The following is a 112863-nucleotide window of genomic DNA, read 5'->3' on the forward strand; positions in this document are numbered from 1 at the left end:
CGGGTGCTCCCCGCAGCGAAATAAAGGAGGAGGCCGCAGGCCGGGGGACATTCGCGCAGGGGAGTACCCGGTGTCATTCGCACGCCCCCCGAATGCAGGTCACCAGCCAGTAAGCAGACGCACAAAGCGCATCACAGGCCGCGCCTCCACAGGCGAAACCTGCGCAACCAGCGGCATGTGCACCCGCAAATGCACCGGCGTCAGCGCAGACACTTCGATCCAGCCGCCGTGCGGCAGCCGATGCACGTCGCCTTCCTCGAGCAGCGTCTCCGCCATGAACACGGTCTCGCCGAACCAGCCCGGCGGCGACACCACACGGGCACGCCCCTCGGCCAACTGAAGCCAGGCCCCGGCATCGACCGAGGTGCGCAGGGATTGGCCGGGCTCCAGAACAATGGAATCGGGCGCTTGGGAGAGGGTGGTGATCATGGCGAAACCTCAGGTGGATGAGGGTTCATCGTAGGAATTTGACCGCCCAAAAAACAGGCACACAACATGGCTATCGGAACCGGAACAGCCGGGTCGCCAACGCATCTGTTATGGTCGTTTTCCCTAGCAACTGCATCTGTTTTCGGATGCCCGATACGGGGAACATCGACCCCATGGACTCGCTACCGCTCTACCGCCAGCTCTCCGCGCACTACGTGGACGCGATCCACACCGGCTCTCTCAAGCAGGGCGACAAACTGCCCTCGCTGCGCAGCCTCATGCGGCTGCACGACATCAGCCTGTCGACCGCGCTGCAGGTCTGCCGCGCCATGGAAAGCGACGGCTGGGTCGAGGCCCGCGACCGTTCGGGGTACTTCGTGCGGCGGCCGCAGCGGATGGCCATCGCGCCGATGGAAGAGCCGATTGCCGACGTGCCGCCCGACCCCGCACAGTTCGTCAGCATGCGCACGCGCATGGCCAACTTCATGGCGCGTGGCCGGCACACAGGCGTGAAGCTCAACTTCGCCATCGCCCGCGCGGCCCCCGAGCTGTACCCCGCCGAGGCCCTGCGCAACTCCATGACGCGCGCACTGCGCCAGCGGCCCGAGCTGCTGACCACCGCCTCGTCGCAGAAAGGCCACGAGCAGTTCCGCGAAGCGCTGGCACAGCGCAGCCTGCGCGTGGGCATGACGGTGCCGCCCGACGAAGTGCTCGTTACCAACGGCTGCATCGAGGCGCTTAACCTTGCGCTGCGCGCCATCGCCAAGCCCGGCGACACGGTGGCCGTGGAGTCGCCCACCTTCTACGGCCTGCTGCAGGTGCTCGAAAGCCTGGGGCTGCGCGCGCTGGAGATTCCGACCAGCCCGCAGACCGGCATCTCCCTGGAAGCGCTCGACCTCGCCATCCACACCTACGACGACATCAAGGCCGTGGTGGTGGTGCCGCACCTGCAGAACCCCATCGGCAGCGTGATGCCCGACACCCACAAGCAGCGGCTGGTGCACCTGTGCGAGAGCCACGGCATCGCGCTGGTCGAAGACGACACCTACAGCGACCTCGTGGAGAGCGACGCGCCGCTGCGCGCGGTGAAGTCGTGGGACCGCACGGGCAACGTGATCTATTGCGCCTCGCTGCACAAGGTGCTGGCGCCGGGGCTGCGGCTGGGCTGGATCACCGCCGGGCGCTGGCACGCGCAGGTGGAAATGCTCAAGTACGCGCAGACCCGCAACAACGAGGCGCTGGCGCAGATCGCCGCGGGCGAGTTCGTCGCGAGCGGCGGCTACGACCGCCACCTGCGCCGGCTGCGCGAGCGGCTGCACGTTCAGCGCGACCAGACGGCGGACGCCATCGCCAAGTACTTTCCGGCGGGCACGCGGCTGAACCTGCCGCGCGGCGGGCTGCAGCTGTGGGTCGAGCTACCCGGGCAACGCTCGTCGGTGGACGTGTTCGACGCGGCGCTGCGCGAACACATGCTGGTGGCGCCGGGCGCGCAGTTCTCGAACTCGGGGCGCTTCGACAACTACCTGCGCATCAACTGCGGCTGGCCGTATTCGAAGGCGGTGGATGCGGGGCTGCGGCGGCTGGGCGAGATCGTGTCGGCCGTGCGGCCGCCGCACTAGCAGCCAGCCGGCGATTCAGACGATGTAGAACACGACGGCGTCGCGCCTTGCGGCCGCGCCGGCGAAGAAGCGCTTCACACCTTCCATGAAGCCCGCGAGGTCCCGCGCGCCGTCCTGCCAGACCTTGGCCCAGTAGAGCTCGCCGAACTTCGCCGGCTCGCCCGTGAAGCGGCCCACCAGTTCCGCCACGTCGCGCTGCGCGAGCCGGGCCGCCGTGCGCTCGACATGGGCGGCCGTGAGGTAGATGCAGCCCAGCCCGTCGGTGCCGTCGAGCTCTTCGCCGTCAACCGCCTCGGGCAGCAGCGTGCGCACCACGTCCCAGGCCTGCTCCACCGTCTGGCTGTCGTGGGGGCCGCCCTGCGCGGCCGGTGAATGCAGGAAGCCCGACACGGTGGAAGGATCGATCACCAGCGCGCGCAGCCGGTAGCGATCGAGGGCGTAGAAAGCCGCGCCGATGCTCATGTGCTGGGTTCCATGCGTGCGGCACGCGCCACCGTGGCGAGCACCATGCTCACGCTGTCGATGTTGCGCTGCGCGTTGTCTATGTTCCTGAAGTGGTCGGGCGCGCAGATCTGGTTGAGCAGCAGCGTGCGCTTGAAGTGCATCAGCGCCTGGCGCAAGTCGCCCTCTTCCTGCGCGATCAGGCCCAAGTCGTTGTGGGCGGTTGCGGCCGCCTGCGAGATGCCTCGGCAGCTGCCCTGCTGGATGTCGAGCGAACGCTCGAACAGCGGCCTGGCCTTGTCGAATTCGCGGCGCGCCATGAACAGGCTGGCGAAGTTGTTGAGCATGTCGGAGTGCAGTTCGGCGTCGCCCTCGCCCGGCGGGAGCTTGTCGAGGTGCACGAGGGCACGCGCGTAGCAAAGCTCGGCTTTGGCGTCCTGGCCGGACTCGGCATAGAGAAACGCCAGATTGTTGAAGGCGCGCACCACGCCATCGCTGGAGCCGCCCCGGGCTTCGGCCACCGCCATGGCGATGGTTTTCTTGTAGAGCGCTTCAGCCTCTTCGGCTCGCCCGGCCGCGGCATGCAGCAGCGCCAGGGTGTTGGTGGGCCCGCGCCGCCAGCTGTCGTCGAGGCCGAGCAGCCCGATCATGGCCAGGGCTTCATCCGCGGAGGCCTGTGCCTTGTCGTACCACTGCAGGCGGCGGCACAGTTCGGCGTAGCTGGCCAGCTGGAGTACCACGGCCCTGTCCGCGCCGCCGTACAGCCGGCGACTGGCGGTGACGGCCTCGGCACAGAACTTCTCGGCACGGGGCAAGTCGCCCTGGGCCAGTGCGTCGCGGTAGCGCGCGTCGCGGTCTTCGAGCAGGTTCAGCAGCGCACCTTCTTCGTCGGATGCAGCGCCGTGGGCCTTGCGTTCGGCGATGCCGGTCAGGGTCAGGTCGAGGGCCTTGCGGGCGATGTCCATGTCTTCCGCCGGCATGCCGATCTTGCGGCCGATGGAGAGGCTTTCCTCCAGGCTGGCCCGGGCCCTGTCGAAGGCCTTGAACTGGTAGCAGGCCTGGCCGAGCATGCACAGCGTCATCGCGAGGTTCTGGTGCGGGCCCTTGAACACGCGGCGCGCGGTGGCGACGATCTGCTCGGCGATGGCAACGGCTCCGGCCCAGTCTTCGGCCTCGGCGGCGGCCACGAAGCGCTCCTGCAGCTTGTTGACTTCGGCGAGGGCGGCGAGGTCGTATTCCTTGGCCTCCCGTGTCCCAGCGCGGCGAGTGCGCTGGCGGATCGGAGCTTCATCACCATCTTCGACAGCGGCCCCGTCCTGCTGCTTCATCCGCCGGTAGATCCAGTAGACGTCGAACAGCATCCACGGCAGCACAAGCGCCAGGCCGAAGCGCGATCCCGGCAGGCCGGCAACGCCATACAGCAGCAGCGCCAGTTGCGCCGCGCCGCCCAGGTAGCTCCCGAGATAGAAGCGATGCGCCCCGATGAAGCCGCCCACCAGCCACAACAAGTAGGCATACGAGCGACGGCGAGGCGGCAGGGTCATGGTGTTCGCCGGATGGTACGGTGGCCGTTCAGTCGAGCAGCGCCAGCGCAGCGTAGTCGCCGACTTTGTCGCCCAGGCCGGCGGGCACGAGGCGCACGCCTTGCGTGAGCGGCGGCAACTTGCCGTCTACATGCGCCTGCAGCCGGGGCAGCAGAAAGTCGCGGTGGTGCCAGAACACACTGCCGCCCAGGCTGATGCGCTGCAGGTCGAGCGTGGCGATCAGGTTGTAGAGCATGCGGCCCATCACCCGGCACAGCGCATCGACGATTTCCAGCGAATGCCGCTCGCCGGCCACCGCCGAGCTGAAAAGATCGGCCGCGGGCTGGCCGAAGCGCCGGGCGATGGAGTTGCCGGCAATCAGCCCTTCGACGTCGCCGACGTTGCCGCAGCCGCACAGCGCGCCGCTGGCGTCGTCCACCACGAAACTGTGGCCCGCATGGCCGGCGTTGCCGTTCTTGCCGCGCAGCGCTCGGCCGTCCACGCACAGGCCGACGCCGACGCCGGTACTCCACGTGACGTAGGCGCAATCGTCCAGGCCCTTGAGCGCGCCCCAGTGGCGCTCGGCCTCCAACGCGGCCACCGCATCGTTCTCGACCCGCACGCGGGCGAAGCGCTTTGCCAGCGGCGCCTCGACCAGTGCGGTCATCCATGTGTTGGGCAGGCCGCGCGCCGGGCCGGCAATGCCGCCGCAGATGTTGGGCGTGGCCAACTCGACCTTGCCCTCGCGCAGTTCGAACGGCCCGGCCGACGACACGCCCACGCGGTCGATGGTGGCGGCATCGATGCCTTGCTCCGCGCAGACCTCGTCGATCATCCGCATGATCTGCACCGCCACCGCGTCGTTGTCGCCGGTCTTGGCCGTGGGCTCGCTGCGGCGGCCGATCAGCGGCGCGTCGCTCGAGGCGGAAAGGCTTACGGCCACCTTGGTGCCGCCGATGTCTACGCAAGCTCTCATTGCTGTTTGTCTTTTCTCTACAGAAGACGAGCGACCAGCGCCGCGATCATGCTGAGCACCACGGTGCTGGCAATCGGCAGCTGCCACTCGCGGCCGAAGGCGCGGAACTCGAAATCGCCGGGCAGCCGTCCGAAGCCGAAGCGGCGCAGCCAGGCGGTCAGGCCGCTCATGAGCACCAGTGCGAGGACGACGACGATCAGCCAGCGGAACATGTTCGACAGTCTAGGCCGAGAGGATGGCCATGGCTTGCCGGTGGAGTTCGGGTGTTGCCGCCGCGATCACCCGCCCGTCCGACTTGAGCCCCAGCGGCTGGCCCTGCCAGTCGGTGATGATGCCGCCCGCGGCCTCGATCAGACCGGCGGGGCCGAGGTAGTCGTAAGGCTGCAAGCCGGTCTCGACCACGAGGTCGATGGTGCCGCCCGCCAGCTGGGCGTAGCCGTAGCAGTCGCCGCCGAAGCGGCGCATGGCGCACTGGCGGCTGAGCCGGTCGAAGGCAGTCCAGTCGGCCGGCGCGAAGATGTCGGGCGAGGTGGTGACGATGCGGGCCTTGGCCACCTCGGTGCAACTGCTGACGCGCACGGGCTGGCCGTCGCGCGTGGCGCCCTTGCCAGCCTCACCGATCCAGCGCTCCTTGAGCACCGGCATGTCGACCACGCCCAGCACGATGCGGCCGCCCTGCAGCACACCGATCAGCGTGCCCCACAGCGGTGAGCCGGTGATGAAGCTGCGCGTGCCGTCGATGGGGTCGAGCACCCAGACGCGCTCTGCGTCGAGCCGCTCGGGGCCGTGCTCCTCGCCGTAGATGCCGTCGGCCGGCACGCGCGCACCAAGAATTTCGCGCATGGCCGTCTCCGCAGCGCGGTCGGCCAGCGTGACCGGGCTTTCGTCGGCCTTGGTGATGATGTCCAGCGGCGTACGGAAGTAGTGCATCGACTGCGCTGCGGCGGCATCGGCCAGCGCCTGGGCAATCGACGAAAGATCGGGGGTCGAGGAGCTCATGGGAGAGTGGTTAACACATGCCAAAACCTGCGATTAGACCCGAGCCGGGCCGGGTTTGACACGGCGGGGGCGCCAGTCCTAGCATGGCCCGGAAATTGCCAGGAGACAAAACAAATGGCCTCGCTCAAATTCCTGCGCACCACGCTGCTCGCCCTCCTGCTCGGCGCCTCGGCCTTGCTGGCGCACGCCACCCCTTCCGACGCCGAGGACAAGCTGATCGACACGCTGATCCAGCGCGTCTCGAAGATGTCGGCCATGGTCTTCCTGCGCAACGGCAACGAATACACCGCCGCCGACGCCGCCAAGCACATGCAAGCCAAGTACGACTACTTCAAAAAGGAGCTGGTGACGGCCGAAGACTTCATCGAGCGCTGCGCATCGCGCTCGGAGATGACGGGGCAGGCCTACAAGGTGAAGCTCAACAACGGCACGGTGCGCGACGCCAACGAGTTCCTCAACAGCGAGCTGCGCGCCATGCGACAGGCCTCGAAGAAGACCAGCGGCTAGCTAGCGCTGCTGGCCCCAGCGGCGCACCGTGAGCCGCTCCAGCGTCTTGAAGCCCAGGCTCTCCACCAGCAGGCCGATCAGTACCACCATCGCAAGGCCCGCGAACACGCGGTCGGTGTACAGCTCGTTGCGGTTCTGGAAGATGTACCAGCCCAGGCCGCCCTTGCCCGATGACGCGCCGAACACCAGCTCGGCCGCGATCAGCGTGCGCCACGCAAAGGCCCAGCCGATCTTCAGGCCCGACAGGATCGACGGCAGCGCAGCCGGCACCAGGATCTGCAGCACGTAGCGCAGGCCCTTCAGCCCGTAGTTGCGCCCCGCCATGCGGAGCGTCTCGGGTACACCCTGGAAGCCCGCATAGGTGTTGAGCGCCAGCGGCCACAGCACCGAATGGATCAGCACGAACACGAGGCTGCCGCGCCCCAGCCCGAACCACAGCAGCGCCAGCGGCAGCAGTGCGATGGCGGGCAGCGGATTGAACATGGACGTGAGCGTGTCCAGCAGGTCACGGCCGATCTGTGTCGACACCGCGAGCGTGGTGAGCGCAAAGGCCAGCAGCACGCCCGCGAGGTAGCCCTGCAGCAGCACGGCCAGCGAAATGCGCACCTTCTCGATCAGCTCGCCGCTGGCAAGCCCTTCGAACAGCGCGCTCGCCGTGGCGGTGAAGGTGGGCAGCAGCAGGTCGTTGTTCTGCCAGCGGGCCGCGAGCTCCCACAGCACAGCGATGACGGCGAGGATCAGCCCCTTGCGCAGCCAGGCCTGCGACCAGATGCGTGCACCCAGGGGCAGCGTGCGTTCGACCGGTAGTTCGGTGAAGGGCTCGAGCGTGCGTTCGTACTCGGGGCGGATGGGAGGAACGATGGCGCTCATGCCGCAGCCTCCTCGTGCTCTTCCTCGAAAAGCATGTCATGGATACGCTGCGCCGTGCCCTGGAATTCCGCACCGCCCAAGCTGGCAAGCGAAAAGCCGTGGCTGTTGATCTCGGCGCGCATGCGCCCCGGGTGCGGCGAAAGCAGCGCGATGCGGTTGCCCACCACCAGCGCTTCTTCGATCGAGTGCGTGACGAACAGCAGCGTGAAGCGCACCTCGTCCCACAGCTCGAGCAGTTCCTGCTGCATCTTGCGGCGCGTGAGCGCGTCGAGTGCGGCGAAGGGCTCGTCCATCAGCAGCACGCGCGGCTGCATCGCAAGCGCACGGGCAATGGCCACGCGCTGCTTCATGCCGCCCGAGAGCTGGTGCGGATGCACGTCGGCAAACTTTGCAAGGCCGACCTTGTCGAGGTAGTGCAGCGCGCGTTCGGCGGCTTCCTTCTTGCCGAGCGTGCGCGAGGCCAGCAGCGGGAACATCACGTTCTGCTTCACGGTCTTCCACGGCGGCAACTGGTCGAACTCCTGGAACACGACGATGCGGTCGGGGCCGGGCTGCGTCACGCGTCGGCCTTCGAGGCGGATCTCGCCTTCGACCGGCGGGATGAAGCCCGCCACGGCCTTCAGCAGCGTGGACTTGCCGCAGCCCGAGGGGCCGAGCAGCACGAAGCGGTCGGCGGCGTGGACGTCGAAGCTCACGCGGTGCGTGGCGCGGACGACTCGCTCGGGGGTGCGGTATTCGAGGCTGACACCGTCCACCTGTAGCAGCGGTGCGCTTTCTTGCCCCCTCTCCCGCTCGCGGGAGAGGGTTGGGGTGAGGGCGGGTGGCGATGCCAGAGGCTCCCCCCTCACCCCCGCCCTCTCCCGATGGGAGAGGGATTCACCCCGGGAAGGCAAAGCCGCTGCCGTGCTCATCGATCAATTCCCCGACGAATTCTGCGCATCGTCGAAGAAGTAATCCTTCACCGAAGCCGGCTTGTTCTTGATCGCGCCCACACGGTGCATGAACTCCGCCAGCGGGTACGTGTTCTGCGGCGTGGTCTTGAACTGCACCTCGGGGTTCTTGATGATCTTCAGCAGCAGATCGCGGTCGAGCTTCGCGTTGCTCACCTTCAGGTAGATGTCGGCAGCCTTCTCGGGGTTGGCCGTGACGAACTTCGCCGCCTCGTCGAGCGCATCGACAAACGCCTTGTACGTCTTCGGGTTCTCGCTGCGGAATTTTTCCGTCGCATAGAGCACCGTCGCCGACGACGGACCGCCCAGCACCTGGTACGAGTTGAGCACGATGTGCGCATTCGGATTGCCCGCCAGCTCCTGCTCCTGGAACGGCGGATTGCCGAAGTGCCCCGTGATCTCCGTGCCGCCCTTGATGATGGCTGCCGCCGCATCGGGGTGCGGCAGCGCCACGCTGATCTTGTCGAGCCGGTTGAACTCCTTGTCGCCCCACAGCTTGGCCGAGGCGAACTGCAGCACGCGCGACTGCACCGACACGCCCACGGCGGGCAGCGCGATGCGGTCCTTGTCGGTGAAGTCGGCAATCGTCTTCACATTCGGGTTGTTGCTCACCAGGTAGTACGGGAAGTTGCCCAGCGAGGCCACACCCTTCACGTTCTGCTTGCCCTTGGTGCGATCCCACAGCGTGAGCAGCGGGCCCACGCCGGCGCCCGCGATCTCGATGTTGCCGGACAGCAGCGCGTCGTTGACGGCCGAGCCGCCCGAGAGCTTGACCCATTCGACCTTGGCGTCGACGCCCGCGGCCTTGGCGTGCTTCTCGATGAGCTTCTGGTCTTGCGCAACGTTGAGCAGCAGATAGACGATGCCGAACTGCTCGGCGATGCGGATCTGGCCTTCGGCGTGTGCAGCGAGGCTGCCGGCGAGAAGGCCGAGGCCGGTGACGAGCGCGGCGGCTTTGCGGGTGAAGCGGTTCATTGACTGTGGTTCGGAAGAGAAATCAGAAAGGCGTGTCGCCGACGATGGTGGTGCGGTTGAGGCGGCGGCGCAGGTGGTCTGGCGTACCCGCTGCGAGGTGCATCAGCGAGCGGTTGTCCCAGAACACCAGATCGTGCGGCGCCCACTGGTGGCGGTACACGAACTCGGGCTTCACGCTGTGTGCGAACAGCTCGGCGAGCAAGGCGTCGCTTTCGCCCTGCGGCATGCCGACGATGCGCGTCGTGAAATGTTCGCTGACGAACAGCGCCTTGCGGCCCGTCTCCGGGTGCGTGCGCACGACAGGCTGGACGGCGGGCGCGACCTGGTCGATCTGCGCTTGCGAGAGCTTGGGGCGCCACGGGTTCTTCGCGCGCAGCTCTTCGTATTTGGCGAGGTAGCTGTGCTCGGCCTTCAGCGGCAGGATGCGCTGCTGCAGCTCGGGGCTCAGCGACTCCCAGGCGAGGTGCTGGTCGGCGAACAGCGTGTCGCCGCCTTCGCTCGGCAGCTCCTGTGCATGCAGCAGGGAGCCCAGGCTGGGATTGGGCTTGTACGAAATGTCGGAGTGCCAGTAGACGCCCGCATCGCCGAGGCCGATGGGCTCGCCGTTCTCCTTGATGTTGGAGACGATGAGGATCTCGGGGTGGTTCTTCAGCTGGAACTGGTGCAAGACGTGGATTTCGAGCGGGCCGAAGCGGCGGCTGAAGTCGATGTGCTCTTGCGGGGTGATCCGCTGGTTGCGGAAGACCAGGACGTGGTGGTCGAGGTGGGCTTTGTGTATTCGGGCGAAGTCTTCGGCGCTGATTGGCTTCGAGATGTCTAGGCCGATGATTTCGGCGCCTACGGGGGCGTCGAAGGGGCGCACTTCGAAGTGCTGTGCGGCGGGCTCGGGCCTGCTGCTGGAAAGAACGGCTGTCATGCCGGGAATGTAGGGGTCGAGGGGGGCTTCTCCAACGAACTCTTCGTTGATAGCTTATGACTTTGGATGTTTGGGTTCCGGGGCCGGGTCTCGCCCCGGCGGGCGAGCTACTTTCTTTTGCTTCGCCAAAAGAAAGTAGCCAAAGAAAAGGCGACCCTACTGTCTGCGTCCCTACGCTTCGCTTCGGGCAACCTGCGGTGCTCGACTCCGGAGGGGGTCCGCAGAACTCGCTCCACTGCGTTGCGCTCAGACAGCTGCGGCCCTGATCCCTCCTACGTCTGCGCTCCTCGGCGCAGCCAGAAGGGATTGGGGAGCCCAGCAGGCCATCGCTGCGCTCGGCCTTCGAACTTCCAACAGCCAATACCAAGCCGAGCGAAGCAAAGGCCCGTTCCGTCTCCCCTCCCCTCTGGCTGCGCCGAGGAGCGCAGCGTTTCGCGGATAAGGGCTCGCCCTTGTCTGAGCGAAGCGAGTTTGGGCGAGACCCCGCGAAACGCGAGCACCGCAGGTTGCCCCTTCGCACAGCGAAGGGGTCGCAGACAGTGGGGTCGCCTTTCTTTTGCCTACTTTTCTTTGGCGAAGCAAAGAAAAGTAGGTCGCCCGCCGGGGCGAGTCCCGGCCCCGGGAAAACAAACAGCCACAACACTCAAAGCGTATGACTGCGATCCCCCTCAACAAACCCCATCGCATCCCAAGGCTCCCCAACAGCAAACCCGACAACCTTGAACAGTTCCCCCATCTCATGCTCATGGATCAACCGCGCAGCCATCGCCCGCTCGGCGACAGACCCGGCTTCCATCCGAGCCAACAACCCGCAATTCAGCAGAAACCGCGCCTGACTCGTATAGCCCAGCACCACGAGCCCCGCGTCCTGCCCGGCCAACGCGATCCCAGTGAAGTCGACATGCGCAGTGATGTCCTTGTAGCCCACGTCGGACAGCGGATCACCATCAGCCTGATGCGCCCGGTGGCACATCACCGTACCCATGTGCCGCTGCGGGTGGTAGTACTCGGCCTCGGGAAATCCGTAGTCGATGAGAAAAGACGCCCCCTTCCGGAGCCGGTCCGCCAGCGTCGCGATAAAAGCCCGAGCCTGCGGATGAACCTCCGTCAGATAGTCATGCTCGCCAGCCACATCGAGCGGCGGGCGAAGTTCGGTAGGGCGGTCCGCCCAGGTCCAACCGTCGCCCTGCGCATTGCGCACCACCCCACGCTCAAACCACTGCCCCCCCACCCGCGCCAGCAATTGCACAGGCATCGCATCGAGCACTTCGTTTCCGACCACCACGCCTTCCATCGACTCGGGCAGCTCGTTCAGCCACTCGACACGATCCGCATACCGCACCAGCGCCTGCTGCTGCCGCTCCCGCAACGTGCCGGAGAGATCGACGATGCGATAGCGCACATCGGTGCGCCCCATCTCGTCGAGCGCATGCAGCAGCTGAACCGCCAATGCACCAGAGCCAGCACCGAATTCCCACACCGTGTCGGTCCCCGTCTTCTCCAGCGCCTCGGCCACCTGCGCTGCCAGGGTCTGCCCGAACATCGGTGTGAGTTCCGGCGCCGTCACGAAGTCGCTGCCCGAAGAAGGCATGTGCCCGAACTTGGCGGAAGTGTTGGCGTAGTAGCCCAGGCCGGGCGCATACAACGCGAGCGCCATGAAGCGGTCAAACCCGATCCATCCGCCCGCGCGCTCGACGGAACGCGCGATGAGGTGGTCGAGGGCGGTAGGTAAACTGCTGGGGGTCGTCTTTGTCGTCACAGCGCCATTCTCCCTCTCCCCGCATGAGCCCCGTTTCCCAAGCCCCTGCCTCCCGCCGCACCGTTCTCGTCACGGGCGCAGGCCGCAGGCTGGGCCGCGAGATCGCGCTGGGGCTTGCCGCAGGCGGCTGGCAAGTGGCGGTGCACTACCGGAGTTCGCTGGCGGAGGCCGAGCAGACAGTGGCCGACTGCGCCGCGCTCTCGGGCGACTCGGCCCTGTTCGCCGCCGACCTCGAAGACGAACAGGCCACGCGCGCCCTGCTGCCCCGCGTGGTCGCGCGCTTTCGCAGTGTCGACGCCGTGGTGCACAGCGCCGCGCTGTTCGAGCACGACGAAGCCGCCACCTTCGGCTATGCGCTCATGGAACGCCATGCGCGCAGCAACACCGGCGCGGCCATCCTCTTGGCGCAGGCGCTGCACGAACATCTGGCGGCGCGCGACGCGCAAGGTGCGGTCGTCCATCTGCTCGACCAGAAGCTCTGGAACCCGAACCCCGACTTCCTGAGCTACACGCTGTCGAAGGCCGCGCTCGAAGCCGCCACGCCGATGCTGGCCCTGGCCCTCGCGCCGCGCGTGCGCGTGGTGGGTGTGGCGCCCGGCCTCACGCTGGCGAGCCACATGCTGGACGACGACAAGTTCGCGCAACTGCACAAGCTGTCGCCGCTGGGCCGCTCCTCCACGCCAGACGACGTGGTCGCCACGGTGAAGTTCGCGCTGGAGAACCGCTCGATCACCGGCACCACCCTGCTGGTGGACGGCGGCCAGCACCTGATGAAATTCGAGCGCGATTTCTCGCTCATGTGAGCACCACCACCATGTCCACTCCCTCGCAAGGCCACCAGACACTCACCCTCCAGGGCCTGCGCTTCGACGCCAACCTGGGCATCCTCGAACAGGAGAAGACGGCGCCGCAACCGATCCTGGTCGATGCCGAACTCAACCTCGGCCCGCAGCCGCTGCTGCCGCAGGACGACGACATCTTCCACGTGCTCGACTACCGCAAGGTGCGCCGCATCATCATCGACGAGTGCACGGCCGAGCACGTCAACCTGCTCGAAAGCCTGATCGGCAAACTGGTGCAGCGCCTGCTGCAACTGCCCGGCGTGCTGGGCGTGCGCGTGAAGATCGCCAAGCTCGAAATCTTCGACGACTGCGAAGTGGCGATCCGCATGGAAGCCGGCGAGTGGTGAGCAACAGCCCCTCAGGCTGCTGAACCACAAGCCACGGCGGGCTTGACGGCCACGGGCCACATCCGCACGGCAAGCGCGCCCAGCCCCGACACCGCTCCCAGCAAGGCCACGGCCGACCAGCCCCACTGCGCCAGCACCAGGGCGCCGAGCGCGGAACCCGTGGCCATGCCGATGAACACGCCGGTGAAGAACACCGCATTGAGCCGGCTGCGCGCACCGGGGTCGATGCCGTAGACCACGGTCTGGTGCGCAATCAGCGCGGCCTGCAGCCCGAAGTCGAAGCCGATGGCACTGGCCACGATCAACCCCAGCCGCGTGGCGGGCGCCATCAGCGGCGCGAACAGCATGGCCGCGAACGACACCACGACAAGCACGGCGCCCATGCGGATCACCAGCTCGGGGCCGCGGCGGTCCGCCAGGCGACCGGCCAGCGGCGCGGCCAGCGCACCCGCCGCACCAGCCAGGCCGAAGGCGCCGGCAGCCGCGCTGCCAAGATGGAAGGGTGCGCCGTGCAGCATCACGGCCAGCGTCGACCAGAAGGCGCTGAAACCCACCGACAGCAGGGCCTGCGCAAAGGCGGCGCGGCGCAGCGCGCTATGGCGTTTCCACAGATCCGCCAGCGAGCCCAGCAATGCGCCGTAGCCCAGCTGCGTGGTCGGGCGCAGGTGCGGCAGGCCGCGCGCCGCGGCAACTCCGATGAACGCGATGCTGGCCGCCGCGACCACGAACATCGTGCGCCAGCCGAAGTGCTCGGCCACGAAGCCGCTGAGCACGCGCGACAGCAGGATGCCCAGCAGCAGCCCCGTCATCACCGTGCCGACGATCTTGCCGCGGTGCGCCTCGGGCGCCAGCGTGGCGGCGGCCGGCACCACGTCCTGCGCCATGGTGGCCGCAAGGCCGATGACGAGGCTGGCCGCCAGCAGCGGGCCGACCGAGGGCGAAAAAGCCGCGCCGAGCAACGCCAGCACCAGCACCGAGGCCTTGACGAGGATGATGCGGCGGCGGTCGAAGCGGTCGCCCAGCGGCGCGAGCAGCAGGATGCCGAGCGCGTAGCCCAGCTGCGTGAGCGTGGGGACGAAACCCACGGAGCGGGCCGAGGCGCCGATGTCGGGCCCGAGCACGCCCAGCATTGGCTGGCTGTAATAAAGCGCTGCGACACCGAAGCCGGCGCTGGCGGCCAGCAGCAGGATCAGCGAGCCGGGCAGTCGCTCATGCGTTGATTGAATGGAAGACATGGTATTAACCCTAATAACCAGGAAACAAGGGCTGGAGTTTGCAGGGCTGCAGCAGCCAAAGGTAGCCTCCCGGGTCGAACAATTGATATACGCTTGGCGTATGGAAAAGCCCGCTCCCGCCGACCGCATCGAGCTGATGCAGACCTTCGTGCGCATCGTCGAGGCCGGCAGCCTGTCAGCCGCGGCCACGCAGATGGGCACCACCCAGCCCACCGTGAGCCGCCGCCTGCAGGCGCTCGAGCGCTCGCTGGGCGTGCGGCTGCTGCAGCGCTCCACGCATGCGATGAAGCTCACGGAGGACGGTGAGCGCTGCTTCGATCGCGCCAAGGAGCTGATCCAGAGCTGGGGCGCCTTCGAGGCCGAGCTGCGCGGCGTCGGCGACCAGCCCGAGGGCCGGCTGCGCGTGGTGGCGCCGCATGCCTTCGGGCAGCAGTTGCTGGTCGGCCCGCTGGCCGAGTACCTGCAGCGCCACCCGCAGGTGACGGTCGAATGGCTGCTGCACGACAGCCCGCACGACCAGACGCCCGACTTCATCGCCGAGGGCGTTGACTGTGCGATTCGCGTCGGCGAAGTGACTGACCCGGCCGTGGTGGCGATCCGGCTGTCCGAGGTGCCGCGCATCGCGATTGCCGCGCCTTCTCTTTTCGAGGGCGCGGCCGCGGTGCCCACCCACCCCCGCGAACTGGAAGCCCTGCCCTGGCTGGCCGCGCGCAACTTCTACCGCACCGAGGTCGTGCTGACGCATGAGGCCACCGGCGAGGTGTGCCGCGTGCCGATCCGCCCGCGCATGACTACCGACAGCCTCTACGCCCTGCGCAGCGCCGCCGTACTGGGCCTGGGCGCGGGCGTGTCGTCGACATGGATGCTGACCGAGGAGATCGCCGCGGGCCGGCTGCTGCACTTGGTGCCGCAGTGGCGCGGGACGCCCGCGCCGGTGTACCTGGCGTACCCGTACGCGCGCTTCTATCCGGCGAAGCTGCGGCTCTTCGTGGAGGCGATGCGCACCGCCTTTCCCGCCGCGTAGCGTGCGGAATGGGGATCGGGGACAATCACCCCCTTCCCCCGACTCCCCGAAGTAGCCTGCCCATGAACGCCGTCTGGATCGACGAGGCGCCCGCCGCCGCCGACGCCACTGCCAATTCCCTGAAGATCGAGCGCGAAACGCACAAGCTCGAAAAGCGCCTGTGCCGCCAGGTCGGACAGGCCATCGTCGACTACAACATGATCGAAGAGGGCGACAAGGTCATGGTGTGCGTCTCGGGCGGCAAAGACAGCTACGCGCTGCTCGACATCCTGCTCAAGCTGAAGGCGCGCGCGCCGATTCACTTCGACATCGTCGCGGTCAACCTCGACCAGAAGCAGCCCGGCTTTCCCGAAGAGGTGCTGCCCAAGTACCTGAGCGACCTGGGCGTGGACTTCCACATCGAGAACCAGGACACCTACAGCATCGTCAAGCGCGTGATCCCCGAGGGCAAGACCACCTGCGGCCTGTGCAGCCGGCTGCGCCGCGGCATCCTGTACCGCGTGGCCGACGAACTGGGCGCCACCAAGGTCGCGCTGGGCCACCACCGCGACGACATGCTGCAGACCTTCTTCCTCAACATGTTCTTCGCCGGCAAGCTCAAGAGCATGCCGCCCAAGCTGGTGAGCGACGATGGCAAGCACATCGTGATCCGCCCGCTGGCCTACGTGGCCGAAAAAGACACGGTGCGCTGGGCCCAGCACCGCGAGTTCCCGATCATTCCGTGCACGCTGTGCGGCAGCCAGGAAAACCTGCAGCGCAAGCAGGTCGGAGAAATGCTGCGCGAGTGGGACAAGAAGTACCCCGGCCGCGTGGAGAACATGTTCACCGCGCTGCAGAACGTGGTGCCTTCGCACCTGCTCGACGGAACACGGCACGACTTCAAGGGTCTGAAGGCGACGGGCGTGGCGGATGACGATGGCGACAAGGCCTTCGACACCCCCTCCTTCGATCTGCTCTCCCAGGCACCTGCCGCCCTGCGCATCGTCCAGGGCTGACCGGGCAACCCAGGGGAATTTTGGGCTTTGCGCCCGGAGACCCTCATGAAACTTGCGTTCTCTGCTCTTCTTCTTGCAGCAAGCCTGACGGGTTGCGCCACCTCCTGGGTGGTCGACAGCGACGTCAAGAGCTTTGCCTCCCCCGGCACCGTGGCGCCCGGAGCCACCTATCGCTTCGACCGCCTGCCCTCGCAGCAGGCCGACGGCGCGCGGCAGGAATCGCTCGAAGCCATGGCCGCCGCGGCGCTCGACAAGGCCGGCCTGCGCCGCGACGACGCCAAGCCCCAGTACACCGCGCAGATCGGCGCACGCGTGACGGCCGGCCTCTCGCCCTGGGCCGATCCGTGGCTCTACAACGGCCCCTGGGGTTATGGCTACGGCGGCTATGGCTACTACGGCCGGCGCTGGTACGGCGGCGGCTGGTATGGCGGCCCGGCGTTCGCGCCGCCAGCCAACCCCTGGTACGAGCGCGAAGTGAGCGTGGTGCTGCGCGAGGTGGGCTCCAACCGCGTGGTCTACGAGACCCGCGCCCGCAACGACGGCCCCTACACCTCGAGCGCGGCGATCCTGCCGGTGATGTTCCAGGCAGCGCTGCAGGGCTTTCCGAACCCGCCGCAGGGCGAGCGCCGGGTCAACATCGAGTTGCCCGCGGCCCAAAAGTAGCGCTTCTAGAATCCCGCGAATGGAAGAAGCCACCCGCCTGATCGCCGTTCGCCACGGCGAAACCGCCTGGAACGTCGACACCCGCATCCAGGGCCAGCTCGACATCGGGCTCAACGAGACCGGGCTCTGGCAGGCACGGCGCGCCGGCGGTGCGCTGGCCGACGAGCCGATTGGTGTCGTCTACGCCAGCGACCTCTCTCGCGCATGGCAGACCGCCGAGGAAATCGCCAAGCCCCATGGCCTGGCCGTGCAGCCCGAGCCGCGCCTGCGCGAGCGGGCCTTTGGACATTTCGAGGGCCTGAGCTTCGCCGAGATCGAAGCCACGCTGCCGGTGCAGGCCAAGCTCTGGCGCGAGCGCGACCCCGAATTCGAACCCGACGGCGGCGAAAGCCTGCTGACATTCCGCGACCGCGTGACGGGCGTGGCTACCGAACTGGCGGCGCGCCATCCGGGCGAACTGGTCGTGCTGGTCGCGCACGGCGGCGTGATGGACGTGCTGTACCGCGCCGCCACCCGGCAGGAGCTGCAGGCGCCGCGCACCTGGCAACTGGGCAACGCGGCCATCAACCGCATGCTGTGGACGCCCGAGGGCTTCAGCCTCGTGGGCTGGAGCGACATCGCCCACCTGGCGGCGGACACGCCGCTCGATGAGCCCACGACCTAGCGCGACGGCACGATGGGCCGCTTGCCTTTCTCCGACCCGGGCAAGACGCTCCCATGAAAAGAACAAATTCGCCCCCCTCGGCGTACGCCAGTTGGGATGCATCCCAGACGCTGTCTGCGCCGTGGACCGACGCCACGCATCTGGGAAGCTTCGTCACCCTGGAGGCCGGCGACACCATTGCGCGCGAAGGCGAACGGCACGACTACTTCTATCTTTTGCGATCGGGGTTCGTTCACTCCACGATCCAGCGAAGCAACGGCTCGGAGTTCCTGCTCGAGATCTTCGGACCGGGTGCGATTTTTGGCGAAGGCCCGGCGTTTGCCGACAGTCCTCGGCCCACGACGACCCGGGCGGTCGCGCCGGCCATTCTCAGCCGCTATCGCCCGGCGGATGTCGCGGAGCAATTTTCGGAGCTTCCCGAGCTCGCGACCTCGTTGATCCAGCTGCTCGGCTTCAAGAATCACATGATCGTCGCCAAGCTTGCCGGGGTGGCCTCGGCGGCGCCCAAGGAGCGGGTCATCGATTTGCTGCTGCGTGTGGCACGCCTGCCATCGGCGCAGGCATCGAAACAACTCACCGTCGATCTGACGCATGAGCAGATTGGCGCCATGACGGCATTGAGCCGCGTCACCGTCACCCGCACGTTGAATGCGCTGGCGGGACACGGGCTCATTGAAACGCGGGCCCGGCAGGTCAGCATCCCGAATGCGCCGGCCTTGCGGCGTTTCCGCGATGCATCACCGTAAGAAAAAGGCCCACTTCCTGTATCGCTGGATACCGTCGAGACCTTCCCCCATCGCCATCATTCACCCCGTCACACACATGGATGGGAAGAGCGGAGGAGGGAACGGGAAGAGCCGTTGGAGAAGAGGCCCGCCTTCAATTGGCGATGGCCCGGGTGTGACGTTTCGCAGGACTGCCAAAGTCCTTTCTGGCCGGGTGGCTCACGCTCATGACCATCCGGCATCTTTTGGATCGCCGTCAGGCGTGCGAGGCGGCGCGACCGCCCGCTGCAGCTTCGGCCTTGGCCTCTCCCGGCAGATCGACCATCGGCCCCGTGCCGCTGTAGCGGTCCAGCGCCAGGTAGATGGCCGGCGTGATGTACAGCGTGATCACCTGCGAGAAGATCAGCCCGCCCACCACGGCCACGCCCAGCGGCTGACGCAACTCGGCGCCGGCGCCCAGGCCCAATGCCAGCGGCAGCGCGCCCATCAGCGCGGCCAGCGTGGTCATCAGAATGGGGCGGAAACGCAGGCGGCAGGCCTCGCGGATCGCGTCCACCGGCTGCATGCCCTCGGTGCGCTGCGCGTCGAGCGCGAAGTCGATCATCATGATCGCGTTCTTCTTCACGATGCCGATCAGCAGCAGGATGCCGATGGTCGCGATCAGCGTCAGGTCGAAGCCGAAGAGCTTCAGCGAGATCAGCGCGCCCACCGCCGCCGAAGGCAGCCCCGCCAGAATCGTCAGCGGGTGGATGTAGCTCTCGTACAGCACGCCCAGCAGCACGTAGATGACCAGCACCGCCAGCACCAGCAACACGGCCTGGCTCGACTGTGAACTCTGGAACACCGCCGCATCGCCGCCGTAGGTGGTGATGATCGACTGCGGCATCTTCAGCTCGTCCTTGAACTGGTCGATCTTCGCGGTCGCGTTGCCCAGCGGCACGTCGGGCGCGAGATTGAACGACACCGTCACCGCCTGCAACTGGCCCTGGTGGTTGACCGAAGTCGGCCCCACGGTGCGCTTGACGGTCGAGAAGGCCGACAGCGGCACCAGCCTGCCCGTGGTGCTGCGCACCGACAGGCGCGAGACGTCTTCCTCGAACTGGCGGTCGTTGTCGGCGGCCGAGAGGATCACTTGATAGGTGTTGCTCGAACCGTAGATGCTGCCGATCTGGCGGTCGCCGTAGGCGTTGTAGAGCGCGGTGCGCAGGTCGCCAACGGCCACGCCGAGCACGCCGGCCTTGTCGCGATCGATGTCGAGCGTGGCCTGCAGGCCGCGGTTCTGCGAGTCGCTGGTCACGTCGCGGAAAGCCGGGTCGGCGCGCATGCGCTCCATGAGCCTGGTAGACCAGGGCACCATCTCGCCCGCGTTCACGCTCTGCAGCGTGTACTGGAAGCGCGCCTTGCTCTGGCGGCCGCCCAGGCGCAGGTTCTGCACCGGCTGCATGTAGACGGCGATGCCTGGGATCTCGCGGAAGCGCTGGCGCAGCGACTCGAGCACCTTCGCCATCTGCGGGCGCTCGCTGCGCGGCTTGAGCACCGCGAACAGCCGGCCGGAATTCTGCGTGGCCGTGGGTCCGCCGACGCCGACGAAGGAGCTCACGTAGTCGACGCTCGGGTCGTCCTTGAGCGTGGCGGCCACGCGGTCCTGCAGCGCCTTCATGGCGGTGAATGAAATGTCTTCGGCCGCTTCAGTGGTGATCTGGATCTGGCCGATGTCTTCCTCGGGGAAGAAGCCCTTCGGGATGGTCGCGAACAGCCAGCCCGTGATGACGAAGGTGAGCGCCGCCATCATCAGCATCACCTTGCGATGCCCCAGCGTCCAGTCGAGGGTGCGCATGTAGCCGCCGTGCACCGCGCGGTAGCCGCGCTCGAAGGCGCGGCCGATGGCCGTGCCCGGCTCGGGGTGTTCTTCTTCGTGGTCGAGCGCGCCCTCCTTGCGCGGCACCTGCTTGAGCAGGCGGCTCGCGAGCATCGGCACCAGCGTGAGCGACACCACGGCAGACACCAGCACCGCCAGCGCCACCACCACCGCGAACTCGTGGAACAGCAGGCCGATCACGCCCGGCATGAAGAAGATCGGGATGAACACGGCCACCAGCGAGATAGAGATCGACACGATGGTGAAGCCCACCTCGCGCGCGCCGCGCAGCGCTGCCGCGAACGGGTCCATGCCCTTCTCGACGTAGCGCATGATGTTCTCGAGCACCACGATGGCATCGTCCACCACCAGGCCCACAGCCAGCGTGATGCCGAGCAGCGAGATGTTGTCGAGGCTGTAGCCGAAGGCGTAGAGCAGCGCCACCGCACCGATCAGCGAAATCGGAATGGTCGCCGCCGGAATCAGCGTGGCCACCAGCCGGTGCAGGAACAGGAAGATCACCAGCACCACCAGCGCGATGGTGCCCAGCAGCGTGAGCTGCACGTCGTGCACGGCCTCGCGGATCGACAGCGAGCGGTCGTTCACCATCTGGATTTCCACCGACTGCGGCAGCTCGGCCTTGAAGCGCGGGATGAGCGCGCGCACCGCGTCCACCACCTGCACGGTGTTGGCGTTGGGCTGGCGCTGCACGGCGAGCGAAATCGAGTCCTGCCCGTTGAAGCTGCTGGCGGTCTTGACCGACTCGAAGCTGTCCTCGATGGTCGCCACTTCGTCGAGCCGCACCGGAGCGCCATTGCGCTGGCCGACGATCAGCTTGGCGAAGTCGGCCGCCTTCATGAGCTGGCGGTTGGCCTGGATGGTGAGCGTCTGGCGCGGGCCGTCGAGCACGCCGACCGGTGTGTTGGCGTTGGCCGAGTTCACCGCCTTGGCGAGTTCGTCGAGCGTGATGTTGCGCGCGTTGAGCAGGTCGGCGTTGGCCTTGATGCGCACCGCAAAAGCCTTGCGGCCATACACGCCCACCTGCGCCACGCCGTCGATGGTCGAGAGCGTGGGCGAGATCAGGTTCTCGGCGTAGTCGTTGAGTTCCGCCGGGTTCATCGACGGCGAGATCAGCGCGATGAACAGCACCGGCGCATCGGCCGGGTTCACCTTGCGGTACGAGGGCAGCTGCGTGAGCTCTTGCGGCAGCTGGCGCTGGGCGCGCAGCAGCGCGGCCTGCACGTCGACGGCGGCGGCGTCGATGTCGCGGCTGCTCACGAACTCGAGCGTGAGCGAGGTCACGCCCTGCGTGTTCACCGAGCTGATGGTCTGCAGGCCCGGGATGGTCGAGAACTGCTTTTCGAGCGGCAGCGCCACCGACGACGCCATGGTGTCCGGACTCGCGCCCGGCAGCTGCGCGTTGACGTTGATGACCGGCGTGTTGTAGCTGGGCAGCGCGGCAACGGGGATGCTGAAGTACGCAAAGATGCCGATGACCACCACGGCCGCAGACAGCAGCACCGTCATCGCAGGACGACGGATGCAGAGCTCCGAAATGTTCATGCGCGTTCCTGCTTCGGCGGCTTGATGTCGGCGCCGTCCGAAGAGGCCGCGCTGCCCGGCGTGACGCCGGTGGTGCCGTTGGCGGGCGCTGCAGGCTCGGCGGGCGTACCCGGCGCCTTGACGTCAACGCGGACCTTGCCGCCCGGGCGCACGTTCTGGCTGCCCTCGATCACCACCTGCTCGCCCGGCTCCACGCCGCTGACCGCGACCTTGGTGCCGAAGGTGTGCAGCGTCTTCACCTTGCGGCGCGTGGCGGTCTTGCCCTCGTCGACCACATAGAGCGAAGTTCCCTCGGACAGCATCATCAGCGCCGCGGCCGGCACCACGGTGACGCCGTTGAGCGTGCGCACCGTGATGCGCGTGCCGACGAACTGGCCCGGCCACAGGCTCTGGTCGGCGTTGGCGAACACGGCCTTGGCGCGCACCGTGCCGATCTGCGGATCGACGGTGTTGTCGACGAAGTCGAGCGTGCCGCTCAGCGGCGCCTTGCCGCCGGTGACGACGGCCTCGACCTTCGAACGCGAGCGCGCGGCCTCCAGCAGGTCTTGCAGGTTGCCTTCCGGCACCGGGAAGCTCACGGCAATCGGGTCGAGCTGCGTGATGGTGACCAGCGACAGCGTTGGCTGCACCAGCGTGCCCGGGTAGATGTTGACGGCGCCGATACGCCCCGCAATGGGCGCGCGCAGCGTGGCGTAGCCCAGCGCCACCTGCGCCGACTGCACGGCCGCGCGGTCGGCGGCCACGGCGGCGCGCTGTGCTTCTAGCTGGGAGAGCGTGGCGTCGGCCGCGCTCTTGGCGATGAAGTTCTGCGCCACCAGGTCCTGGCTGCGCTTGTACTGGCGCTCGAGGTCGGCCATGGTGGCCTCGTCTTTTTGCTGCTGTGCACGGGCGCGGGCGAGGTTGGCCTGGTCGTTGCGGTCGTCGAGCGTGAAGAGCAGTTGGCCGGACTTGACGAACTGGCCCTCCTTCACGTGCACCCCGCTCACCGTGTTCGTCACCTGCGGGCGCAGGTCGACGCTGTTGAGGGACACCACGCTGCCGTTGACCTGCACGGTCACCGGCACATCCTGCTTCTGCGCCGTGGCCAGCGTCACGAGCGCGGGCGCGCCGCCGCCGCCATTGGCTGTCGGGGCCTTGGCACTCTTTGTGGCGGACTTGTCGCCGGACATGCTCCACCACCCGCCTGCGACGGCTACGATCAACACGCCCGCAAGGGCGACCGCGACATTTTTCTTCATGGGTTCTTTGTGCACTTTGGGCTGACAGCGACTATTGGATCAGCGGCTGACTCTCAGTGTTCACGGGGCCTGTAAAGAAATGTAAAGCAGGTCAACCCAAAGCTCCGCATAACTGACTGTGGCCGGCGCGAGAGAACCACACCCCCTCGCTAAAATCGCCGCTCCACAGCCTCTGGATAAACCCCATGAACCGCTGCAAGACAATCACGAATGCTCTCACTTTCATAGCAGTTTGCACAGCAGCCATTGCTGCTGCAGGCCTTTTCCCGCTCACCGCCAGCGCCCAGGACGAAGTGCCCCGGCCGCAGACCCAGAACGAATCGCTCGTTGGCGGTCGCACTTTCCCTATCGGCACTTTGCGCGGCAAATTCATGGTCACCAACGCGCCTGATGTCGAACTCGACGGCAAGGCCGATCGCCTGGGCGCCGGCGCGCGCATCCGCAGCGGCCAGAACATGCTGGTGATGCCCGGTGCCATCGTCGGCCAGAAGTACCTCGTCAACTACACGCGCGACGCCGCCGGACTGCTGCGCGAGGTGTGGATCCTCACGCCAGACGAAGCCATGGCCAGCCGCGAGTCGCTGGACAAGCCGCTCCTGAACATCTGGCCGTTCACCTCGAACGACACCGTCAACACGCAATAACGCAGCGGCGCGCCGCGCGCACCTGCAGCCCTCCACCCACGGAGGGCAGAGAGAGTTCCCCATGAAAAAAGTATTCATCAAGACCTTCGGCTGCCAGATGAACGAGTACGACTCGGACAAGATGGCCGACGTGCTCAACGCAGCCCAGGGCTACGAGCCCACGCAGAACGTGGACGAGGCCGACCTCATCCTGTTCAACACCTGCTCGGTGCGCGAGAAGGCCCAGGAGAAGGTGTTCTCCGACCTCGGCCGCGTGAAGCACCTGAAGGCCAAGGGCGTGAAGATCGGCGTGGGCGGCTGTGTGGCGAGCCAGGAGGGCGAGGCCATCATCGCGCGCGCTCCCTACGTCGACATCGTGTTCGGACCGCAGACGCTGCACCGCCTGCCCGAGATGCTGAACGACCGCGAGCGCCTGAACCGCCCGCAGGTGGACATCAGCTTCCCCGAGATCGAGAAGTTCGACCACCTTCCGCCCGCGCGCGTCGAGGGCGCGACGGCCTTCGTGTCGATCATGGAAGGCTGCTCCAAGTACTGCAGCTACTGCGTGGTGCCCTACACCCGCGGCGAGGAAGTGAACCGCCCCCTCGACGACGTGCTGGTCGAGATCGCCGGCCTGGCCGACCAGGGCGTGCGCGAGATCACGCTGCTGGGCCAGAACGTGAATGCCTACCGCGGCAAGATGGGCGACACCGCCGAAATTGCCGACTTCGCGCTGCTGATCGAATACGTCGCCGAGATCCCCGGCATCGAGCGCATCCGCTACACCACGAGCCACCCGAACGAGTTCACGCCGCGGCTGATCGAGGCCTACGCGAAGGTGCCGCAACTCGTGAGCCACCTGCACCTGCCGGTACAGCACGGCAGCGACCGCATCCTGATGGCGATGAAACGCGGCTACACCGCCATGGAATACAAGAGCACGGTGCGCAAGCTGCGCGCCATCCGCCCCGAACTTGCACTCTCCAGCGACTTCATCGTCGGCTTCCCCGGCGAGACCGACGACGACTTCAACAAGATGATGAAGCTGATCGACGACTGCCAGTTCGACGCCAGCTTCAGCTTCATCTTCAGCCCGCGCCCCGGCACACCTGCAGCCGCGCTGCACGACGACACGCCGCACGAGGTGAAGCTCGCGCGACTGCACACGCTGCAGGCCGTGATCGACATCAACGTGAAGCGCTTCGGCCAGGCGCTGGTCGGCACGACGCAGCGCGTGCTGGTGGAAGGCGCCTCGCGCAAGGACGCGAACGAGCTCATGGGCCGCACTGCCTGCAACCGCGTCGTCAACTTCGAAGGCGACGCAAGGCTCGTTGGCCAGATGACCGATCTGCGCATCACCCGCTCGCTGGCCTACACGCTGCGCGGCGAGGTCGTCACGAGCGAATCGTCGATGCCGGCGCTCGCCCACTGATGGCGAAGCGACCTTCCATACGGGGCTCTTTCCAGCAGCTCCTGCTGTTTGCCTTCTTGCTGATCACCGCGCTGCTGGTTGGCGTGGCGCTGCGCTCGGTGCTGCAGTACGACGTGCTGATGACGCAAAGCCGCGACGCGGCCGCGCGCGCGCTGCGCCTGTCGGGCGCGTCCCAGTCGCTGGCCGAACGCAGCGCGGCCATGGAGCGCGCGGGGCGCCAGTCGCTGGTGCTCAACGACGCAGTGCTGCGCCGCCGCTTCGACGACGCGGCGCGCGAGGCGCACCAGGTGCTGGAGCGGCTGGAAAAGAACGGCCTCGCGCCCGCCGGCATCGAGATGTGGCGCACCCAGCTCGGCGTGATCGAGGGCCTGATGAGCGGCAACGCCGACAGCGCCCTCGCCCGCGAAAGCACGATGGCCATGCAGTTCCGCGAGCTCGACGCGCTCAACACCAACCTCGCGCAGCAGGCGCAGTTTTTGATCGAAACGCAGAACGACGCGCTGGCCAAGCGCATCGAGAACGCGCGCCGCCGGCTGATGCGCGAAGTGGTCGCCGCCAGTGTGCTCGCGGTGGTGCTGGCGCTGGCCTTCGGCATCTGGCTCGCACGGCCTTTCAAGCGGCTGGAAAACGCCATCGTCGGCCTGGGCCAGAACCGGCTCGACGAGCCCATCGACATCCGCGGCCCGGCCGACGTGCGGCGCGTGTCGCAGCAGCTCGAATGGCTGCGCCTGCGCCTGACCGAGCTCGACGCCGACAAGGCGCGCTTCCTGCGTCACGTGTCGCACGAGCTGAAGACACCGCTGGCCGCGCTGCGCGAGGGCGTGTCGCTGCTCGAAGACGGCGTGACCGGCCCGCTGAACCCGGCGCAGCTCGAAGTGGCGCAGATCCTGCAGCAGAACACCGTGGCGCTGCAGGGCCAGATCGAGGCGCTGCTGCGCTTCAACGCCGCCGCCTTCGAAGCGCGCGAACTGCGCCGCGAACGCACCGAGCTGCTGCCGCTGATCGAGGAACAGATCGAGGCGCAGCGCCTGCAGTGGCAGTCGCACGGCCTGCGCGTGCGCGCCGAGGGCGAGCCCATCGCAATGACGGTCGACCGCACCAAGCTCGGCACCGCAATCGCCAATCTGTTGAGCAACGCCATTCGCTTTTCGGTAACGGGCGGTGTCATCACCCTGGCGGTGTCGGGGACGCCCGAGGCGGTGCACATCGACGTGAACGACGCCGGGCCCGGCATTGCCGAGGGCGACCGCGACCGGATCTTCGAACCCTTCTTCCGCGGCGAACGCCAGCCCGAGCACACGGTGAAAGGCACAGGCATCGGACTTTCCATCGTGCAGGAGTACATTGCAGCCCACGGGGGCCGCATCACTCTGCAGCCCGGCGGTCCCGGTGCTCGCTTTCGCATCGAACTGCCGCGCACGGCCTGACCACCCCGGCTTCCCCTCTCCAACACTGCCTGACCGCCTCGCGTCCTTTCTTCGACCCATGCCTTTTTCGTTCGTCCGCCGTTCCTCCTTCGCCGGGGCGATGACCGTGCCTTTCGTCCTGCTGCTGGCCGCCTGCGCCACGCAGCCCAAGCCGCCCGCGGAAGCCGATGCGCTGCCGCCGCCCCCGGTCGTGCCGCGCGTGATGCCGGTCGAGGCCGAGCCCAAGGCCCCGGCCACGCAGCCTGCCTCTTCGCTCTTCACATTGATGACGCAGGGGCCGCAGGCGGCCATGCTGTCGTATGCCGACAGGGTGCGCCCGCTGAACGGCGCCGACCTGAGCACGGAAATCGCGCGCATCGGCGACCCCGGCGATTCGCCCACGGTGCAGATGCAGCTGGCGCTGCTGCTCTCGCAGACCCGCGTGCCGGCCGACCTGGCGCGCGCGCTGGGCCTGCTGCAACGCGTGATCGCCAACCCCGCGCCCGAGGCGCAGGCCCTGCAGCCGCTGGCGCGCGCCCTGGCTGCGCGCTACATCGAGCAGCGCCGCGTGGAGGACGACCGCGACAAGCAGGTGCAGCAGCTGCGCGACAGCCAGCGCCGCATCGACCAGCTGAACGACCGCATCGAAGCCCTGCGCGCCATCGAGCGCAGCTTTGCGCGGCCCAACACCACCCCGGCCGCAGCCACACCTGCGGCGCCGCCTACCGGAAGCAAACCGAACCAATGAGCACCTCTGGCGCCCGTCTTCTCGTGGTCGACGACGACCCGGACATGCTGCGGCTGCTCTCGATGCGGCTGAGCTCGGCGGGCTACCAGGTCACGGCCGTCACATCGGCCGAGACGGCGCTCACGCAGCTGGAAATCGAGCATCCGCAACTCGTGCTGAGCGACGTGCGCCTGCCCGGGCGCGACGGCCTCCAGCTGTTCGACGAGATCCGCAAGCGCCACCCTTCGCTGCCGGTGATTCTGCTCACCGCGCACGGCACCATTCCCGACGCGGTCGAGGCCACGGCGCGGGGCGTGTTCACCTACCTCACCAAGCCCTACGACGGCCGCGAGCTGCTCGACAAGATCGCGCAGGCGCTGGCGCTTGGCGCCCCCGCCACCACGCCGAGCAAGGCCGGCGACGACAGCTGGCGCGCCGAGATCGTGAGCCGCAGCAACCGCATGGCCGAGCTGCTGGCTGAAGCGCGCATGGTCGCCAAGTCAGATGCTTCCGTGCTGCTGCGCGGCGATTCCGGCGCCGGCAAGGAGCTGCTGGCGCGCGCCATCCACAAGGCCAGCGCGCGCGCCGACAAGCCCTTCGTGGCCGTGAACTGCGGCGCCATTCCGGAAGCGCTGCTCGAGTCGGAGCTGTTCGGCCACATGAAGGGTGCCTTCACTGACGCCCACGCGAATCACAAGGGCCTGTTCCAGCAGGCCGACGGCGGCACGCTGCTGCTCGACGAAATCGGGGACATGCCGCCCGCCCTGCAGGTCAAGCTGCTGCGCGTGCTGCAGGAGCGCGCGGTGCGGCCGCTGGGCGCGAGCCAGTCGATCGAGGTCGACGTGCGCATCGTCTCGGCCACCCATCGCGACCTCGACGCCGCAATGGAAGCCGGCCAGTTCCGCGAAGACCTGTATTACCGCCTGAACGTGGTGACGCTCACGCTGCCGCCGCTGTCGGCACGGCGCGAAGACATTCCGCTGCTGGCCAATCACTTCCTGCAGCGCCTGTCGACCAAGTACGGCAAGCGGCTGTCGGGCTTTGCGCCCGAGGCGCTGAAGGCGCTGACCACGGCCGCCTGGCCAGGCAACGTGCGCCAGCTGTTCAACGTGGTCGAGCAGGTCTGCGCGCTGTCGAGCTCGCCGCTGATTCCGCTGGCGCTGGTGCAGCGGGCGCTGCGCGTGCCGACGGTCGAAGTCCAGACGTATGCCGAAGCCAAGCAGCGTTTCGAGCGCGATTACCTCGTCGGCCTGCTGAAACTGACGGACGGCAACGTGGCCGACGCGGCCCGCCTGGCCGACCGCAACCGCACGGAGTTCTACCGGCTTTTGCAGAAGCACGAACTCACGCCGGGCCACTTCAAGGCCGACGCTGTCGCTCCGGGCGGGGACCCTGTCGCCGAGTAGCGACGCACCTAAGTCGTTGATTTATATGACCTATCCCCACCAGCCCAGAAGGCTTGTCGGGATTCGGCGACAAAAACAGGGGTTTTGAGGCCTTCCAGCAGCCTCTCCCCGCGAAAAACACCTTCAGATCGCTCCAAGCTGTTGATCTGAAAGCGTTTTTTCAGCCTGGCACAGGGTTTGCCCCTGTACAGGCATGACAGCACTCACCAGCCCATCTTTCGCACTGCGCCAGCAGCGCGACGGCCTGCGTCAAAAGCAGTTTTCCCCCTCGCGGCCCCGTGCCGCGGGTCATTCGCTGGCCGCGCTCGCAAGCGCTGGCGGCGCTGAGCCGGATTGCGTGATCAAGCGCTTTCCTGCCATTGGCGACACCCCTTCCCTCGACAAGCAACGTTGGTAAATCACATGAAGCCGAACGACTTCTCCCAACTGAATGTGCTGGCCGATACCGATTTTTCGCACCGCAGCCCGGTCCGCGAAGAACGCCATCCCAACTCGGTCACCGCTCCCCCCGTCAACCGCGGTTCCATGGCACCCCGCCCCTGGCGCGGTTTCTGGAACAGCCTCGGCACCGCCGCGCTGGTCAAGCTCGGCGCGGGCCGTGACACCGAAGCCGGCGTCCACGACGCCCGGCAGGCCAAGCAACCCTGGCAGCGCGCAGCCGCACAGCGCCGCTTCGCCTTCATGATGCTCACGCTGCTGAGCACCGTGATCGCGTCGTCGCTGTTCGCCAGCGTGCAACCCGACTACGACAACCTCTGGCTCGAATACGGCCAGATCGGTCTCTACGGCCTGCTTTCGGGCTGGGTCGTGACCGGCTTCGTGACCGCGCTCATGGGCTTCTACGTCTCCGTGCGCGGTGACAAGCACGCCCTCTCGGCGAAACAGGTGGTCAACCACCCGATGAACCCCGAGGCACGCACCGCGATCATCATGCCGATCTGCAACGAAGACGTGGCCACCGTGTTCGCCGGCCTGCGCGCCACCTGCGAATCAGTCGCGGCCACCGGCCACGCCAAGCAGTTCGACGTGTTCGTGCTGTCCGACAGCTACAACCCCGAGACCGCCGCCGCCGAGCGCGCCGCCTGGGAAGACCTGCGCGCCGCCCTGGCCGAGAGCCCGAACCAGCCGCAAGTCGAGGTGTACTACCGCCTGCGCACCCGCCGCACGCACCGCAAGGCCGGCAACGTGGCCGACTTCTGCCGCCGCTGGGGCAAGGACTACCGCTACATGGTCGTGCTCGACGCCGACTCGGTGATGAGCGGCGACTGCCTGACCTCGATGGTCAAGCTGATGGAAGCCAACCCCACCGCCGGCATCATCCAGACCGCGACGCAGGCCATCGGCCACGTCACGCTGCACGCCCGCGCACAGCAATTCGCTTCCCGCGTGACGGGCCGCCTGTTCACGCTGGGCATGCAGTTCTGGCAACTGGGCGAATCGCACTACTGGGGCCACAACGCCATCATCCGCGTCGAACCCTTCATGAAGCATTGCGCGCTGGCCCCGATCAAGGGCACCGGCGGCATGTCGGGCGGCATCATGTCGCACGACTTCGTCGAAGCTGCGCTGATGCGCCGCGCCGGCTACAACGTGTGGCTGGTGTCCGACCTGGTCGGCAGCTACGAACAGCAACCGCCGGACCTGCTGGCCGAACTGCAGCGCGACCGCCGCTGGTGCCAGGGCAACCTGCAGAACGCCCGCCTGATGGCCGAGCCCGGCATCCACCCGGTGCACCGCGCGATGTTCGTGACCGGCACCATGGCGTATGTCTCGGCTCCGCTGTGGCTCGCATTCCTGACGCTGGGCACGGCCCTGTGGCTGAGCGGCTCGAGCCTCGTGTCGAGCTGGAGCGTGCTGCCCTCCGAACTGGCCGGCCTGTGGATCTGGACCCTGTGCCTGCTGTTCCTGCCGCGCGTGCTGGGCATCGCCGCCGTGCTGATGCGCGGCGAGCAACGCCAGTACGGCGGTGTGTGGGGCCTGGTGAAGAGCTCGGTGATGGAAAGCGGCCTTGCCATCGTGCAAGCCCCGGTCCGCATGCTGGCCCACTCGCTGTTCGTGCTGGTCGCCCTCACCGGCATCAAGCTCGACTGGAAGTCGCCCCCGCGTGAAGCCGCTGCCGTGCCGTGGAAGGTCGCTGCCTCGCAGCTGGCCCCCATGACGCTGGTAATCGCCATGCTGGCCGTCGGCGTCGCAATGATCGACCCGAGCGCGCTGATCTGGCTCATGCCCGTTGGCCTGCCGCTGCTGCTGGCGATCCCGCTGACCGTGCTGACCAGCCAGATCGCGCTGGGTACCACGCTGCGCGACCGCGGCTATCTGCTGATTCCCGAGGAATCGCGTTCGCCGGCCGTGCTGCGCCGCGCATGGATGCATGCGGTGCGCCTGGCGCGCCCGGCACTGGCAACCGCCTGATGCGCTGAAGACACAGCACCTCGAAAAGCCGGCCTCAGGGTCGGCTTTTTTCATAGCGCGTGGCTAGAATCGCGCCTTCCTTTTTTTCAACCCACGGATCCCTCGATCCCCTGGAGCGCCAAGTGCCCCGATTCGCCGTCATCACCCTCTGACGCCGACAACGCCACTTCATTGCTGGTCAAGTCGGGCGCCTGGCTGCGCTTTCCGCTGACCGCACTCTTTCCCAGCTTCGCTCCCGCACGTTGTCGGTTCTTCCTGATTTCCATCTGGAGAACAACGTGTTCCCTCTCTCTTCTTCTCTTTCATCGATTCCGCTGCTCAAGTACCCGCGTACTGCGCATCTGGAAGGCTCGCGCCTGCAGGCGGGCGATACCGACGACGGCCAGACGCCGTTGTCGGCGCTGCATGGCCAGCACGTGGTCATCGAGGAAAAACTCGATGGCGCCAATGCGGCCGTGTCGTTCACTTCGGCGGGCGAACTGCTGCTGCAATCGCGCGGCCACTACCTCGCAGGCGGTGCGGGCGAGCGACAGTTCAACCTGTTCAAGCACTGGGCCGCCGCCCATGAGGCGGCGCTGCTGGAGCGCCTCGAAGACCGCTACGTGATGTACGGCGAATGGTGCTTTGCCAAGCACAGCTGCTGGTACGACCGGCTGCCGGCCTTCTTCCTGGAGTTCGACATCTACGACCGGCAGGCGCAGCGCTTTCTCTCCACGCCAGCGCGGCATGCGCTGCTCGCTGGCAGCCCTGTGCTGCCGGTGCCCGTGCTCTACGAAGGCGAGATGCCGCGCCATGCCAAAGCACTGCGTGCCCTTGTGCGGCCTTCGCTGGCACGCAGCGCGGACTGGAAGACGGCCTTCGAGGACGCGGTGGCGCACGAAGGCCAGCCGCTCGATCTCGTGCGCCAGCAGACCGACTTGTCCGATCTGGCCGAGGGCCTGTACCTCAAGACCGAATCGAACGGGCAGGTGACGGGCCGCTACAAGTGGGTGCGCCCGGACTTCGTCCAGACCATCCTCGACTCGGGCTCGCACCACAGCCGTCGGCCGGTGCTGCCCAACCGGCTCGCGCCGGGCGCCGATCTCTATGCACCGACACCGCTGGTCACCTGGCAAGACCTGGGGCTGGGCACCTTGCGCGACCCCGCCGAACTCGCAACCCAAGGGAGGCCGCGATGACATACGACAATCTGCGCGCCCTGGTGCCCACGCTCGACAAAGGCACCGACTGGGCGCAGTGCTGCGACCTGCTGCCGGCCTTGCTGCGCCTCGAAGAGACGCCGCAAGATCCTTACTACCACGCCGAAGGCAACGTCGGCATCCATACGCGCATGGTGCTCGACGCGCTGATGCAGGACGCGCACTACCGGCGCGCCGATGCCGACGGCCGCTTCGTGCTGTTCATGGCCTGCCTGCTGCACGACATCGCCAAGCCCGACACCACGGTGATCGACGAAGCCAGCGGCCGCATCGGCCAGCCCGGCCACTCGCGCCGCGGTGCGGTCGACGTGCGGGTGCTGATGTGGAAGGCCCGCGTGCCTTTCGCGCTGCGCGAAGCCGTCTGCCGAATCATCGCCGTGCACCAGGTGCCGTTCCACGCCTTCGCCTCGCGCAAGGGCGTGCGGCCGGAGTGGCTGGTGCACAAGCTCTCATGGGAGCTGAGCCTGCCCGACCTGTGCTGTGTGGCGCGCTGCGACATGCTCGGCCGCCACTACGAGAAGCGCGCGGACAGCATGGCCGACATCGCGCTCTTCGAAGAGCTGGCACAGGAAGAAGGCTGCTGGGAAGGCCCGCGAAAAATGGTCGACGCCCACACGCGCCTGGCCTACTTCCGCGGCGCCGACACCAGCCCCGACTACCCGCTGTTCCAGACGCCGGGCTCACGGGTGACGGTGATGTGCGGCCTGCCGGCCAGCGGCAAGAACCACTGGGTGGCACAGCACCGCAAGGGCTGGCCGGTGGTGTCCTTCGACGATGCGCGCGGCGAGCTGGGCCTGAAGCACGGCGAGAACGACGGGCTCGCGGCACATCACGCGGTCGACCAGGCGAAGGCGTTGCTGCGCAAGCAGGAGCGCTTCGTCTGGAACGCGACGCACCTGAGCCAGCAGATGCGTACCAAGACGCTCGACCTGCTGTGGGCCTACCACGCGCAGATCGAACTGGTGTACCTGGAAGCGCCGCACGCCGAGCTGATGCGCCGCAACCGCGAGCGCGACACGACGCTGTCGAACGCGGGCATCGAACGGATGCTGCATCGCTGGGAGTTGCCCGCACCCGTTGAAGCGCACGAGACGGTCTACGAAGTGCAGACCTGAAGGCAGAAGGCCCGCCGATGCGAACCGGCGGGCCTTCTTATATATGGAGGGGCGAAGCGTTCGCCTAGAACGGCAGCTTCGGGCCGCCGGGCCCACCCATTCCGCCCATGCCCTTCATGCCGCCCATCTTCTTCATCATCTTCATGAGGCCGGCACCCTTCATCTTCTTCATCATCCCCTGCATCTGCTCGAACTCGTTGAGCAGGCGGTTCACTTCCTGGACCTGCACGCCGGCGCCGGCCGCGATGCGGCGCTTGCGCGTGGCCTTCAGCAGCTCGGGCTTGCGGCGCTCCAGCGGCGTCATGCTCTGGATGATCCCTTCCTTGCGGCGGATGTCGCGCTCGGCACGGGTCATGTCGGCCTCGGTGGCCTTGGCGGCCATCTGCTGCGGCAGCTTGTCCATCAAGCTCGAGAGGCCGCCCATCTGCTTCATCTGCTGCAGCTGGCCGAGGAAGTCGTTGAGGTCGAAGCCCGCGCCGCTCTTGACCTTGGCGGCGAGCTTCTGCGCCGCCGCCACGTCAACGCCTGCCGTGACCTGCTCGACCAGCGCGACGATGTCGCCCATGCCCAGAATGCGGCCGGCATGGCGCTCGGCGTCGAACACTTCCAGGCCGTCGATCTTCTCGCTGGTGCCCGCGAACTTGATCGGCACGCCAGTGACCTGGCGCACCGACAGCGCCGCGCCGCCGCGCGAATCGCCATCGGTCTTGGTCAGGATGATGCCGGTGAGCGGCAGCGCTTCCTTGAAGGCCTTGGCGGTGTTGATCGCGTCCTGGCCCTGCATGGCATCGACCACGAACAGGGTTTCGACCGGGTCGAGCGCCGCATGCAGCTGCTTGATTTCGGTCATCAGCACTTCGTCGATGGCGAGGCGGCCGGCGGTGTCGACCAGCAGCACGTCGAAGTAGTGGCGCTTGGCGTGGTCGAGCGCGGCGCGCGCGATGTCCAGCGGCTTCTGGTCGGGCGTGCTCGGGAACCACTCGGCGCCGGCCTGCTTGGTTACGGTCTTGAGCTGCTCGATGGCGGCGGGGCGATACACGTCGCCCGACACCGTGAGCACCTTCTTCTTGCGCTTCTCGATCAGGTGCTTGGCGAGCTTGGCGGTGGTGGTGGTCTTGCCCGCGCCCTGCAGGCCGGCCATCAGGATCACCGCTGGCGGCTGGGCTGCGAGGTTGATGTCAGACACGCCCTCGCCCATGGTCGCGGCGAGTTCGCGGTTGACGATGCCGACCAGCGCCTGGCCCGGCTTGAGCGAGCCCAGCACTTCCTGGCCGAGCGACTTCTCTTTCACGCGGGCGACGAAGTCGCGCACCACGGGCAGCGCCACGTCGGCCTCCAGCAGCGCCATGCGCACTTCGCGCAGCATGTCCTGCACATTGCTTTCGGTGATGCGGGCCTGGCCGCTCATCGTCTTGACGAGGCGGGAGAACTTTTCTGTGAGGGCGGTGGCCATGAGCGGAATGCCTTGCTGCCCGCTGCGGCGGGCCGGATGGAAAGTCTTGGAGACGAGGAGAGAACTTGAAGTCGGGCGCGGGGAACGCAAGGGCGAGCCGGTACACTCCGGCCGATGATTTTAGCGATCCCCTCCCCGCTCGGCGTGGCGCTGGGCATCGCCACCGCGGTTGCCTACGGTTTCGTTGCCGGTGCCGGTGCCAAACTGAGCCGGCAATCGACCCAGTGGGCCCTCGGAATTGCGTGGATTCTGCATGCCGCCGTGCTGGCCCACGGCCTCATCGGCAGCGAGCCGCGCTTCGGTTTCGCACCCGCCCTGTCGGTCACCGCGTGGCTGGTACTCACCGTCTACGCGGTCGAAAGCCGCATGTATCCCCAATTGAAGGTGCGGCGTGCGCTCGCCTGGCTGGGCGCGGCCGCGGTGCTGCTGGCCATTCTGTTTCCCGGTACGCCGCTGCACGTCACGGCCTCGCCGTGGCTGCCGCTGCATCTGGCGCTGGGCATTGCGTCGTACGGCCTGTTCGGCGCCGCCGTCGTGCACGCCTGGCTGATCACCCGTGCCGAAAAGCAGATCCGCCTGGCCACCGCCGAGCCGCAAGGCGGCGTGCCGCTGCTCACGCTCGAACGGCTCACTTTCCGTTTCGTCACCGCTGGTTTCGTGCTGCTGTCGGCCACGCTGCTGGCCGGCCTGCTGTTCAGCGAGCAGCTGTACGGTGCCGCCGGCCGTGTCTGGAAGTGGGACCACAAGACCATCTTCTCGGTGCTTGCCTGGATCACCTTCGCGATCCTTTTGATCGGCCGGGCCCGTTTCGGCTGGCGCGGCCGCACTGCGCGCCGCGTGCTGTACGCCGGCTCGGCCCTGTTGCTGCTGGCCTACGTGGGTTCACGCTTCGTGCTCGAAGTGGTGCTTGCGCGTCCTCCCGTCTGAAATGAAATACCTCCTCGTCCTCGCGGTGCTCTGGGTCGCGATCTGGCTCTGGCGCAAGAATCGCCGCGAAGAAATGCGCGACGCCATGCGCGAGCGCGCGGCCAAGGCGCAGCAGCGCCCCCCCGCACCAGCCGGCCCGCCGCAGGCCATGGTGCGCTGCGCCCATTGCGGCTTGCACCTGCCGGCGACCGACGCCATCGCCGGCCCCGGCGGCTCGGTCTATTGCAGCACCGCGCACCGCGAAGCCGCAACGCCCCAATGAGCGCCCCCCTCTGGTCGCGCGGCGAGCCGGTCACCGACTGGGACGTGCTCGACCAAGGCACGGGCGAAAGCTCGGCGCTGATCCGGCTCTGGCGTGGCTTCATGGCCGCGCGCTGCTTCATCGCGCTGGTGCTGATGCTGCTGCAGGGCGTGGCCTTTGTCATCGGGCAGACGATGCAGCCGGTGGCCATCACCATCTCGGGCCTCTACCTTGCAGCGACCTGGCTGGGCATGCGCTACACACACGTGCAGCCGCCGATCCGCGGTTTTGCCGCGCTCTGGCTGCTGACCATCGGCATCGATCTGGCCGCCTTCACCGCCTTGCAGGTGCTGCAGGGTGGCAACGTCAACTACACGCCGCTGTTCGCGCTGCCGGTGCTCATGAGCGCAGTGCTGGGCACCATGATCGTGAGCCTGGGCACCACCGCCACCGTCACGCTACTGCTGCTGGCTGACGCGGGCTGGCACTGGCTGCAGCAGCCGGGCGATTCTTCGCCGCGCTTCGTGCAGGCGGCGCTCACCGGCACGGGTCTCTTCGTGGTGGCGCTGCTCGCGCACGAAATGGCCCGCCGGCTGGCGCGCGAGGAAGCCGTGGCGCAGCGCAGCCGCAGCAGCGCGCAGATGCAGGCGCAGGTCAACGACCTGGTGATCGAGACGCTGAGCGAAGGCGTGCTGGTGATCGACGCCGAAGGCCTGGTGCATGCGGCCAACCCGGCAGCCGACGCCATCCTCGGCCAGGGCCTGGCAAAGCTGACGCTGCCGTTCCCGCTGCATGCCCAACCCGCCTGGCATGCGCTGGCCGCGCTGGCGCGCCAGACCTTCGCGCGGCGGGCGCCGCAGACGGAAGAAATCCCGGTGGCGCAGGTGCGCGGCGCGGCGCGCGAGGTGCGCGTGCGCACGCGGCTCACGCCCACCAGCGAGAAGCGCATCGACAGCCTGTGCGTGATGTTCCTGCAGGACCTGCGCGAGCTCGAAGCCCGCATCCGCACCGAGAAGCTGGCCGCAATGGGCCGCATGTCGGCGGCCGTGGCGCATGAAATCCGCAACCCGCTGGCCGCCATCACCCAGGCCAGCGCGCTGCTCAACGAAGACCTGACCGACCCGGCGCACCGCAAGCTCACAAGCATGGTGCAGCACAACGCGCAGCGGCTCGCGCGCATCGTGGACGACGTGCTCGACGTCTCGCGCGCCCGCCAGCAACGCGTGTTGTCGCTCGGCGAGCAGGTCGTGCTCGACCCCGCGGTGCAGGTGCTGGCCGAGGAATGGGTGCGCCAGACCCAGCGCAAGGGCGTGCTGGTGTCGCTCGATGCACCCAGCAGTGAAGTGCGCTTCGACGCCGAGCACCTGCGCCGCCTGATCGTCAACCTGCTGGACAACGCCTCGCGCTACGCCGGCAAGCGCGAAGACTCGATCCAGGTGCTGACCGCGCTGCAGCGCAGCGGCACCAACCGCCCCAGCCTGATGGTGTGGAGCGACGGCGCGCCGCTGGAGCCGGCGGTGCAGCGGCACCTGTTCGAGCCTTTCTTCTCTTCCGAAAGCCGCTCCAGCGGGCTCGGCCTCTTCCTGTGCCGCGAGCTGTGCCGGCGGCATGGCGCCACCATCGGCTACGAGCGGCGCGCGCTGGTGCCGGGCGGGCCCGAGGGCAACGAATTCTTCGTCAGCTTTGCCCCCAGCGAAAACCGGCTGACACAATAGCGCCGTGAGCACTCCCCCCCCTTCCGCCCAACGACCGGCGCAGATCCTGGTCATCGACGATGAACCCGACCTGCGCACGCTCTATGAATTGACGCTGCTGCGCGAGGGCTATCGCGTCGAGGCCGCGGGCAGCGTGTCGGAAGCCTGGCAGCACCTGGAGGCCGGCCGCTTCGACGCCGTGATCACCGACATGCGGCTGCCCGACGGACAGGGCATGGAGATCATCCACCGCATCCAGAAGGCCCAGCGCAGCGAGCGCTGCGTGGTGATGACGGCCTACGGCTCGGCCGAGAACGCGGTGGAAGCACTGAAAGCCGGCGCCTTCGACTACCTCACGAAGCCGGTCGACCTGAAGCAGTTCCGCGCCGTCGTGGCTTCCGCCGTGCAGGCGCGGCTAGTGCCGCAGCCGGTGGTCAAGCCTGTTCAGGCGGCACCCGCAAGCAACAACAACGCCGACGCAACGGTGGTCACCTCCGGCACCGGCATCGCCGCGCTCGACCGTCTCGTGGGCGAATCGGAACCCATGCGCCTCGTCAAGTCGCGCATCGCCAAGGTGGCGCGCGGCATGGCGCCGGTGCTGGTGCGCGGCGAATCGGGCACCGGCAAGGAACTGGTTGCGCGCGCCGTGCATGCCTGCAGCCAGCGCAACGAAGGCCCATTCGTCGCGGTGAACTGCGGCGCGATTCCCGAGAACCTGCTCGAGGCCGAATTCTTCGGCGCGCGCAAGGGCTCATACACCGGCTCCTCGCAAGACCGCGACGGCTACTTCCAGGCCGCGCGCGGCGGCACGCTGTTTCTCGACGAAATCGGCGATCTGCCGCTGGCGATGCAGTCGAAGCTGCTGCGCGCGATCCAGGAGCGCAGCGTGCGCTCGATCGGCTCGACGCAGGAAGAAACTGTCGACGTGCGCATCGTCAGCGCCACCCATAAAGACTTGCACGCCGAAGTGCAGGCTGGCCGCTTCCGCCAGGATCTTTTCTACCGCCTCAACGTGATCGAGATCGCCGTGCCCGCGCTGCGCGACCGTCGTGAGGACCTGCCCGCGCTGTGCACCGCGCTGCTCTCGCGCATCGCACAAGACGGCGGGCTGCCCGTGCCGCATCTGTCGGACGAACTGCTGCGCCGCCTCGCGCAGCATCCGTTGAACGGCAACGTGCGCGAGCTCGAAAACCTGCTGCACCGCGCGGTGGCACTGAACGACGGCGACGAACTTCATCTCGACCTGATGGGCGGTTTCACTGCTGCGGCCGAAGCCGCGGCGTCCGCGCCAGCGCCGCTGTCGCCCGTCACCGACGCGCCTGTCGCGCTGGCTCCACTTCCGAGCGCGCCGGTCGCGCCGCCCAAGGCCGCACCGCCGCCGCTGCCCTCCGACCTGCAGGCCTATCTCGATCAGCAGGAGCGCGAGATCCTCGTGCGCGCGCTGCACGAGAGCGGCTTCAACCGCACCGCGGCCGCCGCGCGGCTCGGCATGAGCCTGCGCCAGATCCGCTACCGTATCGCGCGACTGGGCATCACCACGCCCAACGGCGATGACGGCGCGAGCAGCCATGTCGACGACTGAAGCCAACGACGGCGGACTCTGGCAAGCCGGCTGGTACCGCTTCGCGAAGGCGCTGCACTCGCCGAACTTCGGGCCCCGCCCCGCGGGCGCGCAGACCGACCTCATCGTGCTGCACTCGATCAGCCTGCCGCCCGGTGAATACGGCGGCGACGCGGTGCAGCAGCTGTTCACCAATCAGCTCGACTGGGACGCGCACCCCTACTTCCAGTCGATCCGCGGCCTCGAGGTGTCCTCGCATTTCTACGTGCGCCGCAACGGCGAACTCTGGCAGTTCGTGAGCTGCGACGACCGCGCCTGGCATGCCGGCGTGTCGTCGTGGCGCGGCCGCGGCAACTGCAACGACGACTCCGTCGGCATCGAACTCGAAGGCCTCGAAGGCCAGCCCTTCGAAGAGCCGCAATACGAGACGCTCGCGAGCCTGTGCGCCGCCATCGCGCAGCACTACGCGATCGCGCACATCGCCGGCCACGAGCACATCGCGCCGGGCCGCAAACAGGATCCGGGCGCGGGATTCGACTGGCGCCTGCTGCGCGAACAACTCGGCTGGAATCCACAGATGTTTCCGCCACAGGTGGAGCAGCGCTAATTTTTTCAATCGTGCGGCGCCTCGCGATGCGTCGCTCTTGCGGCGCAGCAATGCGAAAATAGCAGTCGCGCGATTCAGCAACCATGCGGCCTGCAGGCCCAAATCGGCTTGCAAGCCAAGCCCCATGCGGGTTGAGAGACCATAGGCCAGTATTCAAGCGGCATCGCTGACCGTGTCCTATGGCGGAAGTAATACCGGCAATCCTTGTATCCATAGGAAAACGCTACATCTAGTGGGTTGTACACCCCCCGCACCCTAGATATAGTGTCCCCTGTCCGGTCATCTACACCGGCGCAGCGCCCGGCCCAGGCGCCGCCATCCAACAAGAATTGCCAACCGAGAGGAAGCGAATGCAAACTGCCCTGAACCCCCAATCGACCCCGCGTGCCGTTCCCTCGACGCCACCGCAACAGCAGCGAGACACTGCTGGCTCCCCCACCGGCCAGAACCTGGCCCACTACCAGATCATCCGCCGCAATGGCGCTGTCGTGCCCTTCGAGCCGAACAAGATCGCCATCGCGATGATGAAAGCCTTCCTGGCCGTGCACGGCACCCAGGGCGCGGCTTCGGCCAGCGTGCGCGAAACGGTCGACGTGCTCACGCAGGGCGTGATCCGCGCGCTGGTGCGTTCGCGTCCGGGCGGCGGCACCTTCCACATCGAAGACGTGCAAGACCAGGTCGAGCTCGGCCTGATGCGCGGCGGCCACCACGAAATTGCCCGCGCCTACGTGCTGTACCGCGAACGCCGCACGCAGGAGCGCTCGAAGCAGGGCGAGCAAGACGTGCCGGCCACGCCCGCGCTGCACGTGCTGGACAACGGCGAGCTCGTCACCCTTGACCTGAACGAACTCAAGGGCCTGATCGAGTCGGCCTGCGAAAACCTGGGCGACAGCATCACGTCCGCACCGATCGTCGCCGAGACGATGCGCAACCTGTACGACGGCGTGCCGCTCGACGAGGTCTACAAGGCCTCGATCCTGGCGGCCCGCACGCTGATCGAGAAAGACCCCGACTACACCTTCGCCACCGCGCGCCTGCTGCTGCACACGATCTTCAAGGAGATCATCGGCCGCGAAGTGATGCCGGCCGAGCGTGCCACCGCCTACGCCGACTACTTCCCGCAGTTCATCAAGAAGGGCGTGGACAACGACCTGCTCGACGAGAAGCTGCTGCAGTACGACCTGCCCCGCCTGGGCGCGGCGCTGAAGGCCGAGCGCGACAACCAGTTCGACTACCTCGGCCTGCAGACCCTGTATGACCGCTACTTCCTGCACGTGCGCAAGACCCGCATCGAGCTGCCGCAGGCCTTCTTCATGCGCGTGGCCATGGGCCTGTCGCTGAATGAAATCGACCGCGAAGCCCGTGCCATCGAGTTCTACGAAGTGCTGTCGTCGTTCGACTTCATGTCGAGCACGCCCACGCTGTTCAACGCCGGCACGCTGCGCTCGCAGCTGTCGAGCTGCTACCTGACCACCGTGCCCGACGACCTCGACGGCATCTACGAGTCGATCAAGGAAAACGCGCTGCTGTCGAAGTTCGCCGGCGGCCTGGGCAACGACTGGACCCGCGTGCGCGCGCTCGGCAGCCACATCAAGGGCACGAACGGCGAATCGCAGGGCGTGGTGCCGTTCCTGAAGGTGGTGAACGACACGGCCGTGGCCGTGAACCAGGGCGGCAAGCGCAAGGGCGCTGTCTGCACGTACCTCGAAACCTGGCACCTCGACATCGAGGAGTTCCTGGAACTGCGCAAGAACACCGGCGACGACCGCCGCCGCACGCACGACATGAACACCGCCAACTGGATCCCCGACCTGTTCATGCGCCGCGTGATGGAAAAGGGCACCTGGACGCTTTTCTCGCCCTCCAACGTGCCCGACCTGCACGACCTGTTCGGCGCCGACTTCGAGAAGGCCTACGTGGCCTACGAAGAGAAGGCTGCCCGCGGCGACATCAAGCCCGCGCGCACCATCCAGGCGACCGACCTGTGGCGCAAGATGCTCACGATGCTGTTCGAGACCGGCCACCCCTGGATCACGTTCAAGGACGCCTGCAACGTGCGCTCGCCGCAGCAGCACGCCGGCGTGGTGCACTCGTCGAACCTCTGCACCGAGATCACGCTGAACACCAGCGACACCGAAACCGCCGTCTGCAACCTGGGTTCCGTGAACCTGCTGCAGCACCTGAAGGACGGCAAGGTCGACCAGGAAAAGCTGAAGAAGACGATCTCCACGGCGATGCGCATGCTCGACAACGTGATCGACATCAACTACTACGCCGTGAAGAAGGCGCGCGACTCGAACCTGCGCCACCGTCCGGTCGGCCTGGGCCTGATGGGCTTCCAGGACGCGCTGTACGAACTGCGCATTCCGTACGCCTCACAAGAGGCCGTGCAGTTCGCCGACGAGTCGATGGAAGCCATCTGCTACCACGCCTACTGGGCCTCGACCGACCTGGCGCGCGAACGCGGCAAGTACTCGAGCTACAAGGGCTCGCTGTGGGACAAGGGCATCCTGCCGATCGACTCGCTCGACCTGCTGGAAAAGGCACGCGGCGGCTACGTCGAGGTCGACCGCTCGGCCACCCTCGACTGGGACGCGCTGCGCTCGAAGATCAAGGCCGACGGCATGCGCAATTCGAACTGCGTGGCCATCGCACCGACCGCGACCATCTCGAACATCATCGGCGTGGACGCTTCGATCGAACCCTGCTTCGGCAACCTGTCGGTCAAGTCGAACCTGTCGGGCGAATTCACCGTGATCAACCACTACCTGGTGCGCGACCTGAAGCGCCTGGGCCTGTGGGACGACGTGATGGTGATGGACCTGAAGCACTTCGACGGTTCGCTGCGTCCTATCGACCGCGTGCCGCAGGATGTGAAGGCGCTCTACGCCACCGCGTTCGAAGTCGAAACCACGTGGCTGGTCGAAGCCGCTGCGCGTCGCCAGAAGTGGATCGACCAGGCGCAGTCGCTGAACATCTACATGGCCGGCGCATCGGGCAAGAAGCTCGACGACACCTACAAGCTGGCATGGCTGCGCGGCCTGAAGACCACGTACTACCTGCGTACGCAGAGCGCGACGCACGCCGAGAAGTCGACGGTGCAATCGGGCCGTCTCAACGCGGTGTCGTCGGGCAACGACGCACCTTCGGGCATGAGCGCACTCGAAGCCGCCGCTGCTGCAGCGAAGGCACAGATGAGCGCAATGCCCGCCACCGACATCGCGTTCTGCGGTGTGGACGATCCGACCTGTGAAGCGTGCCAATAACGCGTCGATGCTCGCGACAGTGAGTCAGTGAGGTGCATGCAAAAAATCGCGCGACGTTCACTCAATGAAGGCATTGACTGACATCGCGCGATGCATGCGAGCAACATAACAACCACATAAATGGCGTGCGATGTGAACGAGCACTTTGCAACTCACATCGTTACTCCGATAATTTGAGCATTGGATTTTTCTATGTTGACCTGGGACGAAGAAGTCAAGCCCTCCTTACCAAAGGATATGCAACAAGGATTGCAGCACCACAACGCATCGACCAGCGGCTTGCCCGCAGGCCGTTCGGTGGACGCTCCGACTTCGTCGATTGCGCAACCCGCGCTCCGCGCGCTCGATGACGGCGCAGTCGTGCGTCCGGTTGCCGCCGCAGCAGCAACGCCCGCTGTCACCCAACGCGTCAAGGCTTCCGACAAGCGCATCATCAACGGCCAGACCGACGTCAACCAGCTGGTGCCGTTCAAGTACAAGTGGGCGTGGGAAAAATACCTCGCCACCTGCGCCAACCACTGGATGCCGCAGGAAGTGAACATGACGCGCGACATCGCGCTCTGGAAAGACCCGAACGGCCTGACCGAAGACGAACGCCGCATCGTCAAGCGCAACCTCGGCTTCTTCGTGACCGCCGACTCGCTGGCTGCCAACAACATCGTGCTGGGCACCTATCGCCACATCACGGCCCCCGAATGCCGCCAGTTCCTGCTGCGCCAGGCTTTTGAAGAAGCGATCCACACGCACGCGTACCAGTACATCGTCGAGTCGCTCGGCCTGGACGAGAGCGAGATCTTCAACGCCTACAACGAAGTGCAATCGATCCGTGAGAAGGACCAGTTCCTGCTCCCGTTCATCGACGCCATCAGCGACCCGCACTTCAAGACCGGCACTCACGAAACCGACCAGACGCTGCTCAAGTCGCTCATCGTGTTCGCCTGCCTGATGGAAGGCCTGTTCTTCTACGTCGGCTTCACGCAGATTCTTGCGCTGGGCCGCCAGAACAAGATGACCGGCGCCGCCGAGCAGTACCAGTACATCCTGCGCGACGAGTCGATGCACTGCAACTTCGGCATCGACCTGATCAACCAGCTCAAGCTCGAGAACCCCGGCCTCTGGACCTCCGAGTTCAAGGCCGAGATCAAGGCGCTCTTCATGCGCGCCGTCGAGCTCGAATACAAATACGCCGAAGACACCATGCCACGTGGCGTGCTCGGCATGAACGCCTCCATGTTCAAGGGCTACCTGCGCTACATCGCCAACCGGCGTGCACAGCAGATTGGCCTCGAAACGCTCTTCCCGAACGAAGAAAATCCGTTCCCCTGGATGAGCGAAATGATTGACCTGAAGAAAGAGCGCAACTTTTTCGAAACCCGCGTGATCGAGTACCAGTCGGGTGGTGCGCTCTCCTGGGATTGAATCTTTCGACAAGAATTAATGAATTCAAGAATTGCCCTTGCCACCGATCGCGCCAAAGAGCGCGGCATGGACTAGGGCTCAGGTGTTCATGGTGCTGGGGCTCAGATCTCAACGCCATGAATCGCTTCACGCTACCCAACGTGCGTGGAGTGCTTCAATAGGTTGATTTTTTCAACTTGATCAAGGAGAAATAGAAATGGCAACTGCAAAGAAAGCGCCGGCTAAGAAAGCCGCTGCAAAGAAGGCTCCGGCAAAGAAGGCTGTGGCCGCTAAGAAGGCTCCGGCAAAGAAGGTAGCCGCCAAGAAGGCTCCGGCCAAGAAGGTCGCTGCGAAGAAGGCTCCGGCGAAGAAGGTAGCCGCCAAGAAGGCAGCTCCGGCCAAGAAGGCCGCTGCGAAGAAGGCTCCGGCGAAGAAGGCCGTAGCCAAGAAGGCGCCTGCGAAGAAGGCTGCTGCCAAGAAGGCGCCTGCAAAGAAGGCCGCCGCCAAGAAGGCGCCTGCGAAGAAGGCTGCTGCCAAGAAGGCGCCTGCGAAAAAGGCTGCGGCCAAGAAAGCCGCGAAAAAGCCTGCTGCCAAAAAGCCTGCTGCGAAGAAGGCTCCCAAGGCTGCTGCGCCCGCCAAGGCTGCAGCCGTAGCGCCTGCCCCTGCGGCGCAAACGACGCTGAATCCCCAGGCAGCTTGGCCGTTCCCCACGGCCAGCAAGCCCTGAGCTTCTCAGCGGCCTTGAAGGCGCAAAGCCCGGCACCTCGCGGTGTCGGGCTTTTTTATTGGCGCTTCTTCAGGAAGAAGATCGAGGACCGAATCAGAGGCCCAGGGCCTTGCGGTCGATCTCGTAGTTCTGCGGGCCACGCTGCGCGATCTTGATCGCGCCGACCTTGTTGCCCAGCGCTGCGCACTGCGCCAGCGGCCAGCCCTTTTCCAGGCCGAACAGCAGCGCACCACGCCACGCGTCGCCGCAGCCCGTGGGCTCGACCACTTCGGTGGCCACCACGCCTGGCACGTGCTCGCGCTCGCCGTCAGTCCAGATCTCGCAGCCCTCGGACGCCAGCGTGACCACCAGGCCGCGCACGCGCTTCGAGATCTCCGCCAGGCTCCAGCCGGTGCGCTGCGACAGCATCTTGCCTTCGTAGTCGTTCACCACCACCCAGCTCGCGAGATCAACGAAATGGCGCAGCGCCTCGCCGTCGAACATCGGCAAACCCTGGCCCGGATCGAACACGAACGGAATGCCTGCGGCGGCGAATTGCTCGGCGTGCTGCAGCATCGCGTCACGGCCATCGGGCGCGATGATGCCGAGCTTGATGTCGTCGCGCGCGGCCACCTTCGTGATGTGCGCCTGCTGCATCGCGCCGGGGTGGAAGGCGGTGATCTGGTTGTTGTCGACGTCGCTCATGATCATCGCCTGCGCGGTGAAGGTGTCGTCGAGCTGGCGCACGAACTCGGTGTCGATACCAAGCGAGCGCATGCGCTCGAGGTACGAAGCGCCGTCGTTGCCGAGCGTGGCCATCGGTAGCGCAGTGCCGCCCAGTGCGTTGAGGCTGTAGGCGATGTTGCCGGCACAGCCGCCGAAGTCACGCCGTAGCGTCGGCACCAGGAACGACACATTGAGGATGTGCAGCTGGTCCGGAAGAATCTGGTCGGCGAACCGGCCCTCGAAAGTCATGATGGTGTCGAACGCGAGGGACCCGCAAATCACTGCTGCCATGGTTGAGCCGTTGGTTGAATGGTGGATGGAAAAGGACGCGTGCAGGCAGGCGCCCCGCTCAGGGATAGAAAGCTTCGACGCGGTAGCCTGCGATCGGCGGTAGCGCTGCGGCTTCCGAAGCGGACAAGGTCAGTGGCAGCGAGGCCGCGCGGTCGGCTCGGGCCTGCAGCACCGTCGGTGCACCGTAGTCCGCCGGCAACAGCACGCGGCGCACCACGGCGCGCTCCTGCGTGTCGAGCAGCGAGAGTTCGACGGCGGGCATTGCGAGCGGCACGGTGGCGCCATTGCGCAGGGTGAAGCTCAGACGGTAGTCGTTGCCGCCGCTCTTCTCGCGCGCGAAGGCCGCGCCTTCGATCACGATGTCGCCGATCTGGCGCAGGGCCGCGAGTTCGCAGCCTGTGTACTGGCACAGTGCCGCCAAGGCGGGCCGCAGATTGGGCTGGCGCGCGGCAATGCCGTCGCGCTCGTGGCGGATGACCTGCAGGATGAGCAGCAGCACAGCAATCACCGCCAGCAGGACCAGCACGATGCGCACGCCCTTGCGCTGCCAGAAGCCGGTCGCCTTCTCGGAGGGCTCGTCGTCGTCCGCGAAGGGATGCCCTATTGGCAGTTCGAAATCCGGGGAGAGCGCAAGGTCGGACTCGCTTTCGGCCTGCACCACCACAGGCGAAGCCTTCGCGGCCGCGCGCTCCTCACGCGCCTTGGCGCTCGCGATCTTGGCCGACTTGATGCGGGCACGGCGCAGCGCCTTCTGCATCTGCACCTGGTCGTGGTCTTTTTCTTCCTGCTCGCGCTCCCCTTCTGCGCCGTCGTCGCTCGCGCGCTCGATCATCAGCCCACGCGTTGCCTTGATGCGCGGGGCGACGGGCAGCGGCGGCGCCGGGGGTGGTGGCGCGGGCGGCGGCGACGCGAGGTTCAGGTCGATGTTCGGGAACGGCGGCAGCGTGCTCGGTGGAGGCTTCCACGCGGGTTCGCTGACGTCGAGGTCGGACCATGGCTCGTCGGCGACGATGCCGTGTTCGGGCAATGACAGCGAGAACTCAAGCGCTGCTGGAGGCGGTGGTGGCGACGCCGGTGTCGGTGCAGGCGCCTCCGGGGGCAGCGCATGCCGAGGCTGCTGCTCGGGCTCATCGTCGAAGAAGTCCGCATCCTCGGCCGGCGAAGAAGACTCCAACTCGGGCGCGCCCTTGGGCTCCGAGGCTGCCTCGACCAGCCCTGGCATATAGCCAGCACCCTGCACCGGCGCCGCCGCATTCGCCGCCGCACCATCGGGTGCCTCGTGCAGATCGAGCGTGGCGTCGAACACATGGCTGCACCGGCCGCAACGCACCCAGCCATCAGAGATGCGAAGCTGGTCGCGCACCACCTTGAAGGTGGTGGTGCAGGCGGGGCAGCGCGTGACGAGACTCATGACCGGGCGATTGTAGGGTCGAGCCCTCGCCACGGGAGGGGCGCAAGGCGGCTCAGCAGCGCGCGGTCATGAGGATCCAGCCGTCCTCGGTGTCGCTGACTTCGAGCTTCGCGTACGGCGCGTAGGCCTCTTTCAATTCATCGGCCTGGCGCTCGAGGATGCCGGCCATCACCAGCGATCCGCCCGCCTTCACATGGCTGCGCAGCAACGGCGCGAGCACCTTGAGCGGCGTGGCCAGGATGTTGGCGAGCACAGTGTCGTAGAGGCCCTTCGCCGCTTCGGGCAGGCCCGCGTTCAGCCGGACGCCGTTGGCCTCGGCATTGAGCCGGGTCGACGAAACCGCGGCTTCGTCGATGTCGACGGCGTCGATGTCGGTGGCGCCGAACTTCGCCGCACCGATCGCAAGAATGCCGGAGCCGCAGCCGTAGTCGAGCACGCGCTGGTTAGCCAGCACACCGTCGCCCCGCGTCGCGATCCACCGCAGGCACATGCGCGTGGTGGGATGCGTGCCAGTGCCGAAGGCCAGACCTGGATCGAGCCGGATCACCTGCTTTGCCTGCTCGGGTGGCTCATGCCACGTCGGCACGATCCAGAACTCGGGCGTGATCTCGACGGGCGCAAACTGCGATTGCGTCAGGCGCACCCAGTCCTGCTCGGGCACCGGCGCAATGCCGAGCACCTCGCAGCCTTCGAAGAAATCCTGCAGCGCGAGCACCGACGCGGCCTCTTTGGCGAGCGCCTCGTCGGGGAACAGCGCGATCACGCGCGAACGCTGCCAGCCTTCCTTCGGCGGCGGCATGCCCGGCTCGCCGAACAGCGCCTGCTCTGCGTCGGTCTGCGCGTCGGCGTCTTCCACCGACACGCTCAATGCATCGAGTGCATCGAGCGCTTCGCCGAGCGTTTCGACCCGGTCTTCCGGCGCCATCAGGCGGAGTTCGAACATCGCGGCGTTCCCCGGTCAGCGCTTGTGCGCCGCCAGCCACTCTTCCAAGTAGTGGATGTTGGTGCCGCCGGTCATGAACTTGGAATCAACCATCAACTCGCGGTGCAGCGGGATGTTGGTCTGGATGCCTTCGATCACGGTTTCGTTGAGCGCCGTGCGCATGCGGGCCATGGCCTGCTCGCGCGTGTCGCCGTAGACGATGATCTTGCCGATCATGGAGTCGTAGTTCGGTGGCACGAAGTAGTTGGTGTACGCGTGCGAGTCGACGCGAACGCCCGGACCACCCGGCGGGTGCCACATCGTGATGCGGCCCGGCGACGGCGTGAACTTCCACGCGTCTTCGGCATTGATGCGGCACTCGATGGCGTGGCCGTGCATCTGGATCTGGCGCTGCGTGAACGGCAGCTTTTCGCCGGCGGCCACCATGATCTGCGTCTTGACGATGTCGATGCCGGTGGTGAACTCGGTCACCGGGTGCTCCACCTGCACGCGCGTGTTCATTTCAATGAAATAGAACTCGCCGTTCTCGTAGAGAAACTCGAAGGTGCCGGCACCGCGGTAGTTGATCTTCTTGCAGGCGGCCGCACAGCGCTCGCCGATCTTCTCGATCAGCTTGCGCGGAATGCCCGGCGCGGGCGATTCCTCGATCACCTTCTGGTGGCGGCGCTGCATGGAGCAGTCGCGCTCGCCCAGGTAGACCGCGTTCTTGTGCTTGTCCGCGAGGATCTGGATTTCGATGTGGCGCGGGTTCTGGAGAAACTTCTCCATGTACACGGCCGGATTGTTGAAGGCCGCGCCGGCTTCCGCCTTGGTCATCTGGATCGCGTTGACCAGAGCCGCCTCGGTGTGCACCACGCGCATGCCGCGACCACCGCCGCCGCCCGCCGCCTTGATGATGACCGGGTAGCCGATGGCACGCGCAATGCGCTTGTTGGTGGCGGCGTCGTCCGAGAGCTCACCCTCGGAGCCGGGCACGCAAGGCACGCCGGCCTTGATCATGGCCTGCTTGGCCGACACCTTGTCGCCCATCGTGCGGATGTTGTCGGGCGTCGGGCCGATGAACTGGAAACCGCTCTGCTCCACGCGTTCGGCAAAGTTCGCGTTCTCGCTCAGGAAGCCGTAGCCGGGGTGAATCGCTTCGGCATCGGTCACTTCGGCCGCCGAAATGATCGCCGGCATGTTGAGATAGCTCTGCGCCGAGGGGGCCGGGCCGATGCATACGGCTTCTTCGGCCAGCTTGATGTACTTCGCGTCGCGGTCGGCTTCGGAATACACCATCACGGCCTTGATGCCGAGCTCGCTGCAGGCACGCTGAATCCGGAGGGCAATCTCCCCCCGGTTTGCAACCAGGATCTTCTTGAACATGGTCACTCGATGATGAACAGCGGCTGTCCGTATTCGACCGCCTGGCCGTTTTCGCCGAGGATCTGGGTGATCGTGCCGGACTTGTCGGCCTCGATTTCGTTGAGGATCTTCATCGCTTCGATGATGCAGATGGTGTCGCCTTCGTTGACTTTGCTGCCAACCTCGACGAACGCAGCAGCGCCCGGGCTGGACGAACGGTAGAAGGTGCCGACCATTGGCGACTTCACGGCATGGCCGGCCGGCGCGGCTTCGGCCGCCGGTGCGCTGGCCACGGGTGCCGCGGGAGCACCGGCTGCGGCCGGTGCGGCAGCCGCCTGAGGCGCCGCCAGGGTTTGCACATACTGCACCGGAGCGGCACCGCCGCCCTTCACGATGCGAACCTTGCCTTCGGTTTCGGTGATTTCCAGCTCGGAAATATTCGATTCGGACACCAGATCGATCAGTGTCTTCAGTTTGCGCAGATCCATGGGACTCCAGTGCCGGCTGAGCCGGTCTTCAGGACATAACTTGTTCGAAAATCGGTGATTTTCGGCGTTCGGCGTCTAACGCCAGCGTAAGGAACTGATTCTAACCATGAACCAGTTCGCGTCGCCAAGTGTCCAGGTCGGTGGTCTCAAGCTTGCCCATTTTACGGGCGGCCACGGAGCCGTTCGCATTCAGGACCAGCGTGAAGGGCAAACCGCCACCCGTATTGCCCAGATTCTTCACCAGCTCCGTGCCCTGAAGGCCGGCCAGGCCGGTTGGGTAGGTGACGGGCGTGCGTTGCAGGAACTTGCGCACAGCGCTCGGCTGATCGATGGCCAATCCGACCACTTGCCAGCCGTTGACACCATTTGCACGGAAGAAAGCGTCGATCATCGGCATTTCTTCAACACAGGGCGGGCACCACGTCGCCCAGAAGTTGAGCAGCAGCGGCTTGCCGCGCAGGCTCGACAGGACGAGGTCACCGCCCTCTGGGCGCTCGAAGCTCTGGGCCCAGAAGGCCGCGTCGAGCATCTCCCCGCCCGCTGCGCCACTGCTGCTGCGCTCCTTCCACCATGCGCCGCCGAGCCCGGCGGCCGCAGCCGCTGCCGCCACGCCGGCATAGAGCATGCCGCGTCGGGTGGGCGAAGAAGTCATTCACTTGTCCTTTTCTCGTTCAATCAGTCGGCGCAATGCGGGCAGATCGCCACGTGGCACGCGCCCCTGGGCGTCGGGCTTCAAGGCCCCGCGCAGGTCGTCGAGGTCGTAGACCAGCAGGTGCACGCCGATTTCCTCGCCGAGCGCGCGGCTCGGGGCGTGCACGCTCAGCGCCTCGACCTGCTCGCCATGAAAGCCGGTCACCATGCGCGGCTCGTAGTCCACGTGGTGATCGATCAGGGCGATTTCGGCCGATTTGGAATCATCGCAAAACAACTGAATATAAATGTCTGACAACCGGGTGGCCGTTCCATGCCACACGGCGCCGCCTACATGGGGTCGGAAGACGGCCATGCGCTCCATCCATTCGAGCGCAAGCAGTCGCAATGCATGCAATTCCTGCGGCTGGGTGTCGGCACAGAAAAGCTCGATGTACTCGCGCACCTCGGCCTCGACCTCGTCGTTGTTCGGCAGCGCGGTGCGCGCCGAAAGACCCAGGTCACGCAGGGCCCGGCGCTTGGCCGGACCATATTCCAGTCCCTCCTCGACGACGAGGCGGGCTGCAGCGGCGGCAATTTCACGCTTGGACGTGTCCATCGGGGCATTTTGCCCGCAGTACGCGCCCCACACACCAACATCAGTACGAAGCGCAGGACAAACACGTGGCCCGGGCAAGGGGGCGGCACATCGCTTCCCTAGAATCGACCGATGCACATTCATATTCTGGGTATCTGCGGCACGTTCATGGGTGGCGTGGCCGCCCTGGCGCGCGAGGCAGGCCACCGGGTCACGGGCTGCGACGCCGGCGTGTACCCCCCGATGAGCGACCAGCTGCGCGCCCTCGGCATCGACCTGATCGAAGGCTTCGGCGCTGACCAGCTCTCCCTGGCTCCCGACATGTTCGTGGTCGGCAACGTGGTGTCCCGCGCGCGACTGCCCGACGGGAGCCCCAAGTTCCCTCTGATGGAAGCCATCCTCGACGCCGGCAAGCCCTACACCAGCGGCCCGCAATGGCTGGCCGAGCATGTGCTGCTGGGCCGCCATGTGCTGGCCGTGGCCGGCACGCACGGCAAGACGACGACCACCTCGATGCTGGCCTGGGTGCTGGAAAAGGGCGGCAAGGCGCCCGGCTTCCTGGTGGGCGGCGTGCCGCTGGACTTCGGTGTCTCGGCCCGGCTGGGCGACGGCCCGGCCTTCGTGATCGAGGCCGACGAGTACGACACGGCCTTCTTCGACAAGCGCAGCAAGTTCGTGCACTACCGGCCGCGCACCGCCGTGCTGAACAACCTCGAGTTCGATCACGCGGACATCTTCGATGATCTTGCAGCCATCGAGCGCCAGTTTCATCACCTCGTTCGCACCGTGCCGGGCACTGGCCGGCTGGTAGTGAATGCCACTGAAGAAAGCCTGCAGCGCGTGCTGGGCCAGGGCTGCTGGAGCGAGCTCGCGCGCTTCGGCACAGGTGGTGAATGGCAGGCGCGCGGCGCGCACGACGCCTTCGACGTGCTGCAGCGGGGCGAAGTGGTGGGCCGAGTCGAATGGGAACTCTCGGGCCTGCACAACCAGATGAACGCGCTGGCCGCCATCGCCGCGGCCGAACATGTGGGCGTAGCGCCGGCCGAGGCAGCCCGTGCGCTGGGCAGCTTCCGCAACGTGCGCCGGCGCATGGAGCTGCGCGGCACAGTCGAGCAAGGCGGCGGCGCAATCACGGTCTACGACGACTTCGCCCACCACCCGACAGCTATCCGCACCACTCTCGACGGCCTGCGCAAGAAGCTGGATGCCGCTGGCAAGAAAAGTGAGCGCATCCTCGCGGCCTTCGAGCCGCGCAGCAACACGATGAAGCTGGGCGTCATGGCGGCACAGCTGCCCTGGAGCCTGGAATCGGCCGACCTGTCGTTCTGCCACACGGCCGGGCTCGACTGGGATGCCGCCGCGGCGCTCGCGCCGATGGGCGACCGCGCGCAGGTGGCTGGGGCCATCGAGCCGCTGGTGAAGCAGATCGTCGCAGCGGCCCAGCCGGGCGATCACATCGTCTGCATGAGCAACGGCGGCTTCGGCGGCGTGCACGACAAACTGCTTGCGGCGCTGCGCTCGGCGGCGGCATCATGACCGCCATGCCGCTCACACGCGCCCGCGAACTGATCGAGACCCTGAAGCTGCAGCCCCACCCCGAGGGCGGCTGGTACGGCGAGGTGTTCCGCTCAGCGTCGAGCGTCACGCCCGCCGACGGCCGCGCGCCGCGCAGCGCGCTGACCAGCATCTATTTCCTGCTCGAAGCGAACCAGCATTCGCGCTGGCACCGAGTGCTGTCCGATGAAGTCTGGGTGCATCTGGAAGGCGTGCCGCTCACGCTGTGGACCGGCGACGCCGCAATGCGCACGGCACCAGCCCATGTGCGGCTGGGCCCGGTCGATGCACACGGCACGCGTCCCCAGCACGTGGTGCCCGCCGGCCAGTGGCAGGCGGCCCGGCCGATCCAGGGCCACAGCTCAGGCGACTACACGCTGGTCGCCTGCATGGTCGGGCCGGGCTTCGACTTCGCCGACTTTTCGATGGTGCCGCCCGACAGCGACGAAGCTGCGTCGATGCGGCACCACTGGCCCGATCTGGCCGGAATGCTCTAGCCCGGGCCTCAGCCCCGGCGCTGCTTGACCGCCTTCGAGAGCGTGTCGAGCACCTGCACCGAATCGTCCCACCCCAGGCAGGCGTCGGTAATGCTCTTGCCATATTCGAGGTCCGACAGCTGGTCCTTGCCCGGCGTGAACTTCTGGGCACCCGGCTGCAGGTGGCTTTCGACCATGACGCCGAACACGCGGTTCGAGCCGCCGGCGATCTGCGCGGCGATGTCCTTCGCCACGTCAATCTGCTTCTGGTGCTGCTTGGAGCTGTTGGCATGGCTGCAATCGACCATCAGCGTGGGCGGCAGCTTGGCGGCTTCGAGGTCCTTGCAGGCAGCTTCGACGCTGGCGGCGTCGTAGTTCGGCGCCTTGCCACCGCGCAGGATCACGTGGCAATCGCGGTTGCCGTTGGTCTGCACGATCGCGACCTGGCCGTTCTTGTGCACCGAGAGAAAGTGATGGCCGCGGGCCGCCGCCTGGATGGCATCGGTGGCGATGCGGATGTTGCCGTCGGTGCCGTTCTTGAAGCCGATGGGCGCCGACAGGCCCGAGGCCAGTTCGCGATGGACCTGGCTTTCGGTGGTGCGCGCGCCAATGGCGCCCCAGGAGATCAGGTCGCCGATGTATTGCGGCGAGATCACGTCGAGGAACTCGCTGCCCGCCGGCAGGCCGAGCCGGTTGATGTCGATCAGCAGTTGGCGCGCAATGCGCAGACCTTCGTCGATGCGGAAGCTCTCGTCGAGGTACGGGTCGTTGATAAGCCCCTTCCAGCCGACCGTCGTGCGCGGCTTCTCGAAGTACACGCGCATCACGATTTCCAGCGTGCCGGCGTATTTCTCGCGTTCGATCTTGAGGCGGCGGGCGTATTCGAGCGCAGCGGCCGGGTCGTGGATCGAGCAAGGGCCCATGATCACCAGCAGCCGGTCGTCCTTGCCGGCCATGATGTTGTGGATGTTGCGGCGGGTGCCTTCGATCAGGGTTTCAACGGGCGTCCCGCGAATCGGGAAAAAGCGGATCAGATGTTCGGGAGGGGGCAGCACGTTGATGTCCTTGATGCGTTCGTCGTCGGTCTTGCTGGTTTTTTCGACGCTCGCATACCAGCTGTCGCTGGCCGGGGCAGTGTTCGTGCTCATGGTTGCTTCCTTGTCTGTCGGGTTTGAGTGGATATCGCAGGGGCAAAAAAAAACCGCCGGGGCTCAGGGCACCGGCGGTTTTGGGAGGGTGTTCGTTTGCTTTACGCGCTCGCCTCTCGTCCGCCGGAAACCGGGAACCAAAAGTAGGCAAAGAAATAAGCGCGGAGGGCGGACATGTGCGCGAAATGTAGCACGGAAAGCAAAAACCCGGTCAAGCGGCCGGGTGCGGCGTTGTTTACCGGTAGCCCGACTCGTTGGCGTTGTGGATGATCCAGATCAGGTTACCGCTGGTGTATTCGCCCATGCCGCCACCGGCGAAGACCAACCGGCCCTGGCCTTTGTAGGTCATCTCGAAACGGTGGCGGTCGCTGCCGAAATAGAACGGAATGAAGGCCTTGCCCGTAACGTACGCCCCCTGGTCGGTCGGCGGGCCCGCAAGGTCGGTGACCTGCTTGGCGCTCATGCCGATCTGCAGGCGTGTGAACTTGCTGTTGCGCGCCGGGTTGCCGGTGATTTCGCCTTCGTAGCCGTTCAGGCCCTTGACGGTGCGGCCGCTGCCTGCTTCGACCTTCGACGAGTCGACCACGTTGCCCTGGGCATCCATGCCGGCCTTCGCGCCGCCGCGCGCCGGTGCCGCGGGGGCGGGTGCCGGCGCAGCCGCAGGCTGGCTGCCCCCGGAGCCGCCGCGCGACGCGCAACCCGCGCCCGCCAGCACTACAACGGCAGTCACGGCCCACAGAGCCGCGGACGAATTGATCCTGATCCTCATCGAACGCTCCTTGTTGTGAAAGGAGCGCAGCTTAACAAGCCCTCAGGCCGTGCCGCCTACGGTCAAACCATCGATGCGCAACGTCGGCTGGCCGACGCCCACCGGCACGCTCTGGCCTTCCTTGCCGCATGTGCCGACGCCCGAGTCAAGCGCCATGTCGTTGCCGATCATGGTCACGCGGGTGAGTGCGTCGGGGCCATTGCCCACGATGGTCGCGCCCTTCACCGGGTACTGGATCTTGCCGTTCTCGACCCAATAGGCCTCGCTGGCCGAGAACACGAACTTGCCGCTCGTGATGTCGACCTGCCCGCCGCCGAAGTTCGTGGCGTACAGGCCCTTCTTGATGCTGGCGACGATTTCCTTCGGGTCCTTGTCGCCGCCAAGCATGTAGGTGTTGGTCATGCGCGGCATCGGCACGTGTGCGTAGCTTTCGCGGCGGCCGTTGCCTGTGGGCTTGACCTTCATGAGGCGCGCATTGAGCGCGTCCTGGATGTAGCCCTTGAGGATGCCGTCCTCGATCAGCACGTTGCGCTGGCTGGCGTTGCCCTCGTCGTCGACGTTGAGCGAGCCGCGGCGGTCGGCGATCGTGCCGTCGTCGAGCACCGTGACGCCCTTGGCCGCCACGCGCTGGCCGATGCGGCCGGAGAACGCGCTTGAGCCCTTGCGGTTGAAGTCGCCCTCCAGGCCGTGGCCAATGGCTTCGTGCAGCAGGATGCCGGGCCAGCCGGAGCCGAGCACCACGGTCATTTCGCCGGCCGGCGCCGGGCGTGCGTCGAGGTTGGTCAGGGCGGCTTTCACGGCATGGTCGACGTACTCGGCGATCTGTTCGTCGGTGAAATAGGCCAGGCCGAAACGCCCCCCACCGCCGCCGGAGCCGATTTCGCGGCGGCCGTTCTGCTCGGCGATCACGGTGACCGACAGGCGCACCAGCGGGCGCACGTCGGCGGCCAGCGTGCCGTCGGCACGTGCCACGAGCACCACGTCGTACTCGCTTGCAAGGCCCGCCATGACCTGCGCCACGCGCGGATCGCGCGAGCGGGCCAGCTTTTCGACCTTTTCGAGCAACTTCACCTTGGTGGTGCTGTCGAGCGTGGAAATGGGGTCGATGCCGTCGTAGAGCGAGCGGCTCGATGCGATCTTGCGGGCCGGCGTCTTCACACGGCCCGTGCGGCCGGCGGAGGAAATGGAGCGCACCGTGCGCGCCGCGTCGAGCAGCGAGGCCTCGGAAATGTCGTCTGAATAGGCAAAAGCGGTCTTCTCGCCACTGACCGCACGCACGCCAACGCCCTGGTCGATGCTGAAGCTGCCGGTCTTGACGATGCCCTCTTCGAGGCTCCAGCCCTCGCTGCGCGTGTACTGGAAGTACAGGTCGGCGTCGTCCACCCGGTGCGCGGTGATCTCGGCCAAGGCCTTGCTCAGGTGCGATTCGTCGAGGCCGAACGGCGTGAGAAGAAGCTGTTGCGCCGTGGCGAGGCGCTCGATGGTGGGTTCGCGAGAGATCATCGTGACATTCTAGGCAGCCGCCCTCTTCCGCGCTGCCCCAAAGGGCACTCTGGCGCTACTAGTTCTGCGCCAGCTTCCTTGCCCGGGCGATCGACATCAGGATCCCCAGCCCCAGCCCCAGCGTCACCATGGCCGTACCGCCATAGCTGATGAACGGCAGCGGCACCCCCACCACCGGCAGGATGCCGCTCACCATGCCCATGTTCACGAAGGCGTAGGTGAAGAAGATCATCGTCACCGCCCCTGCCAGCAGGCGCGAGAACAGGGTCGCCGCATTGGTCGCGATCACCAGCCCCCGGAAGATCAGCAGGATGAAGGCCGAAATCAGCGCCAGGTTGCCCATCAGCCCGAATTCCTCGGAATAGGCGGCAAAGATGAAGTCGGTGGTTCGCTCGGGAATGAATTCGAGGTGCGTCTGCGTACCCTGCATGAAGCCCTTTCCGCCCACCCCGCCCGAACCGATGGCGATCATCCCCTGGATGATGTGGAAGCCCTTGCCCAGCGGGTCCTTGCTCGGGTCGAGCAGCGTGCACACGCGCTGCTTCTGGTAGTCGTGCAGCACGCGCCAGTCGACCCCGTCGGCGCACAGCTTCGACTCGAAGCCCACGATCAGCGTCACGGCCACCGCGCCGATCAGCACCGGCGGCACGATCAGCTTCCACGGCAGCCCGGCAAAGAAGATCACCGCCAGCCCGGCGGCCAGCACCAGCAGCGAGGTTCCCAGGTCGGGCTGCTTCATGATGAGCCCGACCGGCACCGCCAGCAGCACCGTAGCTACCACGAAGTCGAGCGGCCGCAGCTGGCCTTCGCGCCGCTGGAACCACCAGGCCAGCATCAGCGGCATTGCGATCTTCAGGATTTCGCTGGGCTGGATCACCACGCCCACGTTGATCCAGCGCTGGGCGCCCTTCTTGGTGATGCCGAACAGCGCCACCGCCACCAGCAGCGCCACGCCCATCGTGTAGAGCGGCACGGCGGCCAGCATCAGCCGCTGCGGCGGCACCTGCGCCACCACGAACATGATGAAGCCGGCCAGCAGCATGTTGCGGCCATGGTCGACGAAGCGCGAGCCATGGTCATAGCCGGAGGAATACATGGTCAGCAGCCCGGCGAACGCGAGCAGCAGCACGGCGAAGGCCAGAAAGCCGTCGAAGCCCTGGAAGATGGGCGCAATGCGACGCGCCAGGGAGGGCTGATTGAACACGGCAGACATGGGGGCGGATTATCCGGCTTATACGAATCCCCGGCGCGTGTCCCCCCGTGGAAATCCCCATCCCCGACTGTCATGGGTCGTTCGCCTCTTGCTCTTACATTCGGGGATTCATAAAAAAGGGAGGATCGGATGGCGTCTCAACGTCTGCGCTTGTCGCTCGTGGCAGGTCTTTGCATTTCGGTCGTCGCATGCGGCGGCGGTGGCGGCGGAGGGAGCTCAGGGCTGCCCTTCGGACTGGCCGGCTCGGGTAACTCGTCCACCCCGAATTCCTCTGCTTCGACCTCGCCCACCCTGAGCGGCACGGCCGCCACCGGCGCGGCCTTCGGTGGCGCCACCGTCACGGTCCAGGATCAAAGCGGCGCGACGGTCTGCACCACCCAGACCGACGGGCAAGGCACCTACCACTGCGCGCTGTCCGCAGCCACCAAGGCGCCCCTCGTAATCACCGCGGTGCGCGACGACCAGTCGCTCTACAGCACCGTTGCCAGCAACGGCGGCACCGCCAACATCACGCCGCTGACCACGGTCATCGTCTCTCGGCTCTCGCCGGATGGTCGCCCCGCCAATCTGGCGGCGGCCATACAGGCCAACGCTGGCACCGTGACCGACGCGCGCCTGCAACAGCAGACAGCCGCGCTCGTTGCAGCGCTCCAGCCGGTGCTGGACGCCCTCGGGCAGGCCACCGTCGATCCGATCACCGGCCAATTCAGCGCCGACGGCACCGGGCACGACAAGGTACTCGACGCGCTGCTGGTCAGCGTGCGCCCCGACAGCGGCGCTGCCAACATCGAGATCACGGTGAAGGGCCTTCCGTCGGGCGACGACGCTGTACCAGCCTCCATCATCTTCCGTAGCAGCGATGCCTCCGTTCCGGCTCTGCCAACGGGCATTACGCCAGACCAACTGGCCGGCCTTCCCGCGCCGGCCTTGCTGGCCAATCTGCTCGACCGCCTGAACGCGTGCTACCGACTGCCGCTGTCGCAGCGCGTCTCCGCGCCGAACGACACAACGGCAGTGACCGGCGGGCCGGTTGATGTGATCGCGCCCGCCTGCCGCGAGCTCTTCGTTGGAAACGACCCTGCCGGCTACCTCCACAGCGGCTTCGGCGTGGGCCGCGACGCCGACAACCAGGGCAGCTTCACCAGTCTCTTCCGTCCCGAAAACACGGGCCGCACCTGGGACCGCGCCAACTTCGAGTTCTTCCGTCCGAACGGCGACCTAGCACTCAGCTACCGCGCGACCGACGTGGGAGACAACGTCACCTTCGGCACCGTCACCGTGCGCAAGGTGGGCAGCACGCTCAAGCTCGCTGGGGACGGCCATGTCTACGCCTCCAACGTGCGCCCGGTGTTCGCCTACCGCGACATGATCAACTCCCCCGCGTTCAACTCGTACACCACGGGTTACGGCATCCCGATCCGGAATCGGCAGGAAGGCGGCGCGGCAGTCTTCAGCAAGGTCATCGTGACTTCGCCGCTGAACAAGGTCCTGACCTTCATCCCGCAACCCGGCCTGTCGTTCCTCGTGGTGACCAGGCCCGACGGCACGCCGGAGCTCAACAACGGCATCAATCTGCGCGGCATCTACGAGAACCCGTCGACGCCCGGCAGCCTGGCGAGCCGTGAGCCCGGCATCGGGTTGCTCGACCCCCAGTACACCGACACGCAGATCAGCCAGTTGCAGGACCAGAGCGTGTGGAAATTCGAGTTCGTGCACGCGAAGCCGGGCGTACCCAACGTGATCCAGTACGAACGCACCCTCTCTCGCGCAGCAACGATCGGCGAGATCCGCCAGCAGCCGCTGTTCGACCTGGCGCCCGCCATGCGCACCCAGCTGGTCTCCCGCACCAATGCCGACGCTGGCTTGGTCTACCCCACGAACAGTGCGGGCCAGCCGAACATCCTGGACATCAGCGTCACTGGCAACCAGGATGCGTGGGTCGTGCCGAGCGGCGCGCTGGCTCCCGCCGTGCTGACGGCCTACGGCTTCGCCAAGTCGGGCACCCGCTTCAACGACAACATCGCGCTGCCCTCCACGGCGCGCAAGGCGGTGATCGACTGCTCCGCCGAGACGGCCGGCGACACGCATTGCGACAGCGCTGCTGGCAAGCAGTACGCCGAAGGCACGCGGGTGCATTACCTGGCGTTCGAGGCCTACAACGCGCGCAGCCTCGGCATCACGCGCTACGTGCTGTTCTACAAGCAGTTCTGAATGAACATCTGAGGGCCTCGCACCGGGGCACCGGGTGCGGGGTTCTCAATCGAATTCGAGCTGAACGACCGTGCGTCCGGGTCGGCTTTCAACCGTCAGCCGGGCCCCGATGGCCCCCGAGCGCTCCGCCAGCGACCGCGGCCGATGCTTCACGGCGTCAAAGCCCTTGCCGTTGTCGATCACCCGCAGTTGCACCGTCGTGCCCTGCATCCCGGCCTCGAATCGCAACACGGTGGCCTGGGCGTGCTGCAGCACGTTGGAGATCGCCTCGAAGAGCAAAAACTGCAATTGCCGCATGCCTTGCGCGCCGAGCCGCTCTACCGGCTCCACCTCGTCCACCGCCCATTCGAACTCGATGCCCGAAGACGCCAGGCGGGGCTCCAGGCGGTAGCGCGCCGCTGCCAGCAGCGCACCCACGTCGCCCGGCGGCAGGTGGATCGAATCGATCTGCAGCTTGAGCTGGTCCAGCGAATCGCGCAGCGTGCGCAGCAGGTCGCCCGAGCTGGTCTGGCCCGACTGCAGCTGCCGGATCGCCGAAGTGATGTGCGAGCCCATGCCGTCGTGCATTTCGCGCAGGATGCGTTCGCGCTCGTGGGTGCGCGCCTGGTCGCGCGCCGCGGCCTCGAGTTCGGCATACGTGGCCGCCAGCTCGCGTTCGCGCTGGGCCACCCGCTCGGCCAGGGCCGCGACCGATCCGCGCGCCAACACGCTCGCCGCACGAAAGCGCCGCAGCACGATCAACAGCAGCGCCACGCCGAAGAACACCGACGAATAGCGCACCCAGGTGGTCTCGCCATAGGCGTCGCTGAGGCGGATCACCAGCCAGTCGCGCACGCCGAACATCACTGTCACCAGAGCAGCGCCGGCCACCAGCAGCCGCTCGGCGCTCGGCTCGCGCAGGGTGGCGACAGCGAAGGCGCTGACGAAGGCCAGGACGAACACGATCTGGACGGCAAGCCAACCGGTGAGCCACATCGGCTCCTCGCGCTGCAGCGACAGCGCGCTGAACAGCACCGTAGCGGCCACGATGCCCGCGACAGGCCAGCGCACCCACCGGTAGCGGCGGTCGCGCCCCCACCCCGCGAGGTGGTAGACGAACATCATGGAAGAGGCGGCCCAGCCCGCATAGCAGGCGGCCATCAGCACGCCCCATGGCCCCCAGGACAGGGGAGGCTCGGCGATCACGCCGTCGGCCACCCGCACCGCCCAGCAGAACTCCGCCAGCGCGGCCCAGAAGTAGATGCCGTCGCGCCGCTGGGCGCCCTTGGCATCGACGTCGACCTGCGTCAGCCACAGCGCCAGCGCGATGCCGCCGACGATCAGGCTGAAAGCCATCAGCAGCACCGAGCCGGTGAAGCGCCATGCATAGGCGCTCTCGAAGAGTTCGGTGCGCACCGGCGCGGCCGGTCCGATGACCACTTGCGACAGCCCCGCGCGCCGGGCGGTATCGGCGTGCAGGCGGATCTGCAGGAGGTTGTCGCCCTTGCGCAGCAGGCGCCCGGGCACCGGCACGTAGATGGGCGCCTTGGCGTAGTCGGCGTCGTTGCTGCGGTCCAGGTCGCCGTAGACCTGCAGCAGCGCGTCGTTCAATTTCACCTCGAAGACGTTGCCGACGCGTGGAATGAAGATGCCCCACGGCGTCTCGGGCTCGGCCTCGAGCGTGAACGGCAGGTCAAAACTCGCCATGCCGGGGCGGCCGTTGTGCTGGCGGTCCCAGTGGTAGGACAGCTCGACCGGCTCGGTGCGCGTAACGCCGTCGACCGTGGTCGTCACGGTGCCCTGGCGCAGTTCGATCGGCGCCTCGGACGCGACCGCGCTGGAGACGCCGGCAATACCCGCGAGGAGCATCGCCAGCCATAGCATCAGCAGCGACGCCCATTTTGGTCGCATCTGTGCTCAGCCCGGATGAGACAACAGGCCGAGCCGCGTTGCTTCGAAAACGGCCTCGCTCTTGGAATGCACGGCGAGCTTTCCGTAGAGATTCTTGATGTGGGTCTGCACGGTGTGCACGCTCAGACCCTTGAGCCGCGCGATCTCCGCGTACGAGAAGCCGCGCGCGATCAGCGTCAGCACCTCGTGTTCTCGTGCCGACAGCAGGCCGCGGTCGGACTCGTCCGCGGCTGCTTCGGGCGCCGCACCCGGCGGCGCGCCGGGAACGACCGCCGATTGCAAGCTGCGGTACTTCGCGAGCACACGCCGCGCGATCATGGGCGAGATCGGCGAGGCGCCTGCCTTCATCTCCACGATGGTCTGCGCGATGTCCTCCGGCGCGGCGTCCTTGTGGATGTAGCCTACGGCACCCGCCTCGATGCTGGCGAGCACGTTCTCTTCGTCGCCGAAAACAGACACCACCAGCGGCTCGCACCCGGGAAAGCGCGCCACGGCGTCGCGGATCACATCGAGTCCGGTGCCGTCGGGCATGCCGAGATCGACCAGCAGCACGTCGGGAATGGTGGTGGTGCGGGACAGCCAACCCAGCGCTTCCTGCACCGTGCCCGCACTGCCGAGCCAGAAAAGGCGCGGGCTGCGCTGCACGCTGGCCTCGAAAAAGGCGCGCGCGCGGCTATCGTCTTCGACGACCAGCACACCCCAGCGGCGTAGCGTCGCGTCGTCCTGAGCCTCAGTGTTCATGGGCATGAGCATAAGCCCCGGCGCGCACCGGGAATCCATACACGCCTCCCCCGTTCATGGGATGCCCACGATGAAGCATCACCGCGAAACTTTCGCCGCTTTTTTGCAGGGCATATCCCCCTTCCCATGCAAATGAAGTAACCCGAACGTAGGCCATTCATGCCGCAGTGGTCAAGGATTTAGTACTTTTGAATTCCAGTCGCACGGCACACCCCCGAACCGGGGCACGCGAAATGCCGGCGCGCCTCGGGCTCTCAGTAAGCTACGGCCTTACCGAAGAACCTCGCCCGGCGGGTTTTTTGTATGTTGGAAGCGGCCTCGCGAGAACAGACCTCATGCAGAATTACCCGTTCCCGGCAAGCGAGGTGCGACGCTCGCACCTCCCGTCTTTTCCTCGCATGGATCCGCAAACCACACACCTGCTTTACCTGCACGGTTTCCGTTCTTCGCCTCGTTCGACCAAGGCCCGGATCGTCGCGGAGCGCGTGGCGCGGCAACATCCGAATCTGCAGTGGTGGTGTCCGCAATTGCCGCCGTCGCCGCACGACGCCATCGACATGGTGATGAAGGGCATCGCGCACTGGCCGCGCAAGTCGATGGCGGTGGTGGGCTCGTCGCTCGGCGGGTACTACGCCACCTACGTGGCCGGCATGACGCGTTGCCGAGCGGTGCTGCTCAACCCGGCCGTGCATCCCGCGCGCGACCTCACGCGCTACATCGGCGACCAGACCGTCTGGCATGACCCGGCCGAGCATTTCTACTTTCGTCCCGAATACATCCACGAGCTTCGCGCGATGGAAGTCGGCCCGCTCACGCGGCCAGAACGCGTGTTCGCGATCATCGCCAAGGGCGACGAGGCGCTTGACTGGCACGAAATGTCCGCGCGCTACCCCGACAGCAACATCAAGCTGCTCGAGGGCAGCGACCACGCCCTGTCGGATTTCGAAAAGGCCCATCTCGACGACGTGATGGCCTTCATCAACCCGGTCTAGAACTCACCCCCAGGCTTCCACGGCATCCCCTGGAATGGAATCGCGCCCGTTCCAGCGTGGGAGAATCCGCGGATGTTTGTATTGTTTGAAGAAGCCGGCAAGTACCTCGGCGGCCGCGTGCTGTCGGAGGCCGAAGCATCGGCACAAGTCGAGCTCGAAACCGGCAAGCGCGTCAAGGTCAAGGGCGCCAACATCGTTCTGCGTTTCGAGAAACCGTCGCCCGCCGATCTGATCGCCGAGGCGCGCTCGCTCGCCGCCGCTCTTGATCTCGACCTCGCCTGGGAGTTCGCGCCCGAGGGCGAATTCGCATTTGCCGAGCTGGCCGCCGAATATTTCAGCGAAAAGCCCTCGCTCGCCCAGCAGGCGGCCGCCCTGTTCGCGCTGTTCGAGGCGCCGCACTACTTCCGCCGCGCGGGCAAGGGGCGCTTCAAGAAGGCGCCGGCCGAGATCGTGCAGCAGGCGCTGGCCGCCATCGAGAAGAAGAAGGTCATCCAGGCGCAGATCGCCGAGTGGGCCGCGCAGCTGGCCGAGGGCGTTTGCCCCGCGCCCGTGCGCGAGCAGCTCTACAAGATCCTGTTCCGCCCCGACAAGAACGCCCCCGAATACAAGGCCGTGGTCGACGCCGCGCGCGCCACGCAGCGTCCGCCGCTCGACCTGCTGGAGCGCGCCGGCGCCATCGACTCGCCCTACCAGTTCCACTGGCGGCGCTTCCTGTTCGAGAACTTCCCCAAGGGCACCGGCTTCCCCGCGCTCGCGGCGCCCGCCATCGTGGACGACTTGCCCGTGGCCTCCGAGGTGCAGGCCTTCTCGATCGACGATTCGCAGACCACCGAAATCGACGACGCGCTCTCCGTGCAGGGCCTCGGCACCGGCACCGTCACCGTCGGCATCCACATCGCCGCACCGGCCCTGGCGCTCACGCCCGGCAGCGCCATCGACAACGTAGCGCGTGCGCGCATGTCGACGGTCTACATGCCGGGCTACAAGATCACGATGCTGCCCGACGATGTGGTCAACACCTACACGCTGCTCGAAGGCGGCGACCGGCCTGCCGTGTCGCTGTACGCGCGCTTCGACGAAGCCACGCTGGAGCTGCAAGGCACCGAGACGAAGCTGGAGCGTGTGCCCATCGTGGCCAATCTGCGCCACGACCAGCTCGACACCGTCGTCACGCAGCCCTGGCTCGAAGACGCGTCTTTCCAGAGCGACAACACGCCAGAAGCGGCGGCCAAACTGCGCGCCCCGCTCTCGTTCCTGTTCCGCCTTGCCAAGCAGCTGAAAGCGCAGCGCGAAGTGGTGCGCGGCAAGCCCGAGAACTTCAACCGGCCCGATTACAACTTCCGCCTCGTCGGCAACGAGGGCGAGCCCACCGGCAGCGAGCAGGTGCAGATCAGCACGCGCCAGCGCGGCGCGCCGCTCGACCTGATCGTGTCCGAAGCGATGATCCTGGCCAACAGCAGCTGGGGCGGCTGGCTCGGCGAGCTGGGCGTGCCCGGGCTCTACCGCAGCCAGGCCAGCCTCGCGCCCGGCATCAAGGTGCGCATGGGCACGCGCGCGCTGCCGCATGCGGGCCTTGGCGTGAAAAGCTATGCGTGGAGCACCTCGCCGCTGCGCCGCTACACCGACCTGGTGAACCAGTGGCAGATCATCGCGGCCGCGCGCCACGGCAAGACTGCTGCGCTGGCTGCGCCCTTCAAGCCGAAGGACGCCGACCTGTTCTCGATCCTCTCGGGCTTCGACGCGGCCTATGCCACGTACAACGCCTACCAAGGCGGCATGGAACGCTTCTGGACGCTGAAGTACCTGCAGCAGCAGGGCATCACCGAGCTCGAAGCCACCGTCATCAAAGACCTGCCCAACGGCGCGCTGGTGCGTGCCGAAACGCTGCCGCTGGTGTTCCCAGTGGCCGGCCAGCAGGAACGCGGCGCCCGCCTGCGCGTGAAGCTCGGCGAGATCGACGAGATCGCGCTCGACGTGAGCGGCACGGTGCTCGAACGCCTCGACACTCCGAAGGCCGATGCCGCCCTCGCAGACGAAAGCGATGAGGGCGACGAAGAAGAAGTGGTCGCAGGCCCAATTGCCATTGCCGTCGACCTGAGCGACAGCGAGGCTGCTGCGCCCGAAAACACACCCGCATGAATTTCGGCGGATCGTCCGAAGAAATGCGGCCCCTGGAGGAGTTTCGAGAATGAACTTCAAGGACCTCAGCACGCTGCAGATTGCACTGGGCGTGTCGGTCATTGCGCATGCCGCACTGCTCGCGGTGCGCTTCGTCGATCCCGAATCGTTCAACAAGGTCTTCAGCGACACACCGCTCGAAGTGATCCTGGTCAACAGCAAGACCAACGACAAGCCCGACCCCAGCGCCCGGCTGCGGGCCCAGACCTCGCTTGCAGGCGGCGGCGACCTCGACAAGGGCCGCGCAACCAGCCCACTGCCGCCGTCGAGCTTCACCACCGTCGGCGATTCGTTCGAAGATGCGCAGCGCAAGGTCGACGCGATGCAGACCGAGCAGATGCAGATGCTCACCCAGCTCAAGCGCGACCTCGCCGCAATGCCCGCGCCCGACCCGCGCAACCCCGGGGACCCGACCGAGGCCACGGCGCAGGAAGAAAAGCGCCGCCAGATGATCAATCTGCTGGCCGAAATCGAGCGGCGCGTGAACGAAGAAAACGCACGCCCGAAGAAGCGCTTCCTGAGCCCCTTCACGCGAGAAGCGGCCTTCGCCACCTACGTCGATTCGCTGCGCCGCCGGGTGGAAGCGCAGGGCACTGCCAACTTTCCGACGCTCGCCGGCAAGAAGCTCTACGGCGAGCTGACGATGACCATCACGGTCAACTTCGACGGTCGCCTGCTCTCGACGGTTGTCGATGAAAGCTCGGGCATTGCGCTGCTGGACAAGCGCGCCCAGGCCATCGTTGCCAGCGTCGGCAACTTCGGCACGTTCACCGACGCGATGCGCAAGGAGCACGCCGACCAGATCGTGATCCGGCCGCACTTCCGGTTCGCGCACGACGGGTCGGTCGAACTCTCCTCGCAGTAGAAGCAGACGCAACAAAAGAAGGCAGACGCCATGGACCTGTATTGCGTCATGGGCAACCCCGTCGAGCACAGCCGCTCGCCGCGCATCCACGCACGTTTTGCCGAGCTCTGCGGCCAGCAGATGGACTACGGCCGGCGGCTGATTCCGCTCGGCGCATTTGCCGAAGGCATCGCGGCCTTTCGCAGCGAAGCCGCCGAACGCGGCGACACCGCGCGCGGCTGCAACATCACCGTGCCCTTCAAGTTCGAAGCCGCCGCGCTTGCCCAGCACACCAGCGAACGCGCCCTGCTCGCGCAGGCGGTCAACACGCTGCGCTTCGACGCCGACGGCAGCATCCATGCGGACAACACCGACGGCATCGGCCTGGTCAACGACATCGTTCGCAACGCGGCCGTGCCGCTACAAGGCAAGGCGCTGCTGCTGATCGGCGCGGGCGGTGCGGCGGCCGGCGTGCTCGGGCCGCTGCTCGACGCGGGCGCTTCGCGCGTCGTGGTGGCCAATCGCACCGTGGGCAAGGCCGTCGAGCTGGTGCGCCGACATGCGGCCATTGCGCTGCGCCACGGCGCGTCGCTCGAAGCCTGGGCGCTCGACGAAGTGCCGGGCGCTTTCGACGTGGTGGTCAACGCCACCGCCTCCAGTCTTGCGGGCGATGCGGTGCCCGTGAAGGCCAGCGTGCTGCGCGCTGGCGGACTCGCGGTCGACATGATGTACGGCCCTGCTGCGGCGGGCTTCATGGCCTGGGCCGAGGCGCACGGCGCGGTCGCGCGCGACGGGCTCGGCATGCTGGTCGAGCAGGCTGCCGAGTCCTTCGAGATCTGGCGCGGCGTGCGGCCGCCTTCCGCGCAAGTGCTGGCTGAAGTTCGAGCCGAGCTGAAATGAAGGCAGTGCTGCGCCTGATCGCCTGCCTCGTGGTGGCGGGCGTGGCACTCGAGCTGTTCTTCGTGGTGCGTATCGCGGCGATGGCGGTGATCGATCCGCAGAGCACTGCGTTCCAGCGCTCCGAGGCTTTCCAGATCACTATCCACCAGGGCAGCGGCGCCGGCTGGCGGCAGGAGTGGGTGCCCTACGCGCAGATCAACGACACGCTCAAGCGCGCCGTCATCGCGAGCGAGGACGCCGGCTTCGTCGACCACAACGGCGTGGAGTGGGAAGCCATCGAGCGCGCGCGCCAGCGCAATGCCAGGGCCGAAGAACTCGCCGCCAAGCGCGCAGCACGCGCGGTGGCGCGGGGAAGGCCGGTACAGCCGGTTCGCCTGCGTGGCGGCTCCACCATCACGCAGCAACTCGCGAAGAACCTGCTGCTGTCAGGCGAGCGCACCTTGCTGCGCAAGGGCCAGGAGCTGGTGCTCGCCACGCTGCTCGAAGTGCTGCTCGACAAGCGGCGCATTCTCGAGATCTATCTCAACAACGTTGAGTGGGGCGAAGGCGTGTTCGGTGCCGAGGCGGCGTCGCAGTACTACTTCCGCAAGCCGGCCTCGCGCCTGAGCACCAACGAGGCCGCGCGCCTGGCAGTGATGCTGCCGAGCCCCAAGTTCTTTGAGCGCCGGATCGGCTCGCCCTACCTGAGTGGGCGGGCGTCGACGGTCATGGCGCGGATGCCTGCGGCCGAGCTGCCCTGACGACCGCACCGCGCAGGCCCTCGATGGCCAGCACGGCAGCAAAGCCGATCACGTAGGCCAGCACGTCCCACCAGTCGGCGGTGCTGCCGAGCACGATACGCAAGGCGCGGTTCGGAATGTGCAAGTGCCACGCCGCCGCAAGGTACTGCCCGAGTTCGACCGCGAGACCCACGCCCAGCGCAGCCAACGCCAGGGGCAACACCCGCGCGCCAATCACCGTCCTGAAGACGAAGTAGACCCACACCACGGCCAGCACGTCGCCGAAGAAGCTGCGCAGCCAGCCCCAGCGTGCGCCGACGGTGGCCAGCAGCACGAGAACAAGAAACAGGGCCACCGCCCACACGAGTGAAAGAGGATCAAAACGCCATCGCATGGCCCGTATCATCGCGCCCATATGCTGGCAAAGCTCACGGGTTGGTTGTTGTTGGGAATCGTCCGGTTGCTCACTGGCGCGCAGGCGCGCTGGTATGGCTGTCCGCCGAAAGCCGAGCAGCGCATCTATTTCGCCAACCACCAGAGCCACGCCGACCTCGTGATGATCTGGGCGGCATTGCCTGAAGAGCTGCGCAGCATCACGCGGCCTATCGCGGCGCGCGACTACTGGGCCAACACACCGGTCAAGCGCTGGATCACGACGGAGGTGTTCAACGCGGTGTACGTGGAGCGGCAGGCGACGGCGCCTGCTGCGGCGGCGGCACCTCCTGTACCCCCACCCGTGGTGGCCGAAGCCCCGCCAACACAACGGCCACTGCCGCCGATGCCTGCCGAGCGCATCGAGCCCTCGATGGAACCGCTGCTGCCCTTGACGCCGCCGGCACCGCCCGCAGAGACCGTGCCCGAAGCGCAGGGCCGGCTCGACCTTCCCGAGCCGCCCGCTCCGCCGCCTCCTCCAGAGCCGCCACCGCCCGCGGCGCCCGAAGAAATCCCGGTCGCTGCACCAGCCCCAGCCGTCGACCCACTCGCACCGCTCGTTGAAGCCCTGCGCAGCGGCGACTCCATCATCATCTTTCCCGAAGGCACACGCGGCCACACGGGCGAGCCGCAGAAGTTCAAGTCGGGCCTCTACACGCTCGCCACCATGTTCCCCGAGGTGGTGCTGGTGCCGGCATGGATCGACAACGTGCAGCGCGTGATGCCCAAGGGCGAGATCGTGCCGGTGCCCATCCTCTGCTCCGTTACCTTCGGCGCGCCGATCCGCGTCGAAGAAGACGAAGAACGCCGGCCCTTCCTCGACCGGGCGCGCGCCGCCGTGATCGCATTGCGCGACGTCTGACGACATGAACCAGTTCCTGCGCAACCTCACTCCGACCCACCAGGTCGCGGCGCTTTTCCTCATCATCTTCGGCGTGCTCGTGATCGTGAGCACCACGGCCTTCTTCCTGAGCTTCAGGGAAAAGCGCAACCCCGTGCACGACGCCACCTGGCAGGCCGAGCTCGCGCACTTCCGCGCGCTGCTGGGCACCACCTGGTTCATGGTCATCATTTTCTGGATCGGCTGGGCGCTGGGCGAAACCGTGGCCACCGTGCTGTTCGCGCTGATCTCCTTCTTCGCGCTGCGCGAGTTCATCACGCTCTCGCCCACACGGCGCGGCGACCACCGCAGCCTGATCCTCGCTTTCTTCGTGGTGCTGCCGATCCAGTTCTGGCTGGTGGCCACGGCGCGCTTCGACCTGTTCACCGTGTTCATCCCGGTGTACGTGTTCCTCGCGATACCGGTGGCGAGCGCGCTGGCCAACGACCCGAGCCACTTCCTGGAACGCAACGCAAAGCTGCAGTGGGGCATCATGGTCTGCGTCTACGGCATGAGCCACGTGCCGGCGCTGCTGCTGCTGAGCTTTCCGGGCTACGAGGGCAAGAGCGCGTTCCTCGTGTTCTTCCTGGTGTTCGTTGTGCAGACCTCGGTGTTGGTGCAGCACCTGATCTCGCGCCGCACCCAGCGCGCGCCCTTCGCGCCCAACGTGAGCCGCAGCTTCAACTGGACCAGCTGGGGCATCGGCATCGTGGTGGCGAGCCTGGTGGGCGCGCTGTTCTCGTTCATCACGCCGTTCAAGTTCGGGCAAGCGCTTGCGGTGTCGGTCATTGCCTGCATCGCGGGGTCGATGGGGCACCTGGTGATGAAGGCGCTCAAGCGCGACCGGGGCATTCCGAACTGGGGCCAGAAGGGCGTGGGCGTCACGGGTGCCAACGGCCTTCTCGACCGGGTCGATGCGCTCTGCTTCGCGGCCCCGATCTTCTTCCACTCCATCCGCTGGTACTTCAACGCCTGAGCCTCATCAGGCTCTGCGGCGCACCACGCGGTCGAAGGCCTGCTTCGCTGCGCGCCCGAAGGCCTTGGCCTTCAGCGCCTGCAGCTCGCGCGTCAACCGCGTGCGCTGCTCGGCCGACAACGCCGTGCCGAAACGGCCCAGCGCGGCTTCGAGCGCCGCGCGCTGCGCCTCCACGCGCCCCTGCCGGCCCTCGGCCTCGGCCAGCCATTCGCAGGCATTGGCGACACGCTCGCGCAGCGCGGCATCACCCGTATCGCCGAAGCGCGCAATGAGCGCGCGATACGCCTTGGCCTGCCCCACGGGATCGCCGAGCTTGTCGAGCGCCTTGGCCTTGTTGATCATCGACTTGGCGGCCCACAGCTGCAGCGCGCCTTCCCTCGCGCCGGTGGTACGCGCGATGGCCTCGTCGTAGCAGGCCACGGCCGCCTTGAGCTGGCCGGTCTGGCGCAGCGTGGCGCCCTTGCGAAACAGCGCGCCGACCACGCGCCCGCGCAGGTCCGGCAGCTCGGAGTTGCCCCAGCGCGCGACGATCTCGTCGTGCACCCGCATCTCGTCGTCGTGCAGGCCGAGACGGTCGAGCGCGGTGCTCTTGTACTGCAGGCACAGCGCGACCGTCTCCTGCATCTCCGTCGACGGGTCGGCGCCGTAGCGCGCGTCCATCGCGTCGGCCGCGGCGATCACTTCGGCAAAGCGATCCAGCGCGACCAGGCAGAAGGCCTTGTGGACGAGCGCCCGCGCGCACTGGCGGCGCAGCTCCGGGTGGGGCGATGCGGAATACGCGGCCAGCACTTCGTCGAACAGCGCGATGGCCTCGCGCGACTCGCCCGCATCGCCGTGCTTGCGGCCCTGTTTGACCTTGTCGCGCACCTCGTCGCGCAGCTCGGGCGGCAACTCTGCATCGGCCTTGCGCAACCGCTTCAGGCAGGCCAGGCGGCCGGCGGTGGCCTTGGCCAGGGTGTCCTGCAGCTCGGGCGTGGGCGTGTCCTTCAGCTGCTTCGCGAGTTGCTCGTACACCGCGAGCGCATCCTCGGGCCGGCCGAGCCGTTCGAGCAGCACGAAGCCCTTGTTGAGCAGCGCGCCCGCCACGGTGCGCTGCACGCCGGCATCGGTGTCCGCACCGAAGGTTACGAGCAGCCGCTCGCAGGCGGCCAGCGCGACCTCTCCGTCGTCCTGCTCGCGCAGCCCCACCGACCAGTCGTAGGCACGGCGCACGGCCATGCGGCGCACCTGCGACGACTCGTCGCGCCCGTAGCGGTCGAGCAGCCAGCCGACCAGCTCGGCGCGGTTCGCATGCTCGTCGATGCCGAAGCCGTCGAAGAACAGCGTCAGCGCCCGCACGCCCTCGATGCGCAGCTCGGGCGCCGCGTCGGCGAGGCCGGCCTCGATCTGGTCGGCCACTGCCAGGCACATCACCTGGGCCTGTGCGTGCTGCGCCAGTTCGCGCAGGTTCAGCACCGAGGCCAGGCGCGCACGCGCCACGCGCAGCACCACGCCGGGGTCGGTGCTGCCGTCGAAGCGCTCGATCACTGCTTCCAGCGTGGCAAGCGCGTCCTGCGGCAGGCCGCGGTGGTGTTCGATCTCGGCCTTGAGCAGCCGGGCCTCCACGCGCCACGCGTCGAGCGCGGCATCGGGCTGGCTGTCGAGCAGATCGCTCATGGCGTCGCAGGCTTCGCAGCGCGCCTCGGGTTCGTCGATCCACCAAGTGCGCTGATACAGCGCATGGGCGATGTGCTCGCGGATCGCGGGCTCGCTGCGCTGGCCGTGCGCGGCAATCAGCCGGTCGAGGGTGGCGAGCGCGTCGGCGGGGCGATGCATCTGGCGCAGCATGTGCGCCAGCAGGCGCAGCGCCTGGCAGCAGGGCACGACCACACCGACATCGGGTCTGGCTGCGTACTCGTCGAGCAGACGGGTACAGGCGGCCAGTGCCTCGTTGCGGCGGCCCAGGTCGTTGAGCAGTTCGATGCGGCGGAAGCTCGCGGCCGCACGTTCGGCAGGGTGCTGCTGCAGGCGTTCGATCAAGGCTTGCGCCTCGTCCAGTTGCCGCTGCGCGGAGGACTCGACTACATTCACATTCGCTTCCTTGTGTGGCGCGCCCCGCGGAAAGCGGGGCAGACTGTACGAATCGGCACGGATTCTGCCCGCGATAGCGCTGCTTTCGAGCGATAGTTCGGCCCCTTCTCTCTCCTCTTTGCACTGGCGTAAGCCTTTTCGCTTCCTTTCATGCGCATTCTTGGCATCGACCCCGGCTTGCAGACCACCGGCTTCGGCGTGGTCGACGCGGACGGCCATGCGCTGCGCTACGTGGCCAGCGGCACCATCAGCACCCGGCACCTGGGCACAGGCAACCTCCCGGCACGCCTGAAGGTGCTGTTCGACGGCATCGCGGAGATCACCGCGCGCTACCAGCCCGATGCGTCGGCGGTCGAAATCATCTTCGTCAACGTCAACCCGCAGTCGACGCTGCTGCTGGGACAGGCGCGCGGCGCCTGCGTGACCGCGCTGGTGAGCAACAACCTCTCGGTGGCCGAGTACACCGCGCTGCAGATGAAGAAGGCCGTGGCCGGCCACGGCCAGGCCGCCAAGGCGCAGGTGCAGGAGATGGTGCGGCGGCTGCTCGAACTGCCGGGCCTGCCGGGCGCCGACGCGGCGGACGCGCTGGGCATTGCCATCACGCACGCGCAGGTGGGGCGGTCGATGGCTCGGCTCGCGGAGGCGGCCGAGCTGTCGAAGACGCATGCCGGCACCTACCGGCAAGGGCGCTCGCGCTGACTCAGCGCACGATGTAGCGCAGCTCGCCGAGGCGCTTGCGGCGCTCTCGCACTTCAACGGCGACGGTGGCCGCATCCCCTGCCAGAGCCCGAGCAATCCAATCGGCCAGCTGCGGCATGTCGTCAGGCGTGAAGCCCAGGCGCACGATCTCCGGCACGCCAAGCCGCAGGCCGTTGATGTCGCCATCCACGGGTGCGGTCGGCAAGCCGATGCCGCAAGCCAGCAGGCTGCCTTGCGCGAGCTTCTTCGCCGCATGCTGCCCGCCGCCCCAGCGCGCCGCCTCGACCGCAAGCTGGTGCGACTGGGTGAAGCCGCGCGCCTTCGCGAACACGGGCAGGCCTTGCGCATCGAGCGCACGCGCCAGAGCCTGCGCGGTCTCGCGCATCGCAGCCGCATAGGCAACGCCATGCACCTTCCAGTCGAGCAGCCCGCGGGCCAGCGCGGCGGTGCGGCCCGCATCCGAGTTGGCAGTGAGGCCGGGGTAGGCGATGGCATCGATGCGCTCCATCAGTGCCGCGTCGTTCGACACGATCAGGCCACCCGCCGGGCCGCCCAGGCTCTTGTAGGTGCTCATGGTGATCGCATGCGCGCCCTGCTCGAGCGGCTGCGGCCACGCCTTGCCGGCCACCATGCCCGAAAGGTGCGCGGCATCGAACAACAGCTTCGCGCCCACGCTGTCGGCGATCTCGCGGATCGCGGGCACCGGATGCGGGAACAGGTTCAGGCTGCCGCCGATGGTGATGAGCTTCGGCTTCACCTCGCGCGCCAGCTTTGCCAGCGCAACCACATCGACCGTGTAGCCGTCGGCGTCCACCGGCGCGGAAACCGGCTTCAGGCCATACAGCCCAGCTGCGCCCGCCGCATGGTGCGTGACGTGGCCACCGATGCTGGGCGGCGGCACGATGATCGTGTCGCCGGGCTGGCAGGTCGCCATGAACACGTAGAGATTCGACAGCGCGCCCGAGCTCACGCGCACTTCGGCGAACTTCGCGCCGAACACTTCGGCTGCGAGCTCGGCGGCGACGACCTCGATGCGCTCGATGGCTTCCAGCCCCATCTCGTACTTGTCGCCCGGGTAGCCGAGCGAGGGGCGCGAGCCGAGCCCGCGCGACAGCAGCGCTTCGGCGGCCGGGTTCATCACGTTGGTGGCGGGGTTGAGGTTCAGTCCCTCGACATCGTGGATGCGATGGTTGTCGGCCACCAGCCGTTCGATCTCGGCGGCGACTCCCGCCGCGTCGCGCGCAGCGGCGTCGGCGGCGATGGAGAGCACATGGTCTTCGCTGGCGGCGGGAACCCAGGGGCGGCGTTGCAGGGCGGCTGGCATGCGGTGGATCTCGCTGGAAGTGGTGAATGGCCGCATCGTCGCCTGCCGCCGCCGGCCGGGCAAACCGGATAATCTGGGCCTGAGCCCTAGAAAAACTTGGCCTGAAGGATTGCTCCGATGCCACTCGCACCGCCCCGCCCCCGCCTGCCGCCGCACACGGCCGTGCGCGCCTTCGAGGCCGCTGCCCGCCACGGCAGCTTCGCGCGGGCAGCCGAAGAACTCTTCGTCACACCGGCTGCCGTCGCGCAGCAGATCAAGACGTTGGAGACCTGGGCCGGCGGCGCGCTGTTCGAGCGGCACAGCCAGGGCATTCGCCTCAGCGCACACGGGCGGCGCGCGCTGCCGGCGCTCAGCGCGGCCGTCGACCAACTCGGCCTGGCGGTGCAGGCGCTGCGCCACGAGACGCAGACCGCCGCACGCCTCAGCACGCTGCAGGTGGCTGCCTTGCCAGCCGTGGCGCAGCTGTGGCTGTCGCCGCGGCTCTCGAAACTGAAGGCCGCACTGCCCGGCGTGCAGGTGTCGGTCACTGCGCTGGAGCAGCCACCGAACTTCCGCCGCGAGCCTTTCGATCTCGGGTTGTTCTATGCGCGGGCCGGCGAGCACATCGAGACCGCTGTCGGCGCGCAGGCGATTCCGCTCGTACGCGACCGGCTGCTGCCCGTTTGCAGCCCACGCCTGCAGCAGGCGCTGCCCAGCGGGTGTCCTCGCCCGCTCGATGACCTGGCGGATCTGCTCACGCGCTGCGGTGGTCTGCACGACACCGTGTGGCGCGACGATTGGCCGCGTTGGCTGCAGGCTGTTCGCCCCGGTGTCACGACGGCCGAAGCCGAAGCAATGGCCGCCGGGCCGGACTTCTCGCTCTACAGCCTCGCACTGCAGGCCGCGCTCGATGGCGAAGGCGTGCTGATGGGCCGTGAGCGGCTGGTCGCGCCATTGCTTGCGCAAGGCAAGCTGCATGCGCCCTGGGGACGGCCGAAGGCGGTGGGAGACACGGTCATGCTGCTGGTGCCTGCGCACCGCAAGGGGCCGCTGCTTGCGCAGCAGGTGCAGGCCTTTCAGGCACTCGCCGCAGCCTGAGCAGGCCTATCGCCGGAAGTCCAATCGCCCGTTGGGCCAGCGGCCGTCGATCCGGCGGTTGTCGACGATCAGGCCCACCCAGGGCTGCGTGATGGCCGGATTGCTCAGGTTGATGTAGCGGCCCACGAGCGTGTCGGGATCGACATAGCGGACATCGAGCAGGGCCTGCCGCGCGCCGCCATCCCAATCGAACAGCAGGTAGAACCGGCTGCCGGCCACCCGCACGGTGGCCTTGCCCTGCTTCCACGCAGCTTCGGAATCACCGGGGATCGTCGGATTGGCGCCCCCATTCCAGCGGCTGGACCATGCGCCGACGATCGAGGACGGCGCGTCGTTCACCGGTGTGCCCCACGCAGGCGCGTTCGGGTCATCGGGCCTGCCGTGCAGTTCGATGCACTCGGCAAACGCTTCGATATCTACGCCATCCGGGTCGGGCGCATCTTCAACGCCGAATGGATTTCGGCTGGAGGAGGTGTTGGTGTTCATGGCGCCATCGTGCGCCGGAGCGTGCTGCCACGCATGCCGTTTCCGGACATGCGAACGAGGACGTAAAGGCTACGCCACGCGCTCGGCGATCAGCACCGCGAAGAAGCCGAACGCCGCCAGCAGCGTCCACTTCAACACGATCCATCCGATGCGCCGGTACTTGGCCTGCCCCGTGCCCGCATAGAACGCAAAGCACACGCCCGCCACCAGCAGAAGCAGCAGGATGGCCCAGCGAAAAAGAAGCATGTGGGACTAAAAGCGGACGTGGCCTACCAGGCGCGGGCGACTTCGCCGAAACCGCGCGGTGCGCGCTTCTCGTCCTCGAAGGTCACGACTTCGTAGGCGTCGCTGTGCGAAAGCAGTTCGCGCAGCAGCTTGTTGTTGAGCGCATGGCCCGAACGGAATGCGGTGTAGGCCGCCAGCAGCGGCTTGCCGATGATGTACAGGTCGCCCATGGCATCGAGGATCTTGTGCTTCACGAACTCGTCGTCGTAGCGCAGACCGCCCGCATTGAGCACCTTGGTGTCGTCCATGACGACCGCGTTGTCGAGCCCACCACCGAGCGCGAGGCCCTTGGTGCGCATGTACTCGACGTCCTTGGTGAAGCCGAAGGTGCGTGCGCGTGCGATGTCTCGGCTGTACGAGTCGGTGCCCAAGTCGAACTCCACGCGCTGGCCGGTGGAATTGACCACGCGGTGGTCAAAGTCGATCTCGAAGCTCAGCTTGTAGCCGTGGTACGGCTCCAGGCTCGCCCACTTCTCGTTGGCGCCCTCGCCTTCGCGCACTTCGACCTTGCGAGTCACGCGGATGAAGCGGCGCGGCGCCTTCTGCAGCGCGATGCCCGCGCTTTGCAACAGGAACACGAAGGACGAGGCCGACCCGTCGAGGATCGGCACTTCGTCGGCCGTGATGTCGATGTAGAGGTTGTCGATGCCCAGGCCCGCGCAGGCCGACATCAGGTGTTCGACGGTCTGCACCTTGGCGCCGCCGGTGGAAACGGTGGATGCAAGGCGCGTGTCGGTGACCGCCTCGGCAGTCATGCGGATCTCGGCTGGCTCGGGCAGGTCGACGCGGCGGAACACGATGCCCGTGTCGGCCGGGGCCGGTCGCAGGGTCAGCTCCACGCGTTGGCCGCTATGGAGCCCCACGCCCACGGCGCGGCTGATCGACTTGAGGGTTCGTTGTTGCAGCACGGCCGGGATTTTAGGCGCCCGACGGGCATGGCGCCCTATGCCCCTCGCTATGGCACCGATAGACATGGGTTCTATGCAATCCCGCCAAATTGGCGCGAAATGGACGCAAAGGGCACGAGGTGAGCGCAGCGCCTAGAGTCAGCAGACGTCCCTTTCAGGTCGTCCCTGTGCCCCTTGCGAACCCTCGTGCCCTCTGCGTCTGGCCGAGTTCACCCCACGATGGCCTCCAGCGAGACCATCGAACGGGGTGTCCTCTTAATCAGCCTGGCGGCGCAGGAAGGCCGGGATCTCGAAGTCGTCCATGCCGCCCGAAGACAGCGCGTCCACCTTCGCTGCAGCCATCGTGCGGTTGGTGCGCCACACGCTGGGAACGGCCATGCCGTCGTAGTTGGGCTGGCTGTGGCCGCCACCACTGGCGTGCCCCGTACCACCGAGCGTCGGCACGTTGAACGGGATGTTGTCGGTGCCGGTGCGGATCACTTCCAGCGTAGGTGCCTGGCGGCGGGCATCGGCACGCGACAGGCCGGTGGCCACCACGGTCACGCGCATCTCGTCGCCGAGGCTGTCGTCGTATGCGGCGCCGTAGATCACGTGCGCGTCCGGCGAAGCGTAGGCGCGGATGGTGTTCATCGCGAGCTTCGATTCGTTCAGCTTCAGCGAGCCCTTCGATGCCGTCACCAGCACCAGCACACCCTTGGCGCCCGAGAGGTCGATACCTTCGAGCAGCGGGCAGGCCACGGCCTGTTCGGCGGCGATGCGCGCGCGGTCCGGGCCGGCTGCGGCAGCAGTGCCCATCATGGCCTTGCCGGGCTCGCCCATCACGGTGCGCACGTCTTCGAAGTCGACGTTCACGCCGCCGTACTCATTGATGATTTCCGAGATGCCGCCCACGGCGTTCTTCAGCACGTCGTTGGCTTGCGCGAAGGCTTCGTCCTGCGTGACGTCTTCGCCCAGCACGTCGAGCAGCTTCTCGTTGAGCACAACGATCAGCGAATCGACGTTCGCTTCGAGCTCGGCCAGGCCGGCGTCGGCGTTGGTCATGCGACGGCCGCCTTCCCAGTCGAAGGGCTTGGTCACCACACCCACGGTGAGGATGCCCATTTCCTTCGCGACGCGCGCGATGACGGGAGCAGCACCGGTGCCGGTGCCGCCGCCCATGCCGGCCGTGATGAACAGCATGTGCGCGCCGTCGATGGCCGCGCGGATGTCGTCCACCGCGAGCTCGGCCGCTTCACGGCCCTTGTCGGGCTTGCTGCCGGCACCCAGGCCGCTGGTGCCGAGCTGGATGATCTTGTGCGCGCTGCTGCGCTGCAGTGCCTGTGCGTCGGTGTTCGCGCAGACGAACTGAACGCCCTGCACACCGCGCTCCATCATGTGGGCGACCGCATTGCCGCCGCCACCGCCAACACCGATCACCTTGATCTGCGTGCCCTGATTGAACTCTTCGACTTCGATCATTTCGATGGTCATTTTTAACTCCTTGAATCTTGCAGTTGCCGTTATGTGTCTATGAATAATTCTTGTGCCGTGACGAGATCAACGATGCGTCCGTCACGATGGTGGACCTGTTCGTCGCCATCGCTCGTTGAAATGCAATGGAGGGCTGCCACGCGCGAGCCAGAGTGGAGACTTGATCATGGCTAGAAATTCCCCACGATGAAGTCTTTGAAACGTCCGAATGCAGTCTTTACCGACCCATTCTTCTGTGCAACCTTGAAGCCACGCATGCGCGCAAAACGTGCTTCTTCGAGCAGGCCCATCACCGTCGCTGCGCGAGGCTGCGCAACCATGTCTGACAGCGCGCTCGAATACTTCGGGATGCCGCGGCGCACGGGCTTCAGGAAGATGTCTTCGCCGAGCTCGACCATGCCGGGCATCACCGCGCTGCCGCCCGTGAGCACCACGCCCGACGACAACACCTCTTCGTAGCCCGACTCGCGCACCACCTGCTGCACCAGCGAGAAGATCTCTTCGATGCGCGGCTCGATCACGCCGGCCAGCGCCTGCTTGCTCAGCATGCGCGGGCCGCGATCGCCGAGGCCCGGCACTTCGACTTGCGTGTCGGGGTCGGCCAGCAGTTGCTTGGCATAGCCGTTCTCGACCTTGATGTCTTCCGCGTCCTTCGTCGGCGTGCGCAGCGCCATGGCAATGTCGCTCGTGATGAGGTCGCCCGCGATCGGGATCACGGCCGTGTGGCGGATCGCGCCGTTGGTGAAGATCGCCACGTCGGTCGTGCCCGCGCCTATGTCGACCAGCACCACGCCGAGTTCGCGCTCGTCCTCGGTCAGCACCGCCTGGCTCGATGCCAGCGGGTTCAGCATCAGCTGGTCGACTTCGAGGCCGCAGCGGCGCACGCATTTGATGATGTTCTCGGCCGCGCTCTGCGCACCGGTCACGATGTGCACCTTGGCTTCGAGCCGCATGCCGCTCATGCCGATCGGCTCCTTCACGTCCTGGCCGTCGATCACGAACTCCTGCGGCTCCACCAGCAGCAGGCGCTGGTCGCTCGAGATGTTGATGGCGCGGGCCGTCTCCACCACGCGGGCCACGTCGGCGGGCGTCACTTCCTTGTCCTTCACCGCCACCATGCCGCTCGAATTGATGCCGCGGATGTGGCTGCCGGTGATGCCGGTGTAGACGCGGCTGATCTTGCAGTCGGCCATCAGCTCGGCCTCTTTCAGGGCCTGCTGGATGCTCTGCACGGTGGCGTCGATGTTCACCACCACGCCGCGCTTCAGGCCGTTGCTCGGCGCGATGCCGAGGCCGGCCAGCTTGAGCTCGCCTCCGGGCAGCACTTCGGCCACGACCACCATCACCTTGGCGGTGCCGATGTCGAGTCCTACGACCAGGTCTTTGTATTCTTTAGGCATTGAGATATGTCCTCGATTTCTCGATGAGCGCTACTTGATTTTTCTTGGGGCCTCTGGCGAGACCGTGGTGACGCCGCGCAGCCGCAATGCATACGCGTCGTTGTGTCGCAGGTCGGCGCCCTCGACGTCGGCCATCGTGCGGCGGTACTGGCCCGCGACCTGGGTCACGGTCTTCAGGAACCGCTGCAGGCGGGCCGTCACCTCCTCGCTCTGGCCGCGGCCGAGCTCTATCTCGGCACCGCTGTCGAGCACCACCTTCCAGCTGCCCCGGCTCGACAGCGTGAGCTCGTCGATGCTCATGTCGTAAGGCTGGAACTGCGGCTGCAGCACGCGGTACATCCCCAGCACCTGGCCGGCCTGTTCGATCGGGCCATCCAGGCGCGGCAGGTTGTCGTCCACCTCCGCCACGTTGGCCTCGAACACGTCGCCGAAGCCGTTGATGAGCTTCGAGCCCGCGTCGTCGCCCCAGTTGGCAACCGGCACCTGCTCGGTCAGCGTCACGCGCAGCTTGTTCGGGAACTCGCGCCGCACCACCGCGCTGCGCACCCACGGCACCGACTCGAAGGCAGCGCGTGCGCGCCCCAGGTCGATGGTGAAGAAGTTGCCCGTGAGCTGCGGCGCCACGTTGGCGCGCAGCGTGACCGCGTTGTTGTGCGTGACCTCGCCGTCCACCTTGATGCCGCCGATGGGGAAGAAAGGCTGCCGCAGCACCCACCACGCACCCGCCGCCAGCAGCATGAGCGCCACCATCGCGAAGGCAATGTTCGCGACGATGTTCATGAGCTTGACGTCGAAGGGAGCGGGGATGCTGTCGGCCATGGCTATAGCGAGCCTCCCGTTGCGTCGAGCGCGGCCGAGGCCAGCACCCGCAGGCACAGGTCTTCGTACGCGATACCCGCGGCGCGGGCCGACATCGGCACCAGCGAATGGCTGGTCATGCCGGGCGAGGTGTTCATCTCCAGCAGGAAGGGCTTGCGGTCGCTGGCGCGAATCATCACGTCGGCACGGCCCCAGCCGCGGCAGCCGAGCGTGCGGTAGGCAGCCAGCGTGATGCGCTGAATCTCGTGCTCTTCCGCTTCGGGCAGGCCGCTCGGGCACTGGTACTTCACGTCGTCGGTGAAGTACTTGTTCTGGTAGTCGTAGGCGCCTTCGGGTGCGGAAATGCGCACCACCGGCAGCGCGCGCGCGTCGAGCCCGTGGCCGAGCACTGCGCAGGTCACTTCCTCGCCTTCGATGAATTCTTCGCAGAGCACGTCGGCGTCGTACTTGGCCGACAGCGTGATCGCGTCCTGCATCTGCGAGTAGCCCTCGACCTTGGTCACGCCGATGGAGGAGCCCTCGCGCGGCGGCTTCACGATCAGCGGCAGGCCGAGCACGTCGGGCACGGCCATGATCTGTTCGCGGCTTTGCTGGTCGAAGGCCAGGCGCACGTACTTGGGCGTCGGCAGGCCGTCGGCCTGCCAGATGCGCTTGGTCATGACCTTGTCCATGGCCACGCTGGAAGCCATCACGCCCGAGCCGGTGTACGGAATGCCGAGCAGTTCGAGCGCGCCCTGCACGGTGCCGTCCTCGCCATGGCGGCCATGCAGCGCGACGAAGCAGCGCGCGAAGCCTTCGCGCTCCAGGTCGGCCAGATCGCGCTGCGAAGGGTCGAAGGCATGCGCATCGACACCGCGTGAGCGCAGGGCTTCGAGCACGCCGGTGCCCGACATCAACGAGATTTCGCGTTCGGCGGAACTGCCGCCGAACAGCACGGCAACCTTGCCGAAGAGCTTGGGGTCCTGAAGGCTCATGAGGCCCTCCCTTTGCGCGAATCGCGCTGCGATGTTGAGGGTGCTGCGGCGGTGACGGCCGCCGCGCCGAGTTCGACGACCTTGCCCGGCACCGCGCCAATGGAGCCGGCGCCCATGGAAAGCACCACGTCGCCCACGCGGGCGTTGTCGAGAATGGCTTGCGGCATGGCGGCGATGTCGTCGACGAACACCGGCTCGACCTTGCCGGCCACGCGCAGCGCGCGCGCCAGCGTGCGGCCGTCGGCCGCCACGATGGGCGCCTCGCCTGCGGCGTAGACCTCGCCGAGCAGCACCGAGTCGGCCGTGCCGATGACCTTCACGAAATCCTCGAAGCAGTCGCGCGTGCGGGTATAGCGGTGCGGCTGGAAGGCCAGCACCAGCCGGCGGCCCGGAAACGCGCCGCGCGCGGCGGCGATGGTGGCCGCCATCTCGACGGGGTGATGACCGTAGTCGTCGATGACCGTGAAGGTACCGGCGGCATCGCCACCTTGCACAGCCACGTCGCCGTAGCTCTGGAAGCGCCGGCCCACGCCCTTGAAGCCCGCGAGGCCGCGCTGCACGGCTTCGTCGGGAATGCCGAGCTCCACGGCCACCGCGATCACCGACAGCGCATTGCGCACGTTGTGCTCGCCCGGCAGGTTCAGCACGATGGGCAGGTCGGGCAGCGTCACGCCGTTGCGGCGCTGCGCGGTGAAGTGCATCTGGCCGCCGACGGCGCGCACGTCGATGGCGCGCACCTGGGCGTCTTCGCCAAAGCCGTAACTGGTGACCGGGCAGGTCACGTCGGCCACGATCTCGCGCACCGCCGGATCGTCGGTGCAGAGAATGGCCACGCCGTAGAACGGCATGCGGTGCAGGAAGTCGACGAAGGCTTTCTTGAGCTTCGCGAAGTCATGCCCGTAGGTCTCCATGTGGTCGGCGTCGATGTTCGTGACCACCGCCATCACCGGCAGCAGGTTCAGGAACGAGGCGTCCGACTCGTCGGCCTCGACCACGATGTAGTCGCCGCTGCCGAGCTGCGCGTTGGCGCCCGCGCTGTTCAGGCGCCCGCCGATCACGAAGGTCGGGTCGAGCCCGGCGGCATCGAGCACGCTCGCCACCAGGCTGGTGGTGGTGGTCTTGCCGTGCGTGCCGGCAATGGCAATGCCCTGCTTCAGGCGCATCAGCTCGGCCAGCATCAGCGCGCGCGGCACCACCGGAATGCGCTTCTCGCGCGCGGCCAGCACTTCGGGGTTGTCCGACTGCACGGCGGTGGAAGTGACGACCGCGTCCGCGCCGTCGATGTGCGCGGCGGCGTGGCCCACGAAGGTGCCGATGCCCAGGCCCGCGAGTCGGCGCAGCGTGACGCTGTCGGACAGGTCGGAACCGGTGATCTTGTAGCCCAGGTTCAGCAGCACTTCGGCGATACCGCTCATGCCGGAACCACCGACGCCCACGAAATGGATGTGACGAATCGCGTGCTTCATTTGGCAAGCTCCTCGCAGGCGCGGACGACCGCTTCCACAGCTTCGGTCTTCTGCATGGTCTTGGCCTTGGTGGCCTTTTCGATCAGCGCGGTGCGCTCGGTTTTCTGTAGCAAGTCAGCCAGCAATTCAGGAGTGAGGTCGGCCTGTTGCACGAGCCATCCGCCGCCCGCATCCACGAGGAAGCGCGCGTTGGTGGTCTGGTGGTCGTCGACCGCCGAGGGGAAAGGCACGAACAGCGCTGCTGCGCCGACGGCCGCGATTTCTGTGACGGTGCTGGCGCCGGCGCGCGCGACGATGATGTCGGCGTCGGCATATGCCTGCGCGGTGTCTTCGATGAAGGGCGTGAGCTCGCCTTCGACGCCGGCCGCCGTGTAGTTGGCGCGCAGTTCGTCGATCTGCTTGGCGCCGCTCTGGTGCAGCACCTGCGGGCGCGTGGCCGGCTCGATGCGCGCCAGCGCCTGCGGCACCACGGTGTTGAGGCCGCGCGCGCCGAGGCTGCCGCCGACCACCAGCAATTTCAGCGGCCCGGTGCGGCCCGCGAAGCGCGTGGCCGGATCGGGCTGCGAAGTGAAGGCCGCACGCAGCGGGTTGCCCACCCACTGCGCCTTCTTCAACACATTGGGGAAGGCCGTGAACACGCGGTCGGCCACGCCTGCCAGCACCTTGTTGGCAAGGCCGGCGACCGAGTTCTGCTCGTGCAGCACCAGCGGCTTGTTGAGCAGCACGCCCATCATTCCGCCCGGAAAGGTGATGTAGCCGCCGAGGCCCACCAGCACGTCGGGCTTCACGCGGCGCACCACGCGCAGGCTCTGCCAGAAGGCGCGCAGCAGCTTCAGCGGCAACAGGAACAGCGTGAGCGGGCCCTTGCCGCGCACGCCGCCGAACTGCACGGGCTCGAAGGCGAAGCCGCGCGGCGGCACGAGTTTTTCTTCCATGCTGCCGGGTGCGCCCAGCCAGTGCACCTGCCAGCCGCGCTCGCGCAGGGCCTCGGCCACCGCAAGCCCCGGGAAGATGTGGCCGCCTGTGCCGCCTGCCATGACGAGTGCGGTGCGCGTCATACGCGACCTCCCCGCATCAGCACGCGGTTCTCGTAGTCGATACGCAGCACGATGGCCAGCGCCACAAGGTTCATCAGGATGGCCGAGCCGCCGAAGCTCATCAGCGGCAAGGTCAGTCCCTTGGTCGGCAGCGCGCCCAGATTCACACCCATGTTGATGAAGGTCTGGAAGCCGAGCCACACGCCCACGCCCTGGGCCACGAGGCCCGAGAACACGCGGTCCAGCGCAATCGCCTGGCGGCCGATGTGCATGATGCGGCGCGTGAGCCAGAGGAACAGGCCGATGATCAGCAGCACACCGACCAGGCCGAACTCTTCGCCGATCACGGCCAGCAGGAAGTCGGTGTGCGCCTCGGGCAGCCAGTGCAGCTTCTCGACGCTGCCGCCCAGGCCCACGCCGAAGATCTCGCCGCGCCCGATGGCGATCAGCGAGTGCGACAGCTGGTAGCCCTTGCCCAGCGCGTGCTCTTCGCTCCACGGATCGAGGTACGCAAAGATGCGCTCGCGGCGCCACGGGCTGCTCGCGACGATGGTGCCGAAGGCCACCACCACCAGCGCAGCAATCACGAAGAACATGCGCGCGTTCACGCCGCCCAGGAACAGGATGCCCATGGCGATCACGGCGATCACCATGAACGCGCCCATGTCGGGCTCGGCCATCACCAGCATGCCGACCACCACCACCGCGATGCCCATCGGTAGCACGGCGCGGAAGAAGCGCTCCTTGATCTCCATCTTGCGCACCATGTAGCTGGCGGCGTAGAGCACCATCGCGAGCTTGGCCAGCTCCGAGGGCTGAAAGCGCATGAAGCCCATCGGCAGCCAGCGGCGCGCGCCGTTCACGTTGATGCCGATGTGCGGAATGAGCACGGCCACCAGCAGCAGCAGCGAGGCCACGAAGAGCCAGGGCGCGGCACGCTCCCAGGTCTTCATCGGGATCTGGAAAGCCAGCAGCGCGGCGATGAACGCGAAGATCACCGAGGCCGCGTGCCGCGTGAGGAAGTACGAGGCGCTGTAGCCCGCGCGTGCGAAGCGCGGGTTGTCGGGCAGCGCGATGGAGGCCGAATACACCATGATCAGGCCCCAGGTCAGCAGCGCGACCGTGACCCAGACCAGCGCCTGGTCGAAACCCAGCACGCGCATCGGCGTGGCTTTTGTCTGCGCGATACCGGCGCCGCCCAGCCGCACGGGCAGGTGCACGGGCAGCGAGTCGATCCCGCTGCGGGCGCGCCTGAACCAGCCGCCAAAGCGGCTGGTGGATGCGTTGGGCGTGGCGCCTGAGGCGGCAGAGTTCAAACCGTGTCCTCCGTCGTCGAACCGCCCATGCCGCGCGGGCTGTCCTCGTAGGCCTGCACGGCCTCGCGGAACACCTCGGCGCGGTGCGCGTAGTCCTTGAACATGTCGAAGCTCGCACAGGCTGGTGACAGCAGCACGGCGTCGCCGGGGTTGGCGCGCGCGGACGCGAGCTTCACGGCCTCGTCCATCGAAGCAGCATGCAGCAGCGAAACGCCGGTCGACACCAGCGCGGCTTCGATGAGCGGCGCGTCGCGGCCGATGAGCACCACGGCGCGCGCGTATTGGCGCACGGGCTCGGCCAGCGGCTCGAAGTCTTGTCCCTTGCCATCGCCGCCGAGGATGACGACCACGCGGCGCTCTTCGCCCAGGCCGATCAGCGCAGCCACGGTGGCGCCGACGTTGGTGCCCTTGCTGTCGTCGAAGTACTCGACCTCGTCCACGATGGCGATCGGCTCCACGCGGTGCGGCTCGCCGTGGTATTCGCGCAGGCCGTAGAGCATGGGGCCCAGCGGGCAGTCAGCGGCGCTGGCCAGCGCGAGTGCGGCCAGTGCGTTCATGGCGTTGTGACGGCCGCGGATGCGCAGCGCGTCGGCGGGCATCAGGCGCTGCAGGAAGATTTCTTCCTCGACCACGGCGCCGCGCTTGCGCTTCTGCGTTTCGTCGGCTTCCAGCGCGCGCACCAGCCAGGCCATGCCGTTGACGCGCTCGATGCCGTAGTCACCCGGGCGCAGCGGCATGGCTGCACCGAAGGTGACGTGCGTGCGGATCTGCGGGCGCTGCAGCTTGGCCCTGACGGGCGCGGGCAGCATCGCCATCACGTCGGCATCGTCACGGTTGAGGATCATGAGCCCATGCGCGCCGAAGATCCGCGCCTTGGCCGCCGCATAGGCCGGCATATCGCCATGCCAGTCGAGGTGGTCCTGCGTGAGGTTGAGCACGGTGGCGGCCGTGGGCTCGAAGCCCTGCACGCCGTCGAGCTGGAAGCTGGACAGCTCCAGCACCCACACATCGGGCAGAGTGTCGGCATCCATGTGCGCCGAGAGCGTGTCGAGCAGCGTCGGGCCGATGTTGCCGGCTACGGCCACGGTCTTGCCCGCGCGCTCGACCAGCTGACCGGTGAGCGAGGTGACGGTGGTCTTGCCGTTGGTGCCGGTGATGGCGAGCACCGCGGGCGTGTAGCCCTTGGGGGCTTCGGGCTCGACGGGGGGGGCCAGTTCGAGCTGGGGCGATTCTTCTTCGACGGCAGCCGAGGCCGGATTGGTGGCGGAGATTTCGGCGATCTTGGCGACGAACTCGGCAGCCTCCCTGGCGGCGGTCGGGACGTAGGGCTTGCCGGTGACAGGCAGGCGGGAAGCGGTGGAGGGCGCGGGAGCCGAAGCCTCGAGGGACTCGGGGACAACGGCGGACACTTCCGGTGCGGGCTCGGCCACCGGCTCGACGACTTCTGCGGCCTCGGGCGGCAGCGGCACGGCGACGCTCATCGAAGGATCGCGCGGCATGGCTTCGGCTTGCGCGGGCACGGCCGGTTCGGTCGCGGTTTCTGCGGCGACTTCGGGTGCTTCGGTTTCGAAAGGCTCGGGCTGTTGTACCGGCTCGGCCACGGCTTCTGCCTGCTCGGCGGGCGCGGGCTCATCCAGCGGCAGTAGCGCTTGCGCCTCCGGCTCGGCGGTTTCCACGGGCGCTTCTGCCACCGGCTCGATGGGTGCTTCCGCTTCGGGTTCCGGCTCAGCCTCGACCACCGACACTTCCACCGTCCGCAGGTCCAGCAACGCACGCGCGAACAGGTCCAGCTCGCCACCGACCGGCAGGCCGACAGCACGTGCCGCTTCCGCCACCGGCGCAATGGTCGCGGGCGACAGCCCCGGCGAGCGATACACCGCACGGATCGGCGTGCCTTCGACCAGCGCAGCCGAGAACGGCCCGCCGACGAACGTCACCTCAGGCCACTCCGCCCGCAGCGTCGCAAGCAGCGACGGCGCCTCGCGCGTATCGGCCACGGTCACGACGGCACCGTGGCGCGCGCACCAGCGCGCCATCGCCAGCCCGGACGCACCGAGGCCGAGGATGAGAACGGGGAGGTCTTTCAGATGCCGCATGGTTCCGTTACCGCAGCTTCAACGTCGAAAGACCCACGAGGCACAGCAGCATCGTGATGATCCAGAAGCGCACCACGACCTGCGTCTCGCGCCAGCCGCTCTTCTCGAAGTGATGGTGCAGCGGCGCCATCTTGAGCACGCGGCGGCCTTCGCCGTAGCGCTTCTTCGTGTACTTGAAGTACATGACCTGCGCCATCACCGAGATCGCCTCGACCACGAAGATGCCGCCCATGATGAAGAACACGATCTCCTGGCGCACGATGACCGCGATGGTGCCCAGCGCGCCGCCGAGCGCCAGCGCGCCCACGTCGCCCATGAAGACCTGCGCCGGGTGCGTGTTGAACCAGAGGAACGCGAGCCCCGCGCCAGCCATGGCAGAGCAGAACACCAGCAGCTCTCCCGAGCCCGGGATATTGGGGAACAGCAGGTACTTGGAGTACACCGCGCTGCCCGTGACATAGGCGAACACGCCCAGCGCCGAGCCCACCATCACCACCGGCATGATCGCCAGGCCATCGAGGCCGTCTGTCAGGTTCACCGCATTGCTCGCGCCCACGATCACCAGGTACGTAAGGATCACGAAGCCGATGCCGCCCAGCGGGTAGCTCACTTCCTTGAAGAAAGGCACCAGCAGGTTGATCTTGGGCGGAAAGTCGAGATCGAAGCCCGACTGCACCCACGCGAAGAACAGCTGCACCACGCGCCAGTTGGAGCTCTCCGAGATGCTGAAGAGCAGGTAGAAGGCGGCAATGAGGCCGACCACCGACTGCCAGAAATACTTCTCGCGCGAGCGCATGCCTTCCGGGTCCTTGCGCACCACCTTGCGCCAGTCGTCGACCCAGCCGATGGCGCCGAAGCCCATCGTGACCCACAGCACGATCCACACGAACCTGTTCGAAATATCGAACCACAGCAGCGTGGCGAAGGCGATGGCGAACAGCACCAGCACACCGCCCATGGTGGGCGTGCCGCTCTTGGTCAGGTGCGTTTCCATGCCGTAGCCGCGAATCGGCTGGCCGATCTTGAGCGCGGCCAGGCGGCGGATCACGTACGGGCCGGCCACGAGGCCGACCACGAGCGCGGTCAGCGCAGCCATCAGCGCGCGGAAGGTGAGGTATTGAAAAACGCGCAAAAACCCGAACTCGGGCGAGAGCGTCTGCAGCCATTGGGCCAGGGTCATCAGCATGTTGTTTCGCGCGGCTCATGCGTCATGACCGGCCTCCTTTTGTTGTTGTGGTTGTGCTTGCGCCTGTGCTTCGATGGCCTGCACCACGCGCTCCATCTTCATGAAGCGCGATCCCTTGACGAGCACGCTGCCCAGCTGCGGCAGGCGCGCGAGCACGGCCGCGCCGAGCGCGTCGAACTCTTCGAAATGGCGTCCGTCGGCACCGCCGAAGGCAGCTGTGGTGTGCGTCGTCGCGGCGCCCAGCGTATAGACGGACTCGATGCCGCGCTGGCGCGCCCGCTCGCCGACTTCGGCGTGGAACTCGGGCGAGCGGTCGCCCACCTCGCCCATGTCGCCGAGCACCAGCAAGCGCGGGCCCGGCAGGGCGGCGAGCACGTCGATGGCGGCGATCACGGAATCGGGGTTGGCGTTGTAGCTGTCGTCGACCAGCGTGAGCGCATGGCCGCCGGCCAGCACGATTTCGTTGGCGCGCGAACGGCCCTTGACCGGCTCGAAGGCCGACAGGCCCGCGGCAATGGTCTCGAGCGACACGCCGGCCGCGAGCGCACAGGCCGTGGCCGCCAGCGCATTGACGACGTTGTGCCGACCCGCGATGTGCAGGCGCGCATCGAAGGCGCCGAGCGGCGTGCGGATGCGCACGGCCCAGGCGCCCTGCTTCCATTCAGCGCTGTCGAGCGAGATGTCGGCATCTTCCGGTTCGCCGAAAGTCATGCAACGGCGCGAGCCACCGGCGTGCGCCATGTCGGTCCACAGCGAGGTGAAATCGTCGCCGTAGGGGAAGACGGCTGTGCCGCCTTCGGGCAGCACCGCAAACACGGCGGCGTTTTCGACGGCCACCGCCTCGACGGTGGCCATGAACTCCTGGTGCTCGCGCTGGGCGTTGTTGACGAGCGCGATGGTCGGGCGCGAGATGGCGGCCAGCCGCGCGATTTCGCCCGGATGGTTCATGCCCAGTTCGAGCACCGCGCGCTGGTGCTGCGCGCGCAGGCGCAGCAGCGTGAGCGGCACGCCGATCTCGTTGTTGAAGTTGCCGGCGGTGGCCAGCGCTCGTTCGGCGCGGAAGGCGAACAGCACGGCCGCGATCATCTGCGTGACCGTGGTCTTGCCGTTGCTGCCGGTCACAGCGATCAGCGGCAGCTCGAACTGCGCGCGCCAGCCCGCGCCGAGCGCGCCGAGCGCGGCCAGCGAGTCGGGCACTTCGAGGCCGCTGAGGCCGGCCGCTTCGAGGCCGTGGTGCGCAATGGCGGCCACAGCGCCGCGCTTCCTGGCGTCCGCCAGGAAGTCGTTGGCATCGAAGCGCTCGCCCTTGAGCGCGACGAACAGGTCACCCTGCGCGAGCGTGCGCGTGTCGGTATGCACGCGGGCGATGACGGTCGAGGCGTCACCCACCAGGCGCGATCCCGGAATCCATTGCTGCACCTGGGCCAGCGTGATGTTGAGAGGCGTCGTGTCGGTCATGCCGCGGCCCCCCTCTTTGCCAGCGCCTGAAGCGCATGGGCCTTGTCGGAAAACTCGATGCGCTGGCCGGCGATTTCCTGCCAGGCCTCGTGGCCCTTGCCGGCGATCAGCACCACGTCTTGCGGGGCGGCCTGCGCGATGGCATCGGCGATGGCGGCGGCGCGGTCGGGCTGCACCTGGGCGGCCTCGGGGCGCGAGAAGCCGCGCAGCACCTGGCTGATGATCGCGTCGGGCTTTTCGCTGCGCGGGTTGTCGCTGGTGACGACAACGCGGTCGGCCTGGCGCTCGGCCACGGCGGCCATCATCGGGCGCTTGATCGGGTCGCGGTCGCCGCCGCAGCCGAACAGGCACCAGAGCGCGCCGCCGCGCTGCTTTGCCAGCGGGCGCAGGCCGATCAGGGCCTTGTCGAGCGCATCGGGCGTGTGGGCATAGTCGACCACGGCGAGCGGCGCGCCTTCGCCTTCGCCTGTGCCTGCGCGGTCCATGCGGCCCGGCACGCTGGTGAGGTTGGCGCAGGCTGCCACGGCCTGGGCCAGCGTCAGGCCCAGCGCGCGCAGCGTGCCGAGCACGCCCAGCAGGTTGGCCACGTTGTACTGGCCGATCAGGCCGGTCGACAGGCGCTCCACCGCGGCGGTGCCGTGCTCGGCCACCGAGAACTGCAGGCCCTGCGCGTCGTAGCCGATGTCGCGCGCCACGAGGCGGGCGGGCTTGCCACCGGCCGAGACGGTCCAGACGTCGAGCGCGCCGATGCCGGCGTCGATCAGGTTCGCGCACAGGCTGGCGCCGTGCGTGTCGTCGATGTTGATCACCGCCGCGCGCAGGCCGGGCCAGCGGAACAGCTCGGCCTTGGCCTGCCAGTAGGCGTCCATGCTGCCGTGGTAGTCGAGGTGGTCCTGCGTGAAGTTGGTGAACACGGCCACCGCGATCTGCGCGCCGTCGAGCCGGCGCTCGGCGATGCCGATGGACGAGGCCTCGATGGCGCAGGCGCCAAAGCCGCGCGTGACCAGCGAGCGCAGTTCGCGCTGCATCATCACCGGGTCGGGCGTGGTGAGGCCCGTGTAGGTCAGCTCGGGCGGCACGCCGATGCCCAGCGTGCCCATCACCGCACAGGGCGACGGCGCGTCGCGCTGCATGGTGCCGTCGGGCCGCATCGCGCGCACGCCGCCCGCCGCGCGCAGCGTGGAGAGCGATTCGGCGAGCCACCAGGCGGTGGAGGTCTTGCCGTTGGTGCCGGTCACGGCCAGCACGTCGAGCAGGGCCGAGGGGTTGTCGTAGAAGGCCGAGGCGATCGGGCCGGTGGCGGCCTTCAGGCCGGGGTAACTCACGATGCGGTCGTCGCCTTCAAAGCCGAAGGCCTCGACGCCCTCGCGCTCCACCAGGCAGACCGCCGCGCCCTGCGCCAGCGCGGCCGCAACGTGCTTGCGCCCGTCAGTGGCGGCGCCAGGCCAGGCGATGAAGACGTCGCCCGCGCCCACGGCACGGCTGTCTGCGTGCAGCGCGGCCTGCGGCACGCGCTCCTTGAGCCAGGCCGCGGCAAGTTGGGGGGAAGTGAAGGTCAGCATGTTCAGAAACTCTCGTCGACGCCCTGCGTCATCACAAGCGGTTTGACCGCCAGATCGGGCGGTACGTTCATCATGCGCAGCGTCTGCTGCACGACTTCGCTGAACACGGGCGCCGCGGCGACGCCGCCGAAATACTGGCCATCGCTGGGCTCATCGATCATCACCGCGACGATGATGCGCGGCTTGTCGATAGGCGCCATGCCGGTGAACCAGGCGCGATATTTGTTACTCGCGTAACCCTTGCCGACCTGCTTGTGGGCCGTGCCCGACTTGCCGCCGACCGAGTAGCCGACCGTCTGCGCACGGGTGCCGGTGCCGCCGGGGCCGGCGGCCATCTGCAGCATCTTGCGCACCGCCAGCGCATTCGATGGCGAGAACACGCGCACGCCGACCGGCGGCTCGGAGTTCTTCAGGATGGTGACCGGAATGATCGAGCCGTCGTGCGCGAACGAGGTGTACGAATGCGCCATCTGGAACAGCGACGCCGACAGGCCGTAGCCGTAGGCCATGGTGGCCTGCTCGACCGGCTTCCAGGTCTTCCACGGGCGCAGCCGGCCCGTCACGGCGCCGGGGAACTGGATCTGCGGCTTCTGGCCGTAGCCGAGCGCGGTGTAGGTGTCCCACATCTCGTGCGGGGTCATCTTCTGGGCGATCTTGAGCGCGCCGACGTTGCTCGACTTCTGGATCACGCCTTCGACCGTCAGCGTGCCGTAGTTGTGGGTGTCGCTGATGGTGAAGCCGCCGATCTGGAATCGGCCCGGGCCGGTTTCGATCAGGGTCGAGGGCTTCACGCGGCCGGCTTCCAGCGCCATGCCTACGGTGATCGGCTTCATGGTCGAGCCGGGCTCGAAGGTGTCGGTGAGCGCGCGGTTGCGCAGCTGTTCGCCGGTGAGGTTCTGGCGCTTGTCGGGCACGTAGCTCGGGTAGTTGGCCAGCGCAAGCACTTCGCCGGTGACGGAATCGAGCACCACCACGCTGCCGGCCTTGGCCTTGCGCGCGGTCACGGCGTCGCGCAGCTTCTGGTAGGCGAAGAACTGCACCTTGCTGTCGACACTGAGCTGGATGTCCTTGCCGTCGAGCGGCGGCACGGTTTCGCCAACGCCCTCGACCACGCGGCCCAGGCGGTCCTTGATGACCCGGCGCGAACCCGCCTTGCCGGCCAGCTCCTTGTTGAACGCGAGCTCGATGCCTTCCTGGCCGTTGTCTTCCACGTTGGTAAAGCCCACCACGTGCGCGGCAGCCTCGCCCTCTGGGTACTGGCGCTTGTATTCCTTGCGCTGGTAGATGCCCTTGAGGTTCATGGCCGCGATCTGCTTGGCGATGGGCTCGTCGACCTGGCGCTTGATCCAGACGAAGGTCTTGTCCTCGTCTTCGAGCTTCTTGTCGAAGTCTTTTTGCGACATCTCGAGCAGCTTGGCGACCTGCTTGAGCTTGGCGCGCACTTCGGGGTCGTCGCGCTCGATGTCTTCCGGAATGGCCCAGATGCTGGGCGCGACCACGCTGGAGGCCAGGATGAGCCCGTTGCGGTCGAGGATGCGGCCACGATTGGCCGGCAGTTCGAGCGTGCGCGCGAAACGCACTTCGCCCTGCCGCTGGAAGAAGCTGTTGTTGAGCACCTGCACGTAGGCCGCCCGGCCCGCCAGCATGACGAAGCCGAGCGCGATGCCAGCGACGATGAACTTGCTGCGCCACACCGGCGTCTTGCTCGCGAGCAAGGGGCTGGTGGTGTAGCGCACGCTGCGGTTGCCCCGGTTCATCGTGCGGCCCTCGCTGCGGTGACCGGCTTGGCCGTCGGCTTGGGTGTGGTCGGCGCAGGCGCCACCGGCGCAACCGCGGGGATCACCGTGCCGTCGGGCCGTACATACTGCGTGATGGCCGGCGATGTGGTGCGCATCTGCAGCTGCTCCTTGGCGAGCTTCTCGACGCGCAGTGGCGTGGCCTGTGCGCGCTTCTCTACCTGCAGGCGATCGCGGTCGGTCTCCAGGCGGCGGGCTTCCTGCTGCACGCGGTCGAGCTCGGTATAGAGCTGACGCGACATGTACTGCGTGTGCACAAGGTACAAAGCCGTCGCAATGACGGCCAGCAGCAGCAGGATGTTCAGGCGGGCCATGGTCAGCTGGCCCCGGTGCGTTCTGCGACGCGAAGAATGGCGCTGCGCGAGCGCGGATTGCCGCTCACCTCGGCATCGGACGGCTTGATGCGCTCCAGGGCGCGCAGCTTCATGACCTTCGGGGCGGCAAACGGCGCGCGGCGGTCGTAGACCTCCTTCGAGTGCTTGGCGATGAACTGCTTCACGATGCGGTCTTCCAGCGAGTGGAAGCTGATCACCGCGAGCCGCCCCTGGGGTTTGAGCACGGACAGACTCGCTTCTAGCGCCTGTTGCAGCTCTTCAAGCTCGGCGTTGATGAAAATCCGAAAAGCCTGAAATGTGCGCGTTGCAGGGTTCTGGCCCTGCTCGCGGGTTTTGACCGTGCCAGCCACGAGCTCGGCCAGTTCGGTGGTGGTTGAAATTGGGCCCCGTTCTTGTCGGCGAGCAACAATCGCCTTTGCAATCTGAACAGCAAACCGTTCTTCGCCATAGTCACGGATCACCTCTGCAATCTGCTGAAGTTCGGCCGTTGCCAGCCATTCGGCCACGCTCTCGCCGCGCGTGGTGTCCATGCGCATGTCGAGCGGGCCGTCGAAACGAAAACTGAAACCGCGCACCGGGTTGTCGATCTGCGGCGAGCTCACGCCCAGGTCCATCAACAGGCCGTCGACGCTCGCGTCGGGCAATTCGCCCAGCGAGCGGAATCCCTGGTGGCGGATAGAAAAACGCGCATCGGAGATGCGCGCTGCTTCGGCCACTGCTTCCGCATCCTTGTCGAATGCGATCAGCCTGCCTTCCGGCGCCAGCCTGGAGAGGATTGCACGCGCATGCCCTCCCCGCCCGAAAGTGGCGTCCACGTAGGTGCCGGTTGCCGCCGTGCTGCCGGAAAGAAGAGCTTCCACCGCTTCGTTCAGCAAGACGGTCGTATGGGTCCATGGGGTGTTCACTTGGGTCCTCAGAACGCAAAGTCCTGAAACACATCCGGCATCTCGCCCTGGGTGGCCTCGGCCTCCTTGGCCTCGTACGTGGCCTTGTCCCAGAGTTCGAAGTGGTTGCCCATGCCCAGCAGCAGCGTCTCGCGCGTGATGCCGGTGGCCGCGCGCAGTTCGGGCGACACCAGGATGCGGCCGGTGCCGTCCATCTCGACGTCCATGGCGTTGCCCAGGAAAACGCGCTTCCACCACTGCGCCGACATCGGCAGCGCGGCGATGCGCTCGCGGAATTTTTCCCATTCGGGACGGGGGAACACCATCAGGCATCCGTGCGGATGCTTGGTGATCGTGAGCTGGCCGCCTGCCGTCGCGCTCAGGACGTCGCGATGCCGGGTCGGCACGGAGAGCCGCCCCTTGGCATCCAGACTGAGCGATGAAGCGCCTTGAAACACGACCACGAAACCCCTGTGTTGGGAGTGCTGCGGCACCCGAAAGGGGCACTACCCGCACTTTTTCCCACTTAACTGCACTTTTTTGCACTGTAGCAGGAAACACTTCGGAAGCAACTGGCCGTTTGGGCTATTTTTTGTAATGGAATCAACGACTTAGCGCCGATTCCAAAACCATGGAATCGGCGAATTTCGTTGAAAATTAAGTACTTAGCTCACGCAATGAATGTGATGCGTGAAGGATTCCCCCGTTACAGGGGGAAGGAGAAGCAGCTTCAGAGGATGAAGCGCGAAAGGTCTTCGTCGTGACTTAGTGCCGCAAGGCGCTGGTCGACAAAAGCGGCATCGATGCGGATCGATTGCCCTTCGAGGCGGGTCGCGTCGAAGCTTACCTCATCCAGCAGGCGCTCCATCACGGTCGACAAACGGCGTGCGCCGATGTTCTCGGTGCGCTCGTTCACCTCGAAGGCGATGGTGGCCAGCCGGTTCACGCCTTCGGGCGTGAATTCGAGCGTCACGCTCTCGGTGGCGAGCAGAGCCTGGTACTGCTTCACCAGCGACGCGCGGGTCTGCGTGAGGATGCTTTCGAAGTCCGCCACCGACAGCGATTGCAACTCGACGCGGATCGGAAAGCGCCCCTGCAACTCGGGGATCAGGTCGCTCGGCTTGCTCAGGTGAAAGGCGCCGCTCGCGATGAACAGCATGTGATCAGTGCGCACCACGCCGTACTTGGTGGTGACGGCCGTGCCCTCCACCAGCGGCAGCAGGTCGCGCTGCACGCCTTGGCGCGACACGTCGGAGCCCTGCGCTTCGCTGCGCGTGGCGACCTTGTCGATCTCGTCGATGAAGACGATGCCGTTCTGCTCGGCATTGGTGATCGCCTGCGTGCGGATCTCGTCCTCGTTGACCAGCTTGGCCGCTTCCTCGTCGATCAGCAGGCGCAGCGCCTCGGCGATCTTGAGCTTGCGTGTCTTGCGCTTGCCGCCACCGATCTGGCCGAACATGCCGCGCAGCTGCTCGGTCATTTCCTCCATGCCGGCGGGGCCCATGATTTCCAGTGGGGTGCGGGTCTCGGCGAGGTCGAGTTCGATTTCCTTGTCGTCGAGCTGGTGCTCGCGCAGCTTCTTGCGGAAGGCCTGGCGGGTGGCGTTGCCCGTGTCGGCCACCGCGCCATCGGCACCGCGCGCGGGAGGCAGCAGCACGTCGAGGATGCGGTCTTCGGCAGCGTCTTCGGCACGCGCGCGCACCTTGGTGCTTTCCGATTCGCGGGTCTGCTTGACTGCGATTTCGGCGAGGTCACGGATGATCGAATCGACGTCCTTGCCCACGTAGCCGACCTCGGTGAACTTGGTGGCCTCGACCTTGATGAAGGGCGCATCGGCCAGGCGCGCGAGGCGGCGGGCGATCTCGGTCTTGCCCACGCCCGTGGGGCCGATCATGAGGATGTTCTTCGGCGTGATCTCGTGGCGCAGCTTGTCGTCGACCTGCTGGCGGCGCCAGCGGTTGCGCAGGGCAATGGCCACGGCGCGCTTGGCGGCCGGCTGGCCGACGATGTGGTTGTCGAGCTCGGAGACGATTTCCTGGGGGGTCATGGACATGGTCAGAGCGCTTCCACCGTGTGGTTCATGTTCGTGTAAATGCAGATTTCTCCGGCGATCGCCAGCGATTTGCGCACGATCTGCTCGGCCGAGAGGTCTGTGTTGTCGATCAGCGCCTTGGCCGCCGACTGGGCATACGCCCCGCCCGAACCGATGGCGATCACGCCGTCTTCGGGCTCCAGCACGTCGCCGTTGCCGGTGATGATGAGCGAGGTGGTGGCGTCGGCCACTGCGAGCATGGCCTCGAGCTTGCGCAGCACGCGGTCGGTGCGCCAATCCTTGGTGAGCTCGACTGCCGCGCGGGTCAGGTGCCCCTGGTGCTTTTCGAGCTTGGCCTCGAAGCGCTCGAAGAGCGTGAAGGCGTCGGCCGTGGCGCCGGCAAAGCCTGCGAGCACTTTGCCGTGATAGAGGCGGCGCACTTTGCGCGCCGTGCCCTTGATGACGATATTGCCGAGAGTGACCTGCCCGTCCCCGCCAATGGCGACCTGATCGCCTTGGGGGGTCTTGCGGCGCACGCTCACGATGGTGGTGCCGTGAAACTGTTCCATCGCAGCCATCTGGGGGTGCGCCGCAGCAATGCAACCGCCATCGGGCGGCGCAGGTTTTAGTTTTTCCTAACCGTCACTGTCGAATGATCGGCAATGCCTACCAGGTTGAACAGCGCGGCAATCAACCGGTGCGCATCGACGAACTGCACGCGCTCGCCATTGGCATCGCGTGCGCGCACCCAGCTCAGCAGCGTGCCCACGGCGGCCAGGTCCATGCGCAGCAGCGCCGCGCACGAAATGACTGGCGCAGTGGTGTGGCGCAGGTCGTTGTCCAGCCGTTGCCAGCTCGACAGCGACTCGCCCCGCAGATCGCCCGCCAGCGCGGCAAAACCGCTGTCGGTGGACGGGAAGCTCTCGGAATCGCCACCGACCGACAGCAGCGACCACACCGAGCTGGGCCGGCTCGCCGGCGGCGCGGCCAGCGTGGTGCATTCGCCCTTCGGGTCCTGCCAGGAAGGCGGCGACACCTCGTAGGTGATGCAGTAGTTGAGCGCCACCAGCTCGAAGTCGTCGGGCAGGTGCATCAGGCGAAGCGCCGCAAGGTGCAGCTGCCACCAGATGTCGTCAGTGCCGCGCTCGTTGTTGGGAGCGGCCTCGGACAGCACGGCCAGCAGTTGCGCCGAGCCCATGAAGCGCAGTTGCACCGGCGAATCGGCCCAATGGGTGAACAGCACGCGCAGTGGCGCAGCAGCCTCAGGCTCGATGGCGTGCAGCCCGCGCCAGTCGAGCGTCCACACAGAGCCCGCCTTCGACAGCGCGCGGGTGAGCTCCATCAGGCCTTCGCGCGCCAGGCGCGTGGGGCAGGTCCAGTCGGCATGGGCGCTGCTGCCTTCGGCGGCGGCCCCGGCCGCCTCTTCGCTGGCAGTGACGGCCTTGACGCTGCGGGCCAGCTCATCGAGCGAGACCCAGTCGGGGCCCATGCGCCGCATGCGCTGCGCATAGCGCATGCGGGCGGCCGCGAACTTGGCAGCATCGCCGGTCGCGCGGTACAGATCGAACAGGGCGCGCCAGCGGTTGTCGTCGCGTTCGGCCGCGGCGTCGTGCCCACCCTCGACGGGCGTCGTGCCCTCGGTGGAGGCCAAAGCCTGCAGCAGGATGGCTTCGGCGCCGGCGTCGTCGCCGTGCGCGAAGCGGATCACCGCCTCTTCCAGCGCGCCGTCATGTGCAAGGCGCGACGACAGCAGCGGCACGCTGGCGGCCACCGCCGGGGCGTCGCCACCGGCCTCGGCTGCAGCCGCTGGCGGGATGATTGGCAACACGGCGGGCTCGGACAGCAGATCGTCGGTATGCACCGGCGGCAGCGTCTCGGCGCCGGCGTCAGGCGGCGGGTTGACCAGCGTTTCGCCGTTCGGGCCCCGCCCTTTCCACCACTGCTGCGACATCTGCTGCTCGATCTCGTCGATCTTCTTGAGCGTGAGCGCGCGGCCTTCCGATTTCTCGGAGGTGCTGTTGATGTTGAAGGAAGACGGCGTAGCCGTCGCCTCGAAGGCATGGGCGGCGGCCTCGCGCTGGCGCAGCTTGCGCAGCATGTCGAACTCGCGCCGGCGCACGAAATCGTTGCGCTGGCGCCGCTCGATCATCTCCTTCAGCATCTCGCGGCTGTAGGTCTGCTGGGCGGGCAGCGAAGAGTCCGAGGTCGAGGCGGAAGCAGGGGCATCCAGCTCCGACCAATCCTTCAGGGGATTGCGGACAAATTTGGCCACCTTGGAAAAAAGGCGGCCCGATTCTTCCTTTGGCATTCGGCGAAGGCTATCGAAGTCGCTGGGCTCTATCTACCTTGACCCTGTTCAATCCCCGAACATCTTTTGCTTGAGTTCGCGGCGCTGTTGCGCTTCGAGCGACAGCGTGGCCGTCGGGCGGGCCAGCAGGCGGCCGACGCCGATGGGTTCGCCGGTTTCGTCGCAGTAGCCGTAGTCGCCGGCGTCGATGCGCTGGATCGACTGCTCGATCTTCTTGAGCAGCTTGCGCTCACGGTCGCGGGTGCGCAGCTCGAGGGCGTGTTCTTCCTCGATGGTGGCGCGGTCGGCCGGGTCGGGAACGACCACCGTGTCTTCACGCAGGTGCTCGGTGGTCTCGCCGGCGTTCTCGAGAATGCCGCGCTTGAGTTCTTCGAGCTTCAGGCGGAAGAACGCCATCTGCTTTTCGTTCATGTACTCGTCGTCGGGCATGGCGATGACTTCAGCGTCGCTCAGCTCGGAGGGAGTCTTGGTCTTCCAGTTGTTGGCCAGCTTCGGGTCTTTCTTCACGGCCAGGGGCGGCGGCGGCACCAGCGCGGTGGAAGGCGCCTGCGAGAAGCTGGACTTGGCGGCGGTCGATGCGACAGATTGCGGCATCGAGGGCACGGTCAGTTGCGACAGCCGGGACACGCGGCCACCACGCGCGGCGGGTGCGGGCGTGGGGGTTTGAACGGGCATCGAGGGTGTCGCCGGGGCGGAAGTGGAGGCGGCAGCCGTTTTTTTCATGGGGATCGAGGGGGCAGAAGGAACGGCAGCAGGGCGGCCGACGGGTTTGGATGACGATGAGCCCGCGCCTGCGGTCTTGGTGGCGGCAGTTGCAGGCTTGGCGGACTTCTTGGTCGCAGCGGTCGCGGCCTTGGCCGGTGGTGCTGCGGGCTTTTTGGACGGCGCGCTTTTCTCCTTCGCTGCGGAGCCATGTGCGGTGGCGGAAACCTTTTTGGCCGCAGGTACAGCCTGCTTCGCAGCCGGCGCCTTCTTTGTGGCGGGCTTGGGTGCTGGCGTGGCCTTGGCGGCGGGTTTCTTCACGGTGACTGGCTCCTTGGTCGAACTGGAACGCGCTTTCACTGGGTGTCTCCTCCCATGGGAGCCACTTGCGGCTTTCAGACCACGCAGGCTCCCCGTTGTCGGGGTGCTCGCAAGTGGCGAACCCCGGGGTTATACCCCCGAAAGCCCACCAGGAACGTGCGGCGCCCCGTGCCGGAAGTCACATCTTGTCCACGAGAACTGGACATGGCTGCCGGAACAGGCGCGCGATTGTATAGAGAACTCGCAGGCGCGGGCGATGTCTCGGCGTGCCGGCCAACTCCGTTAGCATCGCGCGGCGCTGTCTGTGGGAGCAGCGCGGCCCCGGGCCTTTGTCCATATGGCGCAGGGGGCCTATCCGTTCATTCGCAAAAAGAAAGCAAGTCTTGAACAAGAAAGTAGTTTTGGGAGTCTTGGCCGCAGCTATCGCCGCCGCCTACGGCGGCAGCACCTGGTGGGCCGGCACGCAAATCAAGTCGCGCTACGACATCGCCTTCGACGAATTGCCGAAGCAGACCGCGCTGGTGCGCGTGACCGAGCGCAAATATGAACGCGGCTTCTTCGGCGCCGTCAGCACCGTGACGCTGGAAATCGGCTGCGCAGCCGATGCCGCCGCCCCGGCAGCAGCAGCACCCGCCGCCGCCGACAAGCCCGCCGAGGGCGAGGAAGCCGAAGCCGACGACGAGGAAGACGCAGGCAGCATCAAGCCGCCCAAGCAGCTGCGCCTGACCATCCGCGACACCATCCACCACGGCCCGCTGGCCGGCGGCACGCTGGCAGCGGCCACCATCGACAGCGAACTGGTGCTCGACGAGAAGACGCAGGCCGCGGCGAAAAAGCTGTTCGGCGACGCCAAGCCCCTGACCGCGCGCACCAAGGTCGGCTTCGGCGGCGCCTTCACGACCGACCTGACCGTCGCGCCCGCCAAGCTGGTCGAAGAAGGCAAGGGCCGCCTCGACTGGCAAGGCATTCAGGCCCGCCTGGAAGTCAACGCCGCGCGCACCCAGGCGCGCTACGACATGACCATGCCCGGCCTCGACTTCAGCGAAGCGCGTAGCGGCGTGACCATGAAGATGGGCAAGCTCGCCGCCAAGGCCGACATGGACATGAGCGCCGGCTGGTTCCTGGCCACCGGCAAAACCGAAGGCCGGCTCGACACCCTCGAGTTCGCCGTCAAGAAGAAGGCTGCCGAGGAAGGCGCTGCACCGGCAGAACCAACAAAGGCACTGCCGACAGTCGTGCTCCAGAACATCGAACTGGTCGGCGACGCGAGCACCAAGGACGGCCTCTATGCGTCGAGCGGCACGTTCAGGGGCACCGGCAAGATCGGCGAGACCAAGATCGACAAGTTCGAACTGACCAGCAGCGCGCGCCGCATCCATGCCGCCGGCTACAAGAAGCTGGCCGACGCCTGGATGCAGTCCAGCGCCGCCAGCGGCTGCGGCAAGGGCAGCAGCAAGGCATCTCAGGCAGCCATGCAGGCGCTGGCCGAGCAGCTCGCGCCCGACCTCAAGGCCATGGCGAAGTACGGCCCCGAAGCCGGCCTCGACAAGATGCTGGTCGAAATCGACGGCAAGCGCGCCGAAATCGGCTACACGGTCAGCATGGCCGGCGTGACCGACGAAGACCTGCAGATGCCCGGCACCGCACTGCTCATGAAGCGCGGCGTGCTCAAGGCCCATGCGCGACTGCCGATGAAGTGGCTCGAGAAGCTGGCCGAAACCGGTGCAGAGAGCGGCCAGACGCCGCCGCCCGAAATGGTGGCCGGCCTGGTCGAGCAGGGCGAGCAGAGCGGCTTCGTGAAGCGCGACGGCGACGACGTCACCGCCCAGGTCGAGTACAGCGAAGGCAGCCTGAAGGTCAATGGCAAGCCGCTGGGCGGGATGGGCGCAACCGGCAAGTAAGCCGGCCTCGGCCCGAATGAAAAACGGCGCTGGCCTTTTGGGGCCAGCGCCGTTTTCTATTTCAGCAAGCCTTCAACTCAGACCAGGCACTGCTCCAGCCCCTGCTCGAGAATTTCGCGCGGCAGCTCGATGCCGATGAACACCATGCGGCTCTGGCGCGCCTCGTCCTTGCCCCACTCGGGCCCCAGGTCGCTGCCCATCAGCTGGTGCACGCCCTGGAAGATCACCTTGCGCTCGGTGCCCTTCATGTTCAGCACGCCCTTGTAGCGCAGCATGCGCGGGCCGTAGATATTGACGATCGCACCCAGAAAGTCTTCCAGCTTGGCCGGATCGAAGGCGCGGTCGGCCTTGTAGACGAAGCTCTTCACGTCATCGTCCGTGTGGTGATGGTGGCCGTGGCCCTCGTGCTTGTGCGAGGGGTGGTCGCACGCCTCGCCATGCGCGTGGTCATGGTCGTGATGGTCGTGGTCGTCTTCCTTCAGGAAGTCGGGGTCGATGTCGAGCTTGGCGTTCAGGTTGAAGCCGCGCAGGTCGAAGATGTCCTTCAGCGGCACGTCGCCGAAATGCGCCTTCTGCTGCGGCGCGCGTGGGTTCATGTGCTTCAGGCGGTGAATGAGCGCGTCGGTCTCTTCGGCCGACACCAGCTCGCTCTTGCTGATGAAGATCTGGTCGGCAAAGCCCACCTGGCGACGCGCTTCCTGGCGGTCGTTGAGCTGCTGAGGCGCGTGCTTGGCATCGACCAGCGTGAGGATCGAGTCGAGCAGGTAGCTCTCGGCGATCTCGTCGTCCATGAAGAAGGTCTGGGCCACGGGGCCGGGGTCGGCCAGGCCGGTGGTTTCAATAACCACGCGGTCGAAATCGAGCAGGCCCTGGCGCTTCTTGGCGGCCAGCATTTGCAGCGCCTCGCGCAGGTCTTCGCGGATGGTGCAGCAGACGCAGCCGTTGCTCATCTGCACGATCTGCTCCTTCGACTCGGTCACGAGGATGTCGCTGTCGATGTTCTCTTCGCCGAACTCGTTCTCGATGACCGCGATCTTCTGACCGTGGGCCTCGGTCAGGATGCGTTTGAGCAGCGTGGTCTTGCCCGAGCCGAGAAAGCCGGTGAGGATGGTCGCGGGAATGAGGGCCATGGGGATAGTGCTCCGGAAGCGGAAAACAGGAATTGGGGGCAGGGAAAGGCGCGAAAAGGCGTGGCCCGGCAGTTTAGCCAATGCCACTGAGTTGCGTTGGCGGCAGGGTCAAGACGGCGTCAGGCGGGCTTTCTGACCACCACCAGGCCCTTCAGGTACTCCCCTTCCGGAAACTCGATGGTCATCGGATGGTCGGGCGCAGCGCCCAGGCGTTCGGCGATGTAGCCGTCCACGCCCGCATCGAGCCCCGCCGAGGCCACGATCTTGTGGAACAGGTCGGCGCTGATGCCGCCCGAGCATGAGAAGGTCAGCAGCACGCCACCCGGCTCCAGCAGCTTCAGCGCCAGCCGGTTGATGTCCTTGTAGGCCCGCGCGGCGCGCTCGGCGTGCGCCACCGTGGGCGCGAACTTGGGCGGGTCGAGCACGATGGCGTCGAAAGTGCGGCCCTGGTCGATGAACTCGCGCAGCACGGTGTTGACGTTGGCGTCGAGAAACTCGGTCTTTATGCCCTGCCCCCCAATGCTGTCAAAGCCGTTGAGCGCGAGATGGCCACGAGCCCGCTCCAGCGCGGGCAGCGACGAATCGACCGACACCAGCTCCACGCCTTCGAGCGCGCCCGCGGCCTTCAGCCCCGCCAGTGCCGCAACGGTGAAGCCGCCCGTGTAGCAGAAGCAATTCAGCACGCGCCGGAAGCGCCGGTGCTGCGCCAGCTCGGCAAAGCGCTGGCGGCTGTCGCGCTGGTCGAGATAGAAGCCGGTCTTGTGGCCGGTCGCGATGTCGAGCGACAGCTTCCAGCCGTGCTCGCGAATGATGATCTCTGTGGGGCCGTCGCCGCGCAGCCAGCCCGTGACGGGCTTCAGGCCTTCGCGCTCGCGGCCGCTGGCGTCGGAGCGTTCGTAGAGCTTCGTCAGGCCCGTGGCCTTGAGCAGCGCGTCGGCCAGAACATCTTTCCAGCGCTCGACGCCGGCCGAGAGAAACTGCGCCACCAGCGTGTCGCCATAGCGGTCGACGATCAGCCCCGGCAGGCCGTCGGCCTCGCCGTGCACCAGCCGCACGCCGTCGCTCTGCAGGTCGAACAGGCCGCGGGCGGCCACCGCACGGGCGCACACCGAGGCGAAGAAGGCAGCGTCGATGCGCTGCGTTTCGACGAAGCTCCAGGCCCGCGCGCGGATCTTTGAAATGGGGCTGAAGGCCGCCCATGCGAGGAAAGCGCCGTCGTGCGACTCGACGCGCACGGTCTCGCCGGAATCGGCGCCACCGCGTGCGATGGCCGATTCGAAGACCCACGGATGGCGGCGCTGCATCGAGCGCTCTTTGCCGGGTTTGAGGCGAAGGGTTTTCATTGTTTCTTGCTTACTTGTCTTTGTCTTCCCGGGCCTTGGCGCGCGGATGTGCCGCGTCATAAACCTTGGCCAGGTGCTGGAAATCCAGCCGCGTATAGACCTGCGTGGTCGCGATGTTGGCGTGCCCCAGCAGCTCCTGCACCGCGCGCAGGTCGCTGCTCGATTGCAGCACGTGGCTCGCGAACGAATGGCGCAGCATGTGCGGATGCACCGGCGCCGCCAGGCCGGCCTTGAGACTGCGCTCGCGCAGCAGCTTCCACACCGCCTGCGACGACATCCGCATGCCCTTGGCGCTGATGAAAAGCGCGGCCGCCGCTTGCGGGTCGCGCAGCCGGGCGGTGGTCAGCCCGGCGCAATCGCCGCGCACCGCCAGCCAGTCGCGCGCCGCCTCTGCCGCCTTGCTGCCCATTGGCACGATGCGGCGCTTGCTGCCCTTGCCGAGCACGCTGGCTTCCATCGCATCGAGATCGACCCAGCCTCGCGCCGTGTTGCTCGCCTGCGCGTCGAGCCCCGTGAGCTCGCTCACACGCAGCCCGCAGCCGTAGAGCACCTCGACGATCGCGCCATCGCGCGCCTCGGTCCATGGGTCGGCCTCGGGGTCATACAGCTCGGCGAGGCGCACCGCGTCGTCAACGCCCAATGCCTTGGGCAGCGGCCGGCCGGCCTTGGGCGCGTGCACGTCCTGCACGGGGTTGAAGCCGATCAGCCCTTCATTGCCCAGCCAGCGGTAGAAGCTGCGCCAGCACGACAGCACCAGCGCAATGCCGCGCGGCTCGCGCCCGGCGCTGTGCAATTGCGCCATCCAGCGGCGCACGTGGGCGGTCTGCACGCGGTCCAGCGGCAGCTTTGCTTCGACAGCATGGTCGCGCAGGGCCTGCAGGTGAAAGGCGTAGAGCTCGACCGTACGCGCCGCGAGCCGACGCTCGACGCGCACATGCTCCAGGTATTTTTCGATCCAGTCCGGGGGAGTGGATGCGACCGGCTCAGAAGAGATAGCCATGGCCGGCATTGTTGATGATGGCTGCCGGCTCGCGCAATGCGCCCTTGGACAACGGCCCCAGCGCCCGCCAGCACGACGTGGGCGCCGCCGCGTACTGCACGTCGAAGCTCTGGTCGAAGCCGCTCTTCTTCACGAGCCGCTCGATACGCCACAGATGGAAGGGCTCCGACACGATGACCACGCTGCGCACGCCGGCCGCCAGCAGCAGCGGACGCGACAGCGACAGGTTCAGCCGCGTGGACGTCGATGCAGGCTCGAGCACCATCGGCCCCGCAAAGCCCGAAGCTATTGCGTGTTCCCCCATCGTGATGGCCTCGATGCGGCTGTCCTCGGAATCCACGCCGCCCGAAAAAGCCAGCTGCCTGACCAAGCCGGCTTTCGCCATCGCCAGAGCCGTATCGACCCGCCCCGTAAGGCACGGATGCGGCTTGCCGTCGAGGTACGCGCGGCTGCCGAGCACCAGCGCCGCGTCGGCTGGTCGCTGCGGCGGGTGCGCCAGCAGCTCTTCGGCATGCCACCAGAGGAACGCTCCGATGGCCGCATACACCAGCGCCACGGCCAGCACCCCGCCAGCCAGCACGACCTGCCACGGCCGCCGCAACCAGCGCGGGCGTTTCAAGGACGAAGCCGCGAAAGTCCGCCCGAGGCCAGCTCGGCGATGCGCTCGAGAAAGTCGGTACCCATCTCGGCGTTGAAGCGCTGCGCGTCGGGCGACGCCAGCACCAGCATGCCGAAGGCCGGCGACTCGGCGTCGGGGCGCAGCGGAATCAGCGCGATCGACATCGCGGCCTGCGGCTCGGGCAGCCAGTTGGCCGCCTCGAAGCCCGAATTGAGCCCGCAGTACGGCGAGGTCAGCGAGGTGGCCAGCGCCTTCACGTCGTCGCTCACCCACTGGGCATAGGCCTCGTTGAGGTATTCGCTGCCGCAGCCCCACACCTTGATGGCCGTCTGCGGCACCAGGAACAGCGACTGCAAATCGACCGCGATGCGGTACGGCAGGCTGCGCGGGTCGCGCGTGGTCAGCAGGCCGCTGGTCCAGCGCTGCAGGCGGTCGGCAATGACGACGTTCTCAGTGCCATGACGCACCATATCCATCAGGCGGTGCTCCAGCGCCTTGATCTTTTCGCGCAGCATCTCGGCCTGGCGTTCCTGCAGGCTCACGGCGCGGTTGCCGTGCGGGCTGGTGAGCTGCACCTGCGCCAACAGCTGGGCATGGCGCTCGAAGAAGTCGGGCGTGTTCGCCAGGTAGTTGGCGATGTCGTCTTCGGTGATCGGGTTCATGGCGTTGGCGTCGTTGTTGTTCGTGAAGTTGGTCGTCATGGCAGCTCCGGCACCTCGATGTCGCCTTCGAAGACTGTGGTGGCCGGCCCGGTCATCAGCACCGGCTGCCCCTCTCCCTGCCACTCGATCGTGAGAATGCCGCCGTGCGTCTGCACGTCGACCCGGCGCTCCAGCAGGCCGAGGCGAATGCCCGCCACCACCGCCGCGCAGGCGCCCGTGCCGCAGGCCAGCGTTTCGCCGGCGCCGCGCTCGAACACCCGCAGCCTGATGTGCGAGCGGTCGACCACCTGCATGAAGCCCGCATTCACCCGCTGCGGAAAGCGCGGATGGTGCTCGATCTGCGGGCCCTGCTCGGCCACGGGGGCGGTGTCTACGTTGTCGACCACCTGCACGGCGTGCGGGTTGCCCATCGACAGGACCGCTACTGAAACGATAGCGGTGCCCGCGCGCGTGCCAAGGGCAAGGTGCCACTTGTGCCAGGCGCCTTCGGGCTGCGGGTCGAGCCCGGCGATGTCGAAGGGCACGCGCTCGGGTTCGAAGACAGGGGCGCCCATGTCGACCGTCACGCGGCCGTCGGCACCCATGCGCGGCTCGATCACGCCCGACAGGGTCTGCACGCGCACTTGCGTCTTGTCGGTCAGGTGGTGTTCGTTGACGAAGCGCATGAAGCAGCGCGCGCCGTTGCCGCACTGCTCCACTTCGCCGCCGTCGGAGTTGTGGATCACGTATTGAAAGTCGACGCCTGCCGCAGGCGAAGGCCGCACGGTCAGGATCTGGTCGGCGCCGACGCCGAAATGGCGGTCGGCCAGAAAGCGGTATTGCGCGGCACTGAGGCCCAGCGTGCCGCGTGTTTCGTCCAGCACGACGAAATCGTTGCCGGCTCCCTGCATCTTGGTAAAGCGGATTCGCATTCCGGGATTATCGCCACCGGCACTACCCTTGGCGACCACGGGCCCAAGCCCGTGGCCATGAAGACGGAACGATCAGGCCTGGATGAACGCCAGCAGATCAGCGTTCACCTGGTCCTTGTGGGTGGTGCAGGTGGCGTGCGGCGCACCTGCGTAGACCTTGAGCTGGCTGCCCTTGATCATCTCGGCCGCAAGCTTGCCGGTGGCCTCGAAGGGCACGACCTGGTCGTCATCGCCGTGAATCACGAGCGTGGGCACGTCGATCTTCGCCATGTCGGGGCGGAAGTCGGTTTCCGAGAACGCGGTCACGCAGTCGATGGTGGCCTTGATCGAGGCCTGCAGCGCGATCTGCAGCGTCTGCTTGAAGACGCCTTGCGACACCTTGGCGCCGGGGCGATTGGTGCCGTAGAAGAGCGTGCTGAAGTCGTCGAGGAACTGCGGGCGGTCGGCGGCCAGGCCGGCGCGGATGCCCGCGAACAGCGAGGCGTCGGGCCCCACGGGGTGGTCGGCCGTCTTCATGAACAGCGGCGTCACGGCGCTGATGAGCGCAAGCTTGGCCACGCGAGCGCTGCCCTTGCGCGCGATGTAGCGCGTCACGTCGCCGCCGCCCATCGAGAAGCCCGCAAGGATCACGTCCTTCAGGTCGAGCTTTTCGATCAGCTCGGCGATGTCGTCGGCGAAGGTGTCGTAGTCGTAGCCGGTCCACGGCTGGCTCGAGCGGCCGAAACCGCGGCGGTCGAACGCGATGGTGCGGTAGCCGCGCTCCGCGAAGAACAGCATCTGGGCGTCCCACATGTCGGCGCTGAGTGGCCAGCCGTGGCTGAAGAGAATGGGCTGGCCCGAGCCCCAGTCCTTGTAGTAGAGCTCGGTGCCGTCGCGCAGTGTGAGTGTGGTCATGGTTTTCCAGTGGAGTGAAAAAAAGAAAGAAGGAAGGGAAGGAAAAATCAGATCGCAAGAAAGTGATGCACCTCGGGCTTGTCCGGCCCGATGTGAAAGCGCAGCGCCTCGCCCTGCAGGTCGGCATCGGCCTTCGACACGCGATGGTGCTGGCGCAGATGCTCCGCCCACGATTCGACGAGGAACCACTCGATCACCCGCTCCCCGTCGACCGTGTGCTCGTGCAGGCCCCAAGCGTAGGCACCGTCGCGGCGGCGTTCGAGAGACAGACGCTTCATCGCCTGTAGGAAGGCCGGGCGGTCTTCCTTGCGGATGCGGTACTCGACCTGGATCATCACCGGCCCGCGGTCGTTCGCCACCGGCTCGGCGAGCAGCGGCTCGGGCCAGTGGTTCGATGCCTGCAGATCGGCCTCTCCGGCCGGCAGCCGCACGCGATGGAAGACCAGCCCGGCCACCACCAGCCCCACCGCCCCCGCCACCAGCGTGGCCGGCACGCCGATCTGCTGCGCCACCAGGCCCCAGCCCAGGCTGCCCGCAGCCATCGCGCCGTTGAACACCGTGAGGTACACGGCCAACCCGCGCCCGCGCACCCAGTTCGGCAGGATCGACTGGGCCACGCCGTTGAGCGTGGTCAGCGCAACGATCCAGCCCAGGCCCAGCAGCAACAGCAGCAGCACCGCCAGCCACTTCGGCGGCGCGAAGACCAGGCCGCCCATCACGGCCGCGGTGAGCAGCGCGGCCAGCAGCAGCATGCCGTCGGCATCGAGCCGCGCCCGCAGGCGCGGCAGCACCAGCGCACCGCCGATGGCGCCCGCCCCCACCGCGCCGAGCAGCACGCCATAGAAGCCGGCGCTGCCGCCAAGCATCTGCCGCGCCACCAGCGGCAGCAGCGCCCACACCGAACTAGCGAACAGGAAGAACACCGCCGCGCGCAACAGCACCACGTGCAGCTCCTTGCTGGCGCGCGTGTAGCGCAGGCCGGCGCGGAATGCGCCGAAGAAGTTCTCCGACAAGCCGCTGTCGACCGGCGCCGGGCGCTTCCACCACAGCAGCGCCGCGATCACGAACACGTAGCTCAGCACGTCGACGCCATAGGTGGCGGCCGCGCCGAAGCTCGCAAGAATCAGCCCGCCCGCCGCCGGCCCGATGGAGCGCGCGATGTTGATGCCCAGCGAGTTCAGCGCCACCGCGCTCTTCAGATCGCTGCGCGGCACCAGCTCCGGCACGATCGACTGCCAGGTCGGCCCCATCAGCGCCGCGCCGATGCCGCCCACGAAAGTCAGCGCGATCAGGTATTCGACCGTCAGCGCGCCTGTGTGCGAAAGCACCAGCAGCGCACCGCTGACGGCCGCGAGCACCACTTGCACGAAGATCAGGAAGCGCCGCCGGTCGAGGATGTCCGACAGCACGCCCGCAGGAATTGCAAGCAGGAAGATCGGCAGCGTGGCCGCCGTCTGGATGAGCGCCACTGCCGTCGGGTTGGCGGACAGGTCCGTCACCAGCCACGAGCTGGCCACGTCGCGCATGAAGCTGCCGATGTTGCCGAGCACGGTGGCGGCCCAGAGCACCGCGAACACCGGCTGGCGAAGCGGCGCAAAGGCGCCGGGCTGCGGTGCCGGTGCGACCGCACTGTGCGAATGTTCAGACATGGGCACGCTCCTTCAGGTCATGCCAGGCGACGAGCAGGAAGCCGCCGACCAGCCCGAGATGTTCGAAGAAGGAGTTTGCCGCCATGAAGCGCTCCTGCCCGATCGGCATCTGCCAGAAGCGCAGCGCCACGAAAGTCGCCATCAGCGTGAAGCCCGCAAGCGCCAGCGCACCGAGCCAGCGCAGGCGACCGGCGAGGATCAACGCCGAGGCCCCGAGCTCCAGCACGATGACCGCCACGGCCAGCGGGCCGGCGGGCGACAGGCCGAAGTGGTTCATCTCCGCGAGGGCCGAGTTGAAGTCCATCGCCTTGTTCAGCCCGCCCTGAAGATAGGCCGCGCACAGCAGCAGCAAGGCAATCCAGCGAAGCGCGGGCGAAGTGGTCCAGCGCATCGTCACACCGCCCAGCAGGCGCAGCCGAGCGCGCCCCAGAAGCTCTTCAGGTCGGCAATGGGCAGCTTGCTGCTCCAGGCCGTGGCGTGCTGGTGGCCGTGCACGTTGCAGTTGTTGGCGCAGGCACACGACATCGCGGCGTTACGCAGCACCTTCTGCATCGGAGCGCCCTCGGGATCGGCCCAGCCGGCATAGCCGCCGAAGGTGCGCGCGGGCGACCAGTCGGGCATGGCCGGCGGCGGCGCGCCTTCGTCCAGCGCGGTGAACGGGCCGGCGCCGTAGACCACCTTGCCGCCCACCATGGTGAGCAGCGCGGTGGTGTCGGCAATCTCCGATTCGGCGCAGGCGAAGAAGTCGCGGTCGGGCACCACGAGGTCGGCGAGCTGGCCGGCCTGGATGCGGCCCTTCTTGCCCTCCTCGTTCGAAAACCATGTGACGTTCTCGGTCCACATGCGCAGCGCCTGTTCGCGGTCGATCAGGTTGCGCTGCGGCGTGATCTGCAGGCCACCCACCGTCTTGCCCGTGACCAGCCACGACAGCGACACCCACGGGTTGTACGAGGCCACGCGCGTCGCGTCGGTGCCGGCCGAGACCTTCACGCCCTTTTCGAGCATGCGCTTCACCGGCGGCGTGGCTTCGGCCGCGCCGGGGCCGTAGCGCTCGACGAAATACTCGCCCTGGTAGGCCATGCGGTGCTGCACCGCGATGCCGCCGCCCAGCGCCGCGATGCGGTCGATCGACTGGTCGGAGATGGTCTCGGCGTGGTCGAAGAACCAGTTCAGGCCGGCCAGCGGCGTGTCCTGGTTGACACGCTCGAACACGTCGAGCGAGCGGCTGATGGTCTCGTCGTAGGTGGCGTGCATGCGCCAGGGCCAGCGGTTCTGCACCAGCACGCGCACCACGTCTTCCAGCTCGCCTTCCATTTCAGGCGCCATGTCAGGGCGCGGCTGGCGGAAGTCCTCGAAGTCGGCGGCGGAAAACACCAGCATCTCGCCGGCGCCGTTGTGGCGGAAGTAGTCGTCGCCCTGCTTGTACTTGGAGTTGGCGGTCCAGTTCAGGAAGTCCTGCTTCTCCTGCTTGGGCTTCTGCGTGAACAGGTTGTAGGCCAGGCGGATGGTGAGTTGCCCGTCGTCGGCCAGCTTCTGGATCACGGCGTAGTCGTCGGGGTAGTTCTGGTTGCCGCCGCCCGCGTCGATGGCGCCGG

At 67.0% G+C, this 112863-nt stretch carries 102 protein-coding genes (1 of these 102 only partly in view); 39 read left to right on the top strand and 63 right to left on the bottom strand.

Features of this window, described 5'->3' with window-relative positions:
* Nucleotides 1–99: 99 nt before the first annotated feature.
* Nucleotides 100–429, bottom strand: a complete 330-nt coding sequence (locus tag NWF24_RS26645; protein ID WP_258351171.1) for a hypothetical protein — start codon at nt 427–429, stop codon at nt 100–102.
* Between the two features lie 173 nt (nt 430–602).
* Between NWF24_RS26645 and NWF24_RS26650 the strand changes: the two genes are divergently transcribed.
* On the top strand, nt 603–2048 hold the full coding sequence (locus NWF24_RS26650; RefSeq protein ID WP_258351172.1) for an aminotransferase-like domain-containing protein: 1446 nt from the start codon (nt 603–605) through the stop codon (nt 2046–2048).
* Nucleotides 2049–2063: 15 nt separating this feature from the next.
* On the opposite strand, the gene NWF24_RS26655 is transcribed toward NWF24_RS26650, so the two are convergent.
* The 5 genes from NWF24_RS26655 to hisN are packed head-to-tail and all read right to left on the bottom strand — an operon-like array spanning nt 2064 to nt 5987.
* Nucleotides 2064–2510 (bottom strand): YfbM family protein, encoded by a 447-nt coding sequence (locus tag NWF24_RS26655; protein WP_258351173.1) that lies wholly within the window; start codon nt 2508–2510, stop codon nt 2064–2066.
* Nucleotides 2507–4033: a tetratricopeptide repeat protein gene (locus NWF24_RS26660; RefSeq protein WP_258351174.1), complete on the bottom strand. Its 1527-nt coding sequence runs from the start codon at nt 4031–4033 to the stop codon at nt 2507–2509. Before NWF24_RS26660 ends, NWF24_RS26655 begins: the two co-directional genes overlap by 4 nt.
* A gap of 28 nt (nt 4034–4061) precedes the next feature.
* Nucleotides 4062–4988, bottom strand: a complete 927-nt coding sequence (locus NWF24_RS26665; RefSeq protein ID WP_258351175.1) for an ROK family protein — start codon at nt 4986–4988, stop codon at nt 4062–4064.
* A 17-nt stretch (nt 4989–5005) separates the two neighbouring features.
* Nucleotides 5006–5200, bottom strand: coding sequence for a DUF2905 domain-containing protein (locus NWF24_RS26670; RefSeq protein WP_056509065.1), 195 nt, complete (start codon nt 5198–5200; stop codon nt 5006–5008).
* A 10-nt stretch (nt 5201–5210) separates the two neighbouring features.
* Entirely contained in the window at nt 5211–5987 is a 777-nt protein-coding gene (hisN, locus tag NWF24_RS26675; protein ID WP_258351176.1) for a histidinol-phosphatase, read from the bottom strand.
* A 114-nt stretch (nt 5988–6101) separates the two neighbouring features.
* On the opposite strand from hisN, the gene NWF24_RS26680 reads away from it, so the two are divergent.
* On the top strand, nt 6102–6494 hold the full coding sequence (locus NWF24_RS26680) for a DUF5329 domain-containing protein (RefSeq protein ID WP_258351177.1): 393 nt from the start codon (nt 6102–6104) through the stop codon (nt 6492–6494).
* Here NWF24_RS26680 and NWF24_RS26685 read toward each other — a convergent pair whose 3' ends face one another.
* The 5 genes from NWF24_RS26685 to NWF24_RS26705 form a co-directional block, all read right to left on the bottom strand.
* Entirely contained in the window at nt 6495–7364 is an 870-nt protein-coding gene (locus tag NWF24_RS26685; protein ID WP_093078655.1) for an ABC transporter permease, read from the bottom strand.
* Nucleotides 7361–8275, bottom strand: a complete 915-nt coding sequence (locus tag NWF24_RS26690) for an ABC transporter ATP-binding protein (protein ID WP_375338415.1) — start codon at nt 8273–8275, stop codon at nt 7361–7363. Before NWF24_RS26690 ends, NWF24_RS26685 begins: the two co-directional genes overlap by 4 nt.
* 3 nt (nt 8276–8278) lie before the next feature.
* Nucleotides 8279–9289 (bottom strand): ABC transporter substrate-binding protein, encoded by a 1011-nt coding sequence (locus NWF24_RS26695; RefSeq protein WP_258351178.1) that lies wholly within the window; start codon nt 9287–9289, stop codon nt 8279–8281.
* Between the two features lie 22 nt (nt 9290–9311).
* Entirely contained in the window at nt 9312–10205 is an 894-nt protein-coding gene (locus NWF24_RS26700; protein ID WP_258351179.1) for a TauD/TfdA dioxygenase family protein, read from the bottom strand.
* Between the two features lie 643 nt (nt 10206–10848).
* On the bottom strand, nt 10849–11964 hold the full coding sequence (locus NWF24_RS26705; RefSeq protein ID WP_258351180.1) for a class I SAM-dependent methyltransferase: 1116 nt from the start codon (nt 11962–11964) through the stop codon (nt 10849–10851).
* A gap of 23 nt (nt 11965–11987) precedes the next feature.
* On the opposite strand from NWF24_RS26705, the gene NWF24_RS26710 reads away from it, so the two are divergent.
* Nucleotides 11988–12767 carry an SDR family oxidoreductase gene (locus tag NWF24_RS26710; protein ID WP_258351181.1) on the top strand — a complete coding sequence of 260 codons (780 nt, stop codon included), beginning with the start codon at nt 11988–11990 and terminating at the stop codon, nt 12765–12767.
* A gap of 11 nt (nt 12768–12778) precedes the next feature.
* Nucleotides 12779–13153, top strand: coding sequence for a dihydroneopterin aldolase (locus NWF24_RS26715; protein WP_258351182.1), 375 nt, complete (start codon nt 12779–12781; stop codon nt 13151–13153).
* 11 nt (nt 13154–13164) lie between these two features.
* On the opposite strand, the gene NWF24_RS26720 is transcribed toward NWF24_RS26715, so the two are convergent.
* Nucleotides 13165–14388: an MFS transporter gene (locus NWF24_RS26720; RefSeq protein ID WP_258351183.1), complete on the bottom strand. Its 1224-nt coding sequence runs from the start codon at nt 14386–14388 to the stop codon at nt 13165–13167.
* Between the two features lie 100 nt (nt 14389–14488).
* Between NWF24_RS26720 and NWF24_RS26725 the strand changes: the two genes are divergently transcribed.
* From NWF24_RS26725 to NWF24_RS26745, 5 genes are all read left to right on the top strand, one after another.
* The gene (locus NWF24_RS26725; protein ID WP_258351184.1) at nt 14489–15412 is read left to right on the top strand and encodes a LysR family transcriptional regulator; all 924 of its coding nucleotides are present in this window, start codon (nt 14489–14491) and stop codon (nt 15410–15412) included.
* 62 nt (nt 15413–15474) lie between these two features.
* Nucleotides 15475–16407, top strand: coding sequence for a tRNA 2-thiocytidine(32) synthetase TtcA (gene ttcA, locus NWF24_RS26730; protein WP_093056159.1), 933 nt, complete (start codon nt 15475–15477; stop codon nt 16405–16407).
* Nucleotides 16408–16452: 45 nt separating this feature from the next.
* The gene (locus tag NWF24_RS26735; RefSeq protein ID WP_258351185.1) at nt 16453–17070 is read left to right on the top strand and encodes a DUF4136 domain-containing protein; all 618 of its coding nucleotides are present in this window, start codon (nt 16453–16455) and stop codon (nt 17068–17070) included.
* A 19-nt stretch (nt 17071–17089) separates the two neighbouring features.
* Nucleotides 17090–17734: a histidine phosphatase family protein gene (locus tag NWF24_RS26740; protein WP_258351186.1), complete on the top strand. Its 645-nt coding sequence runs from the start codon at nt 17090–17092 to the stop codon at nt 17732–17734.
* Between the two features lie 53 nt (nt 17735–17787).
* Entirely contained in the window at nt 17788–18480 is a 693-nt protein-coding gene (locus tag NWF24_RS26745) for a Crp/Fnr family transcriptional regulator (RefSeq protein ID WP_258351187.1), read from the top strand.
* 235 nt (nt 18481–18715) lie between these two features.
* Here the strand turns inward: NWF24_RS26745 and NWF24_RS26750 are convergent, their stop codons facing one another.
* Nucleotides 18716–21880, bottom strand: coding sequence for an efflux RND transporter permease subunit (locus NWF24_RS26750; RefSeq protein WP_258351188.1), 3165 nt, complete (start codon nt 21878–21880; stop codon nt 18716–18718).
* Entirely contained in the window at nt 21877–23049 is a 1173-nt protein-coding gene (locus NWF24_RS26755) for an efflux RND transporter periplasmic adaptor subunit (RefSeq protein ID WP_258355358.1), read from the bottom strand. Before NWF24_RS26755 ends, NWF24_RS26750 begins: the two co-directional genes overlap by 4 nt.
* Nucleotides 23050–23303: 254 nt before the next feature.
* On the opposite strand from NWF24_RS26755, the gene NWF24_RS26760 reads away from it, so the two are divergent.
* From NWF24_RS26760 to NWF24_RS26800, 9 genes are all read left to right on the top strand, one after another.
* Nucleotides 23304–23762: a hypothetical protein gene (locus NWF24_RS26760; protein ID WP_258351189.1), complete on the top strand. Its 459-nt coding sequence runs from the start codon at nt 23304–23306 to the stop codon at nt 23760–23762.
* Between the two features lie 61 nt (nt 23763–23823).
* Nucleotides 23824–25173 carry a tRNA (N6-isopentenyl adenosine(37)-C2)-methylthiotransferase MiaB gene (gene miaB / locus NWF24_RS26765; RefSeq protein ID WP_258351190.1) on the top strand — a complete coding sequence of 450 codons (1350 nt, stop codon included), beginning with the start codon at nt 23824–23826 and terminating at the stop codon, nt 25171–25173.
* Nucleotides 25173–26600, top strand: coding sequence for a sensor histidine kinase (locus NWF24_RS26770; RefSeq protein WP_258351191.1), 1428 nt, complete (start codon nt 25173–25175; stop codon nt 26598–26600). Before miaB ends, NWF24_RS26770 begins: the two co-directional genes overlap by 1 nt.
* A gap of 58 nt (nt 26601–26658) precedes the next feature.
* On the top strand, nt 26659–27327 hold the full coding sequence (locus tag NWF24_RS26775) for a hypothetical protein (protein WP_258351192.1): 669 nt from the start codon (nt 26659–26661) through the stop codon (nt 27325–27327).
* A complete protein-coding gene (locus NWF24_RS26780) occupies nt 27324–28712 on the top strand; it encodes a sigma 54-interacting transcriptional regulator (protein ID WP_093056180.1) in 1389 nt (462 codons plus the stop codon). The genes NWF24_RS26775 and NWF24_RS26780 overlap by 4 nt, the downstream gene beginning before the upstream one ends.
* 193 nt (nt 28713–28905) lie before the next feature.
* Nucleotides 28906–29109 carry a hypothetical protein gene (locus NWF24_RS26785; protein ID WP_093056182.1) on the top strand — a complete coding sequence of 68 codons (204 nt, stop codon included), beginning with the start codon at nt 28906–28908 and terminating at the stop codon, nt 29107–29109.
* A gap of 5 nt (nt 29110–29114) precedes the next feature.
* Nucleotides 29115–31124 carry a glucans biosynthesis glucosyltransferase MdoH gene (mdoH, locus tag NWF24_RS26790; RefSeq protein ID WP_258351193.1) on the top strand — a complete coding sequence of 670 codons (2010 nt, stop codon included), beginning with the start codon at nt 29115–29117 and terminating at the stop codon, nt 31122–31124.
* Between the two features lie 278 nt (nt 31125–31402).
* Nucleotides 31403–32302, top strand: a complete 900-nt coding sequence (locus NWF24_RS26795; protein WP_258351194.1) for an RNA ligase family protein — start codon at nt 31403–31405, stop codon at nt 32300–32302.
* Nucleotides 32299–33438 (top strand): AAA family ATPase, encoded by a 1140-nt coding sequence (locus NWF24_RS26800; RefSeq protein WP_258351195.1) that lies wholly within the window; start codon nt 32299–32301, stop codon nt 33436–33438. Before NWF24_RS26795 ends, NWF24_RS26800 begins: the two co-directional genes overlap by 4 nt.
* A 64-nt stretch (nt 33439–33502) precedes the next feature.
* Here NWF24_RS26800 and ffh read toward each other — a convergent pair whose 3' ends face one another.
* A complete protein-coding gene (ffh, locus tag NWF24_RS26805) occupies nt 33503–34891 on the bottom strand; it encodes a signal recognition particle protein (protein WP_258351196.1) in 1389 nt (462 codons plus the stop codon).
* Nucleotides 34892–35005: 114 nt separating this feature from the next.
* On the opposite strand from ffh, the gene NWF24_RS26810 reads away from it, so the two are divergent.
* The 8 genes from NWF24_RS26810 (at nt 35006) to NWF24_RS26845 (ending at nt 45312) form a co-directional block, all read left to right on the top strand.
* A complete protein-coding gene (locus NWF24_RS26810) occupies nt 35006–35818 on the top strand; it encodes a cytochrome C assembly family protein (RefSeq protein WP_093056195.1) in 813 nt (270 codons plus the stop codon).
* Between the two features lies 1 nt (nt 35819).
* A complete protein-coding gene (locus tag NWF24_RS26815; RefSeq protein WP_258351197.1) occupies nt 35820–36080 on the top strand; it encodes a PP0621 family protein in 261 nt (86 codons plus the stop codon).
* Entirely contained in the window at nt 36077–37774 is a 1698-nt protein-coding gene (locus NWF24_RS26820) for a two-component system sensor histidine kinase NtrB (protein ID WP_258351198.1), read from the top strand. Before NWF24_RS26815 ends, NWF24_RS26820 begins: the two co-directional genes overlap by 4 nt.
* 4 nt (nt 37775–37778) lie before the next feature.
* Entirely contained in the window at nt 37779–39335 is a 1557-nt protein-coding gene (locus NWF24_RS26825; protein ID WP_258351199.1) for a sigma-54-dependent transcriptional regulator, read from the top strand.
* Nucleotides 39322–39921 (top strand): 1,6-anhydro-N-acetylmuramyl-L-alanine amidase AmpD, encoded by a 600-nt coding sequence (gene ampD, locus NWF24_RS26830; RefSeq protein WP_258351200.1) that lies wholly within the window; start codon nt 39322–39324, stop codon nt 39919–39921. The genes NWF24_RS26825 and ampD overlap by 14 nt, the downstream gene beginning before the upstream one ends.
* 350 nt (nt 39922–40271) lie before the next feature.
* On the top strand, nt 40272–43187 hold the full coding sequence (locus tag NWF24_RS26835) for a ribonucleoside-diphosphate reductase subunit alpha (protein ID WP_093078634.1): 2916 nt from the start codon (nt 40272–40274) through the stop codon (nt 43185–43187).
* A gap of 192 nt (nt 43188–43379) precedes the next feature.
* Entirely contained in the window at nt 43380–44606 is a 1227-nt protein-coding gene (locus NWF24_RS26840; RefSeq protein WP_258351201.1) for a ribonucleotide-diphosphate reductase subunit beta, read from the top strand.
* Nucleotides 44607–44802: 196 nt separating this feature from the next.
* The gene (locus NWF24_RS26845; RefSeq protein WP_019656794.1) at nt 44803–45312 is read left to right on the top strand and encodes a histone H1-like DNA-binding protein; all 510 of its coding nucleotides are present in this window, start codon (nt 44803–44805) and stop codon (nt 45310–45312) included.
* A 93-nt stretch (nt 45313–45405) separates the two neighbouring features.
* Here the strand turns inward: NWF24_RS26845 and NWF24_RS26850 are convergent, their stop codons facing one another.
* The 7 genes from NWF24_RS26850 to NWF24_RS26880 all read right to left on the bottom strand — a co-directional run bounded on the left by NWF24_RS26850 (nt 45406) and on the right by NWF24_RS26880 (nt 51743).
* The gene (locus NWF24_RS26850; protein ID WP_258351202.1) at nt 45406–46308 is read right to left on the bottom strand and encodes a carbohydrate kinase family protein; all 903 of its coding nucleotides are present in this window, start codon (nt 46306–46308) and stop codon (nt 45406–45408) included.
* 58 nt (nt 46309–46366) lie between these two features.
* Entirely contained in the window at nt 46367–47719 is a 1353-nt protein-coding gene (locus tag NWF24_RS26855; protein ID WP_258351203.1) for a zinc-ribbon and DUF3426 domain-containing protein, read from the bottom strand.
* A 52-nt stretch (nt 47720–47771) separates the two neighbouring features.
* On the bottom strand, nt 47772–48662 hold the full coding sequence (prmA, locus tag NWF24_RS26860; protein ID WP_258351204.1) for a 50S ribosomal protein L11 methyltransferase: 891 nt from the start codon (nt 48660–48662) through the stop codon (nt 47772–47774).
* Between the two features lie 15 nt (nt 48663–48677).
* On the bottom strand, nt 48678–50027 hold the full coding sequence (gene accC / locus NWF24_RS26865; protein ID WP_081270245.1) for an acetyl-CoA carboxylase biotin carboxylase subunit: 1350 nt from the start codon (nt 50025–50027) through the stop codon (nt 48678–48680).
* A gap of 2 nt (nt 50028–50029) precedes the next feature.
* The gene (gene accB, locus NWF24_RS26870) at nt 50030–50494 is read right to left on the bottom strand and encodes an acetyl-CoA carboxylase biotin carboxyl carrier protein (RefSeq protein ID WP_258351205.1); all 465 of its coding nucleotides are present in this window, start codon (nt 50492–50494) and stop codon (nt 50030–50032) included.
* 100 nt (nt 50495–50594) lie between these two features.
* A complete protein-coding gene (locus NWF24_RS26875) occupies nt 50595–51146 on the bottom strand; it encodes a TlpA family protein disulfide reductase (RefSeq protein WP_258351206.1) in 552 nt (183 codons plus the stop codon).
* Nucleotides 51147–51743: a hypothetical protein gene (locus tag NWF24_RS26880; protein ID WP_258351207.1), complete on the bottom strand. Its 597-nt coding sequence runs from the start codon at nt 51741–51743 to the stop codon at nt 51147–51149.
* Nucleotides 51744–51854: 111 nt separating this feature from the next.
* Between NWF24_RS26880 and mpl the strand changes: the two genes are divergently transcribed.
* A complete protein-coding gene (gene mpl / locus NWF24_RS26885; protein ID WP_258351208.1) occupies nt 51855–53258 on the top strand; it encodes a UDP-N-acetylmuramate:L-alanyl-gamma-D-glutamyl-meso-diaminopimelate ligase in 1404 nt (467 codons plus the stop codon).
* Nucleotides 53255–53773 carry a cupin domain-containing protein gene (locus NWF24_RS26890; protein ID WP_258351209.1) on the top strand — a complete coding sequence of 173 codons (519 nt, stop codon included), beginning with the start codon at nt 53255–53257 and terminating at the stop codon, nt 53771–53773. The genes mpl and NWF24_RS26890 overlap by 4 nt, the downstream gene beginning before the upstream one ends.
* A gap of 8 nt (nt 53774–53781) precedes the next feature.
* Here the strand turns inward: NWF24_RS26890 and NWF24_RS26895 are convergent, their stop codons facing one another.
* The 4 genes from NWF24_RS26895 to rodA form a co-directional block, all read right to left on the bottom strand.
* The gene (locus NWF24_RS26895; RefSeq protein WP_258351210.1) at nt 53782–54900 is read right to left on the bottom strand and encodes a 3-deoxy-7-phosphoheptulonate synthase; all 1119 of its coding nucleotides are present in this window, start codon (nt 54898–54900) and stop codon (nt 53782–53784) included.
* A gap of 235 nt (nt 54901–55135) precedes the next feature.
* The gene (locus tag NWF24_RS26900; RefSeq protein WP_258351211.1) at nt 55136–55669 is read right to left on the bottom strand and encodes a hypothetical protein; all 534 of its coding nucleotides are present in this window, start codon (nt 55667–55669) and stop codon (nt 55136–55138) included.
* Between the two features lie 42 nt (nt 55670–55711).
* Nucleotides 55712–57172 carry a metalloprotease TldD gene (gene tldD, locus NWF24_RS26905; protein ID WP_093056227.1) on the bottom strand — a complete coding sequence of 487 codons (1461 nt, stop codon included), beginning with the start codon at nt 57170–57172 and terminating at the stop codon, nt 55712–55714.
* Nucleotides 57173–57230: 58 nt separating this feature from the next.
* Nucleotides 57231–58385: a rod shape-determining protein RodA gene (gene rodA, locus NWF24_RS26910; protein ID WP_258351212.1), complete on the bottom strand. Its 1155-nt coding sequence runs from the start codon at nt 58383–58385 to the stop codon at nt 57231–57233.
* A gap of 129 nt (nt 58386–58514) precedes the next feature.
* Between rodA and NWF24_RS26915 the strand changes: the two genes are divergently transcribed.
* Nucleotides 58515–60596 (top strand): carboxypeptidase regulatory-like domain-containing protein, encoded by a 2082-nt coding sequence (locus NWF24_RS26915; protein WP_258351213.1) that lies wholly within the window; start codon nt 58515–58517, stop codon nt 60594–60596.
* Between the two features lie 45 nt (nt 60597–60641).
* On the opposite strand, the gene NWF24_RS26920 is transcribed toward NWF24_RS26915, so the two are convergent.
* Nucleotides 60642–62486 (bottom strand): sensor histidine kinase, encoded by a 1845-nt coding sequence (locus NWF24_RS26920; protein WP_258351214.1) that lies wholly within the window; start codon nt 62484–62486, stop codon nt 60642–60644.
* Nucleotides 62487–62492: 6 nt separating this feature from the next.
* Nucleotides 62493–63239, bottom strand: a complete 747-nt coding sequence (locus tag NWF24_RS26925; protein ID WP_258351215.1) for a response regulator transcription factor — start codon at nt 63237–63239, stop codon at nt 62493–62495.
* Nucleotides 63240–63625: 386 nt separating this feature from the next.
* Between NWF24_RS26925 and NWF24_RS26930 the strand changes: the two genes are divergently transcribed.
* The 5 genes from NWF24_RS26930 (at nt 63626) to mtgA (ending at nt 68881) form a co-directional block, all read left to right on the top strand.
* Complete coding sequence (locus NWF24_RS26930; protein ID WP_093056235.1) at nt 63626–64219, top strand: YqiA/YcfP family alpha/beta fold hydrolase; 594 nt, start codon at nt 63626–63628, stop codon at nt 64217–64219.
* A 72-nt stretch (nt 64220–64291) separates the two neighbouring features.
* On the top strand, nt 64292–66358 hold the full coding sequence (locus tag NWF24_RS26935) for a ribonuclease catalytic domain-containing protein (protein ID WP_258351216.1): 2067 nt from the start codon (nt 64292–64294) through the stop codon (nt 66356–66358).
* A 49-nt stretch (nt 66359–66407) separates the two neighbouring features.
* Nucleotides 66408–67262: an energy transducer TonB gene (locus tag NWF24_RS26940; protein ID WP_093056238.1), complete on the top strand. Its 855-nt coding sequence runs from the start codon at nt 66408–66410 to the stop codon at nt 67260–67262.
* A gap of 30 nt (nt 67263–67292) precedes the next feature.
* Nucleotides 67293–68141: a shikimate dehydrogenase gene (gene aroE, locus NWF24_RS26945; protein WP_258351217.1), complete on the top strand. Its 849-nt coding sequence runs from the start codon at nt 67293–67295 to the stop codon at nt 68139–68141.
* The gene (gene mtgA / locus NWF24_RS26950; protein ID WP_258351218.1) at nt 68138–68881 is read left to right on the top strand and encodes a monofunctional biosynthetic peptidoglycan transglycosylase; all 744 of its coding nucleotides are present in this window, start codon (nt 68138–68140) and stop codon (nt 68879–68881) included. The genes aroE and mtgA overlap by 4 nt, the downstream gene beginning before the upstream one ends.
* On the opposite strand, the gene NWF24_RS26955 is transcribed toward mtgA, so the two are convergent.
* Nucleotides 68847–69266, bottom strand: a complete 420-nt coding sequence (locus tag NWF24_RS26955; protein WP_258355359.1) for a ribosomal maturation YjgA family protein — start codon at nt 69264–69266, stop codon at nt 68847–68849. The genes mtgA and NWF24_RS26955 overlap by 35 nt on opposite strands.
* 9 nt (nt 69267–69275) lie before the next feature.
* On the opposite strand from NWF24_RS26955, the gene NWF24_RS26960 reads away from it, so the two are divergent.
* Both NWF24_RS26960 and NWF24_RS26965 read left to right on the top strand, forming a co-directional pair.
* Entirely contained in the window at nt 69276–70154 is an 879-nt protein-coding gene (locus tag NWF24_RS26960) for a lysophospholipid acyltransferase family protein (protein WP_258351219.1), read from the top strand.
* Between the two features lie 4 nt (nt 70155–70158).
* Nucleotides 70159–71148, top strand: coding sequence for a phosphatidate cytidylyltransferase (locus NWF24_RS26965; RefSeq protein ID WP_093056246.1), 990 nt, complete (start codon nt 70159–70161; stop codon nt 71146–71148).
* Between the two features lie 6 nt (nt 71149–71154).
* On the opposite strand, the gene NWF24_RS26970 is transcribed toward NWF24_RS26965, so the two are convergent.
* Nucleotides 71155–73218, bottom strand: a complete 2064-nt coding sequence (locus NWF24_RS26970) for a tetratricopeptide repeat protein (protein ID WP_258351220.1) — start codon at nt 73216–73218, stop codon at nt 71155–71157.
* Nucleotides 73219–73368: 150 nt separating this feature from the next.
* Between NWF24_RS26970 and ruvC the strand changes: the two genes are divergently transcribed.
* Nucleotides 73369–73917, top strand: coding sequence for a crossover junction endodeoxyribonuclease RuvC (ruvC, locus tag NWF24_RS26975; RefSeq protein WP_093056250.1), 549 nt, complete (start codon nt 73369–73371; stop codon nt 73915–73917).
* 1 nt (nt 73918) lies between these two features.
* On the opposite strand, the gene NWF24_RS26980 is transcribed toward ruvC, so the two are convergent.
* Nucleotides 73919–75241 carry a serine hydroxymethyltransferase gene (locus NWF24_RS26980; protein ID WP_258351221.1) on the bottom strand — a complete coding sequence of 441 codons (1323 nt, stop codon included), beginning with the start codon at nt 75239–75241 and terminating at the stop codon, nt 73919–73921.
* A gap of 117 nt (nt 75242–75358) precedes the next feature.
* Between NWF24_RS26980 and NWF24_RS26985 the strand changes: the two genes are divergently transcribed.
* Complete coding sequence (locus tag NWF24_RS26985) at nt 75359–76318, top strand: LysR family transcriptional regulator (RefSeq protein WP_258351222.1); 960 nt, start codon at nt 75359–75361, stop codon at nt 76316–76318.
* A 6-nt stretch (nt 76319–76324) separates the two neighbouring features.
* Here the strand turns inward: NWF24_RS26985 and NWF24_RS26990 are convergent, their stop codons facing one another.
* From NWF24_RS26990 to dksA, 22 genes are all read right to left on the bottom strand, one after another.
* Nucleotides 76325–76804: a hypothetical protein gene (locus NWF24_RS26990; RefSeq protein WP_258351223.1), complete on the bottom strand. Its 480-nt coding sequence runs from the start codon at nt 76802–76804 to the stop codon at nt 76325–76327.
* A 69-nt stretch (nt 76805–76873) separates the two neighbouring features.
* Nucleotides 76874–77050 (bottom strand): hypothetical protein, encoded by a 177-nt coding sequence (locus NWF24_RS26995; protein WP_164713437.1) that lies wholly within the window; start codon nt 77048–77050, stop codon nt 76874–76876.
* Nucleotides 77051–77073: 23 nt separating this feature from the next.
* Entirely contained in the window at nt 77074–77997 is a 924-nt protein-coding gene (lpxC, locus tag NWF24_RS27000; RefSeq protein ID WP_258351224.1) for a UDP-3-O-acyl-N-acetylglucosamine deacetylase, read from the bottom strand.
* Between the two features lie 255 nt (nt 77998–78252).
* Entirely contained in the window at nt 78253–79467 is a 1215-nt protein-coding gene (ftsZ, locus tag NWF24_RS27005; protein WP_093056258.1) for a cell division protein FtsZ, read from the bottom strand.
* Between the two features lie 170 nt (nt 79468–79637).
* On the bottom strand, nt 79638–80867 hold the full coding sequence (ftsA, locus tag NWF24_RS27010) for a cell division protein FtsA (protein ID WP_007832444.1): 1230 nt from the start codon (nt 80865–80867) through the stop codon (nt 79638–79640).
* A 30-nt stretch (nt 80868–80897) separates the two neighbouring features.
* Nucleotides 80898–81686 carry a cell division protein FtsQ/DivIB gene (locus NWF24_RS27015; RefSeq protein WP_093078611.1) on the bottom strand — a complete coding sequence of 263 codons (789 nt, stop codon included), beginning with the start codon at nt 81684–81686 and terminating at the stop codon, nt 80898–80900.
* Between the two features lie 2 nt (nt 81687–81688).
* On the bottom strand, nt 81689–82660 hold the full coding sequence (locus NWF24_RS27020) for a D-alanine--D-alanine ligase (RefSeq protein WP_258351225.1): 972 nt from the start codon (nt 82658–82660) through the stop codon (nt 81689–81691).
* Entirely contained in the window at nt 82657–84126 is a 1470-nt protein-coding gene (gene murC, locus NWF24_RS27025) for a UDP-N-acetylmuramate--L-alanine ligase (protein ID WP_258351226.1), read from the bottom strand. Before murC ends, NWF24_RS27020 begins: the two co-directional genes overlap by 4 nt.
* On the bottom strand, nt 84123–85184 hold the full coding sequence (gene murG / locus NWF24_RS27030; protein ID WP_258351227.1) for an undecaprenyldiphospho-muramoylpentapeptide beta-N-acetylglucosaminyltransferase: 1062 nt from the start codon (nt 85182–85184) through the stop codon (nt 84123–84125). The genes murC and murG overlap by 4 nt, the downstream gene beginning before the upstream one ends.
* Nucleotides 85181–86479 (bottom strand): putative lipid II flippase FtsW, encoded by a 1299-nt coding sequence (ftsW, locus tag NWF24_RS27035; protein WP_093056268.1) that lies wholly within the window; start codon nt 86477–86479, stop codon nt 85181–85183. Before ftsW ends, murG begins: the two co-directional genes overlap by 4 nt.
* Nucleotides 86476–88575 carry a UDP-N-acetylmuramoyl-L-alanine--D-glutamate ligase gene (murD, locus tag NWF24_RS27040; protein ID WP_258351228.1) on the bottom strand — a complete coding sequence of 700 codons (2100 nt, stop codon included), beginning with the start codon at nt 88573–88575 and terminating at the stop codon, nt 86476–86478. The genes ftsW and murD overlap by 4 nt, the downstream gene beginning before the upstream one ends.
* A gap of 7 nt (nt 88576–88582) precedes the next feature.
* The gene (gene mraY / locus NWF24_RS27045) at nt 88583–89761 is read right to left on the bottom strand and encodes a phospho-N-acetylmuramoyl-pentapeptide-transferase (protein ID WP_093056272.1); all 1179 of its coding nucleotides are present in this window, start codon (nt 89759–89761) and stop codon (nt 88583–88585) included.
* 15 nt (nt 89762–89776) lie between these two features.
* Nucleotides 89777–91219 (bottom strand): UDP-N-acetylmuramoyl-tripeptide--D-alanyl-D-alanine ligase, encoded by a 1443-nt coding sequence (locus NWF24_RS27050; RefSeq protein ID WP_258351229.1) that lies wholly within the window; start codon nt 91217–91219, stop codon nt 89777–89779.
* The gene (locus NWF24_RS27055) at nt 91216–92781 is read right to left on the bottom strand and encodes a UDP-N-acetylmuramoyl-L-alanyl-D-glutamate--2,6-diaminopimelate ligase (protein ID WP_258351230.1); all 1566 of its coding nucleotides are present in this window, start codon (nt 92779–92781) and stop codon (nt 91216–91218) included. Before NWF24_RS27055 ends, NWF24_RS27050 begins: the two co-directional genes overlap by 4 nt.
* 2 nt (nt 92782–92783) lie before the next feature.
* Nucleotides 92784–94538, bottom strand: coding sequence for a peptidoglycan D,D-transpeptidase FtsI family protein (locus NWF24_RS27060; protein WP_093056277.1), 1755 nt, complete (start codon nt 94536–94538; stop codon nt 92784–92786).
* On the bottom strand, nt 94535–94891 hold the full coding sequence (gene ftsL / locus NWF24_RS27065; RefSeq protein ID WP_258351231.1) for a cell division protein FtsL: 357 nt from the start codon (nt 94889–94891) through the stop codon (nt 94535–94537). The genes NWF24_RS27060 and ftsL overlap by 4 nt, the downstream gene beginning before the upstream one ends.
* Nucleotides 94892–94893: 2 nt before the next feature.
* Entirely contained in the window at nt 94894–95817 is a 924-nt protein-coding gene (gene rsmH, locus NWF24_RS27070; protein ID WP_258351232.1) for a 16S rRNA (cytosine(1402)-N(4))-methyltransferase RsmH, read from the bottom strand.
* An 8-nt stretch (nt 95818–95825) separates the two neighbouring features.
* Nucleotides 95826–96254 (bottom strand): division/cell wall cluster transcriptional repressor MraZ, encoded by a 429-nt coding sequence (gene mraZ, locus NWF24_RS27075; protein WP_081270207.1) that lies wholly within the window; start codon nt 96252–96254, stop codon nt 95826–95828.
* A 272-nt stretch (nt 96255–96526) separates the two neighbouring features.
* On the bottom strand, nt 96527–97849 hold the full coding sequence (gene hslU, locus NWF24_RS27080) for an ATP-dependent protease ATPase subunit HslU (RefSeq protein WP_258351233.1): 1323 nt from the start codon (nt 97847–97849) through the stop codon (nt 96527–96529).
* Nucleotides 97850–97851: 2 nt separating this feature from the next.
* On the bottom strand, nt 97852–98397 hold the full coding sequence (hslV, locus tag NWF24_RS27085; RefSeq protein WP_042578379.1) for an ATP-dependent protease subunit HslV: 546 nt from the start codon (nt 98395–98397) through the stop codon (nt 97852–97854).
* A 56-nt stretch (nt 98398–98453) separates the two neighbouring features.
* Nucleotides 98454–100136 (bottom strand): STAS domain-containing protein, encoded by a 1683-nt coding sequence (locus NWF24_RS27090; protein ID WP_258351234.1) that lies wholly within the window; start codon nt 100134–100136, stop codon nt 98454–98456.
* A 48-nt stretch (nt 100137–100184) separates the two neighbouring features.
* Complete coding sequence (dksA, locus tag NWF24_RS27095) at nt 100185–101159, bottom strand: RNA polymerase-binding protein DksA (RefSeq protein ID WP_256329220.1); 975 nt, start codon at nt 101157–101159, stop codon at nt 100185–100187.
* Between the two features lie 383 nt (nt 101160–101542).
* Between dksA and NWF24_RS27100 the strand changes: the two genes are divergently transcribed.
* Nucleotides 101543–103060 carry a YdgA family protein gene (locus NWF24_RS27100; protein WP_258351235.1) on the top strand — a complete coding sequence of 506 codons (1518 nt, stop codon included), beginning with the start codon at nt 101543–101545 and terminating at the stop codon, nt 103058–103060.
* A 77-nt stretch (nt 103061–103137) separates the two neighbouring features.
* Here NWF24_RS27100 and NWF24_RS27105 read toward each other — a convergent pair whose 3' ends face one another.
* From NWF24_RS27105 to NWF24_RS27150, 10 genes are all read right to left on the bottom strand, one after another.
* On the bottom strand, nt 103138–104190 hold the full coding sequence (locus NWF24_RS27105) for a CobW family GTP-binding protein (protein WP_093056291.1): 1053 nt from the start codon (nt 104188–104190) through the stop codon (nt 103138–103140).
* A 119-nt stretch (nt 104191–104309) separates the two neighbouring features.
* Nucleotides 104310–105533, bottom strand: coding sequence for a class I SAM-dependent rRNA methyltransferase (locus tag NWF24_RS27110; RefSeq protein ID WP_258351236.1), 1224 nt, complete (start codon nt 105531–105533; stop codon nt 104310–104312).
* Between the two features lie 10 nt (nt 105534–105543).
* The gene (locus tag NWF24_RS27115) at nt 105544–106533 is read right to left on the bottom strand and encodes a tyrosine recombinase XerC (RefSeq protein WP_258351237.1); all 990 of its coding nucleotides are present in this window, start codon (nt 106531–106533) and stop codon (nt 105544–105546) included.
* Nucleotides 106517–107152, bottom strand: a complete 636-nt coding sequence (locus NWF24_RS27120) for a YdcF family protein (protein WP_258351238.1) — start codon at nt 107150–107152, stop codon at nt 106517–106519. Before NWF24_RS27120 ends, NWF24_RS27115 begins: the two co-directional genes overlap by 17 nt.
* Complete coding sequence (locus NWF24_RS27125; RefSeq protein ID WP_258351239.1) at nt 107149–107853, bottom strand: DUF484 family protein; 705 nt, start codon at nt 107851–107853, stop codon at nt 107149–107151. The genes NWF24_RS27120 and NWF24_RS27125 overlap by 4 nt, the downstream gene beginning before the upstream one ends.
* Entirely contained in the window at nt 107850–108725 is an 876-nt protein-coding gene (dapF, locus tag NWF24_RS27130; RefSeq protein WP_258351240.1) for a diaminopimelate epimerase, read from the bottom strand. Before dapF ends, NWF24_RS27125 begins: the two co-directional genes overlap by 4 nt.
* 72 nt (nt 108726–108797) lie before the next feature.
* Nucleotides 108798–109619 carry an alpha/beta fold hydrolase gene (locus tag NWF24_RS27135; RefSeq protein ID WP_258351241.1) on the bottom strand — a complete coding sequence of 274 codons (822 nt, stop codon included), beginning with the start codon at nt 109617–109619 and terminating at the stop codon, nt 108798–108800.
* Nucleotides 109620–109666: 47 nt separating this feature from the next.
* Complete coding sequence (locus NWF24_RS27140; RefSeq protein WP_258351242.1) at nt 109667–111268, bottom strand: MFS transporter; 1602 nt, start codon at nt 111266–111268, stop codon at nt 109667–109669.
* Nucleotides 111261–111659 carry a DoxX family protein gene (locus NWF24_RS27145; RefSeq protein ID WP_093078697.1) on the bottom strand — a complete coding sequence of 133 codons (399 nt, stop codon included), beginning with the start codon at nt 111657–111659 and terminating at the stop codon, nt 111261–111263. Before NWF24_RS27145 ends, NWF24_RS27140 begins: the two co-directional genes overlap by 8 nt.
* 2 nt (nt 111660–111661) lie before the next feature.
* On the bottom strand, nt 111662–112863 hold the 3' portion of the coding sequence (locus NWF24_RS27150; RefSeq protein ID WP_258351243.1) for an amidohydrolase. Its footprint extends 694 nt past the window's final position; the window shows 1202 of its 1896 coding nt (coding positions 695–1896); its start codon lies beyond the right edge, outside the window — the gene reads right to left on this strand; it ends in the stop codon at nt 111662–111664.

The organism is Variovorax paradoxus (genome assembly GCF_024734665.1).
Classification (GTDB): domain Bacteria; phylum Pseudomonadota; class Gammaproteobacteria; order Burkholderiales; family Burkholderiaceae_C; genus Variovorax.

What these genes read in the sequence shown, in the direction of transcription:
- NWF24_RS26645 (WP_258351171.1), bottom strand. Translation starts at nt 429, where the DNA reads ATGATCACCACCCTCTCCCAAGCGCCCGATTCCATTGTTCTGGAGCCC.
- NWF24_RS26650 (WP_258351172.1), top strand. Translation starts at nt 603, where the DNA reads ATGGACTCGCTACCGCTCTACCGCCAGCTCTCCGCGCACTACGTGGAC.
- NWF24_RS26655 (WP_258351173.1), bottom strand. Translation starts at nt 2,510, where the DNA reads ATGAGCATCGGCGCGGCTTTCTACGCCCTCGATCGCTACCGGCTGCGC.
- NWF24_RS26660 (WP_258351174.1), bottom strand. Translation starts at nt 4,033, where the DNA reads ATGACCCTGCCGCCTCGCCGTCGCTCGTATGCCTACTTGTTGTGGCTG.
- NWF24_RS26665 (WP_258351175.1), bottom strand. Translation starts at nt 4,988, where the DNA reads ATGAGAGCTTGCGTAGACATCGGCGGCACCAAGGTGGCCGTAAGCCTT.
- NWF24_RS26670 (WP_056509065.1), bottom strand. Translation starts at nt 5,200, where the DNA reads ATGTTCCGCTGGCTGATCGTCGTCGTCCTCGCACTGGTGCTCATGAGC.
- hisN (WP_258351176.1), bottom strand. Translation starts at nt 5,987, where the DNA reads ATGAGCTCCTCGACCCCCGATCTTTCGTCGATTGCCCAGGCGCTGGCC.
- NWF24_RS26680 (WP_258351177.1), top strand. Translation starts at nt 6,102, where the DNA reads ATGGCCTCGCTCAAATTCCTGCGCACCACGCTGCTCGCCCTCCTGCTC.
- NWF24_RS26685 (WP_093078655.1), bottom strand. Translation starts at nt 7,364, where the DNA reads ATGAGCGCCATCGTTCCTCCCATCCGCCCCGAGTACGAACGCACGCTC.
- NWF24_RS26690 (WP_375338415.1), bottom strand. Translation starts at nt 8,275, where the DNA reads ATGAGCACGGCAGCGGCTTTGCCTTCCCGGGGTGAATCCCTCTCCCAT.
- NWF24_RS26695 (WP_258351178.1), bottom strand. Translation starts at nt 9,289, where the DNA reads ATGAACCGCTTCACCCGCAAAGCCGCCGCGCTCGTCACCGGCCTCGGC.
- NWF24_RS26700 (WP_258351179.1), bottom strand. Translation starts at nt 10,205, where the DNA reads ATGACAGCCGTTCTTTCCAGCAGCAGGCCCGAGCCCGCCGCACAGCAC.
- NWF24_RS26710 (WP_258351181.1), top strand. Translation starts at nt 11,988, where the DNA reads ATGAGCCCCGTTTCCCAAGCCCCTGCCTCCCGCCGCACCGTTCTCGTC.
- NWF24_RS26715 (WP_258351182.1), top strand. Translation starts at nt 12,779, where the DNA reads ATGTCCACTCCCTCGCAAGGCCACCAGACACTCACCCTCCAGGGCCTG.
- NWF24_RS26720 (WP_258351183.1), bottom strand. Translation starts at nt 14,388, where the DNA reads ATGTCTTCCATTCAATCAACGCATGAGCGACTGCCCGGCTCGCTGATC.
- NWF24_RS26725 (WP_258351184.1), top strand. Translation starts at nt 14,489, where the DNA reads ATGGAAAAGCCCGCTCCCGCCGACCGCATCGAGCTGATGCAGACCTTC.
- ttcA (WP_093056159.1), top strand. Translation starts at nt 15,475, where the DNA reads ATGAACGCCGTCTGGATCGACGAGGCGCCCGCCGCCGCCGACGCCACT.
- NWF24_RS26735 (WP_258351185.1), top strand. Translation starts at nt 16,453, where the DNA reads ATGAAACTTGCGTTCTCTGCTCTTCTTCTTGCAGCAAGCCTGACGGGT.
- NWF24_RS26740 (WP_258351186.1), top strand. Translation starts at nt 17,090, where the DNA reads ATGGAAGAAGCCACCCGCCTGATCGCCGTTCGCCACGGCGAAACCGCC.
- NWF24_RS26745 (WP_258351187.1), top strand. Translation starts at nt 17,788, where the DNA reads ATGAAAAGAACAAATTCGCCCCCCTCGGCGTACGCCAGTTGGGATGCA.
- NWF24_RS26750 (WP_258351188.1), bottom strand. Translation starts at nt 21,880, where the DNA reads ATGAACATTTCGGAGCTCTGCATCCGTCGTCCTGCGATGACGGTGCTG.
- NWF24_RS26755 (WP_258355358.1), bottom strand. Translation starts at nt 23,049, where the DNA reads ATGTCCGGCGACAAGTCCGCCACAAAGAGTGCCAAGGCCCCGACAGCC.
- NWF24_RS26760 (WP_258351189.1), top strand. Translation starts at nt 23,304, where the DNA reads ATGAACCGCTGCAAGACAATCACGAATGCTCTCACTTTCATAGCAGTT.
- miaB (WP_258351190.1), top strand. Translation starts at nt 23,824, where the DNA reads ATGAAAAAAGTATTCATCAAGACCTTCGGCTGCCAGATGAACGAGTAC.
- NWF24_RS26770 (WP_258351191.1), top strand. Translation starts at nt 25,173, where the DNA reads ATGGCGAAGCGACCTTCCATACGGGGCTCTTTCCAGCAGCTCCTGCTG.
- NWF24_RS26775 (WP_258351192.1), top strand. Translation starts at nt 26,659, where the DNA reads ATGCCTTTTTCGTTCGTCCGCCGTTCCTCCTTCGCCGGGGCGATGACC.
- NWF24_RS26780 (WP_093056180.1), top strand. Translation starts at nt 27,324, where the DNA reads ATGAGCACCTCTGGCGCCCGTCTTCTCGTGGTCGACGACGACCCGGAC.
- NWF24_RS26785 (WP_093056182.1), top strand. Translation starts at nt 28,906, where the DNA reads ATGACAGCACTCACCAGCCCATCTTTCGCACTGCGCCAGCAGCGCGAC.
- mdoH (WP_258351193.1), top strand. Translation starts at nt 29,115, where the DNA reads ATGAAGCCGAACGACTTCTCCCAACTGAATGTGCTGGCCGATACCGAT.
- NWF24_RS26800 (WP_258351195.1), top strand. Translation starts at nt 32,299, where the DNA reads ATGACATACGACAATCTGCGCGCCCTGGTGCCCACGCTCGACAAAGGC.
- ffh (WP_258351196.1), bottom strand. Translation starts at nt 34,891, where the DNA reads ATGGCCACCGCCCTCACAGAAAAGTTCTCCCGCCTCGTCAAGACGATG.
- NWF24_RS26810 (WP_093056195.1), top strand. Translation starts at nt 35,006, where the DNA reads ATGATTTTAGCGATCCCCTCCCCGCTCGGCGTGGCGCTGGGCATCGCC.
- NWF24_RS26815 (WP_258351197.1), top strand. Translation starts at nt 35,820, where the DNA reads ATGAAATACCTCCTCGTCCTCGCGGTGCTCTGGGTCGCGATCTGGCTC.
- NWF24_RS26820 (WP_258351198.1), top strand. Translation starts at nt 36,077, where the DNA reads ATGAGCGCCCCCCTCTGGTCGCGCGGCGAGCCGGTCACCGACTGGGAC.
- ampD (WP_258351200.1), top strand. Translation starts at nt 39,322, where the DNA reads ATGTCGACGACTGAAGCCAACGACGGCGGACTCTGGCAAGCCGGCTGG.
- NWF24_RS26835 (WP_093078634.1), top strand. Translation starts at nt 40,272, where the DNA reads ATGCAAACTGCCCTGAACCCCCAATCGACCCCGCGTGCCGTTCCCTCG.
- NWF24_RS26840 (WP_258351201.1), top strand. Translation starts at nt 43,380, where the DNA reads ATGTTGACCTGGGACGAAGAAGTCAAGCCCTCCTTACCAAAGGATATG.
- NWF24_RS26845 (WP_019656794.1), top strand. Translation starts at nt 44,803, where the DNA reads ATGGCAACTGCAAAGAAAGCGCCGGCTAAGAAAGCCGCTGCAAAGAAG.
- NWF24_RS26850 (WP_258351202.1), bottom strand. Translation starts at nt 46,308, where the DNA reads ATGGCAGCAGTGATTTGCGGGTCCCTCGCGTTCGACACCATCATGACT.
- NWF24_RS26855 (WP_258351203.1), bottom strand. Translation starts at nt 47,719, where the DNA reads ATGAGTCTCGTCACGCGCTGCCCCGCCTGCACCACCACCTTCAAGGTG.
- prmA (WP_258351204.1), bottom strand. Translation starts at nt 48,662, where the DNA reads ATGTTCGAACTCCGCCTGATGGCGCCGGAAGACCGGGTCGAAACGCTC.
- accC (WP_081270245.1), bottom strand. Translation starts at nt 50,027, where the DNA reads ATGTTCAAGAAGATCCTGGTTGCAAACCGGGGGGAGATTGCCCTCCGG.
- accB (WP_258351205.1), bottom strand. Translation starts at nt 50,494, where the DNA reads ATGGATCTGCGCAAACTGAAGACACTGATCGATCTGGTGTCCGAATCG.
- NWF24_RS26875 (WP_258351206.1), bottom strand. Translation starts at nt 51,146, where the DNA reads ATGACTTCTTCGCCCACCCGACGCGGCATGCTCTATGCCGGCGTGGCG.
- NWF24_RS26880 (WP_258351207.1), bottom strand. Translation starts at nt 51,743, where the DNA reads ATGGACACGTCCAAGCGTGAAATTGCCGCCGCTGCAGCCCGCCTCGTC.
- mpl (WP_258351208.1), top strand. Translation starts at nt 51,855, where the DNA reads ATGCACATTCATATTCTGGGTATCTGCGGCACGTTCATGGGTGGCGTG.
- NWF24_RS26890 (WP_258351209.1), top strand. Translation starts at nt 53,255, where the DNA reads ATGACCGCCATGCCGCTCACACGCGCCCGCGAACTGATCGAGACCCTG.
- NWF24_RS26895 (WP_258351210.1), bottom strand. Translation starts at nt 54,900, where the DNA reads ATGAGCACGAACACTGCCCCGGCCAGCGACAGCTGGTATGCGAGCGTC.
- NWF24_RS26900 (WP_258351211.1), bottom strand. Translation starts at nt 55,669, where the DNA reads ATGAGGATCAGGATCAATTCGTCCGCGGCTCTGTGGGCCGTGACTGCC.
- tldD (WP_093056227.1), bottom strand. Translation starts at nt 57,172, where the DNA reads ATGATCTCTCGCGAACCCACCATCGAGCGCCTCGCCACGGCGCAACAG.
- rodA (WP_258351212.1), bottom strand. Translation starts at nt 58,385, where the DNA reads ATGTCTGCCGTGTTCAATCAGCCCTCCCTGGCGCGTCGCATTGCGCCC.
- NWF24_RS26915 (WP_258351213.1), top strand. Translation starts at nt 58,515, where the DNA reads ATGGCGTCTCAACGTCTGCGCTTGTCGCTCGTGGCAGGTCTTTGCATT.
- NWF24_RS26920 (WP_258351214.1), bottom strand. Translation starts at nt 62,486, where the DNA reads ATGCGACCAAAATGGGCGTCGCTGCTGATGCTATGGCTGGCGATGCTC.
- NWF24_RS26925 (WP_258351215.1), bottom strand. Translation starts at nt 63,239, where the DNA reads ATGCTCATGCCCATGAACACTGAGGCTCAGGACGACGCGACGCTACGC.
- NWF24_RS26930 (WP_093056235.1), top strand. Translation starts at nt 63,626, where the DNA reads ATGGATCCGCAAACCACACACCTGCTTTACCTGCACGGTTTCCGTTCT.
- NWF24_RS26935 (WP_258351216.1), top strand. Translation starts at nt 64,292, where the DNA reads ATGTTTGTATTGTTTGAAGAAGCCGGCAAGTACCTCGGCGGCCGCGTG.
- NWF24_RS26940 (WP_093056238.1), top strand. Translation starts at nt 66,408, where the DNA reads ATGAACTTCAAGGACCTCAGCACGCTGCAGATTGCACTGGGCGTGTCG.
- aroE (WP_258351217.1), top strand. Translation starts at nt 67,293, where the DNA reads ATGGACCTGTATTGCGTCATGGGCAACCCCGTCGAGCACAGCCGCTCG.
- mtgA (WP_258351218.1), top strand. Translation starts at nt 68,138, where the DNA reads ATGAAGGCAGTGCTGCGCCTGATCGCCTGCCTCGTGGTGGCGGGCGTG.
- NWF24_RS26955 (WP_258355359.1), bottom strand. Translation starts at nt 69,266, where the DNA reads ATGATACGGGCCATGCGATGGCGTTTTGATCCTCTTTCACTCGTGTGG.
- NWF24_RS26960 (WP_258351219.1), top strand. Translation starts at nt 69,276, where the DNA reads ATGCTGGCAAAGCTCACGGGTTGGTTGTTGTTGGGAATCGTCCGGTTG.
- NWF24_RS26965 (WP_093056246.1), top strand. Translation starts at nt 70,159, where the DNA reads ATGAACCAGTTCCTGCGCAACCTCACTCCGACCCACCAGGTCGCGGCG.
- ruvC (WP_093056250.1), top strand. Translation starts at nt 73,369, where the DNA reads ATGCGCATTCTTGGCATCGACCCCGGCTTGCAGACCACCGGCTTCGGC.
- NWF24_RS26980 (WP_258351221.1), bottom strand. Translation starts at nt 75,241, where the DNA reads ATGCCAGCCGCCCTGCAACGCCGCCCCTGGGTTCCCGCCGCCAGCGAA.
- NWF24_RS26985 (WP_258351222.1), top strand. Translation starts at nt 75,359, where the DNA reads ATGCCACTCGCACCGCCCCGCCCCCGCCTGCCGCCGCACACGGCCGTG.
- NWF24_RS26990 (WP_258351223.1), bottom strand. Translation starts at nt 76,804, where the DNA reads ATGAACACCAACACCTCCTCCAGCCGAAATCCATTCGGCGTTGAAGAT.
- NWF24_RS26995 (WP_164713437.1), bottom strand. Translation starts at nt 77,050, where the DNA reads ATGCTTCTTTTTCGCTGGGCCATCCTGCTGCTTCTGCTGGTGGCGGGC.
- ftsZ (WP_093056258.1), bottom strand. Translation starts at nt 79,467, where the DNA reads ATGACCATCGAAATGATCGAAGTCGAAGAGTTCAATCAGGGCACGCAG.
- ftsA (WP_007832444.1), bottom strand. Translation starts at nt 80,867, where the DNA reads ATGCCTAAAGAATACAAAGACCTGGTCGTAGGACTCGACATCGGCACC.
- NWF24_RS27015 (WP_093078611.1), bottom strand. Translation starts at nt 81,686, where the DNA reads ATGGCCGACAGCATCCCCGCTCCCTTCGACGTCAAGCTCATGAACATC.
- NWF24_RS27020 (WP_258351225.1), bottom strand. Translation starts at nt 82,660, where the DNA reads ATGAGCCTTCAGGACCCCAAGCTCTTCGGCAAGGTTGCCGTGCTGTTC.
- murC (WP_258351226.1), bottom strand. Translation starts at nt 84,126, where the DNA reads ATGAAGCACGCGATTCGTCACATCCATTTCGTGGGCGTCGGTGGTTCC.
- murG (WP_258351227.1), bottom strand. Translation starts at nt 85,184, where the DNA reads ATGACGCGCACCGCACTCGTCATGGCAGGCGGCACAGGCGGCCACATC.
- murD (WP_258351228.1), bottom strand. Translation starts at nt 88,575, where the DNA reads ATGCGGCATCTGAAAGACCTCCCCGTTCTCATCCTCGGCCTCGGTGCG.
- mraY (WP_093056272.1), bottom strand. Translation starts at nt 89,761, where the DNA reads ATGCTGATGACCCTGGCCCAATGGCTGCAGACGCTCTCGCCCGAGTTC.
- NWF24_RS27050 (WP_258351229.1), bottom strand. Translation starts at nt 91,219, where the DNA reads ATGACCGACACGACGCCTCTCAACATCACGCTGGCCCAGGTGCAGCAA.
- NWF24_RS27055 (WP_258351230.1), bottom strand. Translation starts at nt 92,781, where the DNA reads ATGCTGACCTTCACTTCCCCCCAACTTGCCGCGGCCTGGCTCAAGGAG.
- NWF24_RS27060 (WP_093056277.1), bottom strand. Translation starts at nt 94,538, where the DNA reads ATGAACCGGGGCAACCGCAGCGTGCGCTACACCACCAGCCCCTTGCTC.
- ftsL (WP_258351231.1), bottom strand. Translation starts at nt 94,891, where the DNA reads ATGGCCCGCCTGAACATCCTGCTGCTGCTGGCCGTCATTGCGACGGCT.
- hslU (WP_258351233.1), bottom strand. Translation starts at nt 97,849, where the DNA reads ATGTCCATGACCCCCCAGGAAATCGTCTCCGAGCTCGACAACCACATC.
- hslV (WP_042578379.1), bottom strand. Translation starts at nt 98,397, where the DNA reads ATGGAACAGTTTCACGGCACCACCATCGTGAGCGTGCGCCGCAAGACC.
- NWF24_RS27090 (WP_258351234.1), bottom strand. Translation starts at nt 100,136, where the DNA reads ATGCCAAAGGAAGAATCGGGCCGCCTTTTTTCCAAGGTGGCCAAATTT.
- NWF24_RS27105 (WP_093056291.1), bottom strand. Translation starts at nt 104,190, where the DNA reads ATGGCCCTCATTCCCGCGACCATCCTCACCGGCTTTCTCGGCTCGGGC.
- NWF24_RS27110 (WP_258351236.1), bottom strand. Translation starts at nt 105,533, where the DNA reads ATGAAAACCCTTCGCCTCAAACCCGGCAAAGAGCGCTCGATGCAGCGC.
- NWF24_RS27115 (WP_258351237.1), bottom strand. Translation starts at nt 106,533, where the DNA reads ATGGCTATCTCTTCTGAGCCGGTCGCATCCACTCCCCCGGACTGGATC.
- NWF24_RS27125 (WP_258351239.1), bottom strand. Translation starts at nt 107,853, where the DNA reads ATGACGACCAACTTCACGAACAACAACGACGCCAACGCCATGAACCCG.
- dapF (WP_258351240.1), bottom strand. Translation starts at nt 108,725, where the DNA reads ATGCGAATCCGCTTTACCAAGATGCAGGGAGCCGGCAACGATTTCGTC.
- NWF24_RS27135 (WP_258351241.1), bottom strand. Translation starts at nt 109,619, where the DNA reads ATGACCACACTCACACTGCGCGACGGCACCGAGCTCTACTACAAGGAC.
- NWF24_RS27140 (WP_258351242.1), bottom strand. Translation starts at nt 111,268, where the DNA reads ATGTCTGAACATTCGCACAGTGCGGTCGCACCGGCACCGCAGCCCGGC.
- NWF24_RS27145 (WP_093078697.1), bottom strand. Translation starts at nt 111,659, where the DNA reads ATGCGCTGGACCACTTCGCCCGCGCTTCGCTGGATTGCCTTGCTGCTG.